General features: G+C 69.8%; 104 protein-coding genes and 1 tRNA gene (2 of these 105 cut by a window edge). 63 read left to right on the top strand and 42 right to left on the bottom strand.

Translation table 11 applies throughout. The features are described from left to right. Together cheD and NGK70_RS22700 are read left to right on the top strand one after the other, a co-directional pair. Window positions 1-151 carry the final stretch of a chemoreceptor glutamine deamidase CheD gene (cheD, locus tag NGK70_RS22705; RefSeq protein ID WP_251970724.1) on the top strand. Its footprint begins 512 nt before the window's first position, so 151 of the gene's 663 nt are visible here — the last part of the coding sequence; its start codon lies off the left edge, out of view; its stop codon occupies window positions 149-151. A 45-nt stretch (window positions 152-196) separates the two neighbouring features. Further along, window positions 197-1,366, top strand: coding sequence for a protein-glutamate methylesterase/protein-glutamine glutaminase (locus tag NGK70_RS22700; protein WP_251970723.1), 1,170 nt, complete (start codon window positions 197-199; stop codon window positions 1,364-1,366). Window positions 1,367-1,409: 43 nt separating this feature from the next. On the opposite strand, the gene hemW is transcribed toward NGK70_RS22700, so the two are convergent. From hemW to NGK70_RS22675, 5 genes are all read right to left on the bottom strand, one after another. After that, window positions 1,410-2,624 carry a radical SAM family heme chaperone HemW gene (gene hemW / locus NGK70_RS22695; protein ID WP_251970722.1) on the bottom strand — a complete coding sequence of 405 codons (1,215 nt, stop codon included), beginning with the start codon at window positions 2,622-2,624 and terminating at the stop codon, window positions 1,410-1,412. Continuing rightward, on the bottom strand, window positions 2,617-3,273 hold the full coding sequence (gene rdgB, locus NGK70_RS22690) for an RdgB/HAM1 family non-canonical purine NTP pyrophosphatase (protein WP_251970721.1): 657 nt from the start codon (window positions 3,271-3,273) through the stop codon (window positions 2,617-2,619). Before rdgB ends, hemW begins: the two co-directional genes overlap by 8 nt. A gap of 7 nt (window positions 3,274-3,280) precedes the next feature. Next, the gene (gene rph / locus NGK70_RS22685; RefSeq protein ID WP_251970720.1) at window positions 3,281-4,030 is read right to left on the bottom strand and encodes a ribonuclease PH; all 750 of its coding nucleotides are present in this window, start codon (window positions 4,028-4,030) and stop codon (window positions 3,281-3,283) included. Window positions 4,031-4,136: 106 nt separating this feature from the next. Continuing rightward, window positions 4,137-5,051, bottom strand: a complete 915-nt coding sequence (locus NGK70_RS22680; protein WP_251970719.1) for a PP2C family protein-serine/threonine phosphatase — start codon at window positions 5,049-5,051, stop codon at window positions 4,137-4,139. A 61-nt stretch (window positions 5,052-5,112) separates the two neighbouring features. Beyond that, on the bottom strand, window positions 5,113-6,081 hold the full coding sequence (locus NGK70_RS22675) for a serine/threonine protein kinase (RefSeq protein WP_251970718.1): 969 nt from the start codon (window positions 6,079-6,081) through the stop codon (window positions 5,113-5,115). Window positions 6,082-6,110: 29 nt separating this feature from the next. On the opposite strand from NGK70_RS22675, the gene NGK70_RS22670 reads away from it, so the two are divergent. From NGK70_RS22670 to NGK70_RS22655, 4 genes are all read left to right on the top strand, one after another. Beyond that, window positions 6,111-7,037 (top strand): YicC/YloC family endoribonuclease, encoded by a 927-nt coding sequence (locus tag NGK70_RS22670; protein WP_251970717.1) that lies wholly within the window; start codon window positions 6,111-6,113, stop codon window positions 7,035-7,037. A gap of 2 nt (window positions 7,038-7,039) precedes the next feature. Further along, window positions 7,040-7,660 carry a guanylate kinase gene (gene gmk, locus NGK70_RS22665; RefSeq protein ID WP_251970716.1) on the top strand — a complete coding sequence of 207 codons (621 nt, stop codon included), beginning with the start codon at window positions 7,040-7,042 and terminating at the stop codon, window positions 7,658-7,660. 45 nt (window positions 7,661-7,705) lie between these two features. After that, entirely contained in the window at window positions 7,706-7,909 is a 204-nt protein-coding gene (gene rpoZ / locus NGK70_RS22660) for a DNA-directed RNA polymerase subunit omega (RefSeq protein ID WP_251970715.1), read from the top strand. A 172-nt stretch (window positions 7,910-8,081) separates the two neighbouring features. Next, window positions 8,082-10,409: a RelA/SpoT family protein gene (locus tag NGK70_RS22655; RefSeq protein ID WP_428985624.1), complete on the top strand. Its 2,328-nt coding sequence runs from the start codon at window positions 8,082-8,084 to the stop codon at window positions 10,407-10,409. A 97-nt stretch (window positions 10,410-10,506) separates the two neighbouring features. On the opposite strand, the gene greB is transcribed toward NGK70_RS22655, so the two are convergent. Next, window positions 10,507-11,079 (bottom strand): transcription elongation factor GreB, encoded by a 573-nt coding sequence (gene greB, locus NGK70_RS22650; protein ID WP_251970713.1) that lies wholly within the window; start codon window positions 11,077-11,079, stop codon window positions 10,507-10,509. A gap of 244 nt (window positions 11,080-11,323) precedes the next feature. On the opposite strand from greB, the gene NGK70_RS22645 reads away from it, so the two are divergent. The 6 genes from NGK70_RS22645 (at window position 11,324) to NGK70_RS22620 (ending at window position 18,177) form a co-directional block, all read left to right on the top strand. Then, entirely contained in the window at window positions 11,324-11,971 is a 648-nt protein-coding gene (locus NGK70_RS22645) for a helix-turn-helix domain-containing protein (protein WP_251970712.1), read from the top strand. Continuing rightward, complete coding sequence (locus tag NGK70_RS22640) at window positions 11,968-13,071, top strand: sensor histidine kinase (protein ID WP_251970711.1); 1,104 nt, start codon at window positions 11,968-11,970, stop codon at window positions 13,069-13,071. The genes NGK70_RS22645 and NGK70_RS22640 overlap by 4 nt, the downstream gene beginning before the upstream one ends. Window positions 13,072-13,116: 45 nt before the next feature. Next, entirely contained in the window at window positions 13,117-13,500 is a 384-nt protein-coding gene (locus tag NGK70_RS22635; protein ID WP_251970710.1) for a response regulator transcription factor, read from the top strand. Window positions 13,501-13,514: 14 nt separating this feature from the next. Beyond that, on the top strand, window positions 13,515-15,722 hold the full coding sequence (locus NGK70_RS22630; protein ID WP_251970709.1) for a PAS domain-containing sensor histidine kinase: 2,208 nt from the start codon (window positions 13,515-13,517) through the stop codon (window positions 15,720-15,722). A 223-nt stretch (window positions 15,723-15,945) separates the two neighbouring features. Then, window positions 15,946-16,653, top strand: coding sequence for a response regulator (locus NGK70_RS22625; protein WP_251970708.1), 708 nt, complete (start codon window positions 15,946-15,948; stop codon window positions 16,651-16,653). Window positions 16,654-16,716: 63 nt separating this feature from the next. Further along, window positions 16,717-18,177 (top strand): sensor histidine kinase, encoded by a 1,461-nt coding sequence (locus NGK70_RS22620; protein ID WP_251970707.1) that lies wholly within the window; start codon window positions 16,717-16,719, stop codon window positions 18,175-18,177. A gap of 41 nt (window positions 18,178-18,218) precedes the next feature. Here the strand turns inward: NGK70_RS22620 and NGK70_RS22615 are convergent, their stop codons facing one another. The 3 genes from NGK70_RS22615 to NGK70_RS22605 form a co-directional block, all read right to left on the bottom strand. After that, window positions 18,219-19,727 (bottom strand): MATE family efflux transporter, encoded by a 1,509-nt coding sequence (locus NGK70_RS22615; protein ID WP_251970706.1) that lies wholly within the window; start codon window positions 19,725-19,727, stop codon window positions 18,219-18,221. Window positions 19,728-19,833: 106 nt separating this feature from the next. Further along, window positions 19,834-20,991, bottom strand: coding sequence for a sensor domain-containing diguanylate cyclase (locus tag NGK70_RS22610; protein WP_251970705.1), 1,158 nt, complete (start codon window positions 20,989-20,991; stop codon window positions 19,834-19,836). Window positions 20,992-21,135: 144 nt separating this feature from the next. Beyond that, a complete protein-coding gene (locus tag NGK70_RS22605) occupies window positions 21,136-21,642 on the bottom strand; it encodes a YidB family protein (RefSeq protein WP_251970704.1) in 507 nt (168 codons plus the stop codon). 156 nt (window positions 21,643-21,798) lie between these two features. Between NGK70_RS22605 and purN the strand changes: the two genes are divergently transcribed. The 3 genes from purN to NGK70_RS22590 all read left to right on the top strand — a co-directional run bounded on the left by purN (window position 21,799) and on the right by NGK70_RS22590 (window position 25,254). Further along, window positions 21,799-22,443 carry a phosphoribosylglycinamide formyltransferase gene (purN, locus tag NGK70_RS22600; protein ID WP_251970703.1) on the top strand — a complete coding sequence of 215 codons (645 nt, stop codon included), beginning with the start codon at window positions 21,799-21,801 and terminating at the stop codon, window positions 22,441-22,443. After that, window positions 22,440-23,870 (top strand): RsmB/NOP family class I SAM-dependent RNA methyltransferase, encoded by a 1,431-nt coding sequence (locus tag NGK70_RS22595; protein ID WP_251970702.1) that lies wholly within the window; start codon window positions 22,440-22,442, stop codon window positions 23,868-23,870. Before purN ends, NGK70_RS22595 begins: the two co-directional genes overlap by 4 nt. A 160-nt stretch (window positions 23,871-24,030) precedes the next feature. Continuing rightward, the gene (locus tag NGK70_RS22590; RefSeq protein ID WP_251970701.1) at window positions 24,031-25,254 is read left to right on the top strand and encodes a DesA family fatty acid desaturase; all 1,224 of its coding nucleotides are present in this window, start codon (window positions 24,031-24,033) and stop codon (window positions 25,252-25,254) included. A gap of 69 nt (window positions 25,255-25,323) precedes the next feature. Here the strand turns inward: NGK70_RS22590 and NGK70_RS22585 are convergent, their stop codons facing one another. The 4 genes from NGK70_RS22585 to trxB all read right to left on the bottom strand — a co-directional run bounded on the left by NGK70_RS22585 (window position 25,324) and on the right by trxB (window position 28,868). Further along, window positions 25,324-27,018, bottom strand: coding sequence for a hypothetical protein (locus NGK70_RS22585; protein WP_251970700.1), 1,695 nt, complete (start codon window positions 27,016-27,018; stop codon window positions 25,324-25,326). Window positions 27,019-27,233: 215 nt separating this feature from the next. Then, window positions 27,234-27,404 carry a 50S ribosomal protein L33 gene (rpmG, locus tag NGK70_RS22580; protein WP_251970699.1) on the bottom strand — a complete coding sequence of 57 codons (171 nt, stop codon included), beginning with the start codon at window positions 27,402-27,404 and terminating at the stop codon, window positions 27,234-27,236. Between the two features lie 17 nt (window positions 27,405-27,421). Further along, window positions 27,422-27,655 (bottom strand): 50S ribosomal protein L28, encoded by a 234-nt coding sequence (rpmB, locus tag NGK70_RS22575; protein ID WP_251970698.1) that lies wholly within the window; start codon window positions 27,653-27,655, stop codon window positions 27,422-27,424. Window positions 27,656-27,896: 241 nt separating this feature from the next. Next, entirely contained in the window at window positions 27,897-28,868 is a 972-nt protein-coding gene (gene trxB / locus NGK70_RS22570; protein ID WP_251970697.1) for a thioredoxin-disulfide reductase, read from the bottom strand. Window positions 28,869-29,111: 243 nt separating this feature from the next. On the opposite strand from trxB, the gene NGK70_RS22565 reads away from it, so the two are divergent. Beyond that, window positions 29,112-29,780: a Crp/Fnr family transcriptional regulator gene (locus NGK70_RS22565; RefSeq protein WP_251970696.1), complete on the top strand. Its 669-nt coding sequence runs from the start codon at window positions 29,112-29,114 to the stop codon at window positions 29,778-29,780. A 72-nt stretch (window positions 29,781-29,852) separates the two neighbouring features. On the opposite strand, the gene NGK70_RS22560 is transcribed toward NGK70_RS22565, so the two are convergent. Continuing rightward, window positions 29,853-30,755 (bottom strand): IclR family transcriptional regulator, encoded by a 903-nt coding sequence (locus NGK70_RS22560; RefSeq protein WP_251970695.1) that lies wholly within the window; start codon window positions 30,753-30,755, stop codon window positions 29,853-29,855. A 104-nt stretch (window positions 30,756-30,859) separates the two neighbouring features. Between NGK70_RS22560 and NGK70_RS22555 the strand changes: the two genes are divergently transcribed. The 7 genes from NGK70_RS22555 to tnpC all read left to right on the top strand — a co-directional run bounded on the left by NGK70_RS22555 (window position 30,860) and on the right by tnpC (window position 41,687). After that, window positions 30,860-31,822, top strand: a complete 963-nt coding sequence (locus tag NGK70_RS22555; RefSeq protein ID WP_251970694.1) for an MBL fold metallo-hydrolase — start codon at window positions 30,860-30,862, stop codon at window positions 31,820-31,822. Window positions 31,823-31,932: 110 nt separating this feature from the next. Beyond that, entirely contained in the window at window positions 31,933-33,261 is a 1,329-nt protein-coding gene (fahA, locus tag NGK70_RS22550) for a fumarylacetoacetase (protein ID WP_251970693.1), read from the top strand. 119 nt (window positions 33,262-33,380) lie between these two features. Continuing rightward, window positions 33,381-35,777 (top strand): DNA translocase FtsK, encoded by a 2,397-nt coding sequence (locus NGK70_RS22545; RefSeq protein WP_251970692.1) that lies wholly within the window; start codon window positions 33,381-33,383, stop codon window positions 35,775-35,777. Window positions 35,778-35,805: 28 nt separating this feature from the next. Then, the gene (gene lolA / locus NGK70_RS22540; protein WP_428985549.1) at window positions 35,806-36,444 is read left to right on the top strand and encodes an outer membrane lipoprotein periplasmic chaperone LolA; all 639 of its coding nucleotides are present in this window, start codon (window positions 35,806-35,808) and stop codon (window positions 36,442-36,444) included. Window positions 36,445-36,496: 52 nt separating this feature from the next. Continuing rightward, complete coding sequence (locus NGK70_RS22535) at window positions 36,497-37,873, top strand: replication-associated recombination protein A (protein WP_251970691.1); 1,377 nt, start codon at window positions 36,497-36,499, stop codon at window positions 37,871-37,873. Between the two features lie 28 nt (window positions 37,874-37,901). Further along, entirely contained in the window at window positions 37,902-40,208 is a 2,307-nt protein-coding gene (locus NGK70_RS22530) for a toll/interleukin-1 receptor domain-containing protein (RefSeq protein WP_251970690.1), read from the top strand. Window positions 40,209-40,256: 48 nt separating this feature from the next. Further along, the gene (tnpC, locus tag NGK70_RS22525) at window positions 40,257-41,687 is read left to right on the top strand and encodes an IS66 family transposase (protein WP_251970689.1); all 1,431 of its coding nucleotides are present in this window, start codon (window positions 40,257-40,259) and stop codon (window positions 41,685-41,687) included. A gap of 621 nt (window positions 41,688-42,308) precedes the next feature. Here tnpC and NGK70_RS22520 read toward each other — a convergent pair. Then, window positions 42,309-42,767 (bottom strand): Lrp/AsnC family transcriptional regulator, encoded by a 459-nt coding sequence (locus NGK70_RS22520; RefSeq protein ID WP_251970688.1) that lies wholly within the window; start codon window positions 42,765-42,767, stop codon window positions 42,309-42,311. A gap of 161 nt (window positions 42,768-42,928) precedes the next feature. Here NGK70_RS22520 and ald point away from each other — a divergent pair, with 161 nt between their 5' ends. The 5 genes from ald (at window position 42,929) to NGK70_RS22495 (ending at window position 48,005) form a co-directional block, all read left to right on the top strand. Then, the gene (ald, locus tag NGK70_RS22515; protein ID WP_251970687.1) at window positions 42,929-44,044 is read left to right on the top strand and encodes an alanine dehydrogenase; all 1,116 of its coding nucleotides are present in this window, start codon (window positions 42,929-42,931) and stop codon (window positions 44,042-44,044) included. A 381-nt stretch (window positions 44,045-44,425) separates the two neighbouring features. Continuing rightward, window positions 44,426-45,355, top strand: coding sequence for a branched-chain amino acid ABC transporter permease (locus NGK70_RS22510; RefSeq protein ID WP_251970686.1), 930 nt, complete (start codon window positions 44,426-44,428; stop codon window positions 45,353-45,355). Window positions 45,356-45,377: 22 nt separating this feature from the next. Next, window positions 45,378-46,463, top strand: a complete 1,086-nt coding sequence (locus NGK70_RS22505; RefSeq protein WP_428985623.1) for a branched-chain amino acid ABC transporter permease — start codon at window positions 45,378-45,380, stop codon at window positions 46,461-46,463. A gap of 16 nt (window positions 46,464-46,479) precedes the next feature. Further along, window positions 46,480-47,262: an ABC transporter ATP-binding protein gene (locus NGK70_RS22500; protein ID WP_251970684.1), complete on the top strand. Its 783-nt coding sequence runs from the start codon at window positions 46,480-46,482 to the stop codon at window positions 47,260-47,262. 14 nt (window positions 47,263-47,276) lie between these two features. Continuing rightward, window positions 47,277-48,005, top strand: coding sequence for an ABC transporter ATP-binding protein (locus NGK70_RS22495; protein ID WP_251970683.1), 729 nt, complete (start codon window positions 47,277-47,279; stop codon window positions 48,003-48,005). Between the two features lie 48 nt (window positions 48,006-48,053). On the opposite strand, the gene NGK70_RS22490 is transcribed toward NGK70_RS22495, so the two are convergent. Continuing rightward, window positions 48,054-48,650, bottom strand: coding sequence for a DUF3237 domain-containing protein (locus NGK70_RS22490; RefSeq protein ID WP_251970682.1), 597 nt, complete (start codon window positions 48,648-48,650; stop codon window positions 48,054-48,056). Window positions 48,651-48,667: 17 nt separating this feature from the next. Next, entirely contained in the window at window positions 48,668-50,413 is a 1,746-nt protein-coding gene (locus NGK70_RS22485; RefSeq protein ID WP_251970681.1) for a tannase/feruloyl esterase family alpha/beta hydrolase, read from the bottom strand. Between the two features lie 118 nt (window positions 50,414-50,531). Here NGK70_RS22485 and NGK70_RS22480 point away from each other — a divergent pair, with 118 nt between their 5' ends. The 6 genes from NGK70_RS22480 (at window position 50,532) to NGK70_RS22455 (ending at window position 58,078) form a co-directional block, all read left to right on the top strand. Beyond that, complete coding sequence (locus NGK70_RS22480; RefSeq protein ID WP_251970680.1) at window positions 50,532-51,143, top strand: TetR/AcrR family transcriptional regulator; 612 nt, start codon at window positions 50,532-50,534, stop codon at window positions 51,141-51,143. A 143-nt stretch (window positions 51,144-51,286) separates the two neighbouring features. Then, the gene (locus NGK70_RS22475) at window positions 51,287-52,666 is read left to right on the top strand and encodes a hypothetical protein (protein ID WP_251970679.1); all 1,380 of its coding nucleotides are present in this window, start codon (window positions 51,287-51,289) and stop codon (window positions 52,664-52,666) included. Between the two features lie 92 nt (window positions 52,667-52,758). Then, a complete protein-coding gene (locus NGK70_RS22470; RefSeq protein WP_251970678.1) occupies window positions 52,759-56,139 on the top strand; it encodes an AAA family ATPase in 3,381 nt (1,126 codons plus the stop codon). A gap of 66 nt (window positions 56,140-56,205) precedes the next feature. Next, window positions 56,206-56,556: a hypothetical protein gene (locus NGK70_RS22465; protein ID WP_251970677.1), complete on the top strand. Its 351-nt coding sequence runs from the start codon at window positions 56,206-56,208 to the stop codon at window positions 56,554-56,556. Window positions 56,557-56,585: 29 nt separating this feature from the next. After that, window positions 56,586-57,131, top strand: coding sequence for a hypothetical protein (locus tag NGK70_RS22460; RefSeq protein ID WP_251970676.1), 546 nt, complete (start codon window positions 56,586-56,588; stop codon window positions 57,129-57,131). 284 nt (window positions 57,132-57,415) lie between these two features. Further along, window positions 57,416-58,078: a hypothetical protein gene (locus tag NGK70_RS22455; RefSeq protein WP_251970675.1), complete on the top strand. Its 663-nt coding sequence runs from the start codon at window positions 57,416-57,418 to the stop codon at window positions 58,076-58,078. Window positions 58,079-58,190: 112 nt separating this feature from the next. Here the strand turns inward: NGK70_RS22455 and ppc are convergent, their stop codons facing one another. Further along, a complete protein-coding gene (ppc, locus tag NGK70_RS22450) occupies window positions 58,191-61,148 on the bottom strand; it encodes a phosphoenolpyruvate carboxylase (RefSeq protein ID WP_428985548.1) in 2,958 nt (985 codons plus the stop codon). A 194-nt stretch (window positions 61,149-61,342) separates the two neighbouring features. On the opposite strand from ppc, the gene hemC reads away from it, so the two are divergent. The 5 genes from hemC (at window position 61,343) to NGK70_RS22425 (ending at window position 65,892) form a co-directional block, all read left to right on the top strand. Beyond that, window positions 61,343-62,302, top strand: a complete 960-nt coding sequence (hemC, locus tag NGK70_RS22445; protein WP_251970673.1) for a hydroxymethylbilane synthase — start codon at window positions 61,343-61,345, stop codon at window positions 62,300-62,302. 19 nt (window positions 62,303-62,321) lie between these two features. Continuing rightward, window positions 62,322-63,131, top strand: a complete 810-nt coding sequence (locus tag NGK70_RS22440; RefSeq protein WP_251970672.1) for a uroporphyrinogen-III synthase — start codon at window positions 62,322-62,324, stop codon at window positions 63,129-63,131. A 102-nt stretch (window positions 63,132-63,233) separates the two neighbouring features. Beyond that, window positions 63,234-64,496: a uroporphyrinogen-III C-methyltransferase gene (locus tag NGK70_RS22435; RefSeq protein ID WP_251970671.1), complete on the top strand. Its 1,263-nt coding sequence runs from the start codon at window positions 63,234-63,236 to the stop codon at window positions 64,494-64,496. Between the two features lie 13 nt (window positions 64,497-64,509). Then, complete coding sequence (locus tag NGK70_RS22430; RefSeq protein WP_251970670.1) at window positions 64,510-65,757, top strand: heme biosynthesis HemY N-terminal domain-containing protein; 1,248 nt, start codon at window positions 64,510-64,512, stop codon at window positions 65,755-65,757. Window positions 65,758-65,815: 58 nt separating this feature from the next. Then, window positions 65,816-65,892 (top strand) — tRNA-Arg (locus tag NGK70_RS22425). A 175-nt stretch (window positions 65,893-66,067) separates the two neighbouring features. Here NGK70_RS22425 and NGK70_RS22420 read toward each other — a convergent pair. Continuing rightward, entirely contained in the window at window positions 66,068-66,403 is a 336-nt protein-coding gene (locus tag NGK70_RS22420; RefSeq protein WP_428985547.1) for a DUF3579 domain-containing protein, read from the bottom strand. Between the two features lie 263 nt (window positions 66,404-66,666). On the opposite strand from NGK70_RS22420, the gene NGK70_RS22415 reads away from it, so the two are divergent. Both NGK70_RS22415 and argF read left to right on the top strand, forming a co-directional pair. Next, on the top strand, window positions 66,667-67,893 hold the full coding sequence (locus NGK70_RS22415; protein ID WP_251970669.1) for an aspartate aminotransferase family protein: 1,227 nt from the start codon (window positions 66,667-66,669) through the stop codon (window positions 67,891-67,893). Next, window positions 67,890-68,852 carry an ornithine carbamoyltransferase gene (gene argF, locus NGK70_RS22410; RefSeq protein ID WP_251970668.1) on the top strand — a complete coding sequence of 321 codons (963 nt, stop codon included), beginning with the start codon at window positions 67,890-67,892 and terminating at the stop codon, window positions 68,850-68,852. The genes NGK70_RS22415 and argF overlap by 4 nt, the downstream gene beginning before the upstream one ends. A gap of 31 nt (window positions 68,853-68,883) precedes the next feature. On the opposite strand, the gene NGK70_RS22405 is transcribed toward argF, so the two are convergent. Beyond that, a complete protein-coding gene (locus tag NGK70_RS22405) occupies window positions 68,884-69,657 on the bottom strand; it encodes a class I SAM-dependent methyltransferase (RefSeq protein ID WP_251970667.1) in 774 nt (257 codons plus the stop codon). A gap of 241 nt (window positions 69,658-69,898) precedes the next feature. Continuing rightward, window positions 69,899-70,912, bottom strand: a complete 1,014-nt coding sequence (locus NGK70_RS22400) for an IS701 family transposase (protein ID WP_251969112.1) — start codon at window positions 70,910-70,912, stop codon at window positions 69,899-69,901. 206 nt (window positions 70,913-71,118) lie between these two features. Here NGK70_RS22400 and NGK70_RS22395 point away from each other — a divergent pair, with 206 nt between their 5' ends. The 14 genes from NGK70_RS22395 to NGK70_RS22330 all read left to right on the top strand — a co-directional run bounded on the left by NGK70_RS22395 (window position 71,119) and on the right by NGK70_RS22330 (window position 84,118). Next, the gene (locus NGK70_RS22395; RefSeq protein WP_310742556.1) at window positions 71,119-71,394 is read left to right on the top strand and encodes a phosphopantetheine-binding protein; all 276 of its coding nucleotides are present in this window, start codon (window positions 71,119-71,121) and stop codon (window positions 71,392-71,394) included. 19 nt (window positions 71,395-71,413) lie between these two features. Next, window positions 71,414-72,082: a COG4648 family protein gene (locus NGK70_RS22390; protein ID WP_251970666.1), complete on the top strand. Its 669-nt coding sequence runs from the start codon at window positions 71,414-71,416 to the stop codon at window positions 72,080-72,082. 37 nt (window positions 72,083-72,119) lie between these two features. Next, entirely contained in the window at window positions 72,120-73,565 is a 1,446-nt protein-coding gene (locus tag NGK70_RS22385) for an AMP-binding protein (protein ID WP_251970665.1), read from the top strand. A 63-nt stretch (window positions 73,566-73,628) separates the two neighbouring features. Then, window positions 73,629-74,030, top strand: a complete 402-nt coding sequence (locus NGK70_RS22380) for an ApeI family dehydratase (protein WP_251970664.1) — start codon at window positions 73,629-73,631, stop codon at window positions 74,028-74,030. Continuing rightward, complete coding sequence (locus tag NGK70_RS22375) at window positions 74,027-75,019, top strand: lysophospholipid acyltransferase family protein (RefSeq protein ID WP_251970663.1); 993 nt, start codon at window positions 74,027-74,029, stop codon at window positions 75,017-75,019. The genes NGK70_RS22380 and NGK70_RS22375 overlap by 4 nt, the downstream gene beginning before the upstream one ends. Window positions 75,020-75,095: 76 nt before the next feature. Next, entirely contained in the window at window positions 75,096-75,668 is a 573-nt protein-coding gene (locus NGK70_RS22370) for an outer membrane lipoprotein carrier protein LolA (RefSeq protein ID WP_251970662.1), read from the top strand. Between the two features lie 25 nt (window positions 75,669-75,693). Continuing rightward, complete coding sequence (locus NGK70_RS22365; RefSeq protein WP_251970661.1) at window positions 75,694-78,201, top strand: MMPL family transporter; 2,508 nt, start codon at window positions 75,694-75,696, stop codon at window positions 78,199-78,201. 100 nt (window positions 78,202-78,301) lie between these two features. Then, window positions 78,302-79,147 carry a polysaccharide deacetylase family protein gene (locus NGK70_RS22360; RefSeq protein ID WP_251970660.1) on the top strand — a complete coding sequence of 282 codons (846 nt, stop codon included), beginning with the start codon at window positions 78,302-78,304 and terminating at the stop codon, window positions 79,145-79,147. Continuing rightward, on the top strand, window positions 79,144-79,983 hold the full coding sequence (locus NGK70_RS22355; protein ID WP_251970659.1) for a class I SAM-dependent methyltransferase: 840 nt from the start codon (window positions 79,144-79,146) through the stop codon (window positions 79,981-79,983). Before NGK70_RS22360 ends, NGK70_RS22355 begins: the two co-directional genes overlap by 4 nt. After that, complete coding sequence (locus NGK70_RS22350; RefSeq protein WP_251970658.1) at window positions 79,983-81,185, top strand: beta-ketoacyl-[acyl-carrier-protein] synthase family protein; 1,203 nt, start codon at window positions 79,983-79,985, stop codon at window positions 81,183-81,185. Before NGK70_RS22355 ends, NGK70_RS22350 begins: the two co-directional genes overlap by 1 nt. Continuing rightward, the gene (locus tag NGK70_RS22345) at window positions 81,185-82,030 is read left to right on the top strand and encodes a beta-ketoacyl synthase chain length factor (protein WP_251970657.1); all 846 of its coding nucleotides are present in this window, start codon (window positions 81,185-81,187) and stop codon (window positions 82,028-82,030) included. Before NGK70_RS22350 ends, NGK70_RS22345 begins: the two co-directional genes overlap by 1 nt. Further along, window positions 82,027-82,482 carry a hotdog family protein gene (locus tag NGK70_RS22340; RefSeq protein WP_310742555.1) on the top strand — a complete coding sequence of 152 codons (456 nt, stop codon included), beginning with the start codon at window positions 82,027-82,029 and terminating at the stop codon, window positions 82,480-82,482. The genes NGK70_RS22345 and NGK70_RS22340 overlap by 4 nt, the downstream gene beginning before the upstream one ends. 72 nt (window positions 82,483-82,554) lie before the next feature. Continuing rightward, window positions 82,555-83,310 (top strand): 3-oxoacyl-ACP reductase FabG, encoded by a 756-nt coding sequence (fabG, locus tag NGK70_RS22335; protein WP_251970656.1) that lies wholly within the window; start codon window positions 82,555-82,557, stop codon window positions 83,308-83,310. A 13-nt stretch (window positions 83,311-83,323) separates the two neighbouring features. Further along, window positions 83,324-84,118: a DUF5131 family protein gene (locus tag NGK70_RS22330; protein ID WP_251970655.1), complete on the top strand. Its 795-nt coding sequence runs from the start codon at window positions 83,324-83,326 to the stop codon at window positions 84,116-84,118. A gap of 45 nt (window positions 84,119-84,163) precedes the next feature. On the opposite strand, the gene NGK70_RS22325 is transcribed toward NGK70_RS22330, so the two are convergent. After that, window positions 84,164-84,796 (bottom strand): ATP-binding protein, encoded by a 633-nt coding sequence (locus tag NGK70_RS22325; RefSeq protein ID WP_251970654.1) that lies wholly within the window; start codon window positions 84,794-84,796, stop codon window positions 84,164-84,166. On the opposite strand from NGK70_RS22325, the gene NGK70_RS22320 reads away from it, so the two are divergent. Next, on the top strand, window positions 84,735-85,379 hold the full coding sequence (locus NGK70_RS22320; RefSeq protein ID WP_251973912.1) for a hypothetical protein: 645 nt from the start codon (window positions 84,735-84,737) through the stop codon (window positions 85,377-85,379). The two genes, NGK70_RS22325 and NGK70_RS22320, sit on opposite strands and share 62 nt — an antisense overlap. 34 nt (window positions 85,380-85,413) lie before the next feature. Here NGK70_RS22320 and NGK70_RS22315 read toward each other — a convergent pair whose 3' ends face one another. Continuing rightward, entirely contained in the window at window positions 85,414-86,157 is a 744-nt protein-coding gene (locus NGK70_RS22315) for a DNA translocase FtsK (protein WP_251970653.1), read from the bottom strand. A 151-nt stretch (window positions 86,158-86,308) separates the two neighbouring features. Here NGK70_RS22315 and NGK70_RS22310 point away from each other — a divergent pair, with 151 nt between their 5' ends. Further along, a complete protein-coding gene (locus tag NGK70_RS22310; RefSeq protein ID WP_251969112.1) occupies window positions 86,309-87,322 on the top strand; it encodes an IS701 family transposase in 1,014 nt (337 codons plus the stop codon). Between the two features lie 22 nt (window positions 87,323-87,344). On the opposite strand, the gene NGK70_RS22305 is transcribed toward NGK70_RS22310, so the two are convergent. From NGK70_RS22305 to NGK70_RS22245, 13 genes are all read right to left on the bottom strand, one after another. Then, complete coding sequence (locus NGK70_RS22305) at window positions 87,345-88,136, bottom strand: hypothetical protein (protein ID WP_251970652.1); 792 nt, start codon at window positions 88,134-88,136, stop codon at window positions 87,345-87,347. 99 nt (window positions 88,137-88,235) lie between these two features. Beyond that, a complete protein-coding gene (locus NGK70_RS22300; RefSeq protein ID WP_251970651.1) occupies window positions 88,236-89,009 on the bottom strand; it encodes a hypothetical protein in 774 nt (257 codons plus the stop codon). Between the two features lie 56 nt (window positions 89,010-89,065). Beyond that, a complete protein-coding gene (locus tag NGK70_RS22295; RefSeq protein WP_251970650.1) occupies window positions 89,066-90,157 on the bottom strand; it encodes a DUF2779 domain-containing protein in 1,092 nt (363 codons plus the stop codon). Beyond that, window positions 90,118-91,059, bottom strand: a complete 942-nt coding sequence (locus NGK70_RS22290; protein WP_251970649.1) for an L-rhamnose isomerase — start codon at window positions 91,057-91,059, stop codon at window positions 90,118-90,120. Before NGK70_RS22290 ends, NGK70_RS22295 begins: the two co-directional genes overlap by 40 nt. Window positions 91,060-91,143: 84 nt before the next feature. Then, on the bottom strand, window positions 91,144-91,791 hold the full coding sequence (locus NGK70_RS22285; protein WP_251970648.1) for a hypothetical protein: 648 nt from the start codon (window positions 91,789-91,791) through the stop codon (window positions 91,144-91,146). 13 nt (window positions 91,792-91,804) lie between these two features. Further along, the gene (locus NGK70_RS22280; RefSeq protein WP_251970647.1) at window positions 91,805-92,833 is read right to left on the bottom strand and encodes a beta-ketoacyl synthase N-terminal-like domain-containing protein; all 1,029 of its coding nucleotides are present in this window, start codon (window positions 92,831-92,833) and stop codon (window positions 91,805-91,807) included. Then, complete coding sequence (locus NGK70_RS22275; protein WP_251970646.1) at window positions 92,833-93,150, bottom strand: phosphopantetheine-binding protein; 318 nt, start codon at window positions 93,148-93,150, stop codon at window positions 92,833-92,835. The genes NGK70_RS22280 and NGK70_RS22275 overlap by 1 nt, the downstream gene beginning before the upstream one ends. Continuing rightward, the gene (locus NGK70_RS22270; protein ID WP_251970645.1) at window positions 93,147-94,379 is read right to left on the bottom strand and encodes an ABC transporter permease; all 1,233 of its coding nucleotides are present in this window, start codon (window positions 94,377-94,379) and stop codon (window positions 93,147-93,149) included. Before NGK70_RS22270 ends, NGK70_RS22275 begins: the two co-directional genes overlap by 4 nt. Further along, window positions 94,369-95,295, bottom strand: coding sequence for an ABC transporter ATP-binding protein (locus NGK70_RS22265; RefSeq protein WP_251970644.1), 927 nt, complete (start codon window positions 95,293-95,295; stop codon window positions 94,369-94,371). The genes NGK70_RS22270 and NGK70_RS22265 overlap by 11 nt, the downstream gene beginning before the upstream one ends. 42 nt (window positions 95,296-95,337) lie before the next feature. Beyond that, window positions 95,338-96,321 carry a BtrH-related acyltransferase DarH gene (gene darH, locus NGK70_RS22260; RefSeq protein ID WP_251970643.1) on the bottom strand — a complete coding sequence of 328 codons (984 nt, stop codon included), beginning with the start codon at window positions 96,319-96,321 and terminating at the stop codon, window positions 95,338-95,340. Next, the gene (locus tag NGK70_RS22255; protein WP_251970642.1) at window positions 96,318-96,743 is read right to left on the bottom strand and encodes a helix-turn-helix domain-containing protein; all 426 of its coding nucleotides are present in this window, start codon (window positions 96,741-96,743) and stop codon (window positions 96,318-96,320) included. Before NGK70_RS22255 ends, darH begins: the two co-directional genes overlap by 4 nt. After that, the gene (locus NGK70_RS22250; RefSeq protein WP_251970641.1) at window positions 96,733-97,887 is read right to left on the bottom strand and encodes a beta-ketoacyl-ACP synthase III; all 1,155 of its coding nucleotides are present in this window, start codon (window positions 97,885-97,887) and stop codon (window positions 96,733-96,735) included. Before NGK70_RS22250 ends, NGK70_RS22255 begins: the two co-directional genes overlap by 11 nt. Continuing rightward, complete coding sequence (locus NGK70_RS22245) at window positions 97,877-98,815, bottom strand: dialkylrecorsinol condensing enzyme (protein ID WP_251970640.1); 939 nt, start codon at window positions 98,813-98,815, stop codon at window positions 97,877-97,879. The genes NGK70_RS22250 and NGK70_RS22245 overlap by 11 nt, the downstream gene beginning before the upstream one ends. Before the next feature lie 245 nt (window positions 98,816-99,060). Here NGK70_RS22245 and NGK70_RS22240 point away from each other — a divergent pair, with 245 nt between their 5' ends. From NGK70_RS22240 to NGK70_RS22230, 3 genes are all read left to right on the top strand, one after another. Continuing rightward, entirely contained in the window at window positions 99,061-99,801 is a 741-nt protein-coding gene (locus NGK70_RS22240) for a phosphatase PAP2 family protein (RefSeq protein WP_251970639.1), read from the top strand. Further along, window positions 99,783-100,061 carry an acyl carrier protein gene (locus NGK70_RS22235; protein WP_251970638.1) on the top strand — a complete coding sequence of 93 codons (279 nt, stop codon included), beginning with the start codon at window positions 99,783-99,785 and terminating at the stop codon, window positions 100,059-100,061. The genes NGK70_RS22240 and NGK70_RS22235 overlap by 19 nt, the downstream gene beginning before the upstream one ends. A 65-nt stretch (window positions 100,062-100,126) precedes the next feature. Further along, window positions 100,127-101,338, top strand: a complete 1,212-nt coding sequence (locus NGK70_RS22230) for a beta-ketoacyl-[acyl-carrier-protein] synthase family protein (RefSeq protein ID WP_251970637.1) — start codon at window positions 100,127-100,129, stop codon at window positions 101,336-101,338. A gap of 21 nt (window positions 101,339-101,359) precedes the next feature. Here NGK70_RS22230 and NGK70_RS22225 read toward each other — a convergent pair whose 3' ends face one another. From NGK70_RS22225 to NGK70_RS22210, 4 genes are all read right to left on the bottom strand, one after another. After that, the gene (locus NGK70_RS22225) at window positions 101,360-102,190 is read right to left on the bottom strand and encodes a glycosyltransferase family 2 protein (protein ID WP_251970636.1); all 831 of its coding nucleotides are present in this window, start codon (window positions 102,188-102,190) and stop codon (window positions 101,360-101,362) included. 61 nt (window positions 102,191-102,251) lie between these two features. After that, on the bottom strand, window positions 102,252-103,046 hold the full coding sequence (locus NGK70_RS22220) for a lysophospholipid acyltransferase family protein (protein ID WP_251970635.1): 795 nt from the start codon (window positions 103,044-103,046) through the stop codon (window positions 102,252-102,254). Window positions 103,047-103,097: 51 nt separating this feature from the next. Next, entirely contained in the window at window positions 103,098-104,087 is a 990-nt protein-coding gene (locus NGK70_RS22215) for a MipA/OmpV family protein (protein ID WP_251973870.1), read from the bottom strand. Then, the gene (locus NGK70_RS22210) at window positions 104,087-105,418 is read right to left on the bottom strand and encodes an NAD(P)/FAD-dependent oxidoreductase (RefSeq protein WP_251970634.1); all 1,332 of its coding nucleotides are present in this window, start codon (window positions 105,416-105,418) and stop codon (window positions 104,087-104,089) included. Before NGK70_RS22210 ends, NGK70_RS22215 begins: the two co-directional genes overlap by 1 nt. A gap of 205 nt (window positions 105,419-105,623) precedes the next feature. Between NGK70_RS22210 and NGK70_RS22205 the strand changes: the two genes are divergently transcribed. The 3 genes from NGK70_RS22205 (at window position 105,624) to NGK70_RS22195 (ending at window position 109,246) form a co-directional block, all read left to right on the top strand. Further along, a complete protein-coding gene (locus tag NGK70_RS22205) occupies window positions 105,624-106,709 on the top strand; it encodes an IS630 family transposase (RefSeq protein ID WP_428985603.1) in 1,086 nt (361 codons plus the stop codon). Between the two features lie 225 nt (window positions 106,710-106,934). After that, on the top strand, window positions 106,935-107,678 hold the full coding sequence (locus NGK70_RS22200) for a metallophosphoesterase family protein (protein WP_251970633.1): 744 nt from the start codon (window positions 106,935-106,937) through the stop codon (window positions 107,676-107,678). Between the two features lie 53 nt (window positions 107,679-107,731). Continuing rightward, entirely contained in the window at window positions 107,732-109,246 is a 1,515-nt protein-coding gene (locus NGK70_RS22195; protein ID WP_251970632.1) for a serine/threonine protein kinase, read from the top strand. A 74-nt stretch (window positions 109,247-109,320) separates the two neighbouring features. Here the strand turns inward: NGK70_RS22195 and NGK70_RS22190 are convergent, their stop codons facing one another. Next, window positions 109,321-110,685, bottom strand: a complete 1,365-nt coding sequence (locus NGK70_RS22190) for a carboxylate--amine ligase (protein ID WP_251970631.1) — start codon at window positions 110,683-110,685, stop codon at window positions 109,321-109,323. Between the two features lie 208 nt (window positions 110,686-110,893). Beyond that, window positions 110,894-111,116 carry the 3' end of an aminotransferase class V-fold PLP-dependent enzyme gene (locus NGK70_RS22185; RefSeq protein WP_251970630.1) on the bottom strand. It continues 902 nt past the right edge of the window, so the window shows 223 of its 1,125 coding nt (coding positions 903-1,125); its start codon lies beyond the right edge, outside the window — the gene reads right to left on this strand; its stop codon occupies window positions 110,894-110,896.

The raw sequence follows: 111,116 nt of genomic DNA, 5'->3' as shown, positions 1-111,116 counted from the left end.
GCGCAAGGTCTGCTTCCTGCCGCACAGCGGCAAGGCAATGGTCAAGCGCCTGGCGCCGACCCACAGCGACGCGGTGGCCGCCATCGAACGCGATGCCGTCCAGAAGGTCCGCAAGAGCAGCAGCGCCGGCGGTTCCGTCGATCTGTTCTGACGCGTCACCACGGTCCCAGAACAACCCGATTTCAGGAGAACAGCGATGGCCAAGACCCGCGTGGTGGTGGTGGACGATTCCGCCCTGGTGCGCAGCCTGTTGAGCGAGATCATCAACCGCCAGGGCGACATGGAGTGCGTCGGCGCCGCGAGCGACCCGCTGGTGGCGCGCGAGATGATCCGCAACCTCGATCCGGATGTGATCACGCTGGACGTGGAGATGCCGCGCATGGACGGCATCGACTTCCTCTCCAAGCTGATGCGCCTGCGGCCCATGCCGGTGGTGATGGTCTCCACGCTGACCGAGCGTGGCGCCGAGGTCACCCTCAAGGCGCTGGAGCTGGGGGCGGTGGACTTTGTCGCCAAGCCGCGCATCGGCATCGCCGACGGCATGAAGCAGCTGGCACAGGAGATCACCGACAAGGTGCGCATCGCCGCCCGGGCCCGCGTGAGCCGCCTGGTCACCGCACCAACGCCCGGCCCTGCAGCCGCCGGGGCCATCGCCAGTGCCGGTACCGCTGCCGGGACCGCCGGTATGGCGCCGCCAGCCGCTGGCGCGGCAGCCGGCCGCCCGGTGCAGCCCGACGCGGCAGGCAGCGCCCCGCTGGGCCGCATCTCCACCGAGAAGCTGATCTTCATCGGCGCCTCCACTGGCGGCACCGAGGCCACCCGCGAGGTGCTCACGGGGCTGCCGGCCGATGCCCCCGGCGTGCTCATCACCCAGCACATGCCGCCGGGCTTCACGCGCAGCTACGCCGCGCGCCTGAACGGCCTGTGCCGCATCGCCGTGAAGGAAGCCGCCGACGGCGAGCGCGTGCTGCCCGGCCACGCCTACATCGCCCCAGGCGGCATGCACCTGTCGGTGGAGCGCTCCGGCGCCAACTACCTTGCCCGCGTGCGCGATGGCGAGCCGGTCAACCGCCACAAGCCCAGCGTGGAGGTGCTGTTCCAGTCCGCGGCCCGCGTGGCCGGGCGCAACGCCATCGGCATCATGCTCACCGGCATGGGGGCCGACGGCGCGCAGGCGATGAAGACCATGCGCGATGCCGGCGCCTACAACGTCGCGCAGGACGAGGCCAGCTGCGTCGTCTTTGGCATGCCGCGCGAGGCGATCGGCGCTGGCGCGGTGCACGAGGTGCTGCCGCTCAAGCAGATCGCCGACCACCTGATGCGCCACCTGCGCGAGAACGCCGGGGCGACGCTGCACCGGGTGTGACGCTCACCCGGGTGCCAGCACCGGGGTCGATGCCCGCGCCGGGTCAGGCCAGGAACCGCTCCTGCAGGTCACTCAGGAAGTCGAAGCCGCGCGCCGTCGGCACGACCCGCCCCTGCGCCTGCGTGATCAGCCCCTGCCGTTCGGCCTCATCGAGCTTCGCCCGCACGGCCGACAGCGGCAGCCCGGTGCGCTCGGGGAAGAGGGCGAGGTCGAAGCCCTCCTTCAGCCGCAGCGCGTTGAGCATGAACTCGAAGGGCAGGGCACGGCGGGTGACTTCCTCGTCGTTCGACACCGCCTGGCCGGCCAGGGCCTTCTCCATGTAGGCCGCCGGCTCGCGCCAACGCACCTGGCGCACGACGCGGTGCGGGAAGCTCAGCTTGCTGTGCGCGCCGGCGCCGATGCCGAGGTAGTCGCCGAACTGCCAGTAGTTCAGGTTGTGGCGGCAGCGGTGGCCCGGTTGCGCGTAGGCCGACACCTCGTAGCGCTGCAGGCCGGCCTCGCCGGTCAGCGCGGTGATCTGGTCGAGCATCTCGGCCGACAGGTCGTCGTCCGGCAGCCCAGTGGGCGGCGCGTTGGCGAAGCGGGTGTTGGGCTCGATCGTCAGGTGGTAGACCGACAGGTGCGTGGGCTGCAGCGCCAGCGCAGTGCGCAGGTCCTCGGCCGCCTTCGCCAGGTCCTGCCCGGGCAGGGCGTACATCAGGTCGAGGTTGAAGGTGTCGAAGGCCTCGCGCGCCTCCTCGGCCGCGGCAATCGCCTGGGCGCGGTCGTGCACCCGGCCGAGTGCGGCCAGCGCGGCGTCGTCGAAGCTCTGCACGCCGATCGACAGCCGGGTGACGCCCGCGGCGCGGAAGGCGCGGAAGCGCTCGCGCTCGAAGGTGCCGGGGTTGGCCTCCAGCGTCACCTCGGCACCGGGCAGCAGCGGCAGGCGGGCGCGCACCTCATCCAGCAGCCGGGCAATCGCCTCGGGCGAGAACAGGCTGGGCGTGCCGCCGCCGATGAAGATGCTGTGTACTTGGCGGCCCCAGACCAGCGGCAGCGCGGCCTCCAGGTCGGCGCGCAGGGCGTCGAGGTAGCGGGTCTCTAACTGCGGATCGAGATGCCGGCCGTCGGATGCGGCCGTCCGCTCATGGGAATTGAAGTCGCAGTACGGGCACTTGCGCAGGCACCAGGGCAGGTGCACGTACAGGCTCAGCGGCGGCACCGCGCCGAGCTGCAGGGTGCCGGGGCGCAGGTAGCGGGAGACCAGATCGTCAGCCAAGCTGCCAGACCTCGCGCATCAGGGCCACCATCTGCGCCGACGCCCGCGCGCGGTGGCTGAGGCGGTTCTTCACCTCGGTCGCCATCTCCGCGGCGGTGCAGCCCTGTGAGGCGATGTACATCAGCGGGTCGTAGCCAAAACCGCCACCGCCTTGCTGCACGGCGAGGATCTCCCCATCCCAGCGGCCGAAGGCGATCAGCGGCTCGGGGTCGTCGGCCGAGCGCACGGCCACCAGCGCGCAGACGAAGCGCGCACGCCGGGTGTCCGCCCCCGCCAGATCGGCCAGCAGCCGGGCGTTGTTGGCGGCGTCCTGGCGGGCGCGGTGGGCCTCGCGGTCATCGGCCGGGTTGCGGTCGATCGGCGCAAAGTGGGCCGACTGCACACCGGGGTGTCCGCCCAGCGCATCGACGCACAGGCCCGAGTCGTCGGCGATCGCCGGCAGGCCCGAGGCCGCGGCGGCGTGGCGGGCCTTGGCCAGCGCGTTCTCGACGAAGGTGTGGTGCGGCTCGTCGGCCTCCGCGATGCCCAGGTCGCGCTGGGCGACCAGCGTGACACCGGTCGCGCCGAGCAGGGCCTGCAGTTCCTTGAGCTTCTTGGCGTTGTTGGAGGCCAGCACGAGGCGGCGGCCAGGACTGTCGCTGCGGCTCATCGCGGCCTCAGCCTTCGACGGCCTGGCCGGGCGTGCCGGCGAGCGCGGCCTTCTGCAGCTCGACCAGGCGGCGGATGCCCGCCTCGGCCAGGCTGACCAACTGCAGCATCTCGGCGTGGCTGAAGGCCGCGCCTTCGGCGGTGCCCTGCAGCTCGACGAAGCCGCCGGCGCCGGTCATGACCACGTTCATGTCGGTGTCGCAGGCGGAGTCCTCGACGTACTCCAGGTCCAGCAGCGGCGTGCCGGCCAGGATGCCCACCGAGACGGCGGCGACCTGATCGCGGATCGGGCTGGCGGGGATCTTGCCGGCGGCGATCAGCCCGTTGACCGCATCGGCCGCGGCGACGAAGGCGCCGGTGATCGAGGCGGTGCGGGTACCGCCGTCGGCCTGCAGCACGTCGCAGTCCAGCGTGATCGTGCGCTCCCCGAGGACCTTGAGGTCGAAGACGCAGCGCAGCGAGCGGCCGATCAGGCGCTGGATCTCCTGGGTGCGCCCGCTCTGCTTGCCCTTGGCGGCTTCGCGGGCGCTGCGGGTGTGGGTGGAGCGCGGCAGCATGCCGTACTCGGCGGTGACCCAGCCTTCGCCGCTGCCCTTCTGGTGCGGCGGCACGCGCTCCTCGACCGAGGCGGTGCAGAGCACCTTGGTGTCACCGAACTCGACCAGCACCGAGCCCTCGGCGTGCTTGGTGTAGCCGCGGGTGATGCGGATGGGGCGCAGTGACGCGGGGGCGCGGCCGTGGGGGCGGGAGGTGGTCATCGGGAGAGCGGTCCTGGAAGAACGAAAGCCGCGCGGAGGCGGCGTCGAAGGGGGTAGGGGCGAGTGTCCCACCACCGGGGCGGAACACGGCCGTGAGGTCAATCGTTCAGCTGCGCTTCTGGGCGCTGCGCTTGATGGCCTCGTTGATCTCGCGGATCGAGCGCTCGATCTCCTCGTCGTCGAGCAGGTCGTCCGGGCTGCCGGGGCCGACACCGGACTGGATGGTCGAGGCAAACACCTCGTCGCCCAGCTCCTCGGTGCTGATGCCGACCGCGCTGTCCTCGTCCTCGGCGGACTCCCACTCGACGGCGATGACGGTGACGTTGTCGCTCTTGTCGCCCGCGATGCGCAGGGCCTGTTCGACCAGCTCGGGTGCCGCTTCGGTGATCGGCAGCGCAGCCATCTGGCGGGTGATGTCCTCGTCCTCGACACTGCCCCACAGGCCGTCGGAGCACAGCAGCACCTTGTCGCCGGGCTGCATCGTCAGCGGGCCGACGATGTCCACCACCGGCTTGCCGGGGCTGCCCAGGCAGGTGAAGAGCACGTTGCGGTTGACCCGCTCGCCCAGCGGAACCACGCCGGCCAGGCTCTCCTGCAGCTCCGAATAGGAATGGTCGCGGGTGCGCGCCATCAGCTTGCGCCCGCGCACGAAGTACAGCCGCGAGTCACCGCAGTGTGCCCACCAGACTTCGCGGCCCTGCATCACGCAGGCGACGATGGTGGTGCGCGGCGTGTCCAGCAGGGCGCGCTCGGTGGCATAGCGGATCAGCGCGTGGTGGCCGGCCAGGATGGCCTCGTTGAGGAAGCGCCGCACGTCCTTGAGTACCGGCTTGGCATCGCGCTGGAACTGGTTGGCCAGCACCTGCAGCGACATCTGCGAGGCCACCTCGCCCTCCGGGTGCCCACCCATGCCATCGGCCAGCGCGAACAGCCCCGAGTCCCGCGTGTAGCAGTAGCCCATGCGGTCCTCGTTCTTCTCGCGTCCGCCCCGGCGGCTGATCTGGTAGACGGAAAAACGCATGCGTGGGATCCGGTTCGCGAGGGCGTGGACGTGGCGGGGCAGGGACGGCGACCGTGCCGGCTCAGGTCTTGGTCCCGGCCTTCATGTTCTCCAGCTGCAGCTTGAGCCGCTCACTGAAGCTGAGCTTGGTGTAGCGCCGCTCGGTTTCACGCGCCAGCTCTTTCTGCAGCGCGAACACACTCTGCGGGCGCGACAGCGGATCGAGCGCCATGCACCACTCGGTGACCTCGATGAGGTTGTCCGAGTAGACATTGCGCAAACGCGACAGCGACAGGTTCAGGCGGTCCTTCTCGATGCGCTGCGGCGCGTCGTTGGGCGGATAGCCCTGCATGCAGGCATAAATGCAGGCGCCGATGGCGTAGATGTCGGTCCACGGACCGAGCGAGCCGTCGCGGCGGTACATCTCGGGGGCGGCAAAACCCGGCGTGTACATCGGCCGGATGAAGTTGCCTTCCTTGCTCAGCACCTCGCGCGCGGCGCCAAAGTCCAGCATCACCGCCTTGTTGTCGTTGGTGATGAAGACGTTGGCCGGCTTGATGTCCAGGTGCAGCATCTTGTGCTGGTGCACGATGCGCAGGCCGCGCAGGATCTCGTCGAACAGGCTGCGGATGGTGCTCTCGCGGAAGACCTTGTCGCGCTTGAGATCGCGGGCGGTGACGATGAAATCCTGCAGGGTGTCCCCCTGCAGGTAGTTCATCACCATGTAGACGGTCTCGTTCTCGCGGAAGAAGTTCAGCACCGAGACCACGCTCGGGTGGCTGATCTGCGCGAGCGAACGGCCTTCCTCGAAGAAGCTCTTCAGGCCGAGCCGGTACAGCGGCTGCTTCTCCGGCTTGACCTTGGGGACGAGTTCACCCGGCGCACGCTCGGCGAGCGAGGAAGGGAGGTATTCCTTGAGCGCCACCAGTCGCCGCTCGCTGTCTTCGGCGAGGTAGACGACGCCGAAGCCTCCTGCTGCCAGCTTGCGAACGATCTGATAGCCACCTACCACGGTGCCAGGGGGCAACGGGGCAGGTTTGGGCTTTGACATAATCGAGTTTTGCTTGGGCGATTTGCGCGATGGCAGTTTACAGCATGACCGGCTACGCCAGTGCCACCGCAGGTGCACGGCCCGCCGAAGGGGACACCGGCAGCACTGCACCCGCGCGCAGCGGTGGGGGCGTGACGGTCGAGATGCGCACGGTCAACAGCCGCTTTCTGGATCTGGTGCTGCGGCTGCCGGACGAGTTCCGCGGCCTGGAGCCAGCCTTGCGCGAACTGCTCGCCTCGGGCCTGCGCCGTGGCAAGGTGGAGTTGCGCCTGAGCTTGGAGCGCGGCGCCGATGCCGACGCCGCCGCGCCGCAGCCGGCCCAACTCAACGCCCTGGCGCGCCTGGAGGGCCAGGTGCAGACCTGGCTGCCGCGCGCCACCGGCCTGACGGTCTTCGAGGTGCTGCAGTGGTGCCGCAGCACCGCGCCGGCGCCGGCGCTGGACGAGGCGGTGCTCGACGCTGCCCGGCGCTGCCTGGCCCAGCTCCGCGAGGCGCGTGCGCGCGAGGGTGCCCGGCTGGTCGACATCCTGATGGAGCGGGTCGAGCGCCTGCGCGTGCTGGCCACACAGGCCCAGCCGCTACTGCCCCAGGTGGTGGCGCGCCAGCAGCAGCGCTTCCTGGAGCGCTGGCAGGAGGCCATTGCCTCGGCCGGCGCCAACCAGTCGCTGCCGGCGCAGGCGCTGGCCGAGCGGGCGATGTCCGAGGCGGCGGCCTTCGCACTGCGCATCGACGTGGCCGAGGAGCTTTCGCGCCTGGGCGCCCACCTCGATGAGATCAGCCGCCTGCTCAAGGCCGGTGGCGAACTGGGCAAGCGGCTGGATTTCCTGATCCAGGAGCTGCACCGCGAGGCCAATACCCTGGGCAGCAAGTCGGCCGCCCTGGAGCTGACCCAGATCTCGGTGGAGATGAAGGTGCTCATCGAGCAGCTGCGCGAGCAGGTGCAGAACGTCGAGTGACCATGGAATACGCTGGCAATCTTTTCGTCGTCGCCGCGCCCTCGGGCGCCGGCAAGTCCAGCCTGGTGAAGGCGCTGCTGGAGCTCGATGCCCGCCTGGCGGTGTCGGTCTCGCACACCACGCGCGCGCCGCGCGGGCAGGAGCAGCACGGGCGGGAATATTGGTTCGTCGACAACCCGACCTTCGACGCCATGGTCGCGCGTGGCGACTTCTACGAGTGGGCCCAGGTGCATGGCAACCGCTACGGCACCTCGCGCCAGGCCATCGAGGCGCGCCTGCAGGCTGGCGAGGATGTGGTGCTGGAAATCGACTTCCAGGGTGCCTTGCAGATCAAGCAGCTGTTCGCGCAGGCAGTGCTGATCTTCATCCTGCCGCCGTCCTGGGAGGAGCTGCGCCAACGCCTGCAGCGCCGCGGCGAGGACTCGCCCGAGGTGATCGAGCAGCGCATGGCCAATGCGCGCGTCGAGGTGGCGCAGGCCCGGCAGTTCGACTACATCGTGGTCAACGCCCTGTTCGAAACCGCGCTGTTCGACCTGAAAACCATCGTCCACGCGCAGCGGCTAAAATACTTGGCTCAGCGTCGCAGCCGCCCTGCGGTCTTTGGCGCTCTGCAGCTGAACTGATGCCTCCGGCGTCGGTCTGCCCTGAACCGTCTCACTTGGTAAGCCATGGCCCGCATCACCGTCGAAGACTGCCTGAACAAGATCCCCAACCGTTTCCAGCTGGTTCTGGCGGCCACCTACCGGGCACGCATGCTCAGCCAGGGCCACGCCCCGCGCATCGAGACCAAGAACAAGCCGGGCGTGACGGCGCTGCGTGAGATCGCCGCTGGCGAGATCGGCATCGAGATGCTGCGCAAGGTGCCGACCTGAATCGGCTGAGCGAAACGAGCGGCGTAGCGCGCCGCGACGGCTCCCACGTCGGGCGCCGGGTCTGCCGAGGCGATCGGTGGAGCCGGCGCCCGATGCCATTTCTGGTGCACCGCTGCGGGTGACACGGTAGAGTGCGTCCATGGTGTCTCGTGCTGCCGATGTCCTGCGACGCATGTTCATCCCGCCCTGGGTCGGGCGGTCCGGACGCGTGGCGTCCGAAGGCGAGGCCACCGGGGCGGTGGCAGCGCCGGGCCCGGGTGCGCGTGGTCCGCGTCCGGGGCGCAACGGGGTGCTGGGCGAGCATGGCGAGAGTGCCAGCTCCTTCGCCCAGCTGAGTGCCAAGCTCGACTACCTCGACGAGGCCGACCAGCGCCGGGTGCGCGAGGCCTACCGCTTTGCCGACGAGGCCCATCTGGGCCAGTTCCGTGCCAGCGGCGAGCCCTACATCACCCACCCGATCGCCGTGGCCGGCCTGTGCGCCGACTGGAAGCTCGACGCCCAGGCCATCATGGCCGCGCTGATGCACGACGCCATGGAGGATTGCGGCGTCACCAAGCCCGAGCTGGCCGAGCGCTTCGGCGCCAGCACCGCCGAGCTGGTGGATGGTCTGACCAAGCTGGACAAGCTGCAGTTCTCGACCCGCGAGGAGTCGCAGGCCGAGTCCTTCCGCAAGATGCTGCTGGCGATGGCGCGCGACGTGCGGGTCATCCTCATCAAGCTGGCCGACCGCATGCACAACATGCGGACCATGGACGCGATGGCGGCCAACAAGCGCTCTCGCATCGCGCGCGAGACCCTGGAGATCTACGCGCCCATCGCCCATCGCCTGGGCCTGAACCAGAGCTACCGCGAGCTGCAGGAGCTGTCGTTCAAGTTCCTGCAGCCCTGGCGGCACGGGGCGCTGTCCATGGCGGTGCACCGCGCACGCGGCAACCGGCGCGACCTGGTCGAGCGCTTGCAGCGGGAGGTGGACGCGGCCTTCCGCCAGGCGGAGCTACCTGCGCGCGTCTACGGGCGCGAGAAGACCATCCACTCCATCTACGCCAAGATGCGCGAGAAGCACCTGAGCTTTGCCCAGGTGAGCGACATCTTCGGCTTCCGCATCGTGGTGCCCTCGCTGCCGGAGTGCTACCTGGCGCTGGGCGTGCTGCACCAGCTCTGCAAGCCGGTGCCGGGGCGATTCAAGGACTACATCGCCATCCCGAAGGCGAACGGCTACCAGTCGCTGCACACCACGGTGGTCAGCCCGCTGGGGACGGCGGTGGAGTTCCAGATCCGCACCGAGGCGATGCATGCGGTGGCCGAGGCGGGGATCGCGGCGCACTGGATGTACAAGATCGGCCAGGGCGCCGACAGCGACGATCCGCAGCGCGTGGGCAAGCTCTGGCTGCAGTCGCTGATCGACATCCAGAGCGAGACGCGCGACTCGGCCGAATTCCTGGAGCACGTCAAGATCGACCTGTTCCCCGAGTCGGTCTACGTGTTCACCCCCAAGAGCAAGATCCTGGCGCTGCCCAAGGGCGCCACGCCGGTGGACTTCGCCTACGCGATCCACTCGCGCGTGGGCGACCACTGCGTGGCCGCGCGCGTGAACGGCGAGCCGGTGGCGCTGCGCACCGAGCTGCGCTCGGGCGACGTGGTGGAGATCGTCACCGCCCCGGCGGCGCGGCCCAATCCGGCCTGGCTGAACTTTGCCCGCACGGGCCGGGCGCGCTCCAAGATCCGCCACCACCTGAAGAACATGGAGGCCGAGGAGTCCTACGAACTCGGCCAGAAGCTGCTCGCGCAGGCCCTGCGGGCCGAGGGCCTGCAGCTGCCGGCGCTGGACGACCACGACAGCGAGGCCGATGCGGCGCTGTGGCAGTCCCTGGCGCGCTGGAGCGGCAACCGCAACCGGCGCGAGCTGCTGGTCGACATCGGCCTGGGCCGCAAGATCGCCACGATCGTGGCGAAGCGGCTGGCGCGCCAGATGGTCGAGCGCGGCCAGCGCCCCGATGCGCTGACGCTGACGATGGGCCGCTACGCGCCCGAGGCGGACGTGCCCTCGCAGGGCATGGTGATCATCGACGGCACCGAGAACGCCACGGTGCGGCTGGCCACCTGCTGCCGGCCGATCCCGGGCGATGCGATCGTCGGCTACCTCGGCCGCGGCGAGGGCCTGACGGTGCACACCGCCGAGTGCTCCGTGGGCCGGCGGCTGTTCGAGCGCGACGCCGAACGCTGGCTGGGCGTGGAGTGGTCCGAGCACCCGCTGCGGGCCTTCCAGTCCGCCGTGGTGATCCTGGTGCGCAATGGCAAGGGTGTGCTGGCCCAGGTGGCGCAGGCGGTCAGCGCGGCCGAGGCCGACATCGCCCACATCGACATGGACCCGGCCGGCGAGGGCGAGACCACCGAGCTCAAGCTGCTGCTTGCGGTGCGCGACCGCCAGCACCTGGCCGACGTGCTGCGCGCGGTGCGCCGCTGCGCGGTGGTCGTGAAGGTCGCGCGGATCAAGCCTTGACCCACCCCCGTTGCGGCTGACGCCGCTCCCCCTCAAGGGGGCGCAACCAGCGGCCCGGCAAAGCCGGTTCCGCGGTTGCTGCTGGTAGGCGGCCTACTCAGTGAGATTCGCCAGGGGCAGGGTAGCGCACCTCGATCACTTCGAGCTTTTCCAGCCCGCCGGGGGTCATCAGCTGCACCTCGTCGCCTTCGCGTGACTTGAGCAGGGCGCGGGCGATCGGGGCCACCCAGCTGACTTCGCCGGCCAGGGCGTCGGCCTCGTCGATGCCCTTGATCGTGATGGTGCGCTCCTCGCCGCGGCCGTTGGCGTAGGTGACGGTGGCGCCGAAGAACACCTGGTCACGGCCGTGGTGGGCGGACGGGTCGGCGACTTCCGCGATGTCCAGCCGCTTGGTGAGGAAGCGGATGCGCCGGTCGATCTCGCGCAGGCGCTTCTTCCCGTAGAGGTAGTCGCCGTTCTCCGAGCGGTCGCCGTTCTTGGCCGCCCAGGACACCGTCTCGACCACCTTGGGCCGCTCGACGTCCAGCAGCTGCATCAGCTCCTCGCGCAGGCGCCGATGGCCCTGTGGGGTCATGTAGTTGCGCGTGCCCGCCGGTAGTGGCGGCAGGCCAGGGGCGTCGTCCTCGTCGTCGTCGCCGGTGTCGCGCTCGCGCGTGAAGGCCTTGTTCATCGGCCCCGATTGTGCAGCGCCCGGCCGCGCAAAGCCGCTGGACCCCGAAATGCAGCAGCTGCGCCGGATGTGCGGATTTCGCGATCCAAACGCGCATTTCTTCACAAGTCAGCGCTGAGCCGGCCCTCAGGCCCGGGGGGTGGATGCCGAAAAAACACCCAGTCGACTTCAGCAACCCACCACCCGGAGATCCGCGACCTTGACCCATTCGAGTTCGCCCATCACGTCCCTGAGGGCCATTTACATGTCTCGTCCCCATTTCGCCCAAGACCCCGTCGACCCCCTGCTGACCACGCGTGAGGCGGCGCTGCGGTTGGGGGTGTCGCTGCGCACCGTCCAGCTCTGGGTGGAAGCCGGCACGCTGCCCGCGGGCCGCACCCCGGGTGGGCACCGCCGCATCCGCCTGTCGGCCGTCGAGGCCCTGGCACAGCGCAGCGGGCTGCGTGCTGCTGCGGAGTCGAGTGCTTCGGTCGCCGGTGGCAACTCCACGCTGGATGTGCTGCTGATCGCCGCTTCGGTCGACCAGTTGCAGGCCTGGCAGGACGCGCTGCAGTCCCTGGGGCCGCAGATCTCGCTGCGTGGCGCCAACAACGGCTACACCGGCATGCTGCAGCTCGGCCGCAAGGTGCCGGACCTGCTGATCACCGACCTGTCGATGCCTGACATCGATGGCTACGCGATGCTGCTCACCCTGGCCAGCCTGAACGACTATGCCGCGATGCGCGTGCTCGCCATCACGGCGCAGACGCCGCAGTACATCGCCGAGCGCGGTGGCCTGCCCGAGCGGGTGCGCGTGTTGCACCAGCCGGCGCCGGCCCAGGCCGTGCGCAGCTGGGTGGACAACGAGCTGGGCCGCCTGGCGCGACCTGCCAAGCTGGGTGTGGTGACATGAACGACGCGTTCCGCCTCCTGTTCGACCAGGTCAAGAGTGGCGTGGTCTGGGTGCAGCGCAACGGCAACGTGCGCTATGCCAACAAGGCGGCGGTGCAGCTGACTCCCTGCATGCTGGGGCGGCCCTTCATGGATCCGGCCGTCGACAGGGCCATCCGCTCCGCCGGCGAGGGGCTGCTGACGCTGCCTTTCGTGTTCGAGACCCGCACCCAGGAAGCCAACCCGGACACCGTGCGCGCCGTCATCATCCCCGCGCCGGTCGGCAATGACCTGATGCTGGTGCTGAACAACGTCTCCGAGGAGCGCTGGTACACCCAGGCGCTGGAGAACCTGATCCGCTACATCGAGGCCGAGATGGCCCAGCCGATCGAGCTGTTGGCTGGCGATCTGGCGGCCATGGCAGCCCCTGGTGGCGGCCTTGATGGCCTGCCGGGCAACCGACTGTCCAGCAACGCCCAGCTGCTGTCGGGCAAGCTCGGCAAGCTGCGCGACCTGGTCAAGGTCTTCGGCAGCGGGGCCATCCGCCGCGATGACCGCATCGTCATGGCCGCACTGGTGCGCCGTGCGCTGAAGGACGTGTCACCTCAGCTCGATGCGCGCAACGTCACCATCACCCTGTCGGAGATGGATGAGGAGGTCACCGTGTACGGCAGCCCGGACTGGCTCTCGCGGGCGGTGGTGGAGTACCTGGAGCACGTGGTGCAGCAGGCGCGGCGCGGCGCGGTGGTGGACCTGTCGCTGACGGGCACTGGCACCCGCGTGCTGTTGCGCTCGCGCAACCGTGGGCTGTTCGTGTCTCAGCATGACCGCCGCAGCGCCTTCGTGCCCTTTGGCGTGGGTGACCACCCGGGCGATGCCCATCAACGCATCGGCATGGCGCTGGCGCGCTATGTGGTGGAGCAGCACGGCGGCTCGGTGCGCATCGAGGACGAATTCGATGCGGTGGACTTCGTGATCGAGATCCCGGCCGGTGCGCCTGCGACACAGGATGCCCAGATGTCGGTCGAACAGGCGCAACGCTATGCCCACGACATGGCCCAATTGATGGCGCGCAGCGCCAAGCGCCGCGCGACGGCACCAAAGACCGGCACCTCGGGTTGATCCGGTCCCGCCGTCTCCAGCGACCCGACCTGCAAGGAAACCGACATGACCCACCGTATCCTGATCGTCGAAGACCAGGCTGACATCCGCAAGCTCATCCGCATGACGCTGGAGTTCGGCGATTTTGAGCTGCACGAGGCGGCCGATGGCGAGTCCGGCTTGAACCTGGCGCGCGCGGTGCGCCCGCACGTGATGCTGCTGGACGTGATGATGCCGGGGCTGCTGGACGGCTACCAGGTTTGCCGTCACATCAAGCAGGACCCGCAGCTGCGTGGCATCCAGGTGATCATGCTGACCGCCCGCGGCCAGGCCACCGACGTGGCGGCTGGCGAGGATGCCGGTGCCGACGCCTACCTGGTCAAGCCCTTCAGCCCGCTGGAGCTCATCGACCGGGTCGAGGCCATGGTCTCGCCAGACGCGGTGCCCTGACCGCCGTGTGCCCCGTGAACACGCCTGCTGCCCCTGTCCGCCCGTCCCGCCGTGCGGGGCGTCTGCACGCCCCTGTCCGGCCGACCTGGCTGGCTGCGGTGCTGGCCACGCTGGCGACCCCTGCTGCCAGGGCGGGCGAGGCGGTGTTGCCTGGCACGGCCCCGCTGGCGCAGGTGGCCGCCGTCGGGCTCTGCGGCGTCGTGCTCGGCGCATTGCTGGTGGCCGGCTTCGAGCGCTGGCGCCGACACCAACGCCCTTCCCAGGGTCAACCCCAGCGCCCGCGCGCGCACCAGGGGTCGTCCCCAGCTCAGGCCGAGCCAGCCGCCCGGACCCGGCTTGAAGGCAGCAGCGTCTACGCCGCGGCACTCAGCGAGGCCGCACCGGATGCGATGGTAGCCACCGACGCGCAGGGCACGATCGAGTGGGCCAACCGGGCCAGCGCCAGCATCTTCGGCCGCGCGCCGGAAGAGCTGCGCGGCGGCAACCTGCGCCAGCTGCTGCCGATGTTCGGCGGCCAGACCATCGGCGAGTGGATGGCCCAGTACGGCATCGCCGGGCGGGTGGTCGGCATGGCAGCCGACGGCCTGCGGGTCGACGGCACGGGCTTCCCCTGCGCGGTCTCGGCCAGTGCCTGCGAGGTGCGCGGCACGGCCCACTACATCTTCATGGTGCGCGACACCACCGACAGCAAGTGGGCCGAGCAGGAGCTGCTGCTGCGCGAGCGCGCGCTGGAGTCGGCCGCCGATGGCATCACCATCGCCAGCATGGAGCTGCCAGGGCAGCCGGTGATCTATGCCAATGCCGCCTTCCGCCGCATCACCGGCTATGGCGCCGACGAGGTGATCGGCCGCAACTGCCGCTTCCTGCAAGGCGAAGGCACCTGCCAGGAGACGATCGAGGAGATCCGCCGCGCGATCGACGAGTCGCGTTCGACCCGCGTGGTGGTGCGCAACCTCCGCAAGGACGGGGTGGCCTTCTGGAACGAGCTGCGCCTGTCCCCGGTGGTGCGCGAGGACGGCCGCGTGACCCACTACGTGGGCGTGCAGACCGACATCAGCGAGCGCATCCGCAACCACGAGGAGCTGCAGCAGCGCACCGAGCGGCTCAACACCATCTTCGATCTCAGCCCGGATGGCTTCGTTGCCCTGGATGAGCGCGGCATCGTGACGGTCGTCAACCCGGCCTTCGAGCGCATGACCGGCATCGTCGCTGCCGAGCTGGTGGGGCGCCCCGAGGGAACGCTGGCCGACCGGCTGGCCGAGATCTGCCGCGGCAGCGAGTCCGTCGAGCGCCCCGGCGTCGCGGCGGAAACCCTGCCGCTGGTCGAAGGTGGCGCGGTGCCGCAGCGCTCGCTCGGCGGCGAGCTGCTGCACCTGGCGGTGCCGACCCAGCGCACCCTGCTGCGGCGCATCCGCCACAGCCGCGGTGCCGGCCACGAGACGGTGATGTACTTTCGCGACATCACCCGCGAGCTGGAAGTCGATCGCATGAAGAGCGAGTTCCTCTCGATGGCCGCGCACGAGCTGCGCACGCCGATGGCGAGCATCTTCGGCTTCACCGAGCTGCTGATGCGCCGCTCCTTTGACGAGGGGCGCCGCCAGGACATGCTGTCCACCATCCACCGCCAGGCCGGCCTGCTGATCAACCTGGTCAATGAGTTGCTGGACCTGGCGCGCATCGAGGCGCGCCGTGGCAAGGACTTCCACCGCCGCGTGCAGTCGCTGGCGCCCATCATCGAGTCGACCCTGGCCGGCATCCTGATGCACAACGACCCGCGCAAGGTGCAGGCCGAGTTGCCGGACGAGCCGGTGCACGTGCTGGTGGACGAGTCCAAGCTGTCGCTGGCGCTGACCAACGTCATTTCCAACGCGTACAAGTACTCGGCCAAGGACAAGCCGATCCGCCTGATGCTGATGCGCCGCGAGGGCGGCGGTCGCGCCGAGGTGGGCATCCGCGTGCAGGACCAGGGCATTGGCATGACAGCGCAGCAGCAGGAGCGGTTGTTCGAGCGCTTCTTCCGTGCCGATACGTCGGGCAACGTCCCCGGTACCGGGCTGGGCATGACGATCGTCAAGGAGATCATCGAGCTGCTCGATGGCCACATCGAGGTGCACAGCGAGTTCGGCCGGGGCTCCGCGGTGACGCTGTGGTTCCAGGTCGTGCCGGTGCCGGCGCCGGCCATGGCGGCGCTGCCGATCGTCGAGGCCGGCGCCGCGGGTTGAGGCTCAGAGAGACCGGGCGCCGGTCGCGCCAGGTGCGCCAAGCAACTTTACAAAGCCGGCACGTGGCCTCAACCGGCCGCGGTGATCATGCGGCCAGTGTCGGGCGTGCTCCCGAGCGGCTGGCAAGCGGCCCAAGGCCCTGCGCCATCGGCGATTCATGGCGATGCGATGATCCTGGCCGCGCGCTCCACGCCCTTGCCCTCCGACCTCTGAGTGCTCTCCGATGAATGCCCATGTCCTGATGATCGACGACGATGCCCGCCTGACCGCGATGGTGCGGGACTACCTGCAGGCCAGCGGGTTTGTCGTCAGCGTGGCCGGTGACCTGGCGCGCGGGCGTGCTGCGCTGCAACGCGAGTCCTTCGACGCCCTGATCCTCGACCTGATGCTGCCTGACGGCGACGGACTCGACCTGACCCGCGAGCTGCGCGCCGACCCGCGCTGCCGCTCGCTGCCCCTGCTGATGCTGACCGCGCGCGGCGAGCCGATGGACCGCATCCTCGGCCTGGAGCTGGGCGCCGACGACTACCTGCCCAAGCCCTTCGAACCGCGTGAGCTGCTGGCTCGCCTGAAGGCGCTGCTGCGCCGGGCGGCGCCGCACGACGACGAGGCGCTGCTGCGCTTTGGCCGCCTGGAGATCGACGTCAATGCCCGTCAGGTGCGTGTGGACGGGCAGGTCTGCGACCTGACCAGCTACCAGTTCGACATCCTGCTGGTGCTGGCGCAGGGCGCCGGGCGGGTGATGTCGCGCGACCAGATCATGGATGCGCTCAAGGGCCATCCGATGGAGGCCTTCGACCGCAGCATCGATGTGCATGTCTCGCGCATCCGCGCCTCGATCGAGGCGGATCCCAAGTCGCCGCGCCGCATCCTGACGGTGCGCGGTGCCGGCTACGTCTTCGCCCGCAAGCAGGACGCCGAGGCGGCCTGAGCGGCGCTGCCCCGCGCATTCGCCCCAACTGCACGCCCCAACTGCACGCCCCAACTGCACGCCATGGCCCTGCGCCACCTCTACCTGCGCATCTACCTGACGATGCTGGCGGTGCTGCTGGTGTTCGCGCTGGTGGCCGGGGTGCTGGTGCGCCGGCACACCGACTCCGAGCGCGGGCGCATCGAGTCGGCCGTCAGCGAGCGCACCGCGGCCTGGGCCCAGTTGCTGGGCAACAGCCTGCCGCCGGCCGATGCGCCGCCCGAGCAGCAGGCCGCTTCACTGCGGGACTGGTCCGAGCGGCTGCGCCTGCCACTCGCCCTGGACGCCGCCGACGGGCAGCGCCTGGCCACATCCGAGTCGTACGCGCAGGTGGAGCGGGCCGCGGGCCGGGCGTCCGAAGGCCCTGCCTCGGGGGCTGACGCGGTGTATCCCGGGCCCGGCCCGGTGCGTGCGGGCAGCGTCCAGCGGGTGCTCCTGGCGGATGGCCGCAGCCTCTGGGTGGGCCGCCCGCCCCGGCCCGATCGTGGGCCGCCCTGGGTGGGGCCGCCGGGTCTGCGGCCCGACAAGTTCGGTCGACCTGACCCAGGCGGGGCACCGCCGCCCGATGCCCAGGGCGACGGTCCCGTGCCCCGGTTGCACTGGCATGCGCCGCGCTGGCTGGACGACGCCGGCGTGCTGCTCGGTCTGCTGGGTGTGCTTTTCCTGGCCGTGGCCGCCAGCGCCTGGCCGGTGGTGCGGCGGCTGACGCGGCGACTGGAGTCGCTGCAGCGCGGCGTCGAGGTGTTCGGCAGCGGCCAGCTCGGCCACCGCGTGCCCGAGGGCGGGCGCGACGAGGTGGCCACCCTGGCCGCCAGCTTCAACCGCGCCGCCGAGCGCATCGAGAAGCTGGTGCAGGCCAACCGCTCGCTGCTGGCCAATGCCAGCCACGAGCTGCGTTCCCCGCTGGCGCGCCTGAAGATGGCCCTGGCGGTGCTGGAAGGGGCCGCACCGGCACGGCGCGACGAGCTGCGCCGGGAGATCGACCGCAACATCCGCGAGCTCGACACCCTGGTCGAGGAGGTGCTGCTGGCCAGCCGGCTGGACGCCAGCCATCGTCTGCAGCGCGAGCCGGTCGACCTGCTGGGCCTGCTGGCCGAGGAGTCCGTCCGGGTGGATGCCGAGGTGGAGGGCGAGGCGCTGACCCTGCTGGGTGATGAGCGCCTGCTGCGCCGTGCGCTGCGCAACCTGCTGGAGAATGCGCGCCGCTACGGCGGCGACGAGGTGCTGGCCACGCTGCACGCGGTTCCGGGCGGGGGCGTCGAGGTGCGGGTCTGCGACCGCGGCCCGGGCGTGCCCGAGGCCTACCGCGAGCGGGTCTTCGAGCCCTTCTTCCGCCTGCCCGGGCATGCCGAGCGCGAGGGCGGCGTCGGCCTGGGCCTGTCGCTGGTGCGCCAGATCGCCGAGCAGCATGGCGGCCAGGTGCATTGCGAGGCGCGCGAGGGCGGTGGCACCTGCTTCCGGCTGAGCCTGCCAGGACCGGGCTGAATCGACAGGACGGGGCACGGGCCGGACCGGCCGTGCCTGTTTCAGGGCGCCGGCGTTCGGGCCGCGGCCGGGGGCGATTGGGACGGGGCCATGCGCCGCATCGTCCAGGCCAGGAAGGCGCACAGCGCCAGCGCGGCCAGGCACAGCCCGGCGCTGGCCGCCACCCAGAAGCCGGTGGCGCCCTGGAGCGCGCTCAGGGCGGGCCAGGCCTCGCGCCAGCCCCAGGGGTCGAAGGCGAGCAGGTAGCCGCCGTACAGGCCCACGCCCCAGAGCGAGCCGGCGTGGATCAGCATCGGCACCTGGGCGATGCGCCAGGCGCGCAGCACAGCCGCCGCCACCGCCTGCAGGGCGTCGCCGAGGTGGAAGGCGATCAGCCAGACCAGCAGCCCGGTGGCCGCCGCCGCCACGGCCGCATCGGGCGTGTACAGCGCCACGATGGGCGCGCGGCCCAGCACCACCACGCTGGCGCTGACGCAGGCCAGCACACCGGCCAGCAGCAGGCCGTGCCAGCCGAGCCGGCGCGCATCGGCCACGTCGCCCGCGCCGATGCGTTGCGCCACCAGCGCGCTGCTGGCCTGCGCCAGTGCCAGCGGCAGCATGAACACCAGCGCGGCGAGGTTGGCGACGATCTGGTGCCCGGCCACCGCGGTGGTGCCCAGCCGGGCGATGAAGATGGCCATGAACGAGAACCCGGTCACGTCGATCAGGATCGACAGCCCGCTGGGGATGCCCAGGCGCAGCTGGGCGCCCAGCGCGGCGCGGTCCGGTGCGTGCAGGCCGTGCCCGAGGATGGCGAACGGCCGGTAGAACGCATCGCGGCGCAGCTGCCAGGCCGCACCCGCCACCTGCGCCCACATCGCCAGCGCGGTGGCGATGCCGCAGCCGGCCACGCCCAGCGCCGGCAGCTCGATGTGCCCGAGCGGGCCGTGCCAGCTCAGGCCATACACCAGCAGCAGCGACAGCGGCAGCTTCACCGCCAAGCCGCCCAGCTGCAGCAGCATCACCTGCTTGGGCCGGCCCACCGCGGTGTTGAAGCCGCGCCAGGCGGCAAACAGCAGCGAGGCCGGCAGTGCGAAGGCCAGCGCGCCCAGGTAGGCGCGGATGCGCGGCTGCAGCGCCTCGCTGGCGCGTGAGAGCGCCAGGAACGGCCCCGGGAAGGCCAGCAGCGTGCAACCCAGCAGCGACAGCGCCAGCGCGATCCACACCGCCTGGTGCAGCTGGTGGCCGGCCTCGTGGTGGCGCCCGGCGCCGAAGTTCTGGCCCACGATCGGTGCCAGCGCCATCACCACGCCCATCAGGCCGATGAAGATGGTGATGTAGCTGGCCGCACCCACCGCCAGTGCGGCCAGGTCCAGCGCCGAGTGGCGCGCCACCAGCAGGGTGTCGATGGTGCTGAAGGCCAGCACCGCAAGCTGGCCCACGAGCATCGGCCAGGCCAGCGGGACGATGCGGCCCACGCTGGCACGCCAGCGGTCCTGCCAGCGGCTCTGAGCGCGGAATGGCCCGCCGTCGCGGGCCGTTTCAAGGGGATCGAGGGGGGTGCCCGCCATGGAGTGCCAGTGCCTGTGCCGCCGCGGCATCCAGCCTGGGGCCGTGGGGCAGCGAGGATAGCGCCTGGGCGGGTGTCGGGCGCTGGGCCGGGGCGCGCGTCCCGGCTCAGGCGCTGGCGGTGCCGCCGATGGCGCTGGTTGCGTCGGTTCCGTCGGTGCCCGGGCGCTTCAGGGTCCGCGGCGGCGTGGGCAGCAGCTCGTGGATCACGCAGCGCCCGCGCCCGCGCTGGCGGGCGGCCTGCAGGGCGCGGCCGGCGGCGCGCACCAGGTCCAGGGTGCTGGCGGCGTCCTGCGGGTACATCGCCACGCCCACGCTCAGGCTGAGGCCGACCGATTCGTGGCCGATGTCCATCGGCACCGCCACGGCGGCCTGCAGCTTGTAGGCGATGGCTTCGAGGTGCTGCACGCTTTCGACCGGGTGTACCAGCAGGAGGAACTCGTCGCCCGCGAGCCGGCCGATCTGGTCGCCCAGGCGCACGCTGCTGCGCAGGCGCTGGGCCACGCCGCACAGCAACCGGTCGCCGACCTCACGGCCGTGCAGCTCGTTGAGCCGGTGGAAACCATCCACGTTCAGGTGCAGCAGGCCGACCCGGCTGCCATCGTGCTCGGCGCGAGCCCGTGCGGTGGCAGCGAGGTTGAGGAGGCGGGCGCGGCTGTGCAGCCCGGTCAGCGCGTCCTGGTCGTCGCTGCCGGGCTGGGACTGTTCGGCACGCACGCGGGCGGTGATGTCGCGCACCTGGCAGCGCACGACGGCATCGTCGTCGCCGACCGGGTCGGACTGCAGCTCATAGTGCAGCCAGCGCTGTTCGTTGCCGGTGGCAGGCATGTAGCGCAGCTGGCCGACGATGCGCCGCCGCTGCTGGGCCGCCTGCATCAGGTACTCGCACTGCAGTTCGCGGTCGCTGTCGTCCAGGCAGGCCAGCCAGACCGTCAGCGGCAGTTCGCGTGTGCCGGGGGGCAGGTGCAGCAGGTGGGCCAGGCCGGCGGACACCTGCAGCGCCTCGTCGCCCAGGCGCCAGGACCAGGCGGCCGCGTCCAGAGGATCCCTGGGCGTGACCTCGCGCGCTTCGCGGATGGTGTCGGCCCAGGCCGGGTCGCCCTGGGTCGCCTGCGCGATCTGGCGCTCGAAGTCCTCGTAGGTGCGCCCCACCGTGTCCAGCAGGGCCAGCCACTGCTGGGGGTCGGGAGGCGTCTGATCTGGTTGCAGGTGCAGCTGGCGCAGCTGTCGCGCCAGGGTGGTCGATGCCTCGGTCGGCAAGGGCATGGGTAGGCTCCCGTTCGAGCTGGTTGGATTCGCCAGCGCGGCGTGCACCCCGGGTGCACGGCCACGCCTCACGTTCCACGCTCTATCGGCGCAGGAGCCTCGGCCCTGAGGCCGGCGCCGCGTGGGCGCCGGCGCTGGCCAGCCTCAGGCGGAAGGATTCATCAGTTTGCCCAGCACCTGCGGCAGCAGGCTGCCCAGGTCGGCGCCACCGGTGGGCAGCTGGCCGTTGGGTGTCAGTGCATCCACCACCTGCGGCAGCAGCTGCGCCAGCGGGCCCGCCGCCTGGCCGGCGTCCAGCCCGACGCTCTGGGCCAGCTGCCCCAGCATGTCGTTGCCCAGCGCGCCCTGCAGTTGCTCGGGCGAGACCGGCAGGTTCTGGCCCGTGGAGACCCAGGAGCCGACCTGATCGGCCAGGCCACCCTTCTGCAGCTGCTGCACCAGCCCGGCCAGGCCACCCAGCCCACCCAGGGCGCCACCGCCCGCCTGGCCGCCGCCGGAGGTCAGCGCCGCCACCAGCCCTTCGACCATCTTGGCCGACCCGGCGCCACCGGCCCCGCCGAGTGCGCCCCCCAGGGCGCCTCCCAGCGAGTTACCCACCTGATTGGCCAGTGCGCCACCCACGGCACCCATCACGGAATCGAGCAGACCCATCACCATCTCCTGTCGGGAGTGAAAAAGATGCCGTGCACTATGTCACAGCTCCTCCGTCGCGGTGCCCGGCGCTGGCGGACGGTGCCCCCCATGTGGACAACAGCCGACGTGCCCCGCCACCGGGCTGCGCTGGCGGCTGGATACACTCGCCCACCCATGAAACGCATCGTGATCCTGATTTCCGGCCGCGGCTCGAACATGCAGGCCGTCCAGCAGGCCTGCCGGGTCGAGGGCTGGAAGGCCGAAGTCGCCGCCGTCATCGCCAATGTCCCCGGGGCTGCCGGCCTGGCCTGGGCCGCCTCGCAGGGGCTGGCCACCGCCGCGGTGGACCACCGCGCCTTCCCCGATCGGCAGGCCTTCGAGGCCGCGCTGATCGAGCAGATCGACCGCCATGCGCCCGACCTGCTGCTGCTGGCCGGCTTCATGCGCATCCTCACGCCCGGCTTCGTCGGGCACTACGCCGGCCGGCTGCTGAACATCCACCCCTCGCTGCTGCCGGCCTTCGGCGGGCTGCACACGCACCGCCGGGCCATCGAGACCGGCTGCAAGCTGGCCGGCGCGACGGTGCACTTCGTCACCCCCGAGCTGGACCACGGCCCCATCGTCATCCAGTCGGCGGTGCCGGTGCGAACCGACGACAGCGAGCACAGCCTGGCCGAGCGCGTGCTGGCCACCGAGCATGTGATCTATCCCCGCGCCGTGCGCTGGTTCGTGCATGGCGAGCTGGAGCTGGCCGGCAACCTGGTCCGCCATCGTGGCGGCGAGCCCCAGTGGCTCTTGACTTCCGGAGGTGCGGCATGACGCCCAAGGCCCTGTTCGAACTGTGCGACGAGCTCCTCAACACGGTGCTGCGCTTCGCCCAGCCGGCCGACACGGTGGTGTCGGCCTTCTTCCGTGCCAACCGCTCGCTGGGCGTGCGTGAGCGCCATGCGCTGGCCGAGACGGCCTACGCCGTGCTGCGCGAGCGCCTGAAGTACCAGTACCTGGCCAAGAGCGGCAGCGGCTCGATCGAGCGGCGCCTGGCCATCCTGGCCTGGCAGGGCAGCGAGGCCTTCCTGCGCGCGGCCACCACGCCGGCCGAGCAGGAGTGGCTGGCGCACACGCAGAAGATCAACTTCGGCAAGCTCGCCCAGGTGCAGCGCGACAGCCTGCGCCACAACCTGCCCGCCTGGCTGGCCGAGGCGCTGCAGGCTGAGGTGGGCGAGCAGTTCTGGCCGCTGGTCGGGGCGATGCAACAGAGCGCCGGGCTGGACCTGCGCGTCAACACCCAGCTCACCAAGCGCGATGCGGCGCAGGCGGCGCTGGCCGCCGAGGGCATCGACACCGTGCCGACGCCCTGGTCGCCCATCGGCCTGCGCGCCGTCGGCAAGCCCACGCTCAACCGCACCGAGGTCTTCAACCGCGGTGAGGTCGAGGTGCAGGACGAAGGCAGCCAGCTGCTCGCCCTGCTCACCGAGGCCCGGCGCGGCGAAATGGTGGTGGACTTCTGCGCCGGTGCCGGCGGCAAGACCCTGGCGCTGGGCGCGATGATGCGCAACACCGGCCGGCTCTATGCCTTCGACGTGTCAGCGCACCGCCTCGCGGCGCTCAAGCCCCGGCTGGCGCGCAGCGGCCTGTCCAACGTCTACCCGGCCGGCATCGCGCATGAGCGCGACGAGCGCATCAAGCGCCTGTCGGGCAAGGTGGACCGCGTGCTGGTGGACGCCCCCTGTTCCGGCCTGGGCACGCTGCGCCGCAACCCCGACCTGAAGTGGCGCCAGACGCCCGAGGCGGTGCTGGAGCTGGTGGCCAAGCAGCAGTCGATCCTGAACAGCGCCGCGCGCCTGCTCAAGCCCGGCGGCCGGCTGGTCTACGCCACCTGCAGCCTGCTGCGCGCGGAGAACGAGGCAATCGCCGAGGCCTTCAGCGCCGCCCACCCCGACTTCGAGCCGCTGGACGTCGCCGAGATCCTGCAGCGCCAGGGCGTGGCCGACGCGCGGGCGCTGACCGTGCCGGCGGGCGCGGCAGCAACGGCTGCGGTCGAGGTGGACCGTGCGGTTGAAACCGCCGAGACTGCTGGTCCCGTTGAATCCATTGAACCCGCTGAAGGGGCTGAAGGGGCTGAAGGGGCTGAGACGGACGCGAACGCCGCCGTGGAGGCCCCGGCCAGCGTCGCGTCCTACCTGCGCCTGTGGCCGCAGGTGCACGGCACGGACGGCTTCTTCGCCGCAGCCTGGCGGCGGCGCTGAGCGCAGGGTCCACGCGCACCCGCGCCCCGCGCGGGGCGGGCCGGCCATGCCCTGACCCGGGCAGGGGCCCCGCCGTGATCCGTAGAATCTCCGACTGCTGGCTGCGTGCCGGCCGGGTGGCCTGAATGCGCCAGGTCCCGCGACGTACGAAGGTGCCCTGATGTCCGAAGTCTCCCTGTTTGGGTCCGCCCTCGTTGCCTGGCTCGCCGATGGCCTGCTCGCCGCCAGTTGGTGGGAGGTCCTGCTCTACACGCTGGCGGTGACGCACATCACCATCGCCGCGGTGACGATCTTCCTGCACCGCTCGCAAGCGCACCGGGCACTGGAGCTGGGGCCGTTGCCCTCCCACTTCTTCCGCCTCTGGCTCTGGCTGACCACGGGCATGGTGACCAAGGAGTGGGTGGCTATCCACCGCAAGCACCACGCCAAGTGCGAGACGCCGGACGACCCGCACAGCCCCGTCACGCGCGGCCTGCGGACCGTGCTGCTCACCGGCAGCGAGCTCTACCGCAGCGAGGCGAAGAACCAGGAAACGCTGACCAAGTACGGCCACAACACGCCGGACGACTGGGTGGAGCGCAACGTCTACAGCCGTTTCGTCTGGCAGGGCGTGGCGCTGATGCTGATCTTGAACGTGCTGCTGTTCGGCGCGGTTGGCCTGACGGTCTGGGCCGTGCAGATGCTGTGGATCCCGATCACCGCGGCCGGCATCATCAATGGCATCGGGCATTACTGGGGCTATCGCAACTTCGAGGCGGCGGACGCCTCGACCAACATCTCGCCCTGGGGGTTGATCATCGGCGGCGAGGAGCTGCACAACAACCACCACACCTACCCGACCTCGGCCAAGCTGTCGGTCAAGCCGCATGAGTTCGACATCGGCTGGGCCTACATCCGGGCGATGGAGCTGCTCGGCATGGCACGGGTGCGCAAGACGCCGCCGCAGCTCAGGCTGGGTGCTCCGAAGCCGGTGGCCGACAGCCAGACGCTGGAGGCGGTGATCGCGCACCGCTACGAGGTGATGGCCAGCTACGCGCGCCAGCTCCAGCAGGTCTGCGCCGACGAACTGGCCCGCCTGAAGGCGCAGGGGGCGCAGAACACCCAGCGCTGGGCCGACATGCGCCTGGCGCTGCGCTGGCTGCACCGCGACGTCGAGAAGATCCCTGCGGCCCTGCGTGCCCAGGTGGACAGCGCGTGTGGGCAGAGCGCTGCGCTCACCAAGCTCGTGACCATGCGCGAGGAGCTGCGCGCCCTGTGGACGCGCACCAACGTGTCGGCCGAGCAACTGGTCGTCGACCTGCAGGCCTGGTGCCGCCGGGCCGAGGACAGCGGCATCGCGGGGCTGCAGGAGTTTGCCCGCACGCTGCGGGCGGTGCGGGCCTGAACCGCATCTCCCGTCTGCCCCCGCCAGCCCTCACCTGCCTGCGCTCACCCGGCGCGCTGTGCGTGATCGTCAGGTGGGCTGCACCGGTTCGGGCTGCGGCTCATCCCGCAGTCGGGCCAGGTCGTAGAGCAGGAGCAGATCGCGGAAGGTGGCCAGGTCCACCGTTGGCAGGCCGCTCTCGCGCAGCAGACGCGCGCGCAGCCAATCCAGCGCGATCGAGGGCTGCGTCCAGACCTGGGCAAGCCGTTCGAGCAGGTCCGGTCGGTCGTCGAGCGACTGGCCCTCATCGACCGCGTCCGGCCCACCCGCCGCAGCGTCTCCCATCGGCGGCACCCGCAGGTTGTACAGGGCCTCCAGCTGGGCGCTGACGCGCTCGTGGTTCCAGGGCTGGTTCATGGCTCGGTAGAGGTCCAGCAGGCGCAACAGCAGCCAGGGGCTCTTGCCCGGCCGGGTCTGCAGCGCGTTCTCCAGGATCGTGGCGGCGGCGCCGTGGTAGCCATCGGCGATCATGCGATCGACCTGCCTGACGGCGGGCGCGTGGCCATTGCCGGCCAGGCTGGGCTCACCAAAGTCCGCGCCCACCCACTGGCGGGGCGGTGCGGCCGCTGCCCGGGGCGGCCCGGCAGGGGGGGCCGGTGCAGCCGTTGTGCCGGTCGGGGTCATGGTTGGTGCGGCCGCGCCGGACGGGGGTGCGTGGGGCGGCGTCTGCGACGTGCTGCCAGCCTCCGGCCAGTGCAGCGGTGGGGCGGCAGCCGCAGGGGGCAAGGCGTCGCGCCAGGGGGTGATGGAATCGACCGCCGGAAGGTGCATCGGCATGGCCTGCTCGGTCGGCTCCGCAGGTGGGTCCAGGCTGTGGCGTGCGTGGCTGGCGGCGCTCAGGCGTGGCAGCAGGCGCTCGCGGGCGACGCGCAGCAGCAGGGCCCCGGCGAGCACGCCACCGGCGGTGGCCGCGATGGCGCCCCAGCGCTGGAGGGTGTCGCTTTCCTGCCGCTCCAGGCGCAGCTGCAGCGCAGCCAACTGGGCCCGGGACTGGCGCTGCTCTTCCTGTATCTGCTGCATCTCGCGCAGCCAGTCGGCCTCGATGGGGCGCAGGCCCTGGTCACGTGGGGCGGCCAGGAGCCGCTGGGGCGGTGGCTGACGCTGGTCCAGTGCGGCCAGCACGGCCGACACCAGCCGGTCCAGCGCCGGCTCTTCCAGGCTCAGGCGGGCGCCGCCCGTACCGGGCGTCGATGGAGGGGCCGAGCCTCGGAGGGGCGCCACGGAGACGCGGGCGGCCCGCTCCGTGGGTTCGTCGGCGGGTGGCGTTGCTCCAATGGCAAGGTGCATCCGCGCGGCTCTCGCCGCACTCGTCGGCGGTGGGGGTCGGCGAGGTGCGGTGCCTGTGGCGGGTGGGTCGGCCAGGAGCGTGAGTTCGCGGGCGTAGTCGGCGCCGCAGCTGAGTTGAACGAGGGCCCGCACGACGGGCTCGCTGACCTCGGCGCTGCTGTGGACCTGCACCAGCACCTTGCCGTCCTCGGCCAGTGGCGTGGTGCGCACCTGGGTGGCATCGGCCGGGATCTCGTGCTCGCCCTGGATCAGCCGCACCTGGATGCAGTCGGGGCCGAACCGGGACGGATCGGTTTCGAAGCCGCGCACATGCAGGTGCAGCACCGGCGGCTGGCCAAGCGTGATGTGCTGCCTGACAGGCTCGATCGACTGGGCAAGCGCCGCCTGCCCGCAGGCACAGGCCGTCGTGGCGATGATGGTGGCCAGCAGGTGCTGCATCGGCGGTCCCCTCCTCTGTGGCACGGCAGTCGCCGCGCTCCTGAGCATGGTGGGGCCTGTGCCGCCAAAGTGGATCCCCCTTAAGGGTGATCTGCTGCGGGGCCAGTGGCGGGGTCAGCGTATGAGCCCGCAGGAAACGACAAAACCCGCTGCGGCGGGGCCGGAGCGGGTTCGCGGATGCAGTCATTGGCAGACCAGAGGCCTGCCAAGCTGGATCACTTCAGCTTCACTTCCTTGTACAGGACGTGCTTGCGGGCCTTGGGGTCGAACTTCATGAATTCGAGCTTTCCGGGCGTCGTCTTCTTGTTCTTGGCCGTGGTGTAGAAATGGCCGGTCCCCGCAGTGGATTCCAGCTTGATCTTTTCGCGTCCGCCTTTGGCTGCCATGGTGAGTTACCTCCGGATCACAGTTCGCCGCGGGCGCGCAGGTCGGCGACGACCTGATCGATGCCCACCTTGTCGATCAGACGCAGAGCCGCATTGCTGATGCGCAGGCGCACCCAGCGGTTCTCGGTCTCCAGCCAGAAGCGACGGTACTGCAGGTTCGGCAGGAAGCGACGCTTCGTTTTGTTGTTGGCGTGGGAGACGTTGTTCCCCACCATCGGGCGCTTGCCCGTGACTTGACAGACGCGTGCCATGACGCTTCTCCAGACTTGTTTCGATGCGACCCACAGAGCAAGCCAGGGCGCCGGACCGGGTGAATGACCCGGCGGCTGCGCGTCCCAGAAGATGCTTGACGAAGCAAGCACCCGCGAACAGCTTGGTGTTGGCCCCTCCGGAAATGCAGGGCACTCCCGGGTCCAATTGCGGCAAAACGCTGATTATAGCCAGCTCACGGCCGGCCTCACAAGTGCGGCCGCTGGATGCCCGTTTGGCCGGTCAGGCGCCACCCTGTTCCAGGAAGCGCTGGGCGTCCAGCGCGGCCATGCAGCCGGTGCCGGCGCTGGTGATGGCCTGGCGGTAGACATGGTCCTGCACGTCGCCGGCTGCAAAGACACCGGGCACGCTGGTCATGGTGGCGAAGCCGTTCATGCCGCCGCGGGTGATGAGGTAGCCGTCCTTCATCTCCAGTTGGCCCTGGAAGATGTCGGTGTTGGGGTGGTGGCCGATGGCGATGAAGCAGCCGCGCACCACCAGGTCCTTCGTGCTGCCGTCAACCGCGCTCTTCAGCCGTACGCCGGTGACGCCGCTGGGGTCGCCCAGCACCTCGTCCAGGGTCTGGAACAGGTGCAGCTCCATCTTGCCGGCGGCGACCTTCTCGTGCAGCTTGTCGATCATGATCGCCTCGGCGCGGAACTTGTCGCGCCGGTGGATCAGGTGCACCTTGGAGGCGATGTTGCTGAGATACAGCGCTTCTTCCACGGCCGTGTTGCCGCCGCCGACCACGCAGACCTCGTCGCCCCGGTAGAAAAAGCCGTCACAGGTGGCGCAGCCGCTCACGCCGCGGCCCATGAAGGCCTGCTCGGAAGGCAGGCCCAGGTACTTGGCGCTGGCGCCGGTGGCGAGGATCAGCGTGTCGCAGGTGTAGCTGCCCGAGTCGCCGCGCAGCTCGAAGGGACGCCGGCTGAAATCGACTGTATTGATGTGGTCGAACACCAGTTCGGTCTTGAAGCGCTCGGCGTGCTGCTGGAAGCGCTGCATCAGGTCCGGACCCATCACGCCGGCCACGTCGGCGGGCCAGTTGTCCACCTCGGTGGTGGTCATCAGCTGGCCGCCCTGGGCCATGCCTGTGATCAGCAGCGGCTGCAGGTTGGCGCGTGCTGCATAGATCGCGGCGGTGTAGCCGGCCGGGCCCGAACCGAGGATCAGCACCCGGGCGTGTCGCGCAGAAGAGGAGGGGGGTTGTGTCATGGCGTGGGCCGCAAGCCGCAAACTTTCATTTCCGGGCGCCGCGCTGTTCATTTCAGCGATGCTTCGGTTAGAGTGCACGGCACGTCGGCATGTCGTATTGGATGCGGTGTGAAGCTTACCCTGTGTGCAGGGGGGCTTCATTGCCAGTGGTTACCGGGGGACGCTGGACGGTTGCCGTCCGGAGGCATGCGTCGACATGAGACACCACTTCAGAACAAGTTGACCAAAAAGGAGTGCCCATCGATGGCGATGCTCTCGAATCTCGATTTGATCCGGCGCGTGCCGCTGTTCTCGATGCTCACCAACGAGCAGGCCCAGACGATCGCCGACGGCGTCATCAAGCGGCGGTACCGGCGTGGGGAGATCATCGTCGAGCAGGGCCGCAAGTCCGATGCGCTGTTCATCCTGCTGTCGGGTCGTGCGCGTGTGATCACGTCTGACGCCCGGGGCCGCGAGGTCATCCTGGCGGTGCTGGAGGCGGGTGACTACCTCGGTGAGATGAGCCTGATCGATGGCGAGCCGCACTCCGCCACCGTGCGCGCCGAGGTGCAGACCGACGTGCTGGTGCTCGGCCGGCCCGAGTTCGGCGCCTGCCTGCCTGAGGCCTCCAGCCTGAGCTACGCGATCCTGCGTGGCCTGGTGGCGCGCCTGCGCAATGCGGACCGGCAGATCGAGTCGCTCGCGCTGCTGGACGTGTACGGCCGCGTCGCCCGTGCGCTGCTGGACATGGCGGTCGAGGAAGAGGGCCAGCGCATCATCCGCAGCAAGGTGTCCCGCCAGGACCTGGCCAAGGTCGTCGGTGCCTCGCGCGAGATGGTCAGCCGGGTCATGAAGGACCTGGAGGAGCGCGGTCTGATCGAGACCCAGGAAAACGGCTGGGTCGTGCTCACCGACCGCCTCGCCACGCGCTGAGGTCGCGCCGCCGCCGTGGCCCCCTGCGTGGCCTCGGCGGTATTGCCGGTATTGGCGGCCGCTTTGGCGGCGTCAGTCGGGAGCGTGCCCGTCGGTCTGGCGGGTCAGTTCGTCGGCGCAGGCCTTCAGCGCTACGCCGACCCGGCCGGTGGCCTGTGCATCGAAGCAGGCACTGTGGCCGATGGCCGTGATGGCCACGACGATGCGCCCTGCCATGTCGAACACCGGCGCCGCCAGGGCGCTGACGCCCACCACCGCCTCATCCACCACGCCGCCCAGGCCGGTGGCGCGCACGCGCTGCAACTCCTGTTCGAAGGCCGCGTCCAGACCGGGTGCCGGTTGGCCCGGCGTGCCTGGCAGGGGCGCCGGATCGGTGCCCAGGCGGAAGCCCTCGGCCGCAGCGGCCCAGGCGGCCTCGGCGGCCAGCGCCGCCAGCACGGTCGGCCGCGGCAGGTAGGCCGCAAACACCTTGCCCGTGGCCGTGCCGCGCAGGCTCATCACCATGCCGTGGCGCATCGCCACGTGTACAGGGGAGGGCGCGTATTCGATGCGCACCACCGCCGGCCCGCGGTTGCCCCAGACCGCCAGTGCCACCGTGTGGCCGAGCTCCACCGCGAGGCGCGTCATGCGCTCGCTGGCCAGGCGCAGCGGATCGAACTGCTGCAGGCTGATCAGCCCCAGTTGCAGCGCGAGCGGTCCGAGTCCATAGTGGCCCGTCGTGGCCTGCTGCTCGATCAGCCCGAGCTTCACGAAGCTCACCAGGTAGGGGTGGGCCTTGCCCGGCACCATGTCGGCCGCACGCGCCAAGTCCTTCAGCGCCATCGGCCGGCCTTCCTGGACCAGTGCACGCAGCAGTTGGCCGCCGACCTCGATGCTCTGGATGCCCCGCTGGGGGCGATTGTCGGGGCGGCTGTCGATGTCTTCGTCGTCGGCCAGGCCGGAGTCGGATCGGTGACTGGTTCGTGTAGATGCCATTGTTTGTTAGACATCGTTGAATTTGTTGATTATCATCTGATCTGTTTTAGGCATGGTCGAATCAGTTAGATGATCTTCGGCCTCACCCCTCCGAGGAGACCCCCATGAACGCCCCCACCAAGACCTTTGCCTCTGCGGCCGACCTGGAAGAGAAGAAGGTCAGCTTCGAGAAGCTGTCCGACCACGCCTGGGCCTACACCGCCGAGGGCGACCCGAACACCGGCATCGTCATCGGCGATGACGCGGTGATGGTGATCGACACCCAGGCCACCCCGGTGATGGCCGAGGACGTGATCCGCCGCATCCGCGAGGTCACCGACAAGCCGATCAAGTACGTCTGCCTGAGCCACTACCACGCGGTGCGCGTGCTGGGCGCCGCGGCCTACCAGCCTGAGCACATCATCGCCAGCCAGGACACCTACGACCTGATCGTCGAGCGCGGCGAGCAGGACAAGGCCAGCGAAATTGGCCGCTTCCCCCGCCTGTTCCGCAACGTCGAGAGCGTGCCCGCCGGCCTGACCTGGCCCACCATCACCTTCACCGGCAAGATGACGCTGTGGCTGGGCAAGCTGGAAGTGCAGATCCTGCAACTCGGCCGCGGCCACACCAAGGGCGACACGGTGGTCTGGCTGCCGCAGGACCGCGTGCTGTTCTCCGGCGACCTGGTCGAGTTCGACGCCACGCCGTACGCCGGTGACGCCTATTTCCAGGATTGGCCGCAAACGCTGCAGAACATCGCGGCGCTGCAGCCCGAGAAGCTGGTGCCCGGGCGCGGCCCGGCGCTGAAGAACGCCGCCGAGGTGCAGGCTGGTCTGGACGGCACGCGCGCTTTTGTCAGTGACCTCTTCGCCAGCGTCAAGGCCGGCGCCGCCGAGGGCAAGGCCCTGCGCGCGGTCTACGAGGAAACCTTCGCCAAGCTGCAGCCCAAGTACGGCCAGTGGGTGATCTTCAACCACTGCATGCCGTTTGACGTCACCCGCGCCTACGACGAGGCCACCCAGTTCCCCGACCCGCGCATCTGGACCGCCGAGCGCGACGTGCAGATGTGGCAAGCCCTCGAAGGCTGAGCGTGGACACGGCGAGGCCCACTGCGGGCCTCGCCGTGCCTCGCGAAGCGGGCCGGCCTGCCAGCCGGCCCGTGGATCTGGTGACACGACGCAATGTGCCAAGGACTCCAATGCTTCTCGACCCTTCCCACGACCCGGCCCTGACCAGCTGGGTGGCCTCCGCCCAGGCGGTGGGCACCGACTTCCCGATCCAGAACCTGCCTTATGGATGTTTCCGGCGCATCCGCCGAGCCGGCCCTGCCGAGCCCTGGCGCATCGGCGTGGCCATCGGCGACCAGGTGCTGGACCTGGCTGCCGCGGCCCAGGCCGGTGGCTGGTCGGCCGAGGTCGCCGCGCTGCTGGCGCCGCTGGCCGCTGGGAACCTGAACGCCGTGATGGCGCAGGGCAGCGCCGCGCGCCGCGTGCTGCGCAGCGCCCTGCAGGCCGCGCTGAAGACCGGCAGCGCGCAGCAGCCTGCCCTGGCGCCTTGCCTGATCGCGCAAGCCGACGTCGAGTTCAGCCTGCCCTGCACGGTGCACGACTACACCGACTTCTACACCGGCATCCACCACGCCACCGCGGTGGGCAAGCTGTTCCGGCCGGACAACCCGCTGCTGCCCAACTACAAGTGGGTGCCCATCGGCTACCACGGCCGGGCCTCCTCGCTGGTGGTCAGCGGCACGCCGATCCGCCGGCCCAACGGCCAGTTCAAGCTGCCGGGCACGCCCGAGGGTGCGGCGCCGGACTTCGGCCCCTGCCGCCGGCTGGACTACGAGCTGGAGCTGGGCGCCTACGTCGGCCGCGCCAACGCGCTGGGCGAGCCGGTGGCGATCGGCCAGGCGGGCGAGCACCTCTTCGGCCTCGGTCTGCTCAACGACTGGTCCGCGCGCGACCTGCAGGCCTGGGAGTACCAGCCGCTGGGGCCCTTCCTGTCGAAGAACTTCGGCAGCGTCCTGTCGCCCTGGATCGTCACGATGGAGGCGCTGGAGCCGTTCCGCGTGCCCTTCACCCGGCCCGAGGGCGACCCGCAGCCGCTGCCCTACCTCGACTCGGCCGAGAACCGCGCCGGCGGTGCCCTGGACATCCAGCTGCAGGTGCGCATCCAGACGGCGCAGATGCGTGCAGCCGGCGAGCCGGCGGTGGCGCTGATGCAGTCCAACTACCGCGACGCCTACTGGACGCTGGCGCAGCTGCTCGCGCACCACACCGTCAACGGCTGCAACCTCAACCCCGGCGACTTGCTGGGCAGCGGCACTCAGTCCGGCCCGCAGCCGGGGCAGGGCGGCTCGCTGCTGGAGCTGACCAGCGGCGGCAAGCAGCCGATCACGCTGCCCAACGGCGAGACCCGCACCTTCCTGCAGGACGGCGACACCGTTGAGCTGCATGCCTGGTGCGAGCGCGAAGGCGCGGCGCGCATCGGCTTCGGGCCCTGCAGCGGTGTGATCCTGCCGGCACCGTGATCGGGGTGGCACTGGCGCGGCGGTGATATTGCCCGTCAGATGCCGCCGCGGCAGCCCGGGGAACGATCCCGGGCCGCCCGCCTCCAAGCCGGGATCGTGCGTTCGTCCACAATCCTGGCATGACCTATTCGCTCGGCACGCTGCGGGGAGCAGCGCCTCCGTCTTCACCTGATCCGGCCTCCGGTACGGCCGCGCCCGGCACCGGCCTGCAGCGGCTGCTGACGCGCTGGCGGCTGCAGCTCGTGCTGGCGCTGGGCGGCCTGCTCTGGCTGCTGTGGTTGATCGCGATGTGGACCCACGATGCCGGCGATGCGGCCTTCTCCACCTCCGGGGATGGCTTGGCGCTGCGCAACCGCGCCGGGCTGCTGGGCGCCTGGGTGTCGGACCTGTCCTATGTGCTGTTTGGCGGCTCGGTGTGGTGGTGCCTGGTGGTGGCAGCGCGGGCCTGGCTGGCCGCGGTGGCTCAGCTGCTGCGCAGCGACCCTGACGCTGCCTTGCCCCGCCATGCCCAGGGCCCGGTGGCCTGGCGTCCGCGTTGGATGCCCTGGGTCGGCTTGCTCCTGCTGCTGATGGCCAGCACCGCGCTGGAGTGGACCCGCCTGTACCGCTTCGAGGCGCTGTGGGCGGGCGCCCATGCGGGCGGCATCCTCGGTGCCACGCTGGGCCCCTTGTCGATGAAGTGGCTCGGCTTCGTCGGCAGCGGCCTGTCCTGGATCGTGCTGCTGTTGCTCGGCATGGCCTGGGCGCTGCGGTTCTCCTGGCTGGGGCTGGCCGAGGGCATCGGCGGGTGGATCGACGGTCTGCGCGAGCGCCGCATCGAGAGCCGCGAGCGGGCCGAGGACCAGCGCATCGGCGAGCGCGCCCTGCGCGAGCGCGAGCGGGTGCTCGATGTGGAGCGCCGCGTCGAGGAGGCCACGCACCCGATGCCGCTGGTGATCGAGACGCCGCCGCCAGCGGCCATCTCACCGGTGCTGCCCTCCACGCGGGTGGCCAAGGAGCGCCAGCAGCCACTGTTTGTCGAGCTGGACAACGGCAAGTTGCCGCAGGTCGATCTGCTGGACGCTGCGCCCGGCAAGGTCGAGACGATCACGCCGGAGTCGCTGGAGATGACCAGCCGGCTGGTGGAGAAGAAGCTCAAGGACTTCGGTGTCGAGGTGCGCGTGGTGGCGGCCCACCCGGGCCCGGTGATCACGCGCTACGAGGTCGAGCCGGCCACGGGCGTGAAGGGTTCGCAGGTGGTCGGCCTGGCCAAGGACCTGGCGCGCTCGCTCAGCCTGGTGTCGATCCGGGTGGTGGAGACGATTCCCGGCAAGAACTGCATGGCCCTCGAATTGCCCAACGCGCGCCGGCAGATGATCCGCCTGGCCGAGATCCTGGGCTCGCAGGTCTACCACGATGCCGCCTCGCTGCTGACCATCGGCCTGGGCAAGGACATCGTCGGCACGCCGATGGTGGCCGACCTGGCCAAGATGCCGCACGTGCTGGTGGCCGGCACCACCGGGTCGGGCAAGTCGGTGGGCATCAACGCGATGATCCTCAGCCTGGTCTACAAGGCCGAGCCGCGCGATGTGCGGCTGATCCTGATCGACCCGAAGATGCTCGAAATGAGCATGTACGAGGGCATCCCGCACCTGCTCGCGCCGGTGGTGACCGACATGAAGCAGGCCGGCAACGCGCTGACCTGGTGCGTGGCCGAGATGGAGCGCCGCTACAAGCTGATGAGCAAGCTGGGCGTGCGCAACCTGGCCGGCTACAACAAGAAGCTGGCCGAGGCCAAGGAGCGCGGCGAGCTGATCCCCAACCCCTTCAGCCTGACACCTGAGGAGCCGGAGCCGCTGGACCGCCTGCCACACATCGTGGTGGTGATCGACGAATTGGCCGACCTGATGATGGTGGTGGGCAAGAAGATCGAGGAGCTGATCGCCCGGCTGGCGCAGAAGGCGCGTGCCTCGGGCATCCACCTGATCCTGGCCACCCAGCGCCCCAGCGTGGACGTGATCACCGGCCTGATCAAGGCGAACATCCCCACGCGCATCGCCTTCCAGGTCAGCAGCAAGATCGACAGCCGCACCATCCTCGACCAGATGGGCGCCGAGGCGCTGCTGGGCCAGGGCGACATGCTCTACCTGGCGCCCGGCACCGGCCTGCCCACGCGGGTGCACGGCGCCTTCGTCAGCGACGAGGAGGTGCACCGCGTGGTGGACTACCTGAAGACGCAGGGCGAGCCGGACTACATCGAGGGCATCCTGGAGGGCGGCGTGCTCGACGGCGAGGGCAACGACACCAACGCCGAGGGCGGCGGTGGCGACCCGGAATCCGACCCGATGTACGACCAGGCGGTGGCGGTGGTGCTGCAGCAGCGCCGTGCCTCCATCTCGCTGGTACAGCGCCACCTGCGCATCGGCTACAACCGTGCGGCCCGCCTGCTCGACCAGATGGAGAAGGCCGGGCTGGTGTCCGGCATGGCCACCAATGGCAACCGCGACATCCTGGTGCCTCCAAGAAACGCCGAGTGAGCGCCCGCTCGCTTTCACCACCCCTCCCATGACCCTAAAGAATCCCCGCCGCTCGTTGCTGGCTTTCCCGATGGCTGCCGCGCTGGCCGCCGTCGTCCCTGGCGTGGCGCATGCCGATGCCGCCGATGCCCTGCGCAACTTCGTCAAGGACGTGCAGTCCGGCCGTGGCGCCTTCACCCAGACGGTGACCTCGCCCGATGGGGCGAAGAAGAAGTCCTCCACCGGCAGCTTCGAGTTCCTGCGGCCCAACCGCTTCCGCTTCGACTACGCCAAGCCCTACGAGCAGCAGATCGTGGCCGATGGCCAGAAGGTCTGGCTCTTCGATGTCGACCTGAACCAGGTCACGGTGCGCCCCTACGACCAGGCGCTGGGCGCCACGCCGGCCGCGCTGCTGGCCGGAGGCAACCTGGATCGGGACTTCACACTGAGCAACGAGGCGGACGCGGGAGGCCTGCAGTGGGCGCGCGCACTGCCCAAGGCCAAGGAGGGCAGCATCCGCAGCGTGCGGGTGGGCTTCCGCGGCCGTGAGCTGGCCGCCTTCGAGATCACCGATGCCTTCGGCCAGACCTCGCGGCTGGAGTTCGCCCGCTTCGAGCCGGGCGCGGCCATCCCGGCCGCCCGCTTCAAGTTCAACCCGCCGGCCGGTGCCGACGTGCTGAACCAGTGAGTGCCTGCCGTGAGCGTGGACTCACATCGAACCTGAAGGGTGCCCGGCCGTGATGGACGACCTGTTCGGCGCCGCTTCACCCGCCCCTGCGGTGGCCCGGGCACCGGCCGCCGAGGCTGCCCAGGCCTACGCCCCGCTGGCCGAGCGGCTGCGCCCGCGCACGCTGGACGAGGTGATCGGCCAGCACAGCCTGCTCGATGCTGGCAAGCCGCTGCGTGTGGCCTTTGAGTCCGGCCGGCCGCACTCGATGATCCTCTGGGGGCCGCCCGGCACCGGCAAGACCACGCTGGCACGGCTGATGGCCACCGCCTTCGACGCCGAGTTCGTGCAGATCTCGGCGGTGCTGGGCGGTGTCAAGGACATCCGCGACGCGGTGGACCGGGCGAAGCTCGCCCAGGCGCAGGGGCGGCGCTGCATCGTCTTCGTCGACGAGGTGCACCGTTTCAACAAGGCACAGCAGGACGCCTTCCTGCCCCACGTTGAATCAGGCCTGTTCACCTTCATCGGGGCCACCACGGAGAACCCCTCCTTCGAGGTGAACTCGGCGCTGCTGTCTCGCGCCACGGTGCATGTGCTGCAGCCGATCTCGGAGGAGGACCTGCAGGGCCTGCTGCAGCGCGCCAGCCAGGCGCTCGACGCGGTGGCGCCCGAGCCGGCCGCGGCGCAGCGCCTGATCGCCTATGCCGACGGGGACGCGCGCCGGCTGCTCAACACCTATGAGAACGTGGCGCGCATGGTCGGCCCCCAGGCCCCCATCGACGAGGCCACGCTGGAGCGCTGCCTGGGCGCGCAACTGCGCCGCTACGACAAGGGCGGCGAGCAGTTCTACGACACCATCTCCGCGCTGCACAAGTCGGTGCGCGGCAGCCACCCGGACGCGGCGCTGTACTGGCTGGTGCGCATGCTCGACGGCGGGGTGGACGCGCGCTACATCGTTCGCCGGCTGATCCGCATGGCGGCCGAGGACATCGGCCTGGCCGACCCGCGCGCCCTGCGCCTGTGCCTGGACGCCAGCGAGACCTACGAGCACCTGGGCTCGCCCGAGGGCGAGCTGGCGCTGGCCGAGGCGGTGGTCTACCTGGCCGTGGCGCCCAAGTCCAACGCGGTCTACACCGCCTACAAGGCCGCGCGCGCCTTCGTGCAGCAGGACGGCACCCGGCCGGTGCCGCTGCACCTGCGCAATGCGCCGACGAAGCTGATGAAGTCGCTCGACTACGGCCGCGACTACCGCTACGCCCACGATGAGGCGGGCGGCTACGCGGCGGGCGAGCGCTACTTCCCCGACGCCCTGGACCCGCCGCCGCAGTTCTACGCGCCGGTGCCGCGCGGGCTGGAGATCAAGATCGGCGAGAAGCTGGCGCAGCTGCGGGCGCGGGATGCCGCGGCGGCCAGCTCAGAGCCTTCCAAGGTCAGTGGCGATTCACGGTGACAGGTGACCAGTGGAGCGGAAGGGTGACTTGCTGTTCGATGGCTTTCTGTCCTACAGCCACTCGAATGTGGACCAGGCCGAGGCTTTGCATCGAGAGTTGGAAAGATTTGCGCGACCTTGGTATCGGCCGCGTGGTGTGCACGTCTTCATTGACAAGGCCAATCTGGCTGCTGCTCCGGTGCTGCGTGAAGAGATCGCATCGGCCCTGAGTGCGGCACGGTTCCTGATCCTGCTGGCTTCGCGCGTGTCAGCCAAGTCGGCTTGGGTTGATCTCGAGGTGCGCTGGTGGCTTGATCACCGGTCGGCTGATTCGATCATTCTGGTTCGGATCGACGGAGTGATTCGCTGGGATAAAGTGACCGGTGACTTCGATTGGCAGGTCACCGATGCCTTGCCGGCGGCGCTGAAGGGTCAGTTCAAGGGCGAATCCCTGTATGCCGATTTGGCTGACACTCAAGGTCTTCCCGTACAGGCGCCGGCCTTTCGGCACGCCGTGGCCCAGGTGGTGGCCAGGCTGCGAGGCGTTCCGCTGGACGCCATTCTGGGTGAGCATCTGCTGCGGCGGCGGCAAGCTCGACTGACTGTGGCCGCCGTCGCCGTGCTGGTGGTCGGGTTGGGCGTCGGCTCGGTGGTGCTCGATCGGCGGGCACGGATCGAAAAGGTCGCCAAAGAGGGGCAGCGAGCGCTTTCGCTGTCGAGGGAATACGCGGCGAAATCCCACTTCGCACTTGCGCACCATGACGCTCGTGGGGCTGTGCTCTGGGGACTGGTTGCCGTGCACAAGGCTGAGACGACCGAGGCGCGCGGTGCGCTACTGGAGGCTCTGGTGGCCACGCAGCATTTCGTGGCCGAACTGCCCGTGGCAGCCGAAGCACCCATCGATGCCGTGGCATTGGTCGTTTCACGTGGTTGGTTGATCGCAGGCGATCGACAAGGGGTATTGTCCATCTGGGACTTTCGGCAAGGGCAGTGCTTGGCGCGGTTTGAACGAGTGAGCCCTGGTGCGATTACTTCGATCAGCGTATCGGCCGACGGCCAACTGGCGTTGGTGGGCAGCGACGAGGGTGCCTGGTCACTGTGGGATTTGAATCGTCGGGCACGCATCCAGGTTCTGGACGCGCAGGCCGCATTCGCTCTGGCGTTTCAGCGGACCGGATCGTCGTGGGTGAGTGCAGATCGGGTCGGTACTCTTTCGCAATGGACGCTGGGGCCGAATGGCGCAAGCATGGTGCGGCGTGCACCCTCGTCCGACTCAGTGGTTTCTGTGGCGGTCACCACGGACAACCGGATCGTGACGGGCAGTGTCATCGGGGTTGTACGGCTGCATGACGCTAACACGCTGAGGCCGCTTCGCGACATCGATCCGGAGCCTTCTACGGGAGCTGTGGTCGATGTATCTGCCGACGGCCGTTGGTTGCTGTTGGCCGGCGGCATGTTTGTTCGCCGAGTCGATCTGCGAGACCTCTCCCCCGAGGCCGCCCCGGATGCCCGGCAGTTGGAGGCCACCGTCGACGCTGCGCGGTTCGTGCGTCCGTCTGGCGGCGAGGTTGCTTTGGCGACTCAGCAGGAACTGCATCTCTGGGGGGACACACCTCGCGTGATCGGTTTCCACGCGACCAGCATCATGAGCTTGGCCGCTGATCCGCAATCCGGCCTCTTGGTCACGGGGGATGGCCGTGGTCGCGTCCGTGTCTGGGCGTTTCAGCCAAACAACGGTTTTGTCCGGATCGTCAGGACGCCTGCCGACGATATGGGATTCCAGGTTGCCGCTCTCGATCCGGATGGTCGTTCGCTTGCCATAGCGGCTTCCGATGCGCATTTCGACCTCACGCGCGGAAGGTGGGTGTCGAAGAGAGCGAACATCCTTATCGCCGACACGACGACCGGTGTAGTGAAGCGCACTCTTCTGGACGTGCACCGTGGATATGTCAATGCACTGGCTCTCTCCCCAGGGGCGAAGTGGCTGGCCTCTGCTGGAGACGACGGCTGTGTCACGCTTTGGGATGCCAGCCAAGGCAACAGCAGGGCGATCGACTGCACCCCGTCGTCACCGGCAACGGCGGTGTCGTTCGATGCGGATGGCAGGTGGCTGGCTTATGTCCATTCCGACGGACTTGCCGCAGTCTGGGATATCGCTCAGGAAAAAATCATCTGGCAGGCCAACCCGCCGGATGTGCGCTCCATTGCCTTTGGCGGTTCGGAAGGAAAGATGTATGTCGTGAGAGTTGATGGTCGACTCGAATTGCGCGATGTAGTGAAAGGCACTTCTCAGGGTATCTATTCACCCCCGCCCCCCAAGCGCCAACGCAGGCTTGCACCCTTACCTCAGCCGTGACTTGAAGGTCTACTTGTAAGTGGATGATTTTGCGAAGACACTGGCCGCATGAACAGCGCTGAGAGCGAGGACAAGGCACCGTTCCAGCCGGTATCGATGACGATGCCGGCGACGCTGCCGGAGTGCCACGCGGTGATCGAGACGATGGCCCTGGAACTCGCCCAACTGCGCGAGCAGATGGCGTGGCTGCAAGAGCGGCTGAAGGTGGACTCGCGCAACTCATCGAAGCCGCCGTCGTCGGATGGACCGGGCAGCGGTAACCGCGCCCAGCGCCGCGCCAGCCAGCGCAAGCGCGGTGCCCAGAAGGGCCACCCCGGCGCGTACCGGGCGCTGCTGCCCGAGACGGAGGTGGACGGTGTCCAAGACTGTGTGCCCCCGGCGCAGTGCAACTGCGGCGGCGCGGTGAACGTGCAGGGCAAACCGGTGCGTCACCAGGTCTTCGACATCCCGCCGGTGACCCCCGATGTGCAGGAGTACCGGCTCTACAGCGGTGTGTGCACCCAATGCGGGCTGGGCCATCGGGGCGTTCTGCCGCAGGGTGTTCCCAGCGGGCAGATCGGGCCGCGCGCGCTGGCGCTGGTGGGTGTGCTGGGCACGCGCTTTCACCTCACGCAGGGCAAGATCCGGGACCTGCTGGCCCAACTGCTGGGGCTCGATTTCAGCGTGGGGGCCATCTCGCAGGCCCACGGCAAGGTAGCCGCTGCGCTGAAGGCGCCGGTGGCGGTCGCGGTGGCCTCGCTGGCGCAGGCCCCGGTGCTGCACATGGACGAGACGCGCTACCCGCGTGAAGGCTCGGCCAATTGGGTGTGGGGTGTGATCCAGCCCAAGCTGGCGGTCTTCAGCATCCTGCCCTCGCGGGCACGCTATGTCATTACGGACCTGATCGGCCAGGCGCCGCAGGGCGTGGTGGTGTCGGACCGCTATGCCGGCTACGCCCACCTCGACGCCAGCCGGCGCCAGGTGTGCTGGGCGCATCTGCTGCGCGACTTCACGCGCATGGCGCAGCGCCCAGGCGCGGCCGGGCGCATCGGTGCGAGGCTGCTGGCACTGGGTTATGTGCTGTGTCGCTGGCGCGAGCAGGGCCGCAGCGCCGCGCAGTTCGAAGCCTTGCAGCGCCGCGTCCGGGCGGCATTGGATCGGGGCGCGGCACAGACCGGTTGCCGGCGCACGCAGGCCACCTGTCAGAACCTGCTCAAGCTCTGGCCGGCGTTGTGGGGCTTCGTGAACCACCCTCAGGTGCCGCCCACCAACAATGACGCCGAGCGCTCGATCCGCTCCATCGTGCTCAAGCGCAAGATCTCCGGGCCCACGCGATCACGGCGTGGCGACGAGTTCATCGCCCGCGGCTTCAGCGTGGTGGAGTCCTGTCGACGCCAGGGCCGCGACTTGATCGACTACATGCATCAGGCCGTGCTCGCCTGGATCGACAAGGCGCCTCACCCCAGCCTGCTGCCACCCCAGGCCGCTCCCTCGGGCTGACTCTCACGCAGCTGCGTCCTCGCTGGCTCCACTTTCCTCTGGACGTTCTGGGGAGGGGGTGAATACGTACCTTCTCAGGTGCTGGCAGGCGGCGGACCGGGGCGGGACCTCAGGAGCTTTTCACTCGGTTGGGGCAGCGAGCGGTGGGTCGCCGTTGCTGACGGGCGCCTCGTGTATTCAGTGCGCCCCCAGGAAACGGATGTATCAATGCAGACCACAGAGAGGACACCCGTCCGGACAGTGGTCGGCCGTGAAGTCTTCCTGGTGGGCGACATGTCGGACCGGGTGTCAGTCGTGGATCTGAGTGACGGCCGTCAGCTGGCAGAGCTGAATCCAGGTCTGCCAGCTGGCGTGCGTCCAATGCGGCAGGCGCTTGCCGCATCGAGCCGGAGCGATCTGATTTCGTTCGGGATGCCCGATGGTGTGGTCTTGATGGACCTAGGGTCTGGTGCGGTCCGGCGGCGGGCCTGTCAGGTGGCGGGGGGAGGTGCCACAGCACGTGCCTGGGCGGTGGAGTTCGGACTCGATTTGTCCGGGCTGTGTGACTCGGAATAGACGATGCGTTGACGGTCATGTGGCCGAGTTGCTGGTCGGCTTGTTTGAAGGGCAGGGGGACGTGGTTCACAGCGCATAGCCGCGCCGCTTGAGCACCGAGCGCAGCGCGAACATCGAGCGGATGCGCGCCACGTGCGGGAAGGCCGCCAGGTGCTTGCGGTGGATGCGCTCGTAGTCCTCGGTGTTGGCCACCGCCACGCGCAGCAGGTAGTCGGCGGTGCCTGACATCAGGTGGCATTCCAGGATGTCCGGGCAGGCCTGCACCGCGCGCTCGAAGGCATCCAGCGCCGCGTCGCGCTGGCTGTTCAGCGTGATCTCGATGAACACGGTGGTGGGCTTGCCGATCGCGCTGGCGCTGAGCACGGCGCCGTAGCCGTCGATCACGCCGCCTTCCTCCAGCCGCTGCTGGCGGCGCAGGCATCCAGAGGCCGACAGGTGCACCCGCTCGGCCAGTTCGGCGTTCGTGATGCGCCCTTCGGCCTGCAGGATGGACAGGATCTGGCGGTCGGTGCGGTCCAGTTCCATGCGTATTCCTTCGTGATGCAGGCGTGATTGGCCCGATTCTGGCGGAACTTGCGCAGATTCTTGCGTGCGCGAGGGTTCAGGAGCAGGCCATTGCGCAGGACATTGCGTCCACTCAGGCGCAGGATTTCGCCCATTCGCAGCCTTCCCAACGGAGTCACACCATGCGCATCGGCGTCCCCACCGAAATCAAGAACCACGAGTACCGCGTCGGCCTCACGCCGGCCTCGGTGCGTGAACTCACCCACGCCGGCCACGCGGTGGCGGTGCAGGCCGGTGCCGGCCGCGGCATCGGCTGCAGCGATGCCGACTACCTGGCCGCGGGCGCCCAGGTGCTGGCCGATGCGCCGGCGGTGTTCGAGTGGGCCGAGATGATCGTCAAGGTCAAGGAGCCGCAGCCGCAGGAGTGCCGCATGCTGCGCGCCGGCCAGCTGCTGTTCACCTACCTGCACCTGGCGCCGGACCCGGTGCAGGCCGAGGGCCTGCTGGCCAGCGGCTGCACCGCGATCGCCTACGAGACGATCACCGATGCGCGCGGCGGCCTGCCGCTGCTGGCGCCGATGAGCGAGGTGGCGGGGCGCATGGCGGTGCAGGTCGGCGCGGTGGCGCTGCAGCAGGCCAACGGCGGGCGTGGCGTGCTGCTCGGCGGCGTGCCGGGCGTGGCGCCGGGGCAGGTCTGCGTGATCGGCGGCGGCGTGGTCGGCACGCACGCGGCGCGCATGGCGATGGGCCTGGGCGCCGAGGTCACGGTGCTGGACCGCTCGCTGCCGCGCCTGCGCCAGCTCGACGAGGTTTTCGGTGGCCGGCTGCGCACCGTCTGCGCCACGCTGGACGCCACCGAGGCGGCGGTGCTGCAGGCCGACCTGGTGGTCGGTGCGGTGCTGGTGCCGGGGGCCGCGGCGCCCAAGCTGATCCGCCGCGAGCAGCTCTCACACATGAAGCCGGGTGCGGTGATCGTCGACGTGGCGATCGACCAGGGTGGCTGCTTCGAGACCTCGCGCGCCACCACCCATGCCGAGCCGACCTACGTGGTCGACGGCATCGTGCACTACTGCGTGGCCAACATGCCCGGCGCGGTGCCGCGCACCTCGACCTTTGCGCTCAACAACGCCACGCTGCCCTTCGTGCTGGCCTTGGCCGGCCAGGGCTGGCGCGAGGCCTGCCGTGCCGATGCGCACCTGCGCGAGGGCCTGACGGTGCATGCCGGCGCCATCGTGCACCCGGTGGTCGCGCAGGGGCTGGGTCGGCCCTGCACGGACGTGGCCGGCGTGCTGGGCTGACGCCTGGGCCGGCACCTGTGGTCAGTTCCCTGCCATCAGGTGCCCGCAGTGCTCCAGGGCACGGCGGCGGTTCGTTGCGCACACGCCGCAGTGCCCGGTCTGAAACACAAGCAGCCTTGATGCCCGTCGAATCGGCGTGCCGCCCCACGACCGTGCGGTAAACACGCATCGGTGCCCCTGTAACCGGCCTCTACAATCCGCCCCGCCTTTCGCCACCCGAACCGGACGGGGTGGGGGTCGGGCGGACCGCGCTGGGGGCGATCCGCATGGCGCCCGCCTGAGGTGGCATGGGCATTGCAACAAGGCGCACGGCGGCCACGAGCCGATTCGTGCCGTTCATGGCGCGAGGCTCAACCGGACTCGCCCGAGGAGACCCGAAGAATGGATGTTTTTGTACAGCAGGTCATCAATGGCCTGGTGCTGGGCAGCATGTATGCCCTTGTCGCCCTGGGCTACACGATGGTCTACGGCATCATCAGCCTCATCAACTTCGCCCACGGCGAGGTGCTGATGGTGGGCGCCATGGTGGCCTGGACCGTGGCCACCACGATTCCGCCCGGCACGATGCCCGGCTGGCTGCTGATGATCGTGGCGATGCTGCTCGCGATGGTCGTGTGCGCGGCGTTGAACTTCACGATCGAGAAGATCGCCTACCGGCCGCTGCGCAACGCGCCGCGCCTGGCACCGCTGATCACCGCGATGGGCATGAGCCTGCTGCTGCAGACGCTGGCGATGATCATCTGGAAGCCCAATCCCAAGCCCTTCCCGCAGCTGCTGCCGCCGGAGATCTACTTCCTGTGGGAGGACGGCCCGGTGATCACGCTGACGCAGGTGGTGATCCTGGTCGTGACCATGGTCTCGCTGGCCGGGCTGCTCTGGCTGGTCAACCGCACCAAGCTGGGGCGGGCGATGCGCGCCACCGCCGAGAACCCGCGCGTGGCCGGCCTGATGGGCGTGCGCCCTGACCATGTGATCTCCGCCACCTTCATCATCGGCGCCGCGCTGGCGGCCATTGCCGGGGTGATGTGGGCGGCCAACTACGGTACTGTGCAGCACTCGATGGGTTTCCTGCCGGGCCTGAAGGCCTTCACCGCCGCGGTGTTCGGCGGCATCGGCAACCTCACCGGCGCGATGGTGGGCGGCGTGCTGCTCGGCCTGATCGAGGCCATCGGTGCGGGCTACCTGGGTGAGCTGACCGGTGGCGTCTTCGGCAGCCATTACGTCGAGATCTTCGCCTTCATCGTCCTGATCCTCGTGCTGACCCTGAGGCCGTCGGGCCTGATGGGCGAGCGCGTGGCGGACCGGGCTTGAGCGAGGGAGGACGATCATCATGATGACTTCCAAGAAGAACAGCTTCATCGTCTTCCTGATCGCCGCGGTGGCGCTGCTGGCGCTGCCACTGATCGCGGCCCAGTTCGGCCAGGGTTGGGTGCGCATCATGGCGCTGGCGCTGCTGTACGTGCTGCTGGCGCTGGGCCTGAACATCGTGGTCGGCTACGCCGGCCTGCTGGACCTGGGCTACGTCGCGTTCTACGCGGTGGGTGCGTACATGTACGCCCTGCTGGCGTCGCCGCACCTGGCGGAGAACTTCGAGTCGATCAAGGCCGCGTTCCCGAACGGGCTGCACCTGCCGATCTGGGTGGTCATCCCGCTGGCCGCGACGATCGCGGCGCTGGCGGGTGTGTTGCTGGGTGCGCCGACGCTGAAGCTGCGCGGCGACTACCTGGCCATCGTGACCCTGGGCTTCGGCGAGATCATCCGGGTGTTCATGAACAACCTGGAGCACCCGGTCAACATCACCAACGGGCCGCGCGGCATCAGCCAGATCGACCCCATGACCCTGGCAGGCGTGAGCTTCGGCAAGCCGCTGGAGGTGCTGGGCTTCAGCGTGCCTTCGGTGGCGCTGTACTACTACCTCTTCCTCGTGCTGGTGGTGGGCAGCGTGGTGGTCTGCCACCGGCTGGAGACCTCGCGCATCGGCCGGGCCTGGATGGCCATCCGCGAGGACGAGATCGCCGCCAAGGCGATGGGCCTGAACACCCGCAACCTCAAGCTGCTGGCCTTCGGCATGGGCGCCACCTTCGGCGGCGTGTCCGGCTCGATGTTCGCCTCGTTCCAAGGCTTCATCTCGCCCGAGTCCTTCACGCTGATGGAGTCGGTGATGATCGTCGCGATGGTGGTGCTGGGCGGCATCGGCCATATCCCGGGCGTGATCCTGGGGGCGCTGCTGCTGGCCGCGCTGCCCGAGGTGCTGCGCTACGTGGCCGGCGACGTCCAGAACCTGACGGGGGGGCGCATCGACGCGGCCATCCTGCGCCAGCTGCTGATCGCGCTGGCGATGATCGCGGTGATGCTGCTGCGCCCGCGCGGCCTGTGGCCCTCGCCGGAACACGGCAAGGCTGCGGTGGCGGTGAAGTGAAGCGCAAGGAGCAGACATGAGCCAATCCGACATCGTCCTGCAGGTGCAGGGCGTCTCCAAGCGCTTCGGCGGCCTGCAGGCCCTGCAGGACGTGGGCATCACGATCCGCAAGGGCCAGGTCTATGGCCTGATCGGCCCCAACGGCGCGGGCAAGACCACCTTCTTCAACGTCATCACCGGCCTGTACACGCCCGACGGCGGCACCTTCGAGCTCGGCGGTGCGCCTTACGTGCCCACCGCGGTGCACGAGGTGGCGGCGGCGGGCATCGCACGCACCTTCCAGAACATCCGCCTCTTCCCCGAGATGACGGCGCTGGAGAACGTGATGGTGGGGCGCCATGTGCGCACCTCGTCGGGCCTGATCGGCGCGGTGTTCCGCACCGCCTCGTTCAAGGCCGAGGAGGCCGCCATCAAGGCGCGTGCGCAGGAGCTGCTCGACTACGTGGGCATCGGCAAGTACGCGGAGTTCAAGGCGCGCACGCTGAGCTACGGCGACCAGCGCCGCCTGGAGATCGCCCGCGCGCTGGCCACCGACCCCAAGCTGATCGCGCTCGACGAGCCCGCCGCCGGCATGAACGCCACCGAGAAGGTGGTGCTGCGCGAGCTGATCGACCGCATCCGCAACGACGGGCGCACGATCCTGATCATCGAGCACGACGTCAAGCTGGTGATGGGCCTGTGCGACCGCGTCACCGTGCTCGACTACGGCAAGCAGATCGCCGAGGGCACCTCGGCCGAGGTCCAACGCAACGAGAAGGTGATCGAGGCCTACCTGGGCGCCGGTCACAAGCCCCACTGAACGGAGCCGCACCGATGGCACAACAGAACAACGGGCAGGTGCTGCTGGAGGTCAAGGGCCTCAAGGTGGCCTACGGCGGCATCCAGGCGGTCAAGGGCGTGGGCCTCGAAGTGCGCCAGGGCGAGTTGGTCAGCCTGATCGGCGCCAACGGCGCGGGCAAGACGACCACGCTGAAGGCGGTCACGGGCATCCAGCCGGTGGCCGATGGCGACGTGATGTACCTGGGCCGCAGCATCAAGGGCCAGGGCGCCTGGGACCTGGCCAAGCAGGGCCTGGTGATGGTGCCCGAAGGCCGCGGCACCTTCACGCGCATGACGATCACCGAGAACCTGCAGATGGGCGCGTACACCCGCAGCGATGCGGACATCGACGCCGACATCGACAAGGTCTTCGCCATCTTCCCGCGCCTGAAGGAGCGCCGCGACCAGCTCGCCGGCACCATGTCTGGCGGCGAGCAGCAGATGCTGGCGATGGGCCGCGCACTGATGGCCCGGCCCAAGGTGCTGCTGCTGGACGAGCCCTCGATGGGCCTGTCGCCGATCATGGTCGACAAGATCTTCGAGGTGGTCAACGACATCCACCGCCAGGGCACCACCATCCTGCTGGTCGAGCAGAACGCGAGCCGCGCGCTGGCGATCGCCAACCGCGGCTACGTGATGGAGTCCGGCCTGGTCACCATGACCGGCCCGGGCAAGCAGCTGCTAGACGACCCGAAGGTGCGCGCGGCCTACCTGGGCGAGTGAGCTGCAGGACCGGACTGGCTGCTGTGCAGCCAGCCCGGCCCAGGTGCTTCACACCAGCCGGAACACCCGGATCAGCACCGCGTTTCGCTTGGGACGCAGGCTGTCGAGCGTACCGGTGTAGACGTAGTCGTTCAGCCAGCCGTACTTGCCGTTGGGCGCGCTCAGGCGGATGTGCGACAGCGCATAGCGCGGCTGCCCGGTGGGCGTGCGCACCAGCACCTGGTTGCTCACGGTGATGACGGCGCCATCGTCGGTCTTGAGCTCGTAGACCGCATCGAGCAGGCGTGCACCGTCCTGGCGCACCAACTGGCGGTCGGCGCCGCCCGCCAGCACCGTGCCCTTGAGCCCGGGGCCGGCGAACTCGCCGCCGGTGATCGGCACGATGCGCCGCTCGCCCAGCGGGCCGGTGCCCATGTTGACCATGTCGGCCACATCGACGATAGCCTCGTAGACGAACTCGGCGCGCGGCGGCGCCATCGGCACGTCGGTGCCCAAGGGTGAGGTGGCGCTCTGCGCGCGTGCCGGCAGCGCGGCACCGGCGGCTGCCGCGGCGGCGCCGGCCAACCAGAGGCGGCGAGCGGGTGTGGTCTGGCCGAGGCGCTCGGCGCGCGCTTCGGCGGGATCGGGATGGGGGTGGGGGCTCATCGGGTCGTCTCCTCGGTTCATTCGCAGCGGAAGCTTTCGGCGCGTTCCGGGTTGCCGCCCTGGTAGCGGGCCACCTTCGGCCAGGCGCACAGCGGGCGTGTGCGGTCGGCCGACCAGCCGGGGGGCAGCTCGGCGTTGACACCGCCCACATTGCCCGCGCCGCGGGCCTGCGCGGTGAGCTGCTCGGGGGCGCGGCCGCCCTCGACCCAGTCCACCAGCGGCTGCAGCAGGTTGAACTGGTCGGTAGCCGGGCCGCCGCCGCAGTGGTTCATGCCGGGCACCAGGTAGAGACGGGCGAAGTCCTCGGCACGGCCACCCTGGTTCGCCTGGTTCTTCTGCAGGTCGCGGTACCAGGCGGTGCTGGCCTCGGGCGAGAACACGCCGTCGCTGTTGCCGTGCCAGACCATCATCTTGGCGCCGCGCTCGCGCAGGCGGCCCAGCTCGGCCGGCTTCGGCGGGGCCATGAACTGCATGGCCGACTCGGTGTAGGTGGCGTCGCTGCGGTGGATGCCGGCCGAATCGCGGTCCAGGTCGAAGCCCAGCGCGTAGCCCTGGGTGTCCTTGAGCATGTCCTTGGAGGCCGGCGGCACCATGAAGACGTAGCCCACCGCCACCGGGTCGCGGTTGGTGACCGAGTAGACGAACTTCCAGTTGCCCCAGTCCTCGGCGGCAAAGCCTGCGTCGGCCGGGAAGGGGCTGTACAGCGCCTGGCCGCTGCTTGTGCGCGCGCCGGCCAGCACGTTGCCCAGCGCGGTCTTCTGCGCCGTTGTCAGGCACTGGCCGGTGCGCTGCTCGCCGTTGCAGCTCGGCACGTCGCGCTGCAGGTCGAAGGCGCGCTGGCAGGCGGCGCTGTCCTGCACCAGGCCGTCGGCCAGGCCGTCGAGCGCGTCGCAGCGCGCCAGCACCTGGCGGGTGACCAGCTGCCGCTCGGTGGGCGTGAGGGCGGTGTCGAGCTTCTTCGGGTCGGTGGCGGCGCGGGCGAACTGCTGCGCGGCATAGAGCTGCGCCAGCGCCGCCTGCGGCAGGTTGTAGCCCGGCGCGCCGGCCAGGATGCCGTCGTAGGCCTCGGGCAGGCGCGCGGCGGTGACGAAGGCGTGGCGCCCGCCGTTGGAGCAGCCGCTGAAGTAGGAGCGGTCCGGCGCGCGGCCGTAGCCGGCGGCGACCAGCGCCTTGGCCATCGGCGTGAGCTTGGCCACCGCCTGGTAGCCGTAGTCCAGCCGGGCCTGCGGATCCAGGCCGAACAGCGGCAGCTGCTTGATGGTGTGGCCGGCGTCCGAGCTGATCACCGCAAAGCCCATCTGCAGCGCATTGGTGAGTGAGCCGCGCCCGCCCACCGGCCCGGTGGCAGGGGCCAGGATGCCGTCCAGCCCGCCATTGGCCTGGTAGAGGAAGCGGCCGTTCCAGTTGGCCGGCAGGCGCATCTCGAAGCCGATGGCGTAGTTCTGGCCGTCCACCGGGCTGGTGCGCTCGTGCATCAGGCCGGTGACGCGGCAGTGCGCGCCCACCGGCTGGCCGGCCACTTTCAGCGCGTCGGCGGCCACCGGCTCGGCGGCGGTGATGCGCGTGGCGGGGTGCTGGAAGCGGCTGGCCAGCTCGGCGCAGAGCTGCAGCGTGCCGGGGCGCGCGGCGCTCATCGGGCCGGGCGTAGCCGCGCCGGGCGGCTGGGTCGGCAGGCTGCAGGCGCCCAGCAGCAGGGCGGCGGCCAGAGGGGACAGCGGCGCCAGACGAGGCCGCGCGATGGGGGGGTGTGAGGCTTTGGACATGAAACCTAACGATCGTTTGGTTTTGACCTGCGTCACTTTAGGCAGCCGGGCGGCGTGTTGCCATGCGCGCAAACCCGCAGCCCGGTTCGTGCGGCTGCCCTGCCTAGAATCCGCGCCCATGCCCGACGCCGCCGACCTGCCTGTGACCCCGGATGCCTCCGAGGCCCCGGAGGCCACCGCCCCGTCGGCCAGCAAGCGCCGCCTGCTGCTGGCCGCGGCCCGGGTGTTCGACGGGCGTGGCTACCGCGCCGCCACCCTGCGGCAGATCGCCGAGGAGGCCGGCATCCTGGCCGGGTCGGTGTACCACCACGTCGCCTCGAAGGAGGCGCTCTACCTGGAGGTCAACCGCGAGGGCTACCAGCGCATGCAGGCCACGGTGCAGCGCGCGCTGGCTGGGCTGGAGGACCCCTGGCAGCGGCTGGAAGCGGCCTGCCGGGTGCACCTGGAAGAGATGCTGGCGGGCGACGCCATCGCCCGCGTCACCGGCGGCGGCCTGATGGAGCCGCGCGACGGCCTGGTGCACGCCACCCTTGGCCCGCTGCGGCGCGAGTACGAGGCGCTCTGGGCCACCCTGGTCGAAGCCCTGCCGCTGCCCGCCGGGCTGGACCGGCGCGTCCTGCGACTCAACCTGCTCGGTGCACTGAACTGGACGCGCACCTGGTACCGCCCCGACGGCAGCCTGAGCCCGGCCGCTCTGGCGGCGCAGCTGGTGCAGGCGCTGCGCCGCTGAGGGGTGGGCGGCCCTTCGCGACGGCACGGCGCGGCGATCGGGCCTTTGCCTCGCCAGTCACGCCTGGGTCACGCCGCGCGCCGCACGCTGGCAGCCTGCGGGGCAATGGGGCTCCGCCGACGCGACGCGAAGGAGGTCGGATCATGGGGCAGCTTGGAGTGGATCACGCGGCGGCTGGAGACTGGTCGGCCCGGCCAGCGCGGCGCTGGCCGGTGCTGTGGTTGGCCGCCGCGCTGGCCGCTTGCGGTGGTGGAGGCGGCAGTGGCGATGAGGGCGACGGGCCGGGGGCCACGGCGCCGCCGGATCCGCCGGCCGGCGCGCTGTACGTCGGCTACTACGTCGAGGACGCCGCCAACAACCCCGAGGACCCGACCATCGGCGCGGTGTTGCTGCGCCTGCCTGCGTCCGATGGCGCCTTTGCCGGCCAGATGCCCTTCAGCTACGCCGGCTGTGCGGCGGGCAGCGATGTCGGTGCGGTGCGCGGCACACGCACGGGCGCGCAGTTCAGCGGCAGCTGGTCGGGCACGATGGACGGGGTGGCGGTGGGCGGCAACTTCACGCTGGCGCCCGGCGCTTCGGCCGGCAGCTACGGCGGCCAGTGGCGCAATGCCGCCGGCAAACAGCCGATCGCGGTGGGTAGCTGCAGCTACCACGTGGCGTCGAGCGGCGCCGTCACGCTCTTCCCTGGCAGCACCGCCGTGCCGAACGGTGTTGCGCTGACGGTTTCCAGCAGCACCACCCCGGTGATCGGCTGGAGTGGCCTGGGCAGCGGGGTGCGCGCCACGCTGCGGCTGTTCGACCAGGCCTGCCTGGAGGCCGACCCGAGCGACGCCGCCTGCTTCCTGGGCGAGGCCAGCAGCACGGCGGCGAGCCTGGCCTACCCGACCGACTTCGGCAACGCCGTGGCCTTGGCGGCGGGCCGGTCCTACCTCTGGGTGCTGACGGCGCAGGCCGCCAGCGGGGCCTTCGCCGGCTTCGCCACCCAGTCCGTGCAGTCCATCGCGCCCGACCCGTCACCCGCGCCCGGCCCCGGTGACGGCACAGGCGGCGCCGTGCGTGGGCGGCTGACGGTCAGCGGTAGCGGCGCCGCTGCGCTGGGTTCGGCCTTCGCAGCAGGGGCAGACGCGCGTGGCGTCTCCGTCACCGTCGTTGCCAGCGGGCCGACCTGCTCGGGCAGCGGCGTGCTGCGCAGTTGCGATTCGAGCTTGGACCTGAGCTGGGGCGAATACGACGGCCTGCTGCCGCGGGAGTTCGTCGGCGTGCATGTCATCTCGTCGACCCGGACGGAGCCCGGCAACCCGCCCGGTGTCGGCATCACCAGTGCCATCGTGGTGGCGGGGCGGGTCGATGGCAGCGGCCGTTACGGCCAGGCGTGCGGGGCATTGCAGCCCTGTGCCACGCCGGCGGACCTGGGCATCGTGCTGGACCTGGTGGCGCGCACCGTCACCTTCACAAACGTGGTGTTGCCGAGCCAGGGCAGCGACGGCGCGACGATCGTGCTCGATGGCACGCTGAGTTACTGACCCGCGCCGTCTTGCGTCCGCGGGGCGGCGCCGATAACGTTCGGCGATCACGCGGCGGCCCCACCGCGTGCCGCCACCCGAAGGGAGCTGCGATGGCCGATGCCGAACGGCGAATCCACCTGAAGCTGCTGGCCGCGCCGCGGCTGGAGCTGCCCGGCGGTGCGGCGCAGCGCCTGGCGCCCAAGGACGCCGCGCTGCTGGCCCTGCTGGCGCTCGATGGCGCGACGCAACGCTCGCACGCCGCGGCGCTGCTGTGGCCGCTGGTGGACACCGACACCGCGCGCAGCAACCTGCGCCAGCGGCTGTTCCGCCTGCGGCGCGGCGCGGGCCTGGACCTCGTGACCCCGGGTGAACTGCTGCAGCTCACCCCGGCGGCGGCGCACGACCTCGGTGACCCGGTGCCGTGCCTGGAGGCCGACCCGCAGGCGCTGGTCGGTGAGCTGCTGGGGGGCATGAACTTCGACGCCGAGGAGGCGCTGGCCGAGTGGCTGGCCCGTGCGCGTCAGCGCTGGGCCCAGCAGCGCGCCGATGCGCTGGCGCGCCTGGCCGACGCCGCCGAGGCGCACGAGCAGGTCGCCACCGCCCTGCGCTGGGCCGAACGGCTGGCGGCCGACGAGCCGCTGCAGGAGCACGCCACGCGCCGCCTGATGCGCCTGCACTACCGGCGCGGCGACCGCAGCGCCGCAGTGGCCGCCTACGAGCGGCTGAAAGCGGCGCTGGACCGCGCGCTGGGCGAAACCCCGAGCGAGGAAACCCGCCGGCTCGCGGCCCTGATCGATGCCGGCGACGCCACCCTGCCGGTGGCCCACCCGCCCACGCCCGTGAGCATCCTGCGCCCGCCGCGGCTGGTGGGGCGCGAGGCCATCCTCGATGCGTTGGTGGCCGCACGCATGGAGGGACGCATCGCCGTGCTGCGTGGCGATGCCGGCATGGGCAAATCGCGCGTGCTGCAGGCGTTTGCGGCGGCTTCTCCTGATGTGGTGATGGTGACCATCGGTGTTGCCGATGAGCACCTCCCTTGGGCTGGCCTGACGCGCCTGATTGCGGCACTGCTGGCGTGGCGGTCCCGTGCCACCGGCACGGGCGCGAGTGACGCTGTCCTGCCGGTTTGGGTAGGCCAGGAATTTGCGCGCCTGTTGCCGGATGCGCCAGGGGCGGGTGTCGCAGCGGACGCGGTCTCAGCGCGACCGGTGGGCGCCATTCAGGCGGTGCGTTTGATGCGAGCGGTAGAGCAGCTGCTGGGCACGGTCGGTCCGGTGACGGTGTGCATTGATGACCTGCACCGAGCCGACGAGGTCTCTGCGCAGGTCCTGCCGGCGCTGTGCGAGGTGCCTGGCCCGAGTTGGGTGCTGGCGCTGCGCCCCGAGCCCTGTCCGGCAGCAATCAGGCTTTGGTGGGCGCAGGCATCGCCGGGCAGGTTGGTGTTCCTTGACCTTGCGCCACTGACGCTGGCGCAGGTCCGGACATTGCTCGGTTCGCTCGACCTTCCTGCCCGCTTGTCGGAGGCCGCCTTGGCGCCAGCGCTGCATGCGCACGTGCAGGGCCATCCGATGCACCTGCTGGAGACGCTCCAAGCGTTGTTACGTTCTCCTGCCCGTCACGGCCCGCCTGGAGGCGCAGCGATGTTGCCGGTCCCGGTTGGACTGGTCCGACTTGTGGACGAGCGGGTGGCCGCGCTGACGGCTGCGGCGTTGCGACTGGCCCGGCTCGCGGCATTGGCTCAGGAGGATCTGACGATCGACCTGGCGGCGCAGGTGCTGGGCTGCCATCCGCTCGACCTGGTCGAGGCGTTGGCGGAGCTGGAGTCGCAGCATGTCCTGCATGAACTGCGCTTCGTGCACGACTTGGTGGCAGAGGCCGTGCGACGGGGGGTGCCGGAGACCATCCGGCGTTGGCTGCATCGGGCCTTGGGTGAGGCGCTGCCTGAGACGGCTTCGCCTGTGCAAACAGCCCGCCGCGCGGCCCACCGTGAGGCGGGAGGGGACACGGTACAGGCGGCCCGTGACTACGCCCGAGCCGCTGACTTGGCCCGACGCCTGGGCCGGCTGGCCGACGAATGCCGGTGGTGGGCGCAGGCGGCTGACCTGGCCATCGCCAGCGCACAGACCCGCTGGGCCGGCGATCTGCTGGAGCGGCTCGTCATCGTCACCCGCGAAACCGGCACACCTGCCGAGGCGGCGGCGGTGGCCGAGCGGCTGTTGGCGCTGGCCGACAACGACCGCCACCGCGCCATTGCCCACAAGGAAATCGGGGTGTGTCACATGTACGCCAGTCGGTTCGAGCCGGCCCTGCAGGAACTGGCGGTTGCGGCGGAGTTCGCGCGTGCGGCCGGCGATGAGCACCAGGTGCAGCACGCCACCTATATGAGCATCGTGGCCGGGGCGCAGGTCCACGGCGTGCGACAGGCGGCGGATCGGCTGGAGGCGCTGCGGCCCTGGGCGGAACAGCTGGCCGAGGCCGACCTGCGGCACGCATGGTATGCGGATCTGGCCATCCTGCTGGACCAGAGCGATCGGCGCCAGCGGGCGGGTGGGTTGTTCGAGCGGGTCATCGAGTACTTCGACCACCACCAGGACGGCGCCAACGCCTGTGACGTGCGCATGATGTTCGGGCGCAGCCGTGCCCTGCTGGGGCACCTGGATGAGGCCGAGGCGCTGCTGGCCGCCTCGGTGCAGGGGCGCCGCGAACTGGGCGGGCCGGGTCATGGCGTGGACCTGCTCAACCTGGCGCGCGTGCAGTGCGAGCAGGGCCGATTTGGTTCGGTGCTGTCGGTCCTGGGCGACGAGACCCTCAACCGCTATGCCGCGGCCACGGTCACTGGTGCGTCGATGCGTCAGGTCCTGGTGCGCACCTATCACCATCTGGGCCAACCCCACCGCGCCTGCCAGACACTGCCTGAGCTGCCCGACGATGCCCCGTTCTACCAGCGAGCGCTGCAGGCCTGGCTGTATGCGTTGTGGGCCGAAGGGAGCGTGGCGCGACAGCAGCTGCTGGATCAGGCCCTGGCCTGTTTCGCGGTCTGCGACCTGCCTTTTGCCCGCATGCCTATCGAGTTCGACCGATTGGCGCGGCAGGAGGGGGAGGACGCATTGCATCGCTGCCAGGTCCTGGTGCCCGAATGCGAACAGCGAGAAATGCCCGCAGTGGCCCAGTTCGGCCGCCTACGCTGGGCCGAGATGCTGATGCGTCGCGATCGTCTCGCGCAGGCCCGTGAAGTCCTGTGCCAGGCCCTCGACACACTGGCCGACGTCCGGCCCGTCGGGGTGTATCTGCCCGAGTTCCACGACCTGGGACTGCAGCTGGCGCGACGCCTGGATGACCCCTCGCTGGCCAATCGCTGCGTCGATGAGGCGCGCCGGTGGATCCTGGAACACGCCCTGCCGGATATCCCGGCGGCTTTCCGCAGCAGCTTCTTGCACGCTAACCCGGTCAATGTGCGCTTGCTCAACCCTGGATCGGTCACGCCCCGGTAACGCCCCCGGTCGCAACCTTCCTCCCGTGGCCCGCATCGGGCGGGTCGCCACCACCGGGAGAACAGCATGCGACTGCATCGATCGATTTCCCAACTGCCGCGCCGCGCGGGCATCGCGACGGCGGCGGTCTTCACCGTTTTGCTGAGTGCCTGCTCGGACGCCCCCAGCGAAGGCGACATCCGCGGTGCGCTGGAGCGCCTGCAGAAGGCCGAATCGGCCGCCATGCCGGGGATGCTGAAAGGCATGCTGCCGAACGTCGAGCTGACCAACGTGAAGAAGCTCGGCTGCGAGGCCTCTGGCGAGAAGGCCTTCCGCTGCGACGTGGAGGTCACCGTCAAGGCGATGGGCCGTGTCGCGACCAACTCCACGCAGCTGCGCCTGGTGCGCGGCAGCGAGGGGTGGATGGTGTCGCGGTGAAGAGCCGCGCAGGCTCGATGGAGGTCGTCATGAACCGCATGTCATGCCGTCGTCGTCGGACGCCTGGCTTCGCGCCTGGCCGAAGCCACTGGCTGGTCGGACTGGGCCTGCTGCTGGCCGGCATCGGCACCGCACCACCGGCTTGGTCGGCCGAGCCGGCCGCTGTCCCCGCCGTGGGGGCGTTGCTGGACTTCAGCCCCGGCACCGCCAAGGCCAAGGCCTTCTTCCTGCGGCAGCCGGTGGCGCGCGACCTGGTGTCGGAGGACTTCGAGATGGCCGGCGTCGACCTGGACGGCGACGGGCGCCCGGAGATCGTGCTGCGCTCGACGGCCGCGTCGTATTGCAGCGGCCGTGCCGGCTGCGCCGTGCAGGTGCTGCAGCAGCGTGGCCAGCGGGTGGTCGAACTGCTGAGCCTGTACACGTCCGCGCGCCTGGCCTTGACCCGTGATCCCGTCGGTGGCGCCTACCGCGCGCTGGCGATCGTCAATGACCAAGGTCAGGTGGTACGTGCCGACAAGCCGGGTACACCGATGCACGGCAAGCTGATGGTGTATCCGATGGGGCGGGGGCGCTGAAGCGGTTGGGTGACGTCGCGCGCGAAGAAGTTCAATCCATCGATGACAGGAGTGTTGACCATGAAGTCACAAATCTACTTCGACAAGATGATCGTCTCGAATATTCGATCCGCGGCATGCGAGCAAATTTGGTGGCGAGGGCGGCAGTCTCGGTTGTTTTTGAGTTTTGGTGGTGTTTTTGTGTTTGTCGTGGTTCCGCCGCCTTTTGCTTGTGCCCGGAGCACTCAATTGCCTAGTTGCCTTTTGGGTTGAATAACGCTTTCTTTTGCCGAGGGTTCAAGATCATGGGAAAAGTAGTTGCGGATGATGGATTTTTCGAGCGGTCTGTGCCCGATGGTATGGAGTTCACGATCACTCCCCCGTCGTTCGATTTCAAGACTCGTGCAGGTGTTGCAGTGTTTAGGGCTTGGATGGGTTTTTGGGGTTCGTTGCTTGTAATATTTTCATTCGGATGGGTGATCGGTGGTAGCGGTGCATTTTTGTTTTTCCTGTTTTTCGCTGTATGGATTGGAGGCTACTGGTGGATGCGAAAGCGTGGCGGCGAAGCGATGGCTGAATTTACTCGGACGTCTCGAATCCTGGTGTCAGCCACTGGCATTCAAGTCAATGGTCAGGATTTTTCTCGTGCAGATATTCATGAAATCTTCGTCAGAGACCCGCGCCCTGACCATACGCATATGACGTACACGTCCACTGCTGTCATCGCACAGCCGAGTCTTTCGGGTGTCGCCACCGGAATCGGTATGGCTGCGAATGAAGCAGCTAGTCAGGCTGGCGCTGATGCTGGGCGTGCTTTCGCCGCTCATCTCAACAAGCGCAGCTTTGCCGTGATGATCCGGTATGGTGCACGGGACGTTCCATTGGTCGAGGCCATCGAACAAGGAGTGGCAGAGTTGCTGGCAAAGCGGATTGCCGCGACGTTCTCTGGCATGGCCTCCAATGTTTGAACGGTTTTGGGAGTGGGCGAATGACGCATTGGGTCATGCGGAACGCCACAGCTATCCGTGAGTCGAGATGTGAATATTCCGCTCAGTTGTGTGGCGACCTATTCTGAATATTTCACCCCGTATTGCGCAACCCCGCCGCCACCCCGTTGATCGAGATGTGGATGCCGCGCTGGATGCGCTCCATCGCGGCGTCCCTCGGCGCGCCGGGGGGCAGGGCGCGGTAGCGGCGCATCAGTTCGACCTGCAGGTGGTTGAGCGGGTCGAGGTAGGGGAAGCGGTGCTCGATCGAGCGCGCCAGTGTCGGGTTGGAGGCGAGGCGGTTGGGCTCGCCGGTGATGGCCGACAGTGCGGCGGCGGTGCGCTCCCACTCGGCCTGGATGGCCGTGAAGATGCGCTTGGCCAGCTTCTTGTCGTCCACCAGCTCCAGGTAGCGCTGCGCGATGCCCAGGTCGGTCTTGGCCAGCACCATGTCCAGGTTGGACAGCAGGGTGCGGAAGAAGGGCCACTGCTGGTGCATGCGCTGCAGCAGCGCGAGGCGGCTTTCCTTGCTCGCTTCCTTGCCGCCGGCCTTGCCCTTGGCCTTCTTTGCGTCCTTGCCGGTTGGAGCGGCGGCGGCCTCGCCAGCCAGGAAGGCCTCGATCGCCGAGCCGAAGCCGCACCAGCCGGGCAGCGCGACGCGGCACTGGCCCCAACTGAAGCCCCAGGGGATGGCGCGCAGGTCCTCGATGGCGCGGGTGGCCTTGCGCGAGGCAGGGCGCGAGCCGATGTTCAGCTCGGCGATCTCGCGGATCGGCGTGGCGCTGAAGAAGAAGTCGGTGAAGCCGGGCGTCTCGTAGACCAGGTGACGGTAGGCGGCCATGCTGGCGGCGGAGATCTCGGCCGCGGCGTCCAGGAAGGCCCGGGGCGCGCTCTGCGTCGGGTGCAGCAGGGTGGCCTCCAGCGTGGCGGCGACCAGGGTTTCGAGGTTGCGCAGGCCGATCTCGGGGTGGGCGTACTTGGAGGCGATCACCTCGCCCTGCTCGGTCAGGCGGATCTGGCCGTTCACCGTGCCGGGCGGCTGCGCGAGGATGGCCTGGTAGCTCGGGCCGCCGCCACGGCCCACCGTGCCACCGCGACCGTGGAAGAGGCGCAGGGTGATGCCGTGGCTCTTGCCAAGCGCGTCGAAGAGCTCGACCAGCGCGGTCTCGGCGGCGTAGAGCTCCCAGTTGCTGGTGAAGAAGCCGCCGTCCTTGTTGCTGTCGGAGTAGCCGAGCATGACGTCTTGTTCGCCCTGACCCTCCATGCCGGAGCGCTGGATCAGCCCTGCCACACCCGGCAGCGCGTAGAAGTCGCGCATGATCGGTGCGGCGTTGCGCAGGTCGGCGATGGTCTCGAACAGCGGCACCACGATCAGGTCGTTGACCGCCATGGACCTGGGGTCCTGGCTGTCGAGCGTGCCGCGCAGCAGGCCGACCTCCTTCTGCAGCAGCAGGACTTCGAGCAGGTCGCTCACGTCCTCGGTGTGGCTGATGATGTAGTGGCGCAGCGCGTGGCGGCCGTAGCGGGCCAGCATCTCGCGCGTGGTCTCGAAGATCGCCAGCTCGCTCTTCGCGTGCTCGCTGTACTCGGCGCCGATCACGCGCAGCGGGCGGGCGTCGTCGAGCATGCGCAGCAGCAGGGCGCGTCGCGCGGCCTCGTCCAGCGCGCTGTAGTCGGTCTCGATGCGGGCGGTGGCGAGCAGCTCGGCCACCACGGCCTCGTGCTGGTCGGAGCTTTGGCGCAGGTCCACCGTGGCGAGGTGGAAGCCGAACACCTGCACGGCGCGCATCAGCGGCGCCAGGCGTGGGGCGATCAGGGCCTGGGCGTGGTGGTGGCGCAGCGAGGCCTCGATGGTGCGCAGGTCGGCCAGGAAGTCCTCGGCGCTGGCGTAGGGGTCCTGCGGCGCGACGGCGTGGCGCAGCGCCTCCGTGCCGGTCAGCTCGTGCAGCGTGGCGGCCAGGCGGGCGTAGACGCCGGTCAGCGCGCGGCGGTAGGGCTCGTCTTCCCGGTGGGGATTGCGGTCCGGCGAGCGTTCGGCCAGCGCCAGCATGGCCGGCGTGACCGGCGCGAGCATCTGCGAGGTGGAGAGTTCGCCGCCCAGCAGGTGCACCTCGGTGAGGTAGTAGCGCAGCGCCGTCTCGCTCTGGCGCGCCAGCGCGGTGCGCAGGGTCTCGGCGGTGACGAAGGGGTTGCCGTCGCGGTCGCCGCCGATCCAGTGGCCCATGCGGAAGAAGTTGGCCACGTCGTGGCCGCGCAGGTGGCCCTCGACCTCGCGGTACATGCGCGGGATCTGGCGCAGGAAGGTGGCGTGGTAGTAGCTGAGCGCGTTCTCGATCTCGTCGGACACGGTGAGCTTGGTGTAGCGCAGCATGCGCGTCTGCCAGAGCTGGGTCACGCGCGCGCGCAGCAGGGCCTCGTTGTCGTCGCGCTCGCGCTGGGTGTGCAGGCCGTCGCGCGTGCCGATCAGCTCGGCCACGGCGCGCTCGGCGTCCAGGATGGACTTGCGCTGCACCTCGGTCGGGTGGGCGGTCAGCACCGGCGAGATGTAGGCCTGCGAGAGCGTGCGGGCGATGTCGGCGGCGCGGATGTCGGCATCGGCCAGGCGCTCGAAGCACATCGCCAGCGAGCCTTCCTGCAGGTCGCCGTTGCGCTCGTGCACCTCGCGGCGGCGCACGTGGTGGCGGTCCTCGGCGATGTTGGCCAGGTGCGAGAAGTAGCTGAAGGCGCGGATCACGCTGACCGTCTGGTCGGCGCTGAGGTTCTTCAGCAGGCGAGCGAGCGCCTTGCCGGCGCTGTCGTCCTGCTTGAGCCGGTAGGCCACCGAGAGCTGGCGCACGCGCTCGATCAGGTCATAGGCCTCCTTGCCCTCCTGCTCGCGGATCACCTCGCCAAGGATGCGCCCGAGCAGGCGGATGTCTTCCACCAGCGGGCGGTTCTTCTCGGCGGCGGCGTCGCGGGCCTTGGTGGCGCTGTCGTCGCCGTTGGCATCGATCGGCGGGGGCATGTCGGCGTTGGCTTGACGGGGTCGGCGGGGGTTTGCGGCGCGGGGCATTGAAACCTCGGGAGGGCTCAGGAAGGGATTGGACGTAATCCAGTTACGGAATGGTAGCAGGTCACGGCATGGTCATGCCGTATAGACATATGAACCGTATCGATCGGCATGGCTGTGGCGATGGCATGGCCGGCCAGCACAAGAGCATGGTTCATGCCGGTGGTGGCGGTCCGACCCTGAGGGACAATCCCGGCATGAGCACGTTGCCTTCGACCGTCGTCATCGCCACCCGCGAAAGCCGCCTTGCCCTCTGGCAGGCCGAACATGTCCGCGCCCTGCTGGGCCAGCGCTTTGGCTGGAACGTCGAGCTGCTCGGCATGACCACGCGCGGCGACCAGATCCTCGACCGTGCCCTGTCCAAGGTCGGCGGCAAGGGCCTGTTCGTCAAGGAGCTGGAAGTGGCGCTGGAGGAGGGGCGTGCCCACCTCGCGGTGCACTCGCTCAAGGACGTGCCGATGGAGCTGCCCGAGGGCTTCGTGCTGGCCGCGGTGCTGGAGCGCGAGGACCCGCGCGACGCCTGGGTGTCGCCGCGCTACGCCAGCGTCGACGAGTTGCCGCAGGGCGCCCGCGTGGGCACCTCCAGCCTGCGCCGCGTGGTGCAGATCAAGGCGCGCCGTCCGGACCTGGATGTGCAGCCGCTGCGAGGCAACCTCGACACCCGGCTGCGCAAGCTCGACGAAGGCCAGTACGACGGCATCGTGCTGGCCGCGGCCGGCCTGAAGCGCCTGGGCTTGGCCGAGCGCATCCGCTCGGTCATCGATCCGCAGACCATGCTGCCCGCGGCCGGGCAGGGCGCGCTGGGCATCGAGGTGCGCGCCGACCAGACCGCGCTGCGCGAGGCGCTGGCCACGCTGACCGATGCACCGACCTGGCTCGCCGTGCACGCCGAGCGGGCAGTGTCGCGCCGCCTGGGCGGCAGCTGCAGCATGCCGCTGGCGGCCTTTGCGCAATGGCGTGGTGATCGCGGCGACCAGCTGCACATCGAGGCCCGCCTGGGCCACCCGGCCGATGCCGAGCGCGCGCTGGTCGTGCTCAGCCGCAGCGCGGCCGTGACCGACACCGCCGGCGCCGATGCGCTGGGCGTGGCGGTGGCCGAGTCGCTGCTGGCCAGCGGTGGCCAGGCGCTGCTGGACGCCTTGCCGGCCGCTACCTGAGCCACCTGACCTTGCTCGCATGACCGTTCGGCCCTGCGTCTTCGTGACCCGCCCGCAGCCGCAGGCCGACGAGTGGGTCACGCGGCTGGAGGCGCTCGGGCAACCGGCGGCGGCTTTGCCGCTGCTGGCGATCGAGCCGGTGCCGGTTGACGATCCGGCCCTGCAGGCCGCCTGGGCGGCGCTGCCTGCCACGCGGCTGGTGATGTTCGTCAGCCCGAACGCCGTGGCGAGCTTCATGGCCGGCCGGCCGACGGGCTGGATCTGGCCCGATGGCCTGCTGGCCGGCGCAACCGGCCCGGGCACGGTGGCCGCCCTGCGCGCCGCGGGCGTGCCCGACGCAGCCATCGCCGCGCCGCGTTCCGATGCGGCGCAGTTCGATGCCGAGACGCTCTGGCAGCACCGCCTGCAGCAGGAGGCCTGGGCGGGGCGGCGTGTCCTGGTGGTGCGTGCCACCGAGGGGCGCGACTGGCTCAGCCAGACCCTGCGCGAGCATGGCGCGCAGGTGCAGCCACTGGCCGCCTACCGGCGCTGCCCGCCGCGCTGGACACCGGCGCAGGTGGAGCGATTGCAGTGCGCGCTGGCCGATCCGGCGGCCTGGGCCTGGCTGTTCAGCAGCTCGGAGGCGATCGCCCAGCTGCCGGCACTGCTGGCGGCGCATGGGCTGGTGGCGCAGGGCGAGGGCCTGCCGCCCGCCCTGCTGGCGGTGCCCGCGCTGGCCACCCACCCCCGCATTGCGGCGAGCGCGGTGGCCGCCGGGTTCGCCCGGGTGCAGCAGGCGCTGCCCGATCCCGAGGTGGTCGTGCAGGCTCTCGGCGGCCGTGCGGCCTGAATGGACCGACGCGCCCCGCGCGGCGGGGCTGCACCGTGCGGAGCGTCACGGTGCGCCGATACAATGGGTTGAAGGGCCGGATTCGCAGGCCTCGCCAGATTCGTGAACAACGCCACTCCCCCCGCCGAATCCCCGGACACTGCAGCGCCAGCGGCCTTGCCGGCCGTGCCGCCGCCGGCCCTGCCGGACGCAGCAGCGCCTACCGTGGAGGCAACTGCCGCTGCGCCGACCCCGGTGCCGGCTGTCGTGCCTCCTCCCCCGTCCCCGCCGCCGCTTTCACCCGCGCCGGAGCCGCCGCAGGGCGTGCCCGCGGTGCCGGCCAGCGCGGCGGTGCTGCCTGGCTGGCTGACGCCGGCGCTGATCGGCGTGGCCATCGTGGCGGCCTTCGCCGCCTGGACCGCCTGGGACGGCCGCGAGCAGGTGCGCAGCCTGGAGCTGGAACTGGTGCGCCGCCAGCAGGGCAGTGCCGAGCAGGCGGCCGACGCAAGGGTGCAGTCCAAGCAGGCGCAGGAGCTGGCGCGCGACGCCGCGGCCAAGGTCGCCCTGCTGGAGGCCCGGCTGGCCGACGTCACGCTGCAGCGCAGCCAGTTGGAAGAGCTGATCCAGTCGCTGTCGCGTTCACGCGACGAGAACGTGGTGGCCGACATCGACGCCGCCATCCGCGTGGCGATGCAGCAGAGCGCCCTGAGCGGCAGTGCCGAGCCGATGGTGGCGGCGCTGCGCTCGGCCGACGAGCGCCTGGCGCGCATCAACCAGCCGCGCCTGGAGCGCCTGCGCCGCGCCGTGGTGCGTGACCTCGACCGGGTGCGCTCGGCCGGCGTGCCTGACGTCGGCGCGCTGCTGATCAAGCTCGACGAGGCGGTGCGCCTGGTCGATGAGCTGCCGCTGCTGTCGCAGGCGCAGCGCGCGTCCACGCCCCCAGTGGCGGCGCGCAAGCCGGCCGGCGGCGCCAGCGCGGCCGCGTCGGCGGGCGACTGGTCGGCGGCTTGGGGCGGTCGCCTCAATGACTGGAGCCAGCCGTTGCAGGCCGCCTGGGCGGAGCTGCGCGGCCTTGTGCGCGTGACCCGCATCGACCGGCCCGAGGCGATGCTGCTCGCACCCGAGCAGGCCTTCTTCCTGCGGGAGAACCTCAAGCTGCGCCTGTTGAACGCGCGGCTGTCGCTGCTGTCGCGCCAGGCCGACGCCACGGCCTCGGACCTGCAGGTGGCCCAGGGGGCCGTGAGCGCCTATTTCGAAGGGTCGGCGCGCAAGACCCAGTTGCTGCTGGACCTGCTGCGCCAGGTGCAGGGCCAGAGCCGCCAGCTGTCGGTGCCGCGGCCGGACGAGACCCTGGCGGCCACCACGGCCGCCGTGGTCGGTCGCTGAGGACGGGGGCGAGATGCGTTGGGTCGTCTGGCTGCTGCTGCTCTTCGTTGTTGCCGTGCTGGCTGCGGGCACGCTCGGCAACAACAGCGGGGTCGTGTCGGTCTACTGGCCGCCGTACCGGCTGGATCTGTCGCTCAACCTGTTCGTCCTGCTGCTGCTGGCGGTCGGACTGGCGGCGCATGCGATCACGGCCGCGGTCAGCCGGCTCATCGGCCTGCCGGCGCGGGCGCGCGAGTGGCGCGGGCAGCAGCGTGAGCGCGCTGCCCAGGCGGCGCTGCGCGAGGCGCTCGGGCTGCAACTGGCCGGCCGATACAGCCGAGCCAACAAGGCCGCGCAGCGGGCGCTGGAGATCCGCAGTGTCACGCCGGAACTGGCCCGCGATGCCGAGTTCGGCGCACTGGCTCACCTGCTGGCAGCCAGCAGCCTGCACCGGCTGCAGGACCGGGCCCGGCGCGACGAGCAACTCGCCGAGGCCCAGGCGCTGGTCGCCGCCCAGGCGAGCGGATCGGCCGTGGGCGAGGCTGCGCACCTGATGGCGGCCGAGTGGGCCGTGGACGATCGCGATGCCCACCGCGCCCTCGAACAGCTTCAGGGCCTGCCCGCCGGGGTGGCCCGCCGCACCCAGGCTCTTCGGGTGCGCTTGCAGGCGCACCGCCTGGCGCGCCAGCCGCTGGAGGCGCTCAAGACGGCGCGCCTGCTGGCCAAGCACCAGGGCTTCGCGCCGGCGGCCGCGCAGGGGCTGCTGCGCTCGCTGGCGGTGGAGGCGCTCGACACGGCGCGCGATGCCGACCAGTTGCGCCGCGTCTGGCTGCAGCTCGATGCGGCCGACCGGCGCGATGCCTACGTCACCGCGCGGGCCGCCCTGCGTGCGGCTGCACTGGATGCGCCGGCCGAGGCCCGCGGCTGGCTGCGCCCCCACTGGGAGCAGCTCACCCAACTGGGCGAGCGCGAGCGGCAGGCGGTGCTGGAGGCCTTCGTCGCCGTGCTGCCCGGCCTGCCGGCGGACTGGCTGCCGCTGCTGGAGGAGGCCGTGTCCAAGCTCCCGCAGGATCCCCAGCTGGCCTATGCGGCTGGCCGGGCGATGGCCGAGCGCCAGCTCTGGGGGCGCGCGCGCCGCCTGCTCGACGCGGCCACCAGCCTGCCGGGCGCCGAGCCCGGGCTGCGCCGGGACGCCTGGCGCAGCCTCGCGGCCATCGCGGAGGCCGAGGGCAATACCGAGCTAGCGCAGCGTTGTTACAGTTCTGCTGCTCGAATTGCTTGACGCATCGAAGAATAGGGTGATATAGTCTCTTTCTCGCTGCAAAACACAGCGAAACAAAGCGGCTGTAGCTCAGTTGGATAGAGTACTTGGCTACGAACCAAGGGGTCGTGGGTTCGAATCCTGCCAGCCGCACCAAATAAATCAAAAGGTCAGCATCCACAAGGTGCTGGCCTTTTGTGCTTTTGAGGCCCGAATGGACAGTCGGCCCTGTGCGAACGCTTTGTCCTGGCTTGCTGTGTGCCCGGGTGCTGCCTTCGGGTCCGGTTCACCACGCGGGGGTGCGCGGTTCAGCGGTCCAGCGGTTTGGGCCTCAGCGCTTCGGCGCAGCGGCGTCGGGCAGCAGGCAGACCTCGGCGAACTGCAGGTCGTTGTCGCGGGCGAAGTTCATCACGAAGTCCCAGGCCATCGGCTCCAGGTCGCGCAGGGCTTCGTTGACGACCACGCACTTGGTGTTGCCGAATACCTTGGGGATGCAGTAGGGCGAGTAGCCGATCGCAGCGCCGATGCCGCCGGCACTGCTGCCACGGGGGCGGAAGGACGACATCGCCCCGGCCAGGCGTTCGGCCCAGTCGCTCGGGCGGAAGGTGCGGCCGTCCCGGGTGATGCCCTGGATGATGATCTCGCGGGGAGGATGGTGCTTGGTCACGTGCAGCTGCCTTGTCGTGCAGCCGCAGGTGGATCTGCACGTAAACCCGTATTGTGCGGTAGAGCGGCGGGCGACGAGCCCCGTCGGGATACCGATCCGCTGCCAGGGCGCCAAGCGTCCACCGGGACGCGCAGTGTGGCACCCCAGGCTGTCGCCGCGCTGTCAGACCAATCCGTACAATGGTCTGTTCCAATGCAACGAGCGCCCCGTCCAGGCCGGGGCGCGTTTTTTTTCCTTCTGGCGCCTGGCCGGAGACCCCTGTGATGACCGCTCCCGCCCCCATCGAGCAACCCCATGTGATGAAGACCTACGGTCGCCTGCCGATCGCGATGTCGCATGGCCGAGGCTGCCGCGTGTGGGACACCGAGGGGCGACAGTACCTGGACGGGCTGGGTGGCATCGCGGTGAACACGCTGGGCCATGCCCACCCGAAGTTCGTCGCGGCCCTGCAGGAGCAGGTCGGCCAGCTGATCCACTGCTCCAACTACTATCACATCCCCGGCCAGGAGATGCTGGCGGCCCGCCTGACCGAACTGTCCGGGCTGACCAACGCCTTCTTCTGCAGCACCGGGCTGGAGGCCAACGAGGCCGCCATCAAGGTGGCGCGCAAGTTCGGCCATGACAAGGGCGTCGAGCGCCCAGAGATCATCGTCTACGAGAAGGCCTTCCATGGCCGCTCGATCGCCACGCTCTCGGCCACCGGCAATCCGAAGGTGCAGGCTGGCTTTGGCCCGCTGGTGGAAGGCTTCCCGCGCGTGCCGCTGAACGACATCGCCGCGCTGCGCGAGATGGTGGCGAGCCGGCCGAACGTGGTGGCGGTGTTCCTGGAGACCATCCAGGGTGAAGGCGGCATCCACGCGGTGCGCTGGGACTACCTGCGTGAGGTGCGTGCGCTGTGCGACGAGCACGACCTGCTGCTGATGCTCGACGAGGTGCAGTGCGGCATCGGCCGCACCGGCAAGTGGTTTGCGCACCAGTGGGCCGGTGTCGTGCCGGACGTGATGCCGCTGGCCAAAGGCCTGGGCTCGGGCGTGCCGATCGGTGCGATCGTCTGCGGCCCCCGCGCCGCGAACGTCTTCGGCCCCGGCAACCATGGCACCACCTTCGGCGGCAACCCGCTGTCCATGCGCGCGGGCGTTGAGACCCTGCGCATCATGGAGGAGGAGGGGCTGCTGCAGAACGCCGCCACCGTCGGTGCGCACCTCAAGGGCGCGCTGCAGCGTGAGCTGGAGGGCGTGGCTGGCGTGGTCGAGGTGCGCGGCGAGGGCCTGATGCTGGGCATCGAGCTCGATCGTCCCTGCGGCGAGATCCTCACGCTGGCGATGCAGGCCGGCCTGCTGCTGAGCGTTACCGCCGACAGCGTCGTGCGCCTGGTGCCGCCGCTGATCCTCACGCAGGCCGAGGCCGATGAGATCGTTGCGATCCTGGTGCCGCTGATTCGGCGCTTCCTGGGTGGTTCGCAGGGCGGTGCGGAGAGCAAGGCGGCATGAAACCGGGGATGAGCCTGATGAAACACTACCTGCAGTTCAAGGACTTCCGGGCCGAGGAGTACGCCTACCTCTTCGAGCGGGCGAGGCTGATCAAGACCCGCTTCAAGAACTACGAGCGCTACCAGCCGCTGGCCGACCGCACGCTGGCGATGATCTTCGAGAAGGCCAGCACGCGCACCCGCGTGAGCTTCGAGGCCGGCATGTACCAGATGGGCGGCTCGGTGGTGCACCTGACCACCGGCGACAGCCAGCTCGGCCGCGCCGAGCCGATCGAGGACAGCGCCCGCGTCATCAGCCGCATGGTCGACATCGTGATGATCCGTACCTTCGGGCAGGACAAGCTGCGCCGCTTTGCGGCCCACTCGCGCGTGCCGGTGATCAACGGCCTGACCAACGAGTTCCACCCCTGCCAGATCCTGGCGGACCTGTTCACCTACCTGGAACACCGCGGCCAGATCGGCCCGGACGGCGTGGACCTGTCGGTGCTCAAGGGCAAGGTGGTGGCCTGGGTGGGCGACGGCAACAACATGGCCAACACCTGGCTGCAGGCCGCCGAGATCCTGGGTTTCAAGGTGCACGTCAGCACCCCCAGCGGCTACGAGGTCGACCCGAAGCTGGCCGGCATCGAGGACGCGGGCTGCTACCGCGTCTTCGCCGACCCGCTGGAAGCCTGCCGCGGTGCCCACCTGGTGACCACCGACGTGTGGACCAGCATGGGCTACGAGGCCGAGAACGAAGCGCGCCGCACCGCCTTTGCCGACTGGTGCGTCGATGCCGAGATGATGGCCGTGGCCCAGCCGGACGCCCTGTTCATGCACTGCCTGCCGGCGCACCGCGGCGAGGAGGTCACCGCCGAGGTGATCGACGGCCCGCAGAGCGTCGTCTGGGACGAGGCGGAAAACAGGATGCACGTGCAGAAGGCACTCATGGAGTACCTGCTGCTCGGACGGATCGGCTGACGGCCGGGTCGTCGGTCCGGCGGGCGTGGCATCAACCCCGCGCCCGGTACTCCGAGAAGATCCCCAGCTCCACGTGGCGCTCGACCTCCAGCAGGCCCTGCCCAGCGAGCGTGGCCATCACCTGGGCGGGCGGCACGCAGGCCTCGATGGTGTCCCAGTAGTAGCGCCACAGCATCGGGCTGGCCTCGGCGCGTGACACCACGCGCGCCAGCAGCGGCACCACGCCGCGCATGTAGGCCTTGAGCAGGGCGTTGGCAACGCGGCCCTCGGCCCGGGTGATCTCCAGGATCAGCAGCTGGCCGCCCGGGCGCAGCACGCGGCGGAACTCGGCGGCGGCCGCAGCGAAGTCGGCGATGTGGCGCAGCGCGTAGCCCATGACGATGAAATCCGCGCTGGCGTCGGGCACCGGGATCTGCTCGGCGCGGCCAAGGCGGCACTCCACCTCGCGCGGCAGGGTCGATTCACCCATCATGCCGGGGCTGGGGTCGACGCCGATGAGGCGGCCGGGCTCGCCGGTGATGTGCAGGACCTCGCGCGACACCAGCCCGGTGCCCATGCCCACGTCCACCACGTCCATGCCGGGCTTCAGGCCCGCGCGCTCCAGGGCCTGGCGCCGGTACCACGAGCCCGTGCCCAGTCCGAGGATGCGCTCCAGCCGGTTGTAGTCGACGGCCGTGCTGTCGAAGGTGGCGCGCAGGAAGCGCTCGCGCCCCTCATGGTCGCCGGTGCGGTAGTACTCGGGCAGCGGCTGGTGCGGCAGGTGGACCTGGTGGTCGGGCTCGGCGGGGCGGGTGGAGGGGTTCATGCAATGACAGACCCTGGCGGGCAGGGGATCGGCCCGGCACAGTGGGCGCCAATTTTGCACGTGCCAGACGGGCATGGATGCCCGGCACGGGATTGTCTCCTGCGTTGGCTCAAGCCGGATCGAGCCGCCGCCAGCGGGTGTCGCTGGTGGCTGGTTTGCTAAACTGCAACGTTTTACGTAAATAGGACTTACGCAGGGTCACTTCAGCTAGCGCAATGATTCGCCATTTCGACTCAATATGTCAGATGGGTGCCATGCGAATGGTTGGTGACCGAAGTTCCTTCTTGAGGAATTCCGAGAGGATTCCCTTCTTCAGGCTGTAGATGTTTGTCTTCAGCGCTTTGGCCGTCTCGCAGAGGTGGACCCAGGCCAATATCGCGCAGGCGATGTGATTCTTCTGTGACCGGGCCATTCTGCACTGACATTTTTCGATGCCAAGAACCTGCTTGATCTCCCTGTGGTACTGCTCAATCTTCCAGCGCACGGCACACATCTCATGCGTATCGTCCGTCGAATCTTGAGATAGGTCGTTTGTCACAACCCAGTCCGTGCGATTGGTATCAACCACAACCCGGAACAGTTTCAGCTTGATGTCACTGGGAAACTTGAACAGTTTGACGTGTTTGCCATGCACATGTTCTTGGGCACTCCACTGCAGCGTACTGACCGCCTTGTAGGGCTGCTGGCCTTGGCTGTCGTCAACCTTGCGATTGCTCTTGAGCGGGCAGTAGAAGTGCTTGCCCGCCCGGTGGATGTGCTTCATCAGATCCATGGTGGCGTACCAGGAGTCCATCAGCACGGTGCGAAAGGGCAGCTTCTTGTGCGCCATGGCATTGTCGAACATCTCCTGGACATGATCCAGCTTGGACTTGCCGTCTTCGTCAGGCGCATAGATGCGCCAGTCGATGATCCAGTAGTGGCCGGTCTTGATGTTCACGTACAGGCAGTTGACCACCCCAATGCCCTTGATCAGGCCGTGGGCGTTGCCGCTGTACTGTTTGCGCACCAGCTCGATTTTGTGCGAGTGGTTCTTGTCCAGAACGCTGTCATCGAAAACCAGGCAGGCATCGTCGTCAAATTCGATGTTTCGTCGGGCCAGATTCCAGACATCGGCCGGGCTGATATTGGCAGCCTGCAAGTAGCGATTTATGGCGTCATGAGAAAACCTCTGATGGTGATCCGCAAAATAGGTCTGCGTGTAGTTGATTTGTGTGGATATCAGAAATTGGCAGTAGTCTCGGCTCGTGGGTTTCATGGTGAATATATTATCACAAATACCACGAAATCGGCGCCGATATATTAAATAATCTAGTTTGATTTAAACGTTTGCGTAAGTCCTAGTAAAGCAGTTTCCCTGCTGGCCCGGTGTCCATGCCGCGGCGGCGTGTACGGCCGGGAGGCCCGTGCCTCAAAAAAGGAACGGGGATCACGCGGCGGGGACGACAAGACAGGCACTCCAGCATGACGATGACAGCCGACAGCAACCAGCTGCAGCGGGAAGTGGCGGCCCTCCTGGTCGAGGCCCTCAACCTCGACGTGACCCCTGAATCGATCGACCCGGCCGCGCCGTTGTACGGCGACGGGTTGGGGCTGGACTCGATCGACATCCTGGAGGTGGCGCTGGTCGTTTCCAAGCGCTATGGCTTCCAGCTGCGCTCGGATGATGACGACAACACGCGCATCTTTGCCTCGCTGGCCAGCCTGACCGAGCACGTGGCTCGGCACCGCAGCGTCTGAATCTGCAGGGTCCCGCGGCATGCAAGACCGCACCCGCCTGGCCCTGCTGGCCACTGCCCTGGCGGCTTATGCCGTGCTGGCGCACCAGCTGACGGCCCACGCCGGTTCGTCGGTGTGGGCGCTGCTGGCCGTGCTCGGGCCGATGCTGGCGCTGTTGCTGGCGGGGCTGTGGCGCAGCGGCCAGCGCTGGCTGTGCGGGGGGCTGGTGGCCGCGCTGGCCTGGCTGGCCGTGCAGGTGGAGCGTGGGGGCGGCATCGCGCCGCAGTGGCTCTTCCTGGCTCAGCATGCCGGCATCCATGCCGCGCTGGCGCTGCTGTTCGGCCGCACCCTGCTGCCCGGGCAGCAGGCCCTGATCTCCGCGATGGCCGAGCGGGTGCACCGGGGCCTCACGCCCACGCTGGCCACCTACACCCGCCGTCTCACCGCCGCGTGGACCGCCTACTTTGTGGGAGTGGCGCTGACCTCGCTGCTGCTGTTCGCGGCGGCACCGCTGGAGGTCTGGTCGCTGTTCGCCAATGTGGTCACGCCGCTGATGCTGGTGGGTTTCTTCGCGGGTGAGCACCTGCTGCGCTACCGCTGGCACCCCGAGTTCGAACGCATCAGCGTGACCACGGTGATCCGTGCCTACGAGGAACACCAGCGCACGCGCCAGTCAGTCCGCCGACCCCAGGCGGCCGACCGCGTGTGATGGCCAGTCCCGAATCTGCCCTATTCCCGATGTCCCGATGTACCGACGATTGCCCGTTCTGATGGGCGCGCCGCTCGATGCACCGCTGGCGTGGCGCGCCGGCCGGCCGCTTTCGCGCCATCGCTACCTGGCCGACGTGGCCGTGCTGGCCAGCCAGTTGCCCGAGCGGGCGGCCGTGCTGGCGATGACCGGCGACCGCTACCGCTTCGCCGTGGCGCTGGCGGCGGTGGCCGAGCGAGGCGGCTTCAGCCTCCTGCCGCCCAACCACACGCCGGACATGCAGCGCCGCCTGGGGGACCTCTTCGAGCAGGCCTGTGCGCTGGTCGAGCCCGGCGGCGAGGACCTCGTGCTGCCGACCCTGCCCTTCGGGGAGGACATGGCGAGCGCCGGCCCGGCCGCGGCCGAGGTGCCCGCCTTCGGGCCCGACACCGTGCTGGCGCAGGTCCTCACCTCCGGCTCCACCGGCATGCCGATGCCGCACCCCAAGCGCTGGGGCGGGCTGGTGGAGAACATCTCGGCCGAGGCCGAGCGCATCGCCGAGCACCTCGGCCGGCCCGACCTGCAGGGCGTCACGATCGTGGGTACGGTGCCGCCGCACCACATGTACGGCTTCGAGTCGACCGTGCTGATCGCCATGCTGGGTGGCGCGGCCTTTGCGGCCGAGCGGCCCTTCTTCCCGGCCGACGTGGTCCGGGTGCTGGAGAGCGTGCCGCGCCCGCGCGTGCTGGTGACCACGCCCTTCCACCTCAAGACCCTGCTCGAGGCAGGCGAAGGGGGCCTGGCGCTGCCGCCGGTGGACCTCACCGTCTGCGCCACCGCGCCGCTGTCGCCGCAGATGGCCGCGCGCGCCGAGGCCGAGCTGGGCGGGCCGCTGATGGAAATCTACGGCTGCACCGAGGCCGGCCAGGTCGCCACGCGCCGCACCACCGACGGCCCGGAGTGGCGCACCTTCCGCGGCCTGGAACTGACCGGCGACGGCGAGGCCAGCGTGGTGCAGGGCGGCCATGTGCCCGAGCCCACCCGGCTGGCCGATGTGCTGGAGGTGCTGCGCCCCGCCGGCATGCCGCCCGGCGCCGCCGACCTGCCAGCCACGCGCTTTCGCCTGCTGGGCCGCTCCAACGACCTGATCAACGTGGCCGGCAAGCGCAGCTCGCTGTCGCACCTGAACTACCACCTCAACAGCATCGAAGGCGTGCGCGATGGCGCCTTCTGGCTGCCGCCCGATGGCGCCGTGGTGGAGGACGTGGTGCGGCTGGTCGCCTTCGTCGTGGCTCCTGGCGTCGACCGGGCCTGGCTGCTGGCGCAGCTGCGCGAGCGCATCGATGCGGCCTTCCTGCCGCGGCGCATCATCGCCCTCGACCAACTGCCGCGCGATCCGACCGGCAAGCTGCCGGCCGGGCGGCTGGCCGAGCTGGCGCAGGCCCACTTGGCACAGGGCCAGCAGGCATCGACCACGGCGCCGCCCGCCGGGCGGCCCGGCTGAGCGCGCCGTTGCGTACCGGCCTCTGCCCGTTCACCTGCCCACGCCTTCGCTGCCTTGCCTGCCATGTCGTCCCGCCCTCACCGCGTCGAGCTGTCCATTGGCGCCGATCACCCCTCGTACGCCGGCCACTTCCCGGGCCGCCCCATCCTGCCGGGCGTGGTGCTGCTGGCCGAGCTGCTGGAGTGCATGGGCCGTGACGCCGCCACGCGGGCCTGCCTGGGCGATGCGCCGAAACTGAACACGGCCAAGTTCGTCGCGCCGGTGCGCCCCGGGCAGCGGCTGCAGGCCCGCTGGAGCCTGCCCGCCACCGGTAACCGGTTGCCCTTCGAGGTCCGTACCTGGCTCGATGCGGATGCTGACGAGGCCACCGGGCCGGTGGTGGCCAGCGGCCAGTGGGAGGGCACGGCGGCGGCATCGGGCGGCGCCGCCCCGGTCGCCCCGGCCGACGCTGGGGCTCCGCAGTGACGGCTGACCCCACGGGCCCGGCGGGCGCACCGCCTCCCGCGCCCGACGCCTGGACCGGGCAGCGCGAGCGCAGCAACCTCGCGACCCTGCGCCTGATGCGCTGGATCGCCACCACGCTGGGCCGTCCCGTGGCGCGGCTGGTGCTGTGGCCGATCGCGCTGTACTTCCTGTGCTTCGGTGGAACGGCGGCGCGGGCCTCGCGCGACTACCTGGCGCGGGTGCTGGGTCGGCCGCCGACGTGGGTGGAACGTTATCGGCACATCCACCACTTTGCCGCCACCGTGCTTGACCGGGTCTACTTCCTGCAGGGCTGCCTGTGCGGCATCGACGTCACCCTGCGTGGCGGCGACGATTTCGACGAGGCCCTGCTCGACGGCCAGGGCATGCTGTTGATCGGCGCGCACGTGGGCAGCTTCGAGGCGCTGCGTGCCATTGGCCACCAGCGCAGCGGCCTGAAGGTGGCGATGGTGATGTACGAAGACAACGCCCGCCGCATCAACGAGACGCTGCAGGCGCTGGTGCCCAACGGCGGCCTGCATGTGATCGCATTGGGCCGGCTCGAAGCCATGCTGCAGCTGCGCCAGTGGCTGGACGATGGCGGCGTGGCCGGCATGCTGGCCGATCGCACGCTGCCGGGGGCCTCGGCGCGCTCGCACCTGCACCGCCTGCCGTTCCTGGGCCGGCCGGCGGCGTTCTCCGATGGGCCCTTCCGGCTCGCGGCGCTGCTGCGCCGGCGCGTGATGTTCATGACCGGGCTGTACCACGGCGGCGGGCGCTACGAGCTGCGCTTCGTGCCGCTGGCCGATTTCCGCCGGCGCGGTGCCGGCCCGGCCGCGCAGGACGCCGCCGTCCAGGCGGCCCTGCAGCACTACGTGGCGCTGCTCGAAGGGCTGTGCCGCGAGTCGCCGTACAACTGGTTCAACTTCTTCGATTTCTGGGCCGCTGCCGAGGAGGTGCCGCAGGTGGCACCGCCTCCCGCGGCCCCGTGAGGGTCCCGAGATGATGTGCTTTCCTTCCTGTGGCGCCCATGCGGCGCGCCAGCCGTGGTGGTCGCGGTGTTCGCTGTTGGCCGTCCTGCTGATCGGCGCCTGGTCCGCAGCGTCCGCCTGGGCTGCGTCCTGGACCCTGGACGACCTCATGGGCCAGCTGGGCAAGGTGCGCAGCGGCGAAGCCCGCTTCGTCGAGCACCGCAAGGTGCAGCAGCTGGAGCGCACGCTGGTCTATAGCGGCCGCCTGAGCTTTGCCGCCCCCGACACCCTGGTGCGCGAGACCCTGCAGCCGCGTCCCGAGAAGATGACCGCCGAGGGCCGCAACCTCACCGTGACGCTGGGCGGGCGCACCCGCACGATGGCGCTGGATGCCTCGCCCGAGGCGATGGCGATGGTCGAGGCGATCCGTGGCACGCTCAGCGGCGACCGCGCCGCGGTCGAGCGCCACTTCGAGACGACGTTGGACGGCAGCAGCGACCGCTGGACGCTGGACTTGGTGCCGCGCGACGTGCGCCTGCGTGGCCAGATTCCCCGGGTGACGATGCAGGGCCGCCGCGCGCAGCTGCGCGAGGTGCGCATCCTGATGGGCGATGGCGACGAGTCGACCATGAAGATCGAGCCGATCACCGCGCCGGCCTCGGCGCCCTGAGCGCCGGCCGCAGAAGGTCCCCCGCATGACCACCGGTAACGGCGCGGCGCTGCAGCGCGGCCGCCTGCAACGTCTCGCGGCTCCGCTGCTGTGGCTGCTGCTGCTCGCCGCCGCGCTGGGCGTGGCCCTGCGCGCGCGCTACGTGGCCGACCTGTCGGCCTTCCTGCCCGCCGCTCCCACCGCCGAGCAGCGCGTGCTGCTGGAGCAGCTGCGCAGTGGCGCCACCGCGCGGCTGCTGTTCATCGGCGTGACCGGGCCCGAGGCGGCGACACCCGTCGCTGGCGGTGTGTCCGCGGCCCCATCTGCTGGCTCCCCGGAGGCCGCCGCGCTGCGCGTGCGCCTGTCGCGCGAGCTGGGCGCGGTGCTGCGGGCCGGCGGGCGCTTCGAGGCGGTGCACAACGGCGACAGCGCCGCCACCGAGGCGATCGGCCGCTACCTCTTCGAGCAGCGCTACCGCTTCAGCCCGGCGGTGGACGCCCAGCGCTTCAGCGAGGCGGGCCTGCGCGCGGCCATCGACGACACCGTGGCGCTGCTGGGCACGCCGGCGGGCAGTCTGATCAAGCCGCTGCTCTGGCGCGACCCCACCGGCGAGGCGGTGCAGATGGCGCAGGCGATGACGCCGGCCACCGCCCCCGCCGAGCAGGACGGCCTGTGGGTCTCGCGCAACGGCCAGCGTGCCGTGCTGCTGGCCTTCACCCGGGCCGACGGGGCCGACCTGGACGGCCAGGCCGCCGCGGCCGACGAGGTGCGCAGCCAGTTCGCGAAGCTGGTGGCGGCGGTTCCCGCTGCCCAGCGCCCGCGGCTCGAACTGTCCGGGCCGGGGCTGATGGGCGTGCAGTCGCGCGCCCTGATCCAGGACGAGGTCGAGCGGCTCGCCCAGCTCGGCACGGCGCTGATGGTGGGCCTGCTGCTGCTGTCCTTCGGCTCGCTGCGCGCGTTGGCGGTGGCGATGCTGCCGGTGGCCACCGGCGTGCTGGCCGGCATCGCCGCGGTGGCGCTGCTGTTTGGCGAGGTGCACGGCTTCACGCTGGGCTTCGGCACCACGCTGATCGGCGAGGCGGTGGACTACGCGATCTACTACCTCATCCAGGCGGGCGGTGCGGCCGGCGCGGCGGTGGGCGCCGCCCATTGGCTGCGCAGCAGCTGGCCCACCGTGCGACTGGGGCTGTGGACCTCGCTGGCCGGGTTCGCTGCGCTGGCGATCTCGGGCTTTGGCGGGCTGGCTCAGCTGGGGGTGTTCTCGATGGCCGGCCTGCTGGCCGCGGCCGGCACTACGCGCTGGGTGCTGGTGCGGCTGGCGCCTGCCGGGGCGACCGGGCAGGGGATGCGCCCGGCGATGGGCCGCTTCATGGCCCTGGCGCTGCACAGCTGGCCGCGCACTCGCTGGCTCTGGCTGGGCCTGACCGCCGCGGCGCTGCTGCTGACGGCCTGGCAGCCCAGCGCCTGGCGTGGCAGCCTGTCGTCGATGAGCATGCTCTCGCCTGCCGCCCTGGCGCTGGATGAGTCGCTGCGTGCCGACCTGGGGGCCGCCGACGGCGGCGTGTTGGTCGCTGTCGAAGGGCCCGACGAGGCCACCGTGCTCGAACGCGCCGAAGCGGCCGGTCGGCGCCTGGATGCCCTGGTGGAGGCCGGCCAGCTGATGGGCTACGAATCCCCGGCGCGCTGGCTGCCCAGCCCGGCCACGCAGCGAGCGCGGCTGGCGGCCCTGCCACCGGCCGAGGAGCTGAGTGCACGCCTGGCCGCTGCCACGGCCGACGGGCCGCTGCCGGCCAGCAAGCTGCAGCCCTTCCTGGACGACGTCCAGGCCCAGCGCGGCCAGCCGCTGCTGGACCGCCAGGCCCTGCAGGCCACCCCGCTGGCGCCGGTGCTCAACGCGCAGTTGCTCCCCGGCGGGCGCGATGCCCGCAGCGGCACCACCCGGCCATGGACGGTGCTGATGCCGCTGCACCTGAAGCCGGATGCCGCTGACGCTGCGGCCACCGACTTGCAGCGCGCGCTGCAGGGCCTGCCGGAGACCCGCCTGGTGCGCATCAGCAAGGAGCTCAACGCGCTGTACGCCCACTACCTGCGCGAGGCGCAGTGGCAGACGCTGGCCGGCGCGGGCCTGGTCGTGCTGCTGCTGGCCTGGCACCTGCGCTCGGCGCGCCGGCTGTGGCGCGTGCTGGCGCCGTTGGCGGCCAGCGTGGCGCTGGTACACGCCGGCCTGGCGCTGGCCGGGGTGGCGCTGGGCATCCTGCACCTGGTGGGCTTCCTGCTCGTGGTGGCGGTGGGCTCCAACTACGCGCTGTTCTTCGACCACCTCCAGTCCGATCCGGGCGCTCCGGCGGGTGGGCCCGACCGCGACACCCTGACCTCGCTGCTGCTGGCCAACCTCACCACCGTGCTGTCCTTCGGGCTGCTGGCGATCTCCGGCATGCCGGCGCTGGCGGCCATCGGGCAGGTCGTGGCGCCCGGGGCGCTGCTCAGCCTGTGGCTGGCGGCGGCGTTCGCGGCACCGCGGTCCGCGGCAGGCGAGGGGGCCCAGCGCGCCTGACGCAGCCGGTCGACGCCGGGCAGTCTGTGGGAAAATCCCAGCTTCGGCACGGACCCTCGATGCTGCCGAGCACCGCCGCCGCCCCTGCCCGAAACCGACTGTGTCCGCCATCGTCTCGTCTGCCGGCCCTGAACGCTGGCCCCTGCCCCCCGTGCTGCGCACCAGCGCCCTCCTGCACGGGATGGCCCTGCTGCTGTGGCTGTGGCAGCCGCCCCTCTGGCCCTGGCTGCTGGCCGGGTTGCTGCTCAACCATGCGGTGATCGTCGCGCTGGGCCTGTGGCCGCGCTCCACCGGCCTGGGCCCGAACGTGCGGCGCCTGCCGCCAGCCGCCGTGCAGCGGCGCGAGATTGCCCTGACCATCGACGATGGCCCGGACCCGGAGGTCACCCCGGCCGTGCTCGACCAGCTCCAGGCTGCGGGCGCGGTGGCCACCTTCTTCTGCATCGGCGAGCGGGTGCAGGCCCACCCGGCGCTGGCGCGCGAGATCGTCGCGCGCGGTCACAGCCTGCAGAACCACAGCCAGCGCCACGATCACCGCTTCTCCTTCTCCGGCCCGGCGGCCTTCGCGAAGGAACTGCGCGCGGCGCAGGCCACGATCGCCCAGGCCACCGGCGTGACGCCCAACTGCTTCCGCGCCCCGGCGGGACTGCGCAACCCCTTCCTGGCCCCGGTGCTGCAGCGCCTGGGCCTGCATCTGGTGAGCTGGACCCGGCGCGGCTTCGACACCCGCGAGCGCGACCCCGCCCGGGTGCTGGAGCGGCTGTGCCGCGACCTGGCCGCCGGTGACATCCTGCTGCTGCACGACGGCCATGTGGCCCGTACCCCACAGGGCCGACCGGTGGTGCTGGAGGTGCTGCCCGAGCTGCTGGCGCGTTGCCGCACCGCGGGGCTGACGCCCGTCACGCTGCCCCAGGCCCTGGGGGCGGTTCCGCCGACGTTCCGATGACGCTTCCCCCGACTTCCTCTTCCATCCTTTCCAGCCGGGCCGCTCCGCCGGCGGCGCGGGCCTGCTGGAACCAGCTGCTCGACCATGTGGCCGACCGCTACCGCCCAGCGGGCCGCTTCGCCTCGCACTTCGCGCGCGGCAAGCTGGGCATGGACCCGGTGTTCCGCCACCTGCTGGCCGAGGGCCTGCTGCCGGCGGGCGCCGAGGTGCTGGACATCGGCTGCGGCCAGGGCCTGCTGACGGGGCTGCTGCGCGCGGTCGATGTGGTCGAGGCCCGCCTGGGCTGGCCCGCCGACTGGGCCGCCGCGCCGCGGGGCTGTCGGGTCACGGGCGTCGAGTTGATGTCGCGCGACGTCGAGCGGGCCCGTGCGGCCGCTGCTTCGGATGCAGCCGCCACTGCAGTCCGTGGCGAGCATGGCCGGGACGAATTCATCTGCGGCGACATGCGCCTGGTGCCCTTCCCGCCCTGCGACGCGGTGGTGATCCTGGACGTGCTGCACTACATCCCGGTCGATGAGCAGGATGCCGTGCTGGCGCGCGTGCACGCCGCCCTGCGCCCGGGCGGGCGGCTGCTGCTGCGCGTGGGCGATGCCCAGGAGCGCTGGGGCTTTCGTGTCAGCCAGTGGGTCGACCGCGTCGTCACCCTCGTGCGGGGCCACAGCGCGCCGCCCACCTGGGGCCGCTCGCTGGCCGACTGGCAGACAGCGCTGCGCCGGCTCGGCTTCACCGTCGAGGCGCGCCCCATGAGCCAGGGCACCCCCTTTGCGAACGTCCTGCTGATCGGACGCCGGCGGGACGGCCCCCCGCCGCCCGTGGCGAACCCGGAGACCTCCTGATGACGCCGCTGGCCATCACCCACTTCACCCTGACCACGGCCCTGGGGGCCGGCAATGCGCCCAATGCGGCCGCGCTGCGCCAGGGCCGCAGCGGCCTGCAGCCCTGCCGTTTTCTCGATGTGAGGCTGCCCGGCTGGGTCGGCGAGGTGGGCGGCCTGGACGAGCCAGCCCTGCCGGCCGCACTGTCGGACTTCGATTGCCGCAACAACCGCCTGGCCTGGCTGGGCCTGCAGCAGGACGGTTTTGCCGATGCGGTGGCGCGCGCACGCACTCGCTGGGGCGCCCACCGCGTGGCGGTGCTGATGGCCACCAGCACCTCGGGCATCCTGCAGACCGAGCTGGCCTACCGCCACCGCGGCGCCGATGGGGCGCTGCCGGCCGATTTCCACTACGCCCAGACCCACAACACCGGCTCGCTGGCGCTGTTCGCGGCGCAGACCTTGGGCCTGAGCGGCCCGGCCTGGGTGGTCTCCACCGCCTGCTCGTCCAGCGCCAAGGTCTTCGCGGCGGCGCAGCGGCTGATCGAGGCCGGTTGGGCCGACGCGGCCGTGGTCGGCGGGGTGGACAGCCTGTGCCTGACCACGCTGTACGGCTTCAACTCGCTGGAGCTGTTCTCGCCCGAGATCTGCCGCCCCTGGGATGCCCGGCGCAGCGGCCTGTCGCTGGGCGAGGCGGCCGCCTACGCGTTGCTGCAGCGGGAGGCTTCACGGGGCAGTGAACCGGGCAGCGAGGCGGCTGCGGGCTGGCTGCTCGGCACCGGCGAGAGCAGCGACGGCTACCACATGAGCTCGCCCCATCCGGAGGGAATCGGTGCCATTGCGGCGATGCGCCAGGCCCTGGACAGTGCCGGCTGCGACGCCAGCGTGGTGGACTACATCAACCTGCACGGCACCGCGACGCCCAACAACGACGCGATGGAAGACCGTGCCGTGCGCGCCGTTTTCGGCGACGCCGTGCCCTGCAGCTCCACCAAGGGAGCCACCGGTCACACCCTGGGCGCGGCCGGTGCGGTGGAGGCAGCGATCGGGCTGCTGGCGCTGCAACAGGGCTTCATCCCCGGCGGGTTGAACTGCGGCGAGCGGGATCCGGCCCTGGGGGCGAACTACGTCACCGAGAGCCGGGCGGCGCCGCTGCGCCGGGTGCTGAGCAATTCCTTCGGCTTCGGCGGGTCCAACGCCAGCCTGCTGCTGGGAGCCGCCTGATGGGTGCCGCTGCTGTCGAGATCGACCTGCTGGGCATCGGCCTGGCTGGCCCCGGGCTGCCGGGCTGGGAAGCCTCGCTGCCGGTGCTGCGCGGCGAGCAGGCCCATGCGGGCCAGCCCACCGTGGTCCCGCCTCCCACCTGCCTGCCTGCCGCCGAGCGCCGCCGCGCCGGCCTGGCGGTGCGCGCCGCCATCGCGGTGGCCGAGGCGGCCTGTGCCCACGCCGGCCTGGCCCCGGCGACGCTGGCCAGCGTGTTCACCTCCTCGTCCGGTGACGGCGGCAACTGCCACAGCCTGTGCGAGTCGCTCGCCGCGCCGGACCCGGTGGTGTCGCCCACCCGCTTCACCAACTCCGTGCACAACGCCGCGGCCGGCTACTGGCACATCGCCGTCACCGGCCGGCAGGCCTCGACCAGCCTGTGCGCCTTCGATGCCAGCTTCGATGCCGGCCTGACCGAGGCGGTGATGCAGGTGCTCGCGCTGCGCCAGCCCGTGCTGCTGGTCGCCTGCGACGCGCCCTACCCGCAGCCGCTGCAGGCCGTGCGGCCCTTGCCCGATGCGATGGGCGTGGCGCTGGTGCTGGCGCCGGGAGGCACGGTCGCGCAGCCGCTCGCCCGCCTGCGTCTGGCCCTGCAGCCCGACTCGGGCGAGCCGGCCGAGGCGGCCACCGCCTGCGCCGATGCCGGCCTGGACGCCCTGCGTGCCCAGATCCCGGCGGCCCGTGCGCTGCCGCTGCTGGTGGCGGTGGCCCGGGGCGAGGCGGCGCGCGTCGTGCTGCCCGGCGCTGGTGCGGGCGCGGGCAAAGGCGCGGTGCGCCTGCACATCGACGTGATCGGTTCGGCGTGACCGGCCCCGCCGTGCTGCTCGACGCCGCCGGCATCGCCGCGCTGATCCCGCACAGCGGCCGCATGTGCCTGCTGGAGCAGCTGGTCGCCTGGGACGACGGGCGCATCCAATGCCGAACCCGCAGCCACCACGCGGCGGACCACCCGCTGCGCAGCGACAGCGGACTGCTGGCCTGCCACGCGATCGAGTACGCCGCCCAGGCAATGGCCCTGCACGGTGGCCTGCTGGCGCAGGCGGCGGGCGGTGTGGCCACCCCAGGCTACCTGGCCAGCGTGCGCGGCGTGCAGCTGCATCGCTGGCGGCTGGACGACCTGCCCGGGCCGCTGGACGTGCAGGCCGAGCGCCTGGCCGGCGACGAGCGCCAGCTGCTCTACGCCTTCACCGTGCGCCACGACGGCCAGGCGGTGGCCGAGGGCCGCGCCGCAGTGGTGCTGAACACCCCGCTGCCCTGAGGGCGGTGCCGTTCCTCGCCTCCTCCCTTTCTTCCCTATTTCCGACCAACCCGCCCACCGATGAGCAGCGCCATGCCGACCCCCTCTCCCGTGCCATCCGCTCCCCCCCGGCTGGCGCTGGTCACCGGTGCCAGCGGCGAGCTGGGCCGCGCCATCGCCCGCCGGCTGGCCGCCGATGGCCTGGAGGTGATCGTGCACGCCAACAGCCGGCTGGAAGCGGCCGAGGCGGTCGCGGCCGAGATCGTCGCCGCCGGCGGCCGGGCCCGCGCGCTGGCCTTCGACATCACCGACCGCGCCGCCTGCCGCGCCGCGCTGGAGGCCCTGCTGGCCGAGGGCCGGCCGGTGCAGGTGCTGGTCAACAACGCCGGCATCCACGACGACGCGGTCTTCCCTGGCATGCGCGACGAGCAGTGGGACCGGGTGCTGGACGTCTCGCTCAACGGCTTTTTCAACGTCACCCAGCCGCTGACGATGCCGATGATCCGCTCCCGCTGGGGCCGCATCGTCAACATCAGCTCGGTGGCTGCCGTCACCGGCAACCGCGGCCAGGTCAACTACGCCGCGGCCAAGGGCGCGCTGCACAGCGCCGGCCGTGCCCTGTCGCTGGAGCTGGCCTCGCGCGGCATCACGGTCAACACCGTGGCGCCCGGCGTGATCGCCTCGCCGATGGCCGACGCGGCCTTCAGCGCCGAGGCCATCGCCAAGCTGGTGCCCGCCAAGCGCGCCGGCCGCCCCGAGGAGGTCGCCGCGCTGGTGGCCTTCCTGGCTGGGGACGACGCAGGCTACATCTCCGGGCAGGTGATCTCGATCAACGGCGGGATGGCCTGAGGGGCAGCTCCCCGTGGCAAAGCACAACCCCGGCGACATCCTCACCTCGGACTGGAACCCGGTCGTGGGTTGTCGACGCTACTCGGCCGGCTGTCGCGACTGCTGGTGGCTCGACGGCATCATGCCCTGGCAAAGGCGCCTCGGTAACCTCCCGGACAACCTGACCGAGGGCGTGCCGCTGCTGCTGGAAACCCGGCTCGACCCAGCCAAGCTGCGCGGCAAGACCGGCATCGTCGGCGTCGTCCAGCATGGTGATCTGTTCTGGGACGAGGTGCCAGAACCGGCGATCCATCGCGTCCTGGACGTGGTCGACCAAGTTGCGGCTGAACGCACCGAGCAGGCCGTTCGGCGGCCCGCTCGGGCGGCCCCCCGTCCTGCCTCGCCGACCAAGTATGTGATCTGGAGCAAGCGGGCCGAGCGCATGGCTGACGTGTTGGCACGCCGCTATCCGCAGGGCCTGCCGGCGCACCTGGCCTGTGGCGTGTCGGTGGAGAACCAGGCGCTGGCCGATGAACGCCTGCCCCACCTGCTGCGTATCGCCGGCTGGCGTTTCGTGATGATCGAGCCGATGCTCGGTCCGATCGACCTGGCCGGTTACGAGGATGTCGACTGGATCGTCGTGGGCTCGGAAACCGGCAGCCCGCGTGCGCGGCCGCTCAATCCGGACTGGGTGCGCGCGCTGCGCGACTTTGCCTGCGTGAACGGCATCCCGTTCTTCCTCAAGCAGCTGGGCACGAGCCACAAGAGCCCCGATCGCGATCTGGATGGGCGCTGCTGGGACGAGTTCCCCGCCGGCTTCGTGAAGTAGCCCGGTCCTTCAGGGGCTTCAGCACACCCGGCGGATGCGCTGGGTTCACGCCAGCGCTGCCAGAAAACCCATTGGCCGCTCGGAGGACTTGGACTTCAGGGCGGTCAGCTGCCGCAGCCGCGCCAGCAAATCAGCCGCGTCGGCGGGCGGATGCAACCGCGCTCCGCGCAACACCGCGGCGAAGTCGCCCGGTGCCAGCCTGTCCGTGCCGGCCAGGGCCTGGACGGTGGCGCCGTCCACGCTCAGGCCAAGGCTGGCAGCCGTCTCGGCAAACATGGCCTGCGCCTGGGCTGGGCGCAGGAAATCCAGCCGGATGCAAGCGTCAAAGCGGCGCATCGCAGCCTCGTCCAGCTGGTCCATCAGGTTGGTGGAGGCGATGAAGAGCCCGTCGAAGTCCTCCATCTGCGTGAGCATTTCGTTGACCTGCGTGACCTCCCAGGAGCGCTGCGCGCCGCGCCGGCTGCGCAGGAAGCTGTCGGCCTCGTCGAGCAGCAGCACCGCACCGTCCACCCGGGCCTGGGCGAACATCTCGGCGATGTGGCGCTCCGCCTCCCCGACGTAAGGATGACGGGCGGATTGAAGCTCGGTCTCAGCCGGTACGACAGCAAATGTCGCATTGAAGCAGCACCCGCATCCAGCGACACATCCGCTCGGTTGCTCAGTCACACTGGCGAACATGCCTAACTGTCAAGTCTCCCTCGCTCTGATCGACACCGAAACCACCGGGCTCGACCCCGCCGAAGACGAACTGATCGGGATGAGCATATTGCTGGGTCGAGTAGATCTGCATTCCGGTGGGCTATTCCAAGTCCTGGACCGCTACACGGGCTGGCGCCAGCCGGGGCGATTTAGCCGCCGGGCGCAACGCATCACCGGGATGAACCGCGCAAAGTTGAGAGGTCACAGCATCGATTGGTCACGGGTCCAGCGTCTGATCGCCCAGGCCGACCTGCTGGTTGGCCATGCGATGGACGTGGATCGGTCCTTCCTTCTGCCATGGCTGCCCCAATTGGCGCACAAGCCGGTGGCCTGTTCACTGCGTGACATCGACTGGTTTGGCATGCAGGGTATGGAACGGGCCGACATTGACTATCTGGCTGAGGTATTGGGGGTATCTGTAGAAGCGTCGACCGAAGGTGTGCCACCCGAGCGAGACTGCGATACCCTCAGTCGCATCTTGGCGCAGCCGCTGCCAGCCGAGCCGGACCGCACCGGCTTCCAGGCGCTGATCTCCGCTGCATGCAGACGAACTCAAGGGTAAAGTGCAATACGTAGGTGTGAGATGGCAACGATATTCACCGTGCCGCTCGTTGCCGAACTTCGAGTACTTTCCGGATGCCACCGGAATCAGGTGCGCTAACCACCCCTCTGACCTCCATGGCCGCAAGAAGCCGGACCGCTCGATTGTACCCTATTCGGACGATGCGCTGCAATTCGGGGACTGAAATCTGTTGGATATCTCGTACCGCGTTTACCGCATCAAAGTAGAGTGAATCCACGGCTCCATCAGGCTCTGTTTCATCATCGGAACGATAGTCGACGGCGAATCTATGAGTTACTTCTGAGATTGTTTTTCTGTATAAATCCGTCTCCTTTGAAGATGGGCTTCTAGATAGTTCAAATACCCCTATCTTGGTAGCATAGAGGATCCAAGTTCTTTCATGAAACCCTATTATTTTCCCATCAAAAAGATTGGGCTCAGCTTTTATTTCTGCGATGCGGGCAACCGTTCTTGCTAGATCGCTACCAAATGGTAGCTCACCCAATCCTGGATAAACAACTCGTGGAGACCCTCCCGCGCGAGCATGATCTAGGGCAATGCAAGTTTCTTCATCAATATGAGGATCAAATAACTCTATATTTAATCTGGGCATGGAGCGGAAAAACTTGCAAAATCGGCTGCTTCTAGGTGCACTGAGAATCCAGCGATAGATCTCTGAGTCAATCTCGTCAACGCGTGCCCCAAAGCCCTCTTCTCGAGCAATGAGCCGAATGAGATTGGCGCGATCCCTCTCGCTATTATCTCTTGATTTGCCCACCTCAATCTTTGAAAGGCGCGCAGAGACGGTATCCAGCTGTTGTGTTAAGCGAGAAATCTTTAACCTTAGGACTTACGCAAACGTTTAAATCAAACTAGATTATTTAATATATCGGCGCCGATTTCGTGGTATTTGTGATAATATATTCACCATGAAACCCACGAGCCGAGACTACTGCCAATTTCTGATATCCACACAAATCAACTACACGCAGACCTATTTTGCGGATCACCATCAGAGGTTTTCTCATGACGCCATAAATCGCTACTTGCAGGCTGCCAATATCAGCCCGGCCGATGTCTGGAATCTGGCCCGACGAAACATCGAATTTGACGACGATGCCTGCCTGGTTTTCGATGACAGCGTTCTGGACAAGAACCACTCGCACAAAATCGAGCTGGTGCGCAAACAGTACAGCGGCAACGCCCACGGCCTGATCAAGGGCATTGGGGTGGTCAACTGCCTGTACGTGAACATCAAGACCGGCCACTACTGGATCATCGACTGGCGCATCTATGCGCCTGACGAAGACGGCAAGTCCAAGCTGGATCATGTCCAGGAGATGTTCGACAATGCCATGGCGCACAAGAAGCTGCCCTTTCGCACCGTGCTGATGGACTCCTGGTACGCCACCATGGATCTGATGAAGCACATCCACCGGGCGGGCAAGCACTTCTACTGCCCGCTCAAGAGCAATCGCAAGGTTGACGACAGCCAAGGCCAGCAGCCCTACAAGGCGGTCAGTACGCTGCAGTGGAGTGCCCAAGAACATGTGCATGGCAAACACGTCAAACTGTTCAAGTTTCCCAGTGACATCAAGCTGAAACTGTTCCGGGTTGTGGTTGATACCAATCGCACGGACTGGGTTGTGACAAACGACCTATCTCAAGATTCGACGGACGATACGCATGAGATGTGTGCCGTGCGCTGGAAGATTGAGCAGTACCACAGGGAGATCAAGCAGGTTCTTGGCATCGAAAAATGTCAGTGCAGAATGGCCCGGTCACAGAAGAATCACATCGCCTGCGCGATATTGGCCTGGGTCCACCTCTGCGAGACGGCCAAAGCGCTGAAGACAAACATCTACAGCCTGAAGAAGGGAATCCTCTCGGAATTCCTCAAGAAGGAACTTCGGTCACCAACCATTCGCATGGCACCCATCTGACATATTGAGTCGAAATGGCGAATCATTGCGCTAGCTGAAGTGACCCTGCGTAAGTCCTAAACCTAAGCTCCGATCGCCGCTCAGCGTATCCTCCAAACCAAGATATTGGGCTCAGTGTTATTCTATTTCGATATAGTTCGATTTTGCAATCATTTAAATTGGTGTGAATTTTGTTGGATTCCTGGGTGGCCTTTGCATGAATTCTGTCTAACATCTCCTTTTCGGCAGAGCGTTTCTCCTCACTTGCAGCAATATTCTTCCGAATTGAAGATTCAAGGCCCTCTGCGATTGAGATATAACCCAGGTGAAGGCGCTCCAGTTCTCGCCACTCACTCGCGGCCATTTCCAAGTCAAGTAATTCCTTCAAACGTAGAGCAGAAAGAAAGGATGGACTCTTCCGGAGTAGTTCCTCGTATGCTGACTTCTTGGTAATCTCAAGGGCTTGTCTATTAAGATTTAGGCTTTCGCGCCTATCTCTCTCTTTTGCTCTTGCTGCATGCTCTATTATCTGATTTCTTTCCCTTCCTACCCGCTCAATATTCTCGCCAATCTTGAGCAGATTTTCATTTCCATCTAACTGCAATTGCTCCATGTGCCGGTGGTGCTCTATTGCATTCTCATTGTTTCTCTCGATGATCTGTTTAATTCCCTCAAGATGTTTGGCGCTTCTTATGGCAGCATTTGCGCCAGCCCGATCGCGTTCTTCTTTCTCGCTAATTTCTTTTGCAACGCTTACCTGTAGACCACTTTCTACACGAGTTCTTTTGCCAGCAGCCACTTCCGCCAGTTGTTCATCTAGGAGTTGTTTATTCATAGTGATATACCCTTCGGTGGATTTATTAACCCAGCACTAAATCATCAACTTTAGTTGGTTTACTGCCGGGTGAATGGATTCGTTTCGAATCAGTTAGGTTCATGAGCCGCACAGATCGCGGTCAAAATCTATTTCTCGGCAATCAGGCAAGGTTCCCGCACACCAATCCTCGAACGCCTTGCTGCGTTCCAAATGCTTGGAAACTTGGCAGAACAACCGTTCACGAGAGAAGATGTCCAATGCGCGTTGGCCAGTCAGCATTCCGGAGAAAAACACCGGGAACTGGTAACCTTGGGTAGTGGAGTCAATGTGGCAACAGCAACCGGATTGTCGCCCCGGCGTCCTCCTATCGAGGTAGATGCGAGAAGCAAGTGCGTTCGCAACGACAACTGCCTTTGGCCGAATGAGATCAATCGCCTGATCGAAAATATCCAGCTGAGCGGTTCCAAATGGATTCACCGAAAGCGGCCGCAAAGATTTCAATACCTGCAGCGTGAGCGCCGTCTGGTTCGTTTCTCTGACAGCGAACAAGTCAAGGTGGTACCAGGGGTTCCCAACAATACAGGCCAGCTGACGGTGCCACTTGAAGTAGGCGTAGTTTTGCAGCGCAATTTGTTCCCAAGTAATCGCATGCTGTTGGTTGAACACAGGGTTTGGCCACTGAAAAACCGTAGCGGGATTGGGAAGTCCAGAGGAATTGTGTTGCTGAAGAGACTTCCAGCCGGCGACCGAAAATGACGGATTCATTCCGACAAAAACGATCGGATCATCGAGTACATCCGGGTACTGAATTGGCGCTAGCGTCTGCCCATTCGCCAGAGGGGACTTCCACAGATTCAGTAGGTCATTGTTGATTGGCATCATGCTTGTCATTTGACATCCTTTCGGTTGGATTGAATTGATTCCACTTTTCGCGGAACGGGTGAATTTCAAATGAAAGATTCCGCGGCCCACCCCTGCCAAACCATCACCATCGCCAACGTATCCAACTCGCAATACCTCAGCAGCGCCTGGCGCAGCTGTTCGCGTTCCAGCGCGGGTGAATCTTCGAACTGCATGCGCGCCCAGGCGGTGGTAGCGCTGCCGCCTTCGGCCAGTTCCAGGTCCTCGTCCACCTCCAGCGCCGCCAGAACTTCAGCCGGCAGGTCGTCGAAGACGGGAGGCAGGAGGTCGTAGGGGTTGGCGGGATGGCCGTCCGGACCGGCGCGCCACCAGGACCAGTGGGTGAAATTGCGGCTGGGGATGCCGCCGTCGGCGCCGTAGACGGGTGGGCTGTAGCGCTCGCGCAAGAAGGGGGAGGCGGCCATCACCGCCGGCAGCACCTTCTTGATGGAGGAGCTGCCCCGCGTGGCCGGGTGGAAGAAGGCACGGCGGGCCAGCACGCAGAGGTCCACCATCGCGCGCCGGCCTTGGTGGATGATCTGACCGTTTTCCTTCACGGTGATCAGCTCGCGCAGGAAGGCGCAGAGTGCATTCCGGTCCGGCGGTGGCGGCTCGCTGTCCTCCAGCTCGCGCAGCAGGTCGCGCAGGGTGGTGTTCTCGTGCGGGCTCCACATGAACACCGTGCCCTCGCTGCCCAGGCTGGCCTGGAGAGCGCGGACAAAAGCCAGGTTGGGGCACACGCCCGGATCCAGGCTGAGGAACTCGCCGACATGGGCGACGCTGCCGTCGCGCTCCATGCGGTGGTGCGAGAGCTGGAAGGCGATGTTGGCGTAGGGCCGCTGCCCGGCAAAGAAGGGGATGGCGACGCGGGCGGTTTCGAAGTCGATGAAATGCAGCGGCCAGCTCCAGCCGGCCATCTTCCGGCGCACCAGCTCCCGGTCCAGGTAGAAGGCCCCGCCACCGGGCCACTGGCCGCTCACCTGCATCCACTGGCGCTGGCGGGGGGTGAGGCCCTCGTCACGTACCTCATCCAGCTCGGCGGAGGTCATGCCGATGTCTTCCTCGTGCACCTCGCTCAATCGCCGCACGCCCAGGTCGATCAGCGCCTGCTTGCGGCGGAAGTTCCACAGGTCCAGCACCGTGCCGGCGTCGAGGGTGGCGCGGTCGCAGGCCAGCGCCTCGCCCCAGCAGGTGTGGAAGCCGCTGAGCAGCGGGCCCTGCGCCGGGGCACGGAACTCGCATCGTCCGCATTGCGCACCAATGGCCGGGGCATCCTGCGGTCGGCCTGGTAGGACTCGGCCCAGTCGCGGATGACCTCGTCGAACGGACCGTCGAAGCCCGGCGCCTTCAGTGGCCCGGACAGGATCTCATCGACATAGGCATCGACACAGGTCTGCGTCAGCAGCGGCGCGCCGATCGACCCGGCATCGCTGCCCTCGGCCACTTGCACCCCGGGACGGTCACCGGCGCGGCGGCGGATCTTGAAACGCTGGTTCAGGCCGGCCACGCTGGAGCGCTGCTCGGTATCGGCCAGCATCAGGTGGCTGCGGATGTGGCAGCCGGGAAAGGCCAGTTCCAGTACACGGCGCTGAAAGGCCACGTCCTGCAGGTAGGGCAACATCCCGCTGTTCAAGCCGCCGCGTTTGGCGCGGAAGGCATGCGGGTTGCAGGAGGAGAAGGACTTGGCCTTGACCTCGATGAGGTCGATCGCTTCGCCGTCCTTGCGCAGGATGTCCACCCGTACCAGGAAGGGGCCGTGGGCAACGGCCGCCTCGAACAACGTGACCCGGTCCTGACGCAGCAACTCGGCCGTCTGGGCCAGCGCAGCGGCGTTGCCGGTAGCGCTGACCTCGATGCCGCCAGGGAACATCAGCTTGGCCAGCTCGCCGACCTGGAATCCCCCATCGGCCAGCGCGGCCAGGAAGGCGTCGTCCGCCTGGGTGTTGGCCCAGCGCTCAGGCTTGCCGGTGTAGTACAGCTTCGTCGGGCATTCGACCGCCAGCTTGAAGCGCGATTTCGTCAAGTAGCGTGGACTGGACACGGCTCCTCCTCTGTGCGGTGACTGTAGGAGTCAGCCTCAGGGCAAGAAAGGTCAAAGTGCACATAGCACCCTGACAGCCAAGCGTCAGGTGCGCAGGTGCGTCAGCGCCTGCGACCACAGGTCAGCAGGCGCCAGGTTGCGGCAGTGCGGGACCTGGTCGAGTGGCAGTGGCAGCGACGCGGGGTCGGTAAGGCGCAGGCGCAGCCAGTGGTGGTGCCACGCGCGGGGTGCAACGCTGCCGTCGTCCGCCCGCTCGTCTGGCGCCTGTTGCTCGTCCCGCTCTTCCACCCAGCCGATCAGTAGCCCGCCGGGCGGGGCGTCCAGCAGGTTCGTGTGCAGCAGGGCGATCGGATCGCGCTGAGCCACGGCCTGGGCGTCGCCGCACCAGTCCAGATGAGCGGCGAGGGCCGAGAGCATCACCGCGGCCTGGCTCTGCAGGAAGGTGTAGGGCAGCGGCATCTGGCCCTGCGCCACGGCGGCCAGCGCGCTGCGCAGGGCCGGCTGGGCGCCGTCCAGGCTGCATACCCGCAGGGCGGCATCGGCGGGCAGCACACGCTCGCCCGCCGCTTCCAGGCAGCACAGGGCACCGTGCAGGGCGCGCTCGGCCCAGCGGCCCAGGCGACGCGGGCGCTGGCCCAGGCGGCGCACCAGATCCTGCGACCAGTCGGCGGGGAGTGGGTCGGCGCAGCGCCCAGCCACGGCCCACAGGCGGGGCGGTGGCTTCGGCGTCATGCCTGGCATCGGTTCATGCTGCATGGCGGACCTCGCCGTCTTCCAGTACGAGGGCGCCGTGCCCGCCGCCGAAGCCCAGGCTGAGGGCCAGCAGGCCGGGTCGCTCGGCGGTGATCCCGGGTAGCGTTGGCTGTGCGGTCAGCAGTGCCAGCTCGGCCGCGGCACTCGCACCCTGGGTGTGGCCGAGCAGGGCCTTGGGCCGGCTGCGCGGCGGCTGGTGCGGCAGGAGCCGGCGAAGGTGATCGTCCTCCAGCGCGTCGCTGCCGGGCTGGCCGGTGGCATGGGTCTTGACATGGCCGACGTGCGCGGCCGTCCAGCCTGCCTGTGCCAGGGCCTGGGCGACCGCCTGGTCGATGGCGCTGCCGGTGGGCCCGGCCGGGTCGCTGCCTGACACGCAGTGCGCCCCGCCGCGCAGGCGCCAACGGGCGGGCGCCGGGCCGACCGCCAGCGCTGCCACCGCCTCGCCCAGCACCAGCCCGCCGGTGGGGGCGGCCTCGCCCGCGGGCCACTCCGGCAGCAGCTGCAGCGCCGCGAAACCGCCCAGCGTGAAGCGGCTGAACAGCTCGATGCCGAGCACCAGCGCGGCCGGGACTTCGCCATGCGCCACCAGCGTGGCGGCCTGCCGCAGCGCGTTGACCGCCGAGGTGCAGGCGGTGGCCACGTTGAGCACCGGGCCCTGCCAGCCCAGCCGCCGCGCCACTTCCTCCGGGAAGCCGAAGCCGTCCGGGTACCAGGCACCGCCGCGTTCGAGCCGGCCGATGTCCAGCGACGAGGAGGCCAGCAGCAGCGCGCCACGCCGGTCGGCGTCGGCCTCGTGCACCACGCGCTCGATGTGCGCCAGCGCGCGCTGCAGCCAGGCGGAGTCGTCAGTGGCGTCGTCCGCGCCGTCCGGGATCGGCCGATAGGCGGCGCCGGACTCGCCCAGCGCGCGGCGCTGCAGCGCCGGGGCGTGGCCGGCCTGCCAGGCGCGCAGGCTGTCCGGCAGTGACTCGCCCAGCGCGCAGGCCAGGCCGCTCCCGTGCAGGTAGACCGGCCGGGGCATCACGGGCGGGGCCGGGCGCCGCGGCCGATCAGCTGCTCGGCCAGGTGCGCGGCAAGGTGGGCCACGCTGGCGAAGGCGCGCCGGGTGTCCTTGCTGTCGGTCATGCGCACGCCGTAGGCCTGCTGCAGCGCCATGGACAGTTGCAGCGCGTCCATCGAGTCGAGGTCCAGCCGGGCGTCGGGGCCGAACAGCGGCTCGTCGTCGCTCAGGCCGCCGGGGGGGTCGGCCTTTTCGGTGGCGTCGAGGATCAGGGCCTTGAGTTCGGCGTGCCAGGCGCGGCGGTCGGGGTCGGTGGCGAGGTGGGGGGGGGCGTTCATTCGAGCGGGGAGCGGCGCTGCAGGCCCCAAGCCGCCACGGCCAGCGCGGCGCCAGCCAGCGCCAACAGCGGCCAGAGCAGGGGCTGCACCTGGGGGAGGGAGCCGCCGCGCAGCAGCACGGTCAGCAGGGCTTCGAGGGCCCAGTTCATGGGCGAGACCTGGGCCAGCGCCTGCATCGGCGCGGGCATGATGAAGGTGGGCACCATGATGCCGCCGGCCGCGGCCATCAGCACGTTGACCAGCGGGCCGATGGCCAGGGCCTGGCCGCTGGTGCGCATGAGGCTGGCCAGCGCCAGGCCCAGGCCGACCGCGGCGGCGCTGATGGCCAGCAGCACCACGGCGAGCGCCGCCAGGTCGACGCCCTGCAGGCTCAGGCCGGGGCTGCCCAGCAGCGGCATCAGCCACAGGCCCACCGCCAGCATCAGCGCGGCCTGCAGGAGGTTGACACCCAGGTAGGGCAGGGCCTTGGCGGCGAGCAGAAGCCCGGGGCCGACGCCCATGCCGCGCAGGCGGGCGAGCGCGCCGCAGCGGCGTTCCTCGACGAACAGGCTGCCGAGCGCCGCGACGACGAAGAACATGCCGAACACCAGCCAGGCCGGCACGTTGTGCTGCACCGCGTTGGGCCGCACGAGCGCGCCCACGCGCTGCGCGGTGACGAAGTCGGCCACGCCGTCCGGGCTCATGCCACCGAGCGCCGACGGCGCCAGTTCGCTGAGCAGGGCCCGGGCGCGCAGGTTGCCGATGCCGCGTTCCAGCTCCGCCTGGGTGACGAGCAGCACGGCGGCGTCCAGCCCGGGCTCGGCATGCAGCACGAGGCGCGCCGGGTCGAGCCCCGCGCCGTCGATCAGCTCGGTCAGGCGTGCCGAGAAGCCACGTTGCACCTCCAGCACGTAGCCCAGCCGGCCCTGGCGCACGGCGCTGCGCCAGTCGGTGGGCAGGGGCTGCGCAGCGCCGTGGCGGGCCTGCCAGCGCTGCAGCAGCGCGCGCGCCGGGGCGCCGCCGTCGTGGTCGAGCACGGCGTAGCGGGCCGGTGGCCGCGGCGGCTCCCAGAAGTTCTGCAGCGCCAGCGACATCAGCACGATGAACATCAGCGGCATCAGGAAGAGCGCCGCCAGGCCGTGCAGGTCACGGCGCAGTGCCAGCAGCTCCTTGCGCATCAGGCCGAGCAGGATGGTGGCGCTGCGGCCGATCCGGCTGGCGCGGCCGGCCGGCGTGGGGTCAGGCGTCATCGCGCAGGGCCTCGTCGGTCAGCGCCATGAAGGTGCTCTCCAGCCGCGTGCGGCCGAACTCCGCGCCGCGCAGCGCCAGCCCGGCCGCCTCCAGGGCGCCCAGCACGCGTGCCGGGCTACTTTGCGGGTGGAGCCGCAGCTCCAGCCGTGTGCCGTCCAGTGGGCGCAGCTCGCCGTGCGCGGCCAGCAGGGCCCGCGCGGCCGGATGATCGGCCTTGGCGAGGTCCAGTGTCAGGCGCCGGCTCTGGTCGGCCAGCAGCTCGGCCAGCGGGGCGCAGCGCAGCACGCGGCCCTGGTCGAGGATCAGCACCTCGTCGGCCAGGGCCTCGATCTCGCCCATCAGGTGCGAGCTGACGACCAGCGCGATGCCCTCGTCGGCCAGGGCGCGCAGCACCTGGCGCAGGAAGGCGCGCGACTGTGGATCCACGCCGGCGGTCGGCTCGTCCAGCAGCAGCACCGCCGGGGCCGGCAGCAGCGCGATCGCCAGGTTCAGGCGCCGCTTCAGCCCGCCGGAGAGCTGGCCGGCGCGGCGCGTGCGCCAGTCCTGCAGGCGCGTCTGCGCCAGGGCCTGCTCGCTGCGCTGCCGCGCGGCGGCCTGGCCGAGGCCCGCGGCCGCGGCGAAGCAGGCCAGGTTCTCGGCCACGCTGAGCATGGGGTAGAAGGCGTCCTGCTGCGGCGCCAGCGCCACCACGCGGGGCTGGCCGGCGTGGGTGTCCAGCGGTTCGTCGCCCCAGCGGATGTCGCCGGCGTCGGGGCGGATCAGCCCGGTCAGCGCCGCCATCAGCGTGCTCTTGCCGGCACCGTTGGGGCCGAGCAGGCCGAGCAGGCGCCCCGGCGCGACCTGCAGCGACACGTCGGCCAGCGCGGGGCGCGCCGCGCCTGGGTAGGTGTAGTGCAGGCCGGTGGCGCGCAGCATCGGGTTTCCGGGCAGTGCGGTTCAGTCGTCAGTCGTCAGGCGTCAGGCGGCGACCCGGCGCAGCTGGCGGAAGAACTGCGTCTCGCGCTCGGCGATGTCGTTGAGCAGACCGGCCAGCGTGCCGGGCACGAAGGGCTCGCGCGCGCGGATCATGCGCGCCGCGCGCAGCGCGAACATCCGCCAGGCGTCGCCGATCTCCAGCAGCGTGTCGGCCTGCGCGGCCAGGGCCGGGCGCTCGGCCGCCTCGGCCGCCTCCTGCAGGAAGGCGGCGTAGAGGAAGCGGAAGCCGCCGCCGCCGGTGCCGATCTCCTCCTGCATGCGCACCACGTGGCCGACCCACTCGCGGCTGTGCTCGGCGGCGGGGTCCAGCCGGGCGATGCGGCGCGCCAGCATGCGCATGCCGCGCACGCCCACGAGCGGGAAGGGCGCCAGCATGGTGCGGCAGGTGCGCGCGATCGCCCTGCGCCAGTGCGCCGGCGCCGGGCGGGGGTGCTGCAGGGATTCCAGCGTGTAGATCAACCCCTTGGGCGCGAGCACGCCCTTGGCGAAGCGTGCGCGCGTCATGTCCGCCCGGGCGCAGCGCACCGTCTCTTCGCCCACCGGGTCGCTGACCAGGTAGTCCTCGCCCTCCCGGCCGTAGATCACCAGGTTGTGCGCATTGAAGTGGAAGCGCATGTCCGGCGGGAAGTAGGGCAGCCAGTACACCGAGGTCTGCGCTCCGGCCACCTGGCCCGCGGCGAGCAGGGCGTCCAGCCGGTCCTGCCCGGCCTCGGGGTTCGAGAAGGTCTCGAAGCGCAGGCGCAGGCCGAAGGGCCGGCGCAGGCCCTTGATGATCGCCTTGGGCGGCATGCGGTAGGCGATCAGCGGGAAGCCGTTGATCTTCACGAACGGCAGGTAGGCGAAGCTCAGGGCCGAGGCCAGGCCGAAGGCGGCTGCTTCGCTGATGGGGGCGCCGTGGTGGCTGAGCAGGTTGGCCATCACCCCGCTCTCGCAGTGGGCGGCGTGGCGGTGTGCGAAGGCGGTCATGTCGATCCCCCGGGGCCAGGCGCCGCGCCCGGGCAGCTCAGCAGCGTCTCGACCGGCAGCCCCAGCGCGCGGGCATAGCGCTCCAGGGCGCGCCGATCAAGGCGGGCGAAGCGCCGGGCGTCGAGGTGGCGGCGCACCTGCCACTGCCACAGGCCGGTGCCCTGGGCCAGCAGCGCCACGTCCATGCGGCGCTCGTACATCCAATAGGCGAGCGTGGAGCCCTGGCCGGCCTGCGCGGCGCGGCGGGCCTCCTCGGCCTGGCGGCGCAGCGCGTCGGCGGCCTGGGTGGTGACGATCTCCTCCACTTCCCAGCCGGTGGAGGGCACCACCTGGATGCGTCCCTGCGCGTCGCGGGCATAGACCGCCTTGCGGTAGCCGCCCAGCGTGGCGTTGTGGTCCTGCGGGACGTCGTCAAGCTCCATCGGGGCCTCCGCGCACCGCGGTGAGGTGGATGAAGCCGCTGGAGAAGCGCCCGCTCTCGGGCACGAACAGCAGCAGGCGCTGGCCGGGCTCGATGCGCCCGCTGCGCCACAGCTCGTCGAGCATGATGAAGGGCGAGGCCGAGCCGGTGTTGCCGCGCTCGGTCAGGTTGGTGAACCAGCGCTCGCGCGGGATCGGCAGCCCGGCGGTGGCGATGCCCCGCTCGACCACGGGGGCGAAGTACATCGACGACATGTGGGGCAGGAACCAGTCGATCGCCTCGGCGCGCAGGCCCCGCCGGCGCACGCTGCGCCCCAGCGGGTCGCTCAGCGAGGCACGGCCGATGTTTTCGTTGAGCAGGCGCACGTCCTGCCGCACCGAGAAGATCGATTCCGCCAGCCACTCCTGTGGCGAGAGGAAGGACCAGGGCGTCAGGCTGCCGTCGGCGTTGCGGCGGGCCCCGCCGTACATGCAGGCCGGCAGCTCGTTGGCGGCCGAGGACAGGTCGATCCAGTCCACCCGCAGCGACAGCGCGGTGGTCGGCTCCGGCTCCAGCAGCACCGCGCCGGCACCGTCGGAGAGCATCCAGCGCAGGAAGTCCTTCTCGAAGGCCAGCTCCGGCTTGGCCTCCAGGTCCTGCAGCTGCTGGTCCAGCTCCGGCTGGTAGTGGCTGGCCAGCAGGTTGGGCGAGATCAGTTCGGTGGCGCAGCTCACGGCGCGCTGGGCCTCGCCGCAGCGCACCGCCATCCAGGCGTGCTTGAGTGCGGCCGTGCCGGCCACGCAGATGCCTGCCAGTGCCACCACCTCCAGCGCCGGCCAGCCCAGCTCGCCATGCAGCATCACGCCCTGGTTGGGGCCGAGCTGGTCGGGCGTGGAGCTGCCCACGGCCAGGCAGTCCACCCGGCCGAGGTCGCCCAGCGCACGCACCGCGGCGGCAGCCAGCTGGGTGTTGGTGTGCGTCGGCCGGCCAGTGGCGCGGTCGATGGCGTAGTGGCGGCGCCGGATGCCGTTGCTGCGCAGCACCATCGCACGGGCCCGCGAGGGCCGCGGTCCCACCTGCCCCAGGACGGCCTCAATGGCGTCGTTTTCCACCGGCTCGCCTGGCAGGCAGACGCCCGAGCGGGTGATGTAGACCTCACGATTCATACTGCGCGATGCGTTCGGTGCCCGAGCCCGACGGGGCTTCGAAGGCGGTTTTGAGCCGTTCCAGGCGGGTGTTCAACCAGGGGCGAAGCAGGAACTGCACCACGGCACTCAGTGGCACCACCGTCAGGATCAGCGCCACCAGGAAGACGACGTAGAGCGCCACCACCGGCTGGCGCGCCAGCGCTCCAGGTGGCCCGAGCCGGCGGATCAGCCGGCCCCAGATGAAGAAGCTGCGCGTGCCGGCCCGCTCGGAGGACAGCAGGGTCGGGTCGGCCGTGGCCGCGCCCAGGCCGGCGAGCAGCGGCACCGTGCCGCGCTCGGCGTCGCGCTTGAGCGCATCGCGCAGCGCCAGGCCGAAGCGGCGCGCCGCGCGGATGTCTGCCTCGGGCACACCGGCCGGCGGCAGGCCGAACCAGCCCGTGCGCCGCCCGGTGAACATCCACAGCGGCGTGGTGATGAAGGTGGCGGCCAGCGGGCCCCGGTCGGTCAGCGCGACATGGTCGATCAGCCGTGCACCCACGTCGGCCAGCAGTCCCTTCATCTTCTCCTGCGCCATCAGCCACATGTTGCGGCACACCACCACCGTGACCACCGGCCGACCGGCCAGCAGCTGGCGGGCCAGGGGCAGGCGCAGCAGCGAGGTGACGGGCAGCGAGGGGGCCAGGAACCAGACCTGATAGGGCAGGATGACGAGGTCGAAGGCCTCGTCGCCGCGCAGGCCCAGCGGCGCCAGTGGCTGCGGCTGCATCAGCGCGGCCTCGGGGAAGGTGTCGAAAAAGCGCAACACCCCCCAGGGGAAGGGGTAGGCCGGCCGGGGCTGCAGCGGCTCGACGTGCACCTCGATGTCACCCGATTCGCGCAGGGGCGCCAGGATCTGCTCGACCACCGCGCCCAGCTGGCCGCTCTGGCTGTACAGCGGCACTAGCACCCGCTTGCGCGTGGGGGTCGTTGGGTGCGCATGCGCGCCTGCCTGCACGGTCCTGCCCTTCCTCTGTATTCGATTGATGCGGTCTCCACCTGGGTCGGCGAGCAGACCAATTCCCCCTGCGAGTGGGAATGCTCATTTTAGGGACTTCATCGAGCGCTTCCGCCCAGGCGCAGCGCGGGGTTGCGGATGGACTAACATTTCAGCCCCGATGTCGGTTGCGCCGGTCGTCGAGGCCCACGACCGCCATGAATCACCCGTCGCCCCCAGGGATCCTGTCCGAGGTGCTGCGCCGCTCGCGCCGCCTGTTCTGGCTCAAGCTGCCGGGCATCAGCGTCTTCATCTGGCTGTTCTTCGAGGCCTACTTCTTCCTGCTGCGCAACCCGGCCCAGCCGGTGCTGGTGATGCCGCAGCTGGCGATCGACCGCTGGCTGCCCTTCCAGCCGTCTGCACTCTGGCCCTACCTGTCGCTGTGGCTGTACGTGGGCTTTGCGCCGGGCCTGATGGGGGGGCTGCGCGCGCTGCTGTCCTACGGCATCTGGGTGTTCGCCCTGTGCCTGGGGGGGCTGGCCTGCTTCTACCTGCTGCCCACCGCCGCGCCCCTCTACACCGGGCCCGGTACCGACAGCGCGCTGTATGCTGTGCTGCGGGGGTTGGATGCCGCTGGCAACGCCTGCCCGTCGATGCACGTGGCAGCGGCCTGCTACTCCGGCGTCTGGCTGGACCGCATCTGGCGCGCGGTGGGGGCGCCCCTGGCGCCGCGGCTGGTGACGGCGCTCTGGGGTCTGTTGATCGTGTACTCGACGCTGGCGGTCAAGCAGCATGTGCTGCTGGACGTGCTGGCGGGTGGGTTGTGGGGTGTGGGCTGGGCGTGGGCGGCGATGCGCTGGAGCAGTGCAGGCTGGGACACCGAGCCGCGGCACGCAGTGCGGCCGTCGAGCCGTAGGCCCCGCCCCGGTGGTTTTGTTGCATGGATGTCATCGAGATGAGCTGTCTGAAGGAACTGCAGAAACTGATCCAGGAGAAGTACGACGTCGAGCCTGACAAGTTGGACGTCAATGGCTCGATGCGGGCCGCCGGCCTGGACTCGCTGACCATGGTCGAATTCCTGTTCGCCGTCGAGGATCACTACGGCATCTCGCTGCCTGACGTGCCGCCCGAGATGGACACCCTGGCCGAGCTGGCCGCGGTGGTGGACGGCGTGCTGGCGGCCAAGTCGGCCGGCTCGGCAGCGGCGGCAGCTTCTTGACCCAGGGCCGGGCTGCGGGTGCCGGCACGGTGCCGGCAGGCCCCAGCAAAGGATTGAAGATGCCGATGCAAGACCTCCCGAAGGTGGTGGTGACCGGGCTGGGCCTGATGTCGCCCCACGGCGACGACCCCCAGGCGGTGTTCGAGGCCGTGATGGCCGGGCGCTCCGCGGTGCGCCCCGTGTTCCCCGAACTGCCCAAGGCGGCCGCGGCGGCCGTGGTGGACTTCGACGAGAGTCGCTGGTTCACCAAGCTGCAGCTGGCCGGGCTGGACCGCGTCAGCCGCCTCGCGGTGGCCGCAGCTGATCTGGCGCTGAAGGACGCGGCGGTGCTCGACGGCCTGGACCCCGACCAGATCGGCGTGTACGCCGGCTGCGGCATGGGCGGCGGCGGCTCGCTGGAGCTGGCCTACCGTGGCAACGGCCGGGTGCCGCCGCTGACGATCCCCGCCTTCATGCCCAACGCCCCGGCCGCGCACATCGCGATGCGCTGGAAGCTCACGGGCCCGGTGCTGACCTACTCGGTGGCCTGCGCTTCCTCGGCGGTGGCGCTGATGGAGGCGGCCAAGGCGGTGCAGCGCGGCGAGGTCGAGGTGGCGCTGACCGGTGGCAGCGAGGCGCTCGTCTTCCCCGGCATCACGATGGCCTGGCAGGCGATGCAGACGCTGGCCAACGTGTCAGCGCAGGACCCGGCCAGCGCCTGCCGGCCCTTTGCCAGCGACCGCAGCGGCTTCGTGATCGGCGAGGGCGCGGCCTTTCTGGTGCTGGAGACCGAGGCGCGGGCCCGCGCGCGTGGCGCGACGATCTATGCGGAGCTGTCCGGCTGGGGCACCAGCTGCGACGCCAGCCACCTGAGCAAGCCCGACGCCGCCGGCCAGGCCAAGGCGCTGCGCGCCGCGCTGCGCCAGGCGAGGGTCACGCCCGCCGAGGTGGGCTACTGCAACGCCCACGGCACGGCCACCCGGGTGGGTGACGTGGTCGAGGCGCAGGCGCTGGCGCAGGTGTGGGGCGATGCCCTCGCCGGGCTGCGCGTGAGCTCCACCAAGGCGCTGCACGGCCACCTCATCGGTGCGGCCGGCGCCCTGGAGGCGATCCTGACCGTGCTGGCCCTGCAGCAGCGGCGCCTGCCGCCCAACATGCACTGCATGCTGCCCGATCCGGAGTGCCCGCTGGCGCTGGTGCTGGCGCCCGAGCAGGCGGCGCCGGACCTGGAGGTGGCGCTCAGCAGCTCGTTCGCCTTCGGCGGCAGCAACGTCGCGCTGGTGTTCCGGCGGGTGTGAGCGGCGGCGGCGTCGGCCCGCTCAGGACCGGCCCTGGCGGTACTGGAAGGGTGGCTGGTTCATCAATCGGCGCGCCAGCAGCGCCGGCAGGCGCAGCAGGAATTCCAGCACCAGCCGGGTGTGCATCCAGGTCAGCAGGGCGTTGTCGCGCAGGTAGTTGAAGTGCGAGACGCCGCCCTCTTCGGCGCTGAGGTACTTGACCGGGGCGGGCAGGTTGACCGGCGCGATGCCCATCCAGGCCAGGCGCACGACCGCCTCGGTGTCGAAGTCGAAGCGGCGCATCCAGGGCTGCTGCTGCATCACCGCCATCAGCTCGGCGATCGGGTAGACGCGAAAGCCGTAGAGCGAATCGGCGATGCCCGCGCCGAGCGTCTCCAGGTTGGTCCAGGCGTTCGAGACGCGCCGCCCGCGCACGCGCAGCAGCGGCGCCGAGGCGTCGAACACCGGCTGGCCCAGCACCATCGCGTCGATGTGTGTGAGCGACGTTTCCATGAAGTGGCGGATCAGCGCGGCGGGGTGTTGGCCGTCGGAGTCCATCGTCAGCGCGTGGGTGTAGCCCTGCGCACGGGCCGCCTCCAGCGCGGCGAACACGGCGGCACCCTTGCCGCGGTTCTCGGGCAGCACGATCAGGTGCAGCTGTGGATCCTCGGCGGCCATCTGGCGCAGCCCGTCGGCGGTGCCGTCGGTCGAGCCGTCCACCACCACCCACACCGGGGCCCACCCGGCGCGGGCGGCGCGCACCGTCTCGTAGACCTTCGGGCCGGTGTTGTAGCTGGGGATGATGACGGCGTGCGTGGCCGAGCGCGGCCGGGCGCCGTTGGCGGTTTCGTTGACGGGGAGGGCAGCGTTCAAGGCGGTCGGCTCCGGGCGATGGGGTGGGCTCGGCAGGGCAAGCTGGAGATGGAGAAGGGCGTCAGCGCGGCGCGCCGGCCGCCAGTTCGTGGCGGAAGTAGTCTTCGAGCCGTTGCAGCAGGGCGTCGTGGTGGGGGTCGGGCTCGAAGCGCTGGCCCAGGCGCAGCCGGAACACGATCGGGATCGGTGCCAGCCGCCAGATCGGCCAGCCCTTGCCGAGGTAGGGCGAGTCGGTCTCGATGATGACGGTCTGGATCGGCGCCTGCGCCTTCAGCGCGATCAGCGTGATGCCGGGGCGGAAGGGGTTGAGCCCCCGCGGCCCGGCGGCCGGCTCGGTGCGCGTGCCCTCGGGGAAGAGCACCAGGTGGCCGCCGCCACGCAGGCTCTCCACCGCAGCGCGGATCATCTGGCGGGGCGAGTCATTGGCGATGTAGCGCGCCAGCCGGGCACCGGCGCCCAGGAAGATGTTGTCCACCAGCGAGGCCTTCATGATGCACACGGTGCGCGGCAGGCGTGCGCCGATCAGCAGGGCATCGGCCATGCTCGGGTGGTTGGCCGCGATGATGAGGCCCTGTGGGTCGGCGTTGAGGGCGTCCAGCGCCTTGGCGTCGATGCGCATCAACCCGGAGGCCTGGGCGCAGGCCCAGAACAGTCGGTAGCCATAGGCGATGCCGGCGCGCCCCACGGCGGCACCGCGGGTGTCCGACAGCAGCGGCAGCAGCACGAAGGCCGCCAGGTTGTAGACCAGCGAGATCACGCCCAGCCACAGCAGCAGCACGAACATCCACGGGGTCAGCAGCAGGCGCTGCCACAACGGAGCGCTGCGGCGGGCCGGCACGGGTGGGTGGGTAGACACGGAGGGCGGCAAGGTTCGGGGGGTGGGACTGGGTCCAGTCGGGATGCGCGGCTAGTCGGCCGTGCGCACGGTCTGCGTGGAGGAGGCAAAGATCCAGGCCAGCGCCAGCCCGCCGCTCCAGCTGGCGCGGCGCTCGACCAGCGGGCTGTCGGCGACCACGGCGCCGTGCAGGTCGTCGTGGCGCAGGTAGCCGCCAAACCACCAGGCCCCCTGGCGGCGCGACAGCGATGCCAGGGCCTTCCAGCCGGCGTAGCCGGCGCGGGCCGCATGGGCCGGCCTGGTACCGGTGGCCTCGGCAGGGTCGACCGCGTAGAAGTGGCGGTGGTAGCGGCCACTGCCGAACATCGGCCCGGCCTGCGCACCGATGTTCCAGCCGGCCTGGTCGACCAGGTCGAGGTTGAGTACCGGCTCGAACACCGCGCCGATCGAGCGTGGCGAGCGCTGCACGGTGAACACCGCGCGCAGCGGCAGGCGCAGGTCGAGCTTGTGCCGCGCCGCGCCGCCGCCCCACAGCGTGAGGTTCACGTTGGGGCCGATCTCCACGGTGGCCGGCAGGTCCGCCATGCCGGCGCGCAGCGGGTTGTCGTCGCTGGCCGCGGGCGCGCTGCCGCCCAGGCTCACGTCGACTTCGGCCACGCGGGTGTCCAGCAGCACGGCGCGGGCGCCTTCGCGGTCGGCGCGCAGCCAGCGGCCGCGGTAGATCAGGTAGGGCAGCGGCAGCCACAGCGTGCGCCGGTGGGCCGAGCCGCGGTAGTCGGCCAGGTTCAGGCCAGCCAGGCCCAGCCCGGCTTCCCAGAGCGGGCGCTCGCGCAGGCCGTCCTCGGGGTAGTGGGCTGCGGCGGGCAGGGCGTTCGGCGAGGTCGCTGGTGAGGCCGCTGCCGAGGCGCCTGACGGCCGGGCCGGTGAATCCGCGGCCACGGGGGCGACATCGCCCGCCTGGGCAAACACCGCAGCGGACGCGGCCGCCAGCCACAAGCCGAGCCCGACCCGCCCCGCCGCCCGCCGGCCTGCCTTGGCCAGGCGCGGCACATGCGTCCGCATCACGCGCCGCTCGCCTCGACGTCGCGGATGTTCACCTGGCGCTGCCGCCAGGCGCGCCAGGTGCGCCCGAGGTTCTGCAGCGAGACGAGGTAGTAGAGCCCCTTGAGGATGCGCAGCGGTCGCCACAGCGGCGTGCTGCCGTAGATGTCACCGGCCAGCAGCGACAGCAGGGCCTCCTTGACGCGGAAGGGGTTGGCCGGCGCCATGAAGAACTCGCGCATCGTCGGGTTGGTGACGCGGAAGATGAACCAGCTGAACTCGCGCGGTCCGAAGGCCATCTTCTGCTCGAAGGTGCGGCGCGCGGCGGCGGCCTCGCGCGGGCGGTCCAGCGTGGCCTCGATCAGTGGCACGGCCGCGAAGGCGCTCTGCATCGCCAGCAGCACCCCGGACGAGAACACCGGGTCGATGAAAGCGTAGGCGTCGCCCAGCAGCGCCCAGCGCTCGCCGGTACAGGCGTTGGCGGTGTAGCTGTAGTTGCCGGTGGCGTGCACCTGGTCGTCGACCAGCTCGGCCTCGGCAAGGCGCTCGGCCAGGGCCGGGCACATCGCGATGGTGTCGAAGAAGAACTGCTTGAGCGAGCGCTGCTGGCGCGTCTTCAGGAAATAGGGCCAGCACACCGCGCCGATGCTGGTGCTGCCGTCGGCCAGCGGGATGAACCAGAACCAGCCATGCTCGAACCAGAGGATGGTGATGTTGCCTTCCTTCTTGCCCTCCAGCCGGCGTGCGTTGCGGAAGTGGCCGAACACCGCCGCGCTGGCGTGCTTGGGGTGGCGCGTCTTGGTGCGGAACTGGCTGGCCAGCAGCGTGTCACGCCCCGAGGCGTCGATCAGGTAGCGGCAGCGCCACGTCTGCGCGCCGCCGTCCTCGCCCGTGACCTGGGCGGTGGCGCCCTCGGCGTCGAAGTCCACCCGTTTGACCTGGTGACCCTCCAGGGCCCGGGCGCCGGCCTTGGCGGCATTGCGGAACAGGATCTCGTCCAGCTCGGAGCGGCGCACCTGCCAGGCGTAGGGCATGGACTTGTCCAGCGCGTCACCGAACTCGACGTAGCTGCGCTCGGTGTGCTGCGGGGAGACGAACTCGACCCCCCACTTGGGCATGCCGATGGCCTCCACCTCGGCGCGCACACCGAGCTCGTCGAACAACGACACGTTGGCCGGCAGCAGCGACTCGCCGATGTGGAAGCGCGGGTGGTGCTCCTTCTCCAGCATCGCCACGTCGCGGCCCTGGCGGGCCAGCAGCGTGGCCAGCGTGGCACCGGCCGGGCCGCCGCCGACGATCAGGACCTCGCATTGATGGGTCGGAGCAGTGCCGGGAGCGGGGTGGTTTGACATGGCGGGGGTCGGGCGACGGTCACCGATCGGGGTGACGGGCAGGGGAGGCATACCGGCAGCCCGCCGCCGAGCGGACGCTGCGCGCCCCCTCCCGGCGATGTCTGTACCAGCAGCGCGAATTCTAGTGTAGTGTTTGATTGTTGAAGCAACTTAATTGAACAACACGACTCCAATGGTCTACTACGGACAGAGTTGGAGCCAGGAAGTGCGAGTTGCCCCTGCGATCGAGTTGAGTCAAGAGGAGGAGGCTGAGTTGATCCGGCTGGCGCATTCGAAGGCGACCAGCGTTCGACTGGCCGAGCGTGCGCGCATTGTTTTGCTGGCCGCGCAAGGCCTGCAGAACCTGCAGATCGCCCAGGAGCTGGGCATCGACCGGATCACGGCGGGTCGCTGGCGCCAGCGCTACATCAAGTCCGGACTGGCGGGCATCGAGCGGGACCTGCCGCGCGGGGCACCGCCGGTCAAGGTGGACGTGGCCAAGCTGGTGGAGCTGACCACGCAAAGCCAGCCCGAGGCCGCCACGCACTGGAGCACGCGCAAGATGGCTGCGGTGCTGCAGGTCAGCCCCAGCACGGTGATGCGTCACTGGCAGGCCAATGGGCTCAAGCCGCACCTGGTGCGTGGCTTCAAGGTCTCGCGCGACCCGAAGTTCGTCGAGAAGCTCGAAGACATCGTGGGGCTGTACATGTCCCCGCCCGAGCACGCCCTGGTGCTGTGCTGCGACGAGAAGAGCCAGGTGCAGGCACTGGACCGCACGCAGCCGGGCCTGCCGATGAAGAAGGGTCGTGCGCAGACGATGACGCACGACTACAAGCGCCACGGCACGACCACGCTGTTCGCTGCGCTCAACGTGCTTGACGGCACGGTCATTGGCCAGTGCCAGCAGCGGCACACGCACGCCGAGTGGTTGAAGTTCCTGCGCCAGATCGACCGCGAGACGCCCAAGGGCAAGACCCTGCACCTGATTGCCGACAACTATGCCACCCACAAGCACGCGGCGGTGCAGGCGTGGCTGGCCAAGCACCCCAGGTTCCACATGCACTTCACGCCGACCTCGGCGTCTTGGCTGAACATGGTGGAGCGCTTCTTCCGCGACATCACCACCGAACGCCTGCGGCGCGGCGTGTTTACCAGCGTGGGCGAGCTGGAGGCGGCGATCAAGGCGTACGTCGCGCATCACAACACCAGTCCCAAGCCGTTCATCTGGACCAAGAGCGCTCGCGACATCTTGCAGAAGGTCATTCGCGCCAACTCCCGGTTAAGTGGGAAACAGAATGGAACACTGCACTAGCCAGCGTCGGGCCTGCCTTCGGGGGCCGCGCGGGCGACGGCAGCAGCGCTCGGCGCAAGGGGGAAACGCTTGCGCTGTGTCAAGGGTGCCGTATCGATGGGCGCCGCCGTGATGCCCGGGCTTGCCTGCTTGCGGGGCCGACAGGTGGCCGTCAGACTGCCGATGCAGGCTGGTCCGGATAGGGTACGGTTGCCGGCCCGCCCAGACACCGAGGAGACACGTCGCATGAAACTGGCCCTGATCACCGACATCCACGCCAACCGCGAGGCCTTCGAGGCCTGCCTGGAGCAGGCCCACCTGCACCGGGCCGACCGCATTGCGCTGCTGGGGGACTTCGTCGGCTACGGTGCCGATCCGGCCTGGGTGGTCGAGCAGGTGCGTGACCTGGTTTCGCAGGGCGCCATCGCCGTCAAGGGCAACCACGACGAGGCGGTCGTGCAGGGCCCCAGCCCGCACCTGATCGAGGACGCGCGCCGCGTCATTGCCTGGACGCGCGACCAGCTCGACGAGGAGCAGCTCGACTTCCTCGGCGCGCTGCCTTACTCCCGCGAGGAGGGCACCTGCCTGTTCGTGCACGCCAACGCCTTCGCGCCCAGCGAGTGGGAGTACGTGCTCGGGCGCAACGAGGCGGTGCGCAGCATGCATGCCACGCACTGCCGGCACACCTTCGTCGGCCATGTGCACCAGCCCACGCTGTACCACCTGTCCAGCACCGGCAAGATCGCCGACTTCACCCCGGTGCCCGGCGTGGCCGTGCCGGTGCCGGCGCACCGCCAGTGGCTGGCGATTCCCGGTGCCTGCGGCCAGCCGCGCGATGGCAACCCGGCGGCCTGCTGGGCGATGTTCGACACCGCGCACCACACGCTGACCTTCCACCGGGTGCCCTACGACCACGAGGCCACCGCCGCCAAGATCATCGCCGCCGGCCTGCCGCGTGCGCTGGGCGACCGCCTGCATGTGGGCACCTGAGTCCCGGGTCCACCCGCCTCCCGCACTTCCGTCCGGCCCCTGCCTGCGTCGTCATGAGCGAATCGCCTCCCTTCCCCCCGTCCGCGCCGACCGCCGTGCTCCCGCCTGGCACCAACGGCCTGGTGCTGCCCCCGCTCGAAGCCGGCCAGGTGCTCGATGGCTTCCGGCTGGAGGAGCGCCTGCACCAGGGTGGCATGGCCTACCTCTGGCGTGTCACGCACCCCGACCACCAGGCCCTGCCGCTGCTGATGAAGGTGCCTCGCATCAAGGGCGGGGAGGACCCGGCCACCATCGTCGGCTTCGAGGTCGAGATGATGCTGCTGCCCATGCTCAAGGGCCAGCACGTGCCGCGCTTCGTCGCCAAGGGCGACTTCACCACGCGGCCCTACATCGTGATGGAGCACATCCCCGGCGACTCGCTGCGCCCGCGGCTGGACGCCGCGCCGCTGCCGGCCGAGGAGGTGGCGCTGATCGGCGCGCGGGTGGCCACCGCGCTGCACGACCTGCACCGCCAGCACGTCATCCACCTCGACATCAAGCCCAGCAACATCCTCTTCCGACCGGCCACCGACGGATCCCCGCTCGGTGCGGCGGTGCTGGTCGACTTCGGCCTGTCGCGTCACGACCACCTGCCCGACCTGCTCGACGAGGAGTTCAACCTGCCGATGGGCACCGGCCCGTACATGTCACCCGAGCAGGTGCAATTCGTTCGCAACGAACCCCGCAGCGACCTGTTTGCGCTGGGGGTGATGCTCTATCACCTCACCACTGGTCACCGCCCCTTCGGCGCCCCTACCAGCGTGCGCGGGCTGCGCGAACGGCTTTACAAGGAGCCCGTGCCGCCGCGCCTGCACCGGCCCGACTGCCCGCCCTGGCTGCAGGAAATCATCCTGCGCTGCCTGGAGGTGGACGCCACCAAGCGCCACCCCAGCGCTGCGCACCTGGCGCAGGACCTGCTCAATCCGCAGCAGGTCAAGCTCACTGCGCGGGCCGAGAAGGCCGCCCAGGCGGGCGGCTTCCAGACCCTCAAGCGCTGGTTCAAGGCCATGGGCAACGAGCCCAGCGAACGCGGCAGCGCGGGCGAGCAGCTCAAGCGTGCGCCCATCATCATGGCGGCGGTGGACGTGCAGGGCGCCACCGGCGCGCTGCTCGACCTGGTGCGCGACACGGTGCAGCGCATCCTGTCCACCGAGCCCGGCGCCCGGCTGGCCTGCGTCAGCGTGATGAAGACCGCGCGCATCGGCATGGACGAGCTCACCGACAAGCAGGGCAACAGCGTGCACGTCAAGCAGCTCGTCGGCCTGAAGCACTGGGCCCGGCCGATCTCGCAGGCACTCGGGCTGGAGGACAACCGCCTGACCTTCCACGTGCTGGAGGCGCCCGACGCCGCCACGGCCATCGTCGAGTTTGCGCAGAAGACCCAGGTCGACCACATCATCATGGGCGCGCGTGGCAACTCGGCGCTGCGGCGCTATCTGGGCAGTGTCTCCTCTCAGGTGGTGGCGCAGGCGGACTGCACCGTCACCGTGGTGCGTGTGCCCAGCGAGCTGGCCGGGGCAAGCGAGTGAGGCCACCCGGGCGATAGATCGCAGCGGGAGCGTGCCTGCCTTGCCCGGGGCATGCCGGGCCGGGGAGGGGGCCGTCAGGCGGCGTAGGCCAACGCGTCGAGCTGGCGCAGGGTGGCGGGGGAAAGGGGCTGGGGCGCGTCGCTGCCCGTCAGCCAGTCCTCGTGCCGCTGCCGGCTGAGCCGGCCATGCAGCCAGCCGGTCAATTCGGCCACGGCAGGCATCGGGTCGCCCCACTGGCACAGCTGGTAGACCACGCCCGGCCCGAGCACATGGCGCAGGTAGCGTGGCCAGGGCCAGAGGCCGTCGCGCCGGTAGATGCGGGCGGCAAGCAGGTCGTCCACCTCGTTGACGTAGCGCAGCCCGATGCGCCGTTGCGGGCGCGGCAGGGCCGGCAGGCCGCAGGCGTCGCGCCAGGTGATCCACGGCAGGTTGACCCCGGCGCGGGTGCTCAGCATGTGGGCCTGGCTGATGCGGGGGTTGATCTCCAGCAGCTTGAACTCGCCGGTCAGCGCATGGCGCTTGAAGTCCATGTTGGCGATGCCGCTGCGAAAGCCGATGCGCTGCAGGGCATCCAGCCCGAGGGCCTCCAGGGTGGGTTCGTCGACGCTCTCCATGCAGCAGCCGCCGCCGGCATAGGGCGGGTAGACGCGCCAGTTGCGCGTCACCGAAGTGGCCAGGATGCGGCCGGCGGCATCAACGCAGGCGTGCACGCCGTAGTGCTCCTCGTCGCCACCGGGCACGTACTCCTGCAGCAGCGTCTGGGCCCAGGAGCGCGGCGGCAGGCTGCGGGCCAGGTGGTCGAGGGCCGCCACGTCGTCCAGCCGCACCGCTTTGGCCGAGCGCACCTCCTGCGGCACGGCGTCGGCCTGCCAGGCCAGGGGGCAGGCCGGCTTGGCCATCAGCGGGAAGGTGAGGGTGGCGGCGCGCTCGCGCCAGTCGCGCCTGGGCTGGCCCGCGTCGTCCTCGCCGACCGCCAGGCTGCGCGGCACCAGCAGGCCGCAGCGCTCGGCCAGGCCTTCGAAGGCGGCCTTGTCGTTGAGCGTGTGCGTCAGCTCCGCAGCGGGCAGGGTGCTCACCGCGACGTCGTCGAGCTGGCCGTGCAGCGCAAGCAGCGCGACCAGGTCCGGATCGGCGGAGGGGAAGACGATCGGTGCCACCCCCAGGCGGCCTCGGACGGTCTTCAGCACGCCCAGCAACAGCGCCGGATCACGCGTGAACCCGGGTACGTGCAGGAAGGCCCGGCAATGGCGCGAACGCGAGGAGGGCGGCGTGGCGTACTCGCTGAGCACGATGACCGGCACCCCCCGCTCGCCGAGCGAGCGCGTCAGGCTCAGGTCACCCTCGGGCGCACCGAGGCAGGACAGCACCAGCGCGGGACGAATCCCGATCGAGCGCGCCCTACCGGACGTTGCGCCTGTCACGCCAACCGCCTGCTTCATCTCACCGTGCTCCACCCGCTCATCGTTGCCAAAGGTTCGCCATGTCAGGCGATACCAGAAGGCATTTTGCGAGGGCAGCGACGGCCCCAAAATGAATCAGGTGAAATATTTCACATCCGGCGGCAGGATCTGTTGCGCTGGCCGGCGACTGTCGCTCACAAGCCCCGGGAGACCCGGGGTGCCGGGAAAACCTCCCGGCACGCCTTGGTCAGAGGCTTGCGAAGGCGCGTTCCAGCACGGCCACGGCACGCTTCGTGTCGTGCAGCTTGTCCAGCCCGAACAGGCCGATGCGGAAGGTGCGGAAGTCCGCCCCTTCGTCACACTGCAGCGGCACGCCGGCGGCGATCTGCAGGCCCTGCGGGGCCATCTTCTTGCCGCTCTGCAGTTCCGGGTCGGTGGTGAAGCTCACCACCACGCCGGGCGCCTGGAAG

The sequence above is a fragment of the Sphaerotilus microaerophilus genome (assembly GCF_023734135.1).
Classification (GTDB): Bacteria; Pseudomonadota; Gammaproteobacteria; order Burkholderiales; family Burkholderiaceae_C; genus Sphaerotilus; species Sphaerotilus microaerophilus.
This window is presented reverse-complemented; position numbering and strand designations above follow the sequence as displayed.

What these genes read in the sequence shown, in the direction of transcription:
- purN (WP_251970703.1), top strand. Translation starts at nt 21,799, where the DNA reads ATGAAACGCATCGTGATCCTGATTTCCGGCCGCGGCTCGAACATGCAG.
- lolA (WP_428985549.1), top strand. Translation starts at nt 35,806, where the DNA reads ATGACCCTAAAGAATCCCCGCCGCTCGTTGCTGGCTTTCCCGATGGCT.
- NGK70_RS22300 (WP_251970651.1), bottom strand. Translation starts at nt 89,009, where the DNA reads ATGACAAGCATGATGCCAATCAACAATGACCTACTGAATCTGTGGAAG.
- NGK70_RS22310 (WP_251969112.1), top strand. Translation starts at nt 86,309, where the DNA reads ATGAAACCCACGAGCCGAGACTACTGCCAATTTCTGATATCCACACAA.
- NGK70_RS22495 (WP_251970683.1), top strand. Translation starts at nt 47,277, where the DNA reads ATGGCACAACAGAACAACGGGCAGGTGCTGCTGGAGGTCAAGGGCCTC.
- NGK70_RS22645 (WP_251970712.1), top strand. Translation starts at nt 11,324, where the DNA reads ATGTCTCGTCCCCATTTCGCCCAAGACCCCGTCGACCCCCTGCTGACC.
- NGK70_RS22470 (WP_251970678.1), top strand. Translation starts at nt 52,759, where the DNA reads ATGGCCGATGCCGAACGGCGAATCCACCTGAAGCTGCTGGCCGCGCCG.
- NGK70_RS22620 (WP_251970707.1), top strand. Translation starts at nt 16,717, where the DNA reads ATGGCCCTGCGCCACCTCTACCTGCGCATCTACCTGACGATGCTGGCG.
- NGK70_RS22265 (WP_251970644.1), bottom strand. Translation starts at nt 95,295, where the DNA reads ATGCTGCGCGCCACCGGCCTGCACTACACCTACCCAGGCGCGGCGCGC.
- NGK70_RS22655 (WP_428985624.1), top strand. Translation starts at nt 8,082, where the DNA reads ATGTTCATCCCGCCCTGGGTCGGGCGGTCCGGACGCGTGGCGTCCGAA.
- NGK70_RS22560 (WP_251970695.1), bottom strand. Translation starts at nt 30,755, where the DNA reads ATGGCATCTACACGAACCAGTCACCGATCCGACTCCGGCCTGGCCGAC.
- ppc (WP_428985548.1), bottom strand. Translation starts at nt 61,148, where the DNA reads ATGCCCCGCGCCGCAAACCCCCGCCGACCCCGTCAAGCCAACGCCGAC.
- NGK70_RS22465 (WP_251970677.1), top strand. Translation starts at nt 56,206, where the DNA reads ATGCGACTGCATCGATCGATTTCCCAACTGCCGCGCCGCGCGGGCATC.
- NGK70_RS22670 (WP_251970717.1), top strand. Translation starts at nt 6,111, where the DNA reads ATGGCAGTTTACAGCATGACCGGCTACGCCAGTGCCACCGCAGGTGCA.
- NGK70_RS22625 (WP_251970708.1), top strand. Translation starts at nt 15,946, where the DNA reads ATGAATGCCCATGTCCTGATGATCGACGACGATGCCCGCCTGACCGCG.
- NGK70_RS22255 (WP_251970642.1), bottom strand. Translation starts at nt 96,743, where the DNA reads ATGGAGCTTGACGACGTCCCGCAGGACCACAACGCCACGCTGGGCGGC.
- NGK70_RS22345 (WP_251970657.1), top strand. Translation starts at nt 81,185, where the DNA reads ATGGGTGCCGCTGCTGTCGAGATCGACCTGCTGGGCATCGGCCTGGCT.
- NGK70_RS22535 (WP_251970691.1), top strand. Translation starts at nt 36,497, where the DNA reads ATGGACGACCTGTTCGGCGCCGCTTCACCCGCCCCTGCGGTGGCCCGG.
- rpmB (WP_251970698.1), bottom strand. Translation starts at nt 27,655, where the DNA reads ATGGCACGCGTCTGTCAAGTCACGGGCAAGCGCCCGATGGTGGGGAAC.
- NGK70_RS22280 (WP_251970647.1), bottom strand. Translation starts at nt 92,833, where the DNA reads ATGCCCCGGCCGGTCTACCTGCACGGGAGCGGCCTGGCCTGCGCGCTG.
- NGK70_RS22700 (WP_251970723.1), top strand. Translation starts at nt 197, where the DNA reads ATGGCCAAGACCCGCGTGGTGGTGGTGGACGATTCCGCCCTGGTGCGC.
- NGK70_RS22460 (WP_251970676.1), top strand. Translation starts at nt 56,586, where the DNA reads ATGAACCGCATGTCATGCCGTCGTCGTCGGACGCCTGGCTTCGCGCCT.
- NGK70_RS22565 (WP_251970696.1), top strand. Translation starts at nt 29,112, where the DNA reads ATGGCGATGCTCTCGAATCTCGATTTGATCCGGCGCGTGCCGCTGTTC.
- NGK70_RS22250 (WP_251970641.1), bottom strand. Translation starts at nt 97,887, where the DNA reads ATGAATCGTGAGGTCTACATCACCCGCTCGGGCGTCTGCCTGCCAGGC.
- NGK70_RS22545 (WP_251970692.1), top strand. Translation starts at nt 33,381, where the DNA reads ATGACCTATTCGCTCGGCACGCTGCGGGGAGCAGCGCCTCCGTCTTCA.
- NGK70_RS22390 (WP_251970666.1), top strand. Translation starts at nt 71,414, where the DNA reads ATGCAAGACCGCACCCGCCTGGCCCTGCTGGCCACTGCCCTGGCGGCT.
- fahA (WP_251970693.1), top strand. Translation starts at nt 31,933, where the DNA reads ATGCTTCTCGACCCTTCCCACGACCCGGCCCTGACCAGCTGGGTGGCC.
- trxB (WP_251970697.1), bottom strand. Translation starts at nt 28,868, where the DNA reads ATGACACAACCCCCCTCCTCTTCTGCGCGACACGCCCGGGTGCTGATC.
- NGK70_RS22680 (WP_251970719.1), bottom strand. Translation starts at nt 5,051, where the DNA reads ATGCGTTTTTCCGTCTACCAGATCAGCCGCCGGGGCGGACGCGAGAAG.
- argF (WP_251970668.1), top strand. Translation starts at nt 67,890, where the DNA reads ATGAAACCGGGGATGAGCCTGATGAAACACTACCTGCAGTTCAAGGAC.
- NGK70_RS22605 (WP_251970704.1), bottom strand. Translation starts at nt 21,642, where the DNA reads ATGGGTCTGCTCGATTCCGTGATGGGTGCCGTGGGTGGCGCACTGGCC.
- rpmG (WP_251970699.1), bottom strand. Translation starts at nt 27,404, where the DNA reads ATGGCAGCCAAAGGCGGACGCGAAAAGATCAAGCTGGAATCCACTGCG.
- rdgB (WP_251970721.1), bottom strand. Translation starts at nt 3,273, where the DNA reads ATGAGCCGCAGCGACAGTCCTGGCCGCCGCCTCGTGCTGGCCTCCAAC.
- NGK70_RS22275 (WP_251970646.1), bottom strand. Translation starts at nt 93,150, where the DNA reads ATGAACGCCCCCCCCCACCTCGCCACCGACCCCGACCGCCGCGCCTGG.
- NGK70_RS22400 (WP_251969112.1), bottom strand. Translation starts at nt 70,912, where the DNA reads ATGAAACCCACGAGCCGAGACTACTGCCAATTTCTGATATCCACACAA.
- NGK70_RS22195 (WP_251970632.1), top strand. Translation starts at nt 107,732, where the DNA reads ATGAGCGAATCGCCTCCCTTCCCCCCGTCCGCGCCGACCGCCGTGCTC.
- NGK70_RS22475 (WP_251970679.1), top strand. Translation starts at nt 51,287, where the DNA reads ATGGGGCAGCTTGGAGTGGATCACGCGGCGGCTGGAGACTGGTCGGCC.
- NGK70_RS22555 (WP_251970694.1), top strand. Translation starts at nt 30,860, where the DNA reads ATGAACGCCCCCACCAAGACCTTTGCCTCTGCGGCCGACCTGGAAGAG.
- greB (WP_251970713.1), bottom strand. Translation starts at nt 11,079, where the DNA reads ATGAACAAGGCCTTCACGCGCGAGCGCGACACCGGCGACGACGACGAG.
- NGK70_RS22385 (WP_251970665.1), top strand. Translation starts at nt 72,120, where the DNA reads ATGTACCGACGATTGCCCGTTCTGATGGGCGCGCCGCTCGATGCACCG.
- NGK70_RS22455 (WP_251970675.1), top strand. Translation starts at nt 57,416, where the DNA reads ATGGGAAAAGTAGTTGCGGATGATGGATTTTTCGAGCGGTCTGTGCCC.
- rph (WP_251970720.1), bottom strand. Translation starts at nt 4,030, where the DNA reads ATGACCACCTCCCGCCCCCACGGCCGCGCCCCCGCGTCACTGCGCCCC.
- NGK70_RS22395 (WP_310742556.1), top strand. Translation starts at nt 71,119, where the DNA reads ATGACGATGACAGCCGACAGCAACCAGCTGCAGCGGGAAGTGGCGGCC.
- NGK70_RS22485 (WP_251970681.1), bottom strand. Translation starts at nt 50,413, where the DNA reads ATGTCCAAAGCCTCACACCCCCCCATCGCGCGGCCTCGTCTGGCGCCG.
- NGK70_RS22305 (WP_251970652.1), bottom strand. Translation starts at nt 88,136, where the DNA reads ATGAATAAACAACTCCTAGATGAACAACTGGCGGAAGTGGCTGCTGGC.
- NGK70_RS22405 (WP_251970667.1), bottom strand. Translation starts at nt 69,657, where the DNA reads ATGAACCCCTCCACCCGCCCCGCCGAGCCCGACCACCAGGTCCACCTG.
- NGK70_RS22440 (WP_251970672.1), top strand. Translation starts at nt 62,322, where the DNA reads ATGACCGTTCGGCCCTGCGTCTTCGTGACCCGCCCGCAGCCGCAGGCC.
- NGK70_RS22285 (WP_251970648.1), bottom strand. Translation starts at nt 91,791, where the DNA reads ATGACGCCGAAGCCACCGCCCCGCCTGTGGGCCGTGGCTGGGCGCTGC.
- NGK70_RS22230 (WP_251970637.1), top strand. Translation starts at nt 100,127, where the DNA reads ATGCAAGACCTCCCGAAGGTGGTGGTGACCGGGCTGGGCCTGATGTCG.
- NGK70_RS22190 (WP_251970631.1), bottom strand. Translation starts at nt 110,685, where the DNA reads ATGAAGCAGGCGGTTGGCGTGACAGGCGCAACGTCCGGTAGGGCGCGC.
- NGK70_RS22380 (WP_251970664.1), top strand. Translation starts at nt 73,629, where the DNA reads ATGTCGTCCCGCCCTCACCGCGTCGAGCTGTCCATTGGCGCCGATCAC.
- NGK70_RS22480 (WP_251970680.1), top strand. Translation starts at nt 50,532, where the DNA reads ATGCCCGACGCCGCCGACCTGCCTGTGACCCCGGATGCCTCCGAGGCC.
- NGK70_RS22675 (WP_251970718.1), bottom strand. Translation starts at nt 6,081, where the DNA reads ATGTCAAAGCCCAAACCTGCCCCGTTGCCCCCTGGCACCGTGGTAGGT.
- darH (WP_251970643.1), bottom strand. Translation starts at nt 96,321, where the DNA reads ATGACCGCCTTCGCACACCGCCACGCCGCCCACTGCGAGAGCGGGGTG.
- NGK70_RS22490 (WP_251970682.1), bottom strand. Translation starts at nt 48,650, where the DNA reads ATGAGCCCCCACCCCCATCCCGATCCCGCCGAAGCGCGCGCCGAGCGC.
- NGK70_RS22615 (WP_251970706.1), bottom strand. Translation starts at nt 19,727, where the DNA reads ATGGCGGGCACCCCCCTCGATCCCCTTGAAACGGCCCGCGACGGCGGG.
- NGK70_RS22235 (WP_251970638.1), top strand. Translation starts at nt 99,783, where the DNA reads ATGGATGTCATCGAGATGAGCTGTCTGAAGGAACTGCAGAAACTGATC.
- NGK70_RS22500 (WP_251970684.1), top strand. Translation starts at nt 46,480, where the DNA reads ATGAGCCAATCCGACATCGTCCTGCAGGTGCAGGGCGTCTCCAAGCGC.
- NGK70_RS22200 (WP_251970633.1), top strand. Translation starts at nt 106,935, where the DNA reads ATGAAACTGGCCCTGATCACCGACATCCACGCCAACCGCGAGGCCTTC.
- NGK70_RS22325 (WP_251970654.1), bottom strand. Translation starts at nt 84,796, where the DNA reads ATGTTCGCCAGTGTGACTGAGCAACCGAGCGGATGTGTCGCTGGATGC.
- ald (WP_251970687.1), top strand. Translation starts at nt 42,929, where the DNA reads ATGCGCATCGGCGTCCCCACCGAAATCAAGAACCACGAGTACCGCGTC.
- NGK70_RS22430 (WP_251970670.1), top strand. Translation starts at nt 64,510, where the DNA reads ATGCGTTGGGTCGTCTGGCTGCTGCTGCTCTTCGTTGTTGCCGTGCTG.
- NGK70_RS22595 (WP_251970702.1), top strand. Translation starts at nt 22,440, where the DNA reads ATGACGCCCAAGGCCCTGTTCGAACTGTGCGACGAGCTCCTCAACACG.
- NGK70_RS22505 (WP_428985623.1), top strand. Translation starts at nt 45,378, where the DNA reads ATGACTTCCAAGAAGAACAGCTTCATCGTCTTCCTGATCGCCGCGGTG.
- NGK70_RS22210 (WP_251970634.1), bottom strand. Translation starts at nt 105,418, where the DNA reads ATGTCAAACCACCCCGCTCCCGGCACTGCTCCGACCCATCAATGCGAG.
- NGK70_RS22510 (WP_251970686.1), top strand. Translation starts at nt 44,426, where the DNA reads ATGGATGTTTTTGTACAGCAGGTCATCAATGGCCTGGTGCTGGGCAGC.
- NGK70_RS22350 (WP_251970658.1), top strand. Translation starts at nt 79,983, where the DNA reads ATGACGCCGCTGGCCATCACCCACTTCACCCTGACCACGGCCCTGGGG.
- NGK70_RS22610 (WP_251970705.1), bottom strand. Translation starts at nt 20,991, where the DNA reads ATGCCCTTGCCGACCGAGGCATCGACCACCCTGGCGCGACAGCTGCGC.
- NGK70_RS22640 (WP_251970711.1), top strand. Translation starts at nt 11,968, where the DNA reads ATGAACGACGCGTTCCGCCTCCTGTTCGACCAGGTCAAGAGTGGCGTG.
- NGK70_RS22270 (WP_251970645.1), bottom strand. Translation starts at nt 94,379, where the DNA reads ATGACGCCTGACCCCACGCCGGCCGGCCGCGCCAGCCGGATCGGCCGC.
- NGK70_RS22215 (WP_251973870.1), bottom strand. Translation starts at nt 104,087, where the DNA reads ATGCGGACGCATGTGCCGCGCCTGGCCAAGGCAGGCCGGCGGGCGGCG.
- NGK70_RS22365 (WP_251970661.1), top strand. Translation starts at nt 75,694, where the DNA reads ATGACCACCGGTAACGGCGCGGCGCTGCAGCGCGGCCGCCTGCAACGT.
- NGK70_RS22585 (WP_251970700.1), bottom strand. Translation starts at nt 27,018, where the DNA reads ATGCAGCACCTGCTGGCCACCATCATCGCCACGACGGCCTGTGCCTGC.
- gmk (WP_251970716.1), top strand. Translation starts at nt 7,040, where the DNA reads ATGGAATACGCTGGCAATCTTTTCGTCGTCGCCGCGCCCTCGGGCGCC.
- NGK70_RS22590 (WP_251970701.1), top strand. Translation starts at nt 24,031, where the DNA reads ATGTCCGAAGTCTCCCTGTTTGGGTCCGCCCTCGTTGCCTGGCTCGCC.
- NGK70_RS22635 (WP_251970710.1), top strand. Translation starts at nt 13,117, where the DNA reads ATGACCCACCGTATCCTGATCGTCGAAGACCAGGCTGACATCCGCAAG.
- hemC (WP_251970673.1), top strand. Translation starts at nt 61,343, where the DNA reads ATGAGCACGTTGCCTTCGACCGTCGTCATCGCCACCCGCGAAAGCCGC.
- fabG (WP_251970656.1), top strand. Translation starts at nt 82,555, where the DNA reads ATGCCGACCCCCTCTCCCGTGCCATCCGCTCCCCCCCGGCTGGCGCTG.
- rpoZ (WP_251970715.1), top strand. Translation starts at nt 7,706, where the DNA reads ATGGCCCGCATCACCGTCGAAGACTGCCTGAACAAGATCCCCAACCGT.
- NGK70_RS22355 (WP_251970659.1), top strand. Translation starts at nt 79,144, where the DNA reads ATGACGCTTCCCCCGACTTCCTCTTCCATCCTTTCCAGCCGGGCCGCT.
- NGK70_RS22415 (WP_251970669.1), top strand. Translation starts at nt 66,667, where the DNA reads ATGACCGCTCCCGCCCCCATCGAGCAACCCCATGTGATGAAGACCTAC.
- NGK70_RS22240 (WP_251970639.1), top strand. Translation starts at nt 99,061, where the DNA reads ATGAATCACCCGTCGCCCCCAGGGATCCTGTCCGAGGTGCTGCGCCGC.
- NGK70_RS22520 (WP_251970688.1), bottom strand. Translation starts at nt 42,767, where the DNA reads ATGGAACTGGACCGCACCGACCGCCAGATCCTGTCCATCCTGCAGGCC.
- tnpC (WP_251970689.1), top strand. Translation starts at nt 40,257, where the DNA reads ATGAACAGCGCTGAGAGCGAGGACAAGGCACCGTTCCAGCCGGTATCG.